112 protein-coding genes, 2 tRNA genes, 1 pseudogene and 1 riboswitch (1 of these 116 only partly in view) are annotated in these 111,129 nt (G+C 70.6%); of the genes and pseudogenes, 58 read left to right on the top strand and 57 right to left on the bottom strand.

Features of this window, described 5'->3' with window-relative positions; translation table 11 throughout:
• The first annotated feature begins 41 nt into the window (after positions 1 to 41).
• Positions 42 to 866: a helix-turn-helix domain-containing protein gene (locus JKJ07_RS33385; protein ID WP_202995891.1), complete on the top strand. Its 825-nt coding sequence runs from the start codon at positions 42 to 44 to the stop codon at positions 864 to 866.
• Here JKJ07_RS33385 and JKJ07_RS33380 read toward each other — a convergent pair.
• From JKJ07_RS33380 to JKJ07_RS33360, 5 genes are all read right to left on the bottom strand, one after another.
• Complete coding sequence (locus tag JKJ07_RS33380) at positions 856 to 1,260, bottom strand: DUF6010 family protein (protein ID WP_236030362.1); 405 nt, start codon at positions 1,258 to 1,260, stop codon at positions 856 to 858. The genes JKJ07_RS33385 and JKJ07_RS33380 overlap by 11 nt on opposite strands.
• 100 nt (positions 1,261 to 1,360) lie before the next feature.
• Complete coding sequence (locus tag JKJ07_RS33375; RefSeq protein WP_202995889.1) at positions 1,361 to 1,732, bottom strand: VOC family protein; 372 nt, start codon at positions 1,730 to 1,732, stop codon at positions 1,361 to 1,363.
• Positions 1,733 to 1,905: 173 nt separating this feature from the next.
• Positions 1,906 to 2,094, bottom strand: coding sequence for a hypothetical protein (locus JKJ07_RS33370; protein WP_202995887.1), 189 nt, complete (start codon positions 2,092 to 2,094; stop codon positions 1,906 to 1,908).
• A gap of 138 nt (positions 2,095 to 2,232) precedes the next feature.
• On the bottom strand, positions 2,233 to 2,382 hold the full coding sequence (locus tag JKJ07_RS33365; protein ID WP_202995886.1) for a hypothetical protein: 150 nt from the start codon (positions 2,380 to 2,382) through the stop codon (positions 2,233 to 2,235).
• The gene (locus JKJ07_RS33360; RefSeq protein WP_202995885.1) at positions 2,379 to 3,266 is read right to left on the bottom strand and encodes a hypothetical protein; all 888 of its coding nucleotides are present in this window, start codon (positions 3,264 to 3,266) and stop codon (positions 2,379 to 2,381) included. The genes JKJ07_RS33365 and JKJ07_RS33360 overlap by 4 nt, the downstream gene beginning before the upstream one ends.
• Before the next feature lie 27 nt (positions 3,267 to 3,293).
• On the opposite strand from JKJ07_RS33360, the gene JKJ07_RS50375 reads away from it, so the two are divergent.
• The 5 genes from JKJ07_RS50375 to JKJ07_RS33335 all read left to right on the top strand — a co-directional run bounded on the left by JKJ07_RS50375 (position 3,294) and on the right by JKJ07_RS33335 (position 8,864).
• Positions 3,294 to 6,026 carry a PEP/pyruvate-binding domain-containing protein gene (locus JKJ07_RS50375; RefSeq protein WP_307834532.1) on the top strand — a complete coding sequence of 911 codons (2,733 nt, stop codon included), beginning with the start codon at positions 3,294 to 3,296 and terminating at the stop codon, positions 6,024 to 6,026.
• Entirely contained in the window at positions 6,023 to 6,631 is a 609-nt protein-coding gene (locus tag JKJ07_RS33350) for a hypothetical protein (protein WP_202995883.1), read from the top strand. The genes JKJ07_RS50375 and JKJ07_RS33350 overlap by 4 nt, the downstream gene beginning before the upstream one ends.
• Positions 6,573 to 7,211, top strand: a complete 639-nt coding sequence (locus JKJ07_RS33345) for a TetR/AcrR family transcriptional regulator (protein WP_236030291.1) — start codon at positions 6,573 to 6,575, stop codon at positions 7,209 to 7,211. The genes JKJ07_RS33350 and JKJ07_RS33345 overlap by 59 nt, the downstream gene beginning before the upstream one ends.
• A 37-nt stretch (positions 7,212 to 7,248) precedes the next feature.
• On the top strand, positions 7,249 to 7,569 hold the full coding sequence (locus JKJ07_RS33340) for a PadR family transcriptional regulator (protein WP_202995992.1): 321 nt from the start codon (positions 7,249 to 7,251) through the stop codon (positions 7,567 to 7,569).
• A gap of 68 nt (positions 7,570 to 7,637) precedes the next feature.
• Positions 7,638 to 8,864 (top strand): hypothetical protein, encoded by a 1,227-nt coding sequence (locus tag JKJ07_RS33335; protein WP_202995881.1) that lies wholly within the window; start codon positions 7,638 to 7,640, stop codon positions 8,862 to 8,864.
• A 240-nt stretch (positions 8,865 to 9,104) separates the two neighbouring features.
• Here the strand turns inward: JKJ07_RS33335 and JKJ07_RS33330 are convergent, their stop codons facing one another.
• A complete protein-coding gene (locus JKJ07_RS33330) occupies positions 9,105 to 10,001 on the bottom strand; it encodes a helix-turn-helix transcriptional regulator (RefSeq protein WP_202995880.1) in 897 nt (298 codons plus the stop codon).
• A gap of 216 nt (positions 10,002 to 10,217) precedes the next feature.
• Between JKJ07_RS33330 and JKJ07_RS33325 the strand changes: the two genes are divergently transcribed.
• The 5 genes from JKJ07_RS33325 to JKJ07_RS33305 all read left to right on the top strand — a co-directional run bounded on the left by JKJ07_RS33325 (position 10,218) and on the right by JKJ07_RS33305 (position 16,564).
• Complete coding sequence (locus tag JKJ07_RS33325; protein ID WP_498370759.1) at positions 10,218 to 13,169, top strand: alpha-L-rhamnosidase; 2,952 nt, start codon at positions 10,218 to 10,220, stop codon at positions 13,167 to 13,169.
• Positions 13,170 to 13,180: 11 nt separating this feature from the next.
• The gene (locus tag JKJ07_RS33320) at positions 13,181 to 14,494 is read left to right on the top strand and encodes an ABC transporter substrate-binding protein (RefSeq protein WP_202995875.1); all 1,314 of its coding nucleotides are present in this window, start codon (positions 13,181 to 13,183) and stop codon (positions 14,492 to 14,494) included.
• A 2-nt stretch (positions 14,495 to 14,496) separates the two neighbouring features.
• Entirely contained in the window at positions 14,497 to 15,402 is a 906-nt protein-coding gene (locus JKJ07_RS33315; RefSeq protein WP_307834531.1) for a carbohydrate ABC transporter permease, read from the top strand.
• Positions 15,399 to 16,253: a carbohydrate ABC transporter permease gene (locus JKJ07_RS33310; protein ID WP_202995872.1), complete on the top strand. Its 855-nt coding sequence runs from the start codon at positions 15,399 to 15,401 to the stop codon at positions 16,251 to 16,253. The genes JKJ07_RS33315 and JKJ07_RS33310 overlap by 4 nt, the downstream gene beginning before the upstream one ends.
• A gap of 62 nt (positions 16,254 to 16,315) precedes the next feature.
• Entirely contained in the window at positions 16,316 to 16,564 is a 249-nt protein-coding gene (locus tag JKJ07_RS33305) for a hypothetical protein (RefSeq protein WP_202995870.1), read from the top strand.
• Between the two features lie 13 nt (positions 16,565 to 16,577).
• On the opposite strand, the gene JKJ07_RS33300 is transcribed toward JKJ07_RS33305, so the two are convergent.
• The gene (locus tag JKJ07_RS33300) at positions 16,578 to 18,407 is read right to left on the bottom strand and encodes a glycoside hydrolase family 5 protein (protein ID WP_236030289.1); all 1,830 of its coding nucleotides are present in this window, start codon (positions 18,405 to 18,407) and stop codon (positions 16,578 to 16,580) included.
• A 142-nt stretch (positions 18,408 to 18,549) separates the two neighbouring features.
• Here JKJ07_RS33300 and JKJ07_RS33295 point away from each other — a divergent pair, with 142 nt between their 5' ends.
• Entirely contained in the window at positions 18,550 to 18,987 is a 438-nt protein-coding gene (locus tag JKJ07_RS33295; protein ID WP_202995868.1) for an HNH endonuclease, read from the top strand.
• Here JKJ07_RS33295 and JKJ07_RS33290 read toward each other — a convergent pair.
• The 4 genes from JKJ07_RS33290 to JKJ07_RS33275 form a co-directional block, all read right to left on the bottom strand.
• Complete coding sequence (locus JKJ07_RS33290) at positions 18,950 to 19,819, bottom strand: GNAT family N-acetyltransferase (RefSeq protein ID WP_202995867.1); 870 nt, start codon at positions 19,817 to 19,819, stop codon at positions 18,950 to 18,952. The genes JKJ07_RS33295 and JKJ07_RS33290 overlap by 38 nt on opposite strands.
• Before the next feature lie 182 nt (positions 19,820 to 20,001).
• Complete coding sequence (locus JKJ07_RS33285) at positions 20,002 to 20,220, bottom strand: hypothetical protein (RefSeq protein WP_184949620.1); 219 nt, start codon at positions 20,218 to 20,220, stop codon at positions 20,002 to 20,004.
• An 85-nt stretch (positions 20,221 to 20,305) separates the two neighbouring features.
• Positions 20,306 to 21,454 (bottom strand): PP2C family protein-serine/threonine phosphatase, encoded by a 1,149-nt coding sequence (locus tag JKJ07_RS33280; protein ID WP_202995862.1) that lies wholly within the window; start codon positions 21,452 to 21,454, stop codon positions 20,306 to 20,308.
• A 29-nt stretch (positions 21,455 to 21,483) separates the two neighbouring features.
• A complete protein-coding gene (locus JKJ07_RS33275) occupies positions 21,484 to 21,828 on the bottom strand; it encodes a MerR family transcriptional regulator (RefSeq protein ID WP_202995860.1) in 345 nt (114 codons plus the stop codon).
• A 60-nt stretch (positions 21,829 to 21,888) separates the two neighbouring features.
• Between JKJ07_RS33275 and JKJ07_RS33270 the strand changes: the two genes are divergently transcribed.
• The 3 genes from JKJ07_RS33270 (at position 21,889) to JKJ07_RS33260 (ending at position 29,497) form a co-directional block, all read left to right on the top strand.
• On the top strand, positions 21,889 to 22,899 hold the full coding sequence (locus tag JKJ07_RS33270) for an oxidoreductase (RefSeq protein WP_202995859.1): 1,011 nt from the start codon (positions 21,889 to 21,891) through the stop codon (positions 22,897 to 22,899).
• A 42-nt stretch (positions 22,900 to 22,941) separates the two neighbouring features.
• The gene (locus JKJ07_RS33265; RefSeq protein WP_202995858.1) at positions 22,942 to 28,029 is read left to right on the top strand and encodes a PDDEXK-like endonuclease domain-containing protein; all 5,088 of its coding nucleotides are present in this window, start codon (positions 22,942 to 22,944) and stop codon (positions 28,027 to 28,029) included.
• Positions 28,030 to 28,102: 73 nt separating this feature from the next.
• Positions 28,103 to 29,497: a hypothetical protein gene (locus JKJ07_RS33260; RefSeq protein ID WP_202995857.1), complete on the top strand. Its 1,395-nt coding sequence runs from the start codon at positions 28,103 to 28,105 to the stop codon at positions 29,495 to 29,497.
• 2 nt (positions 29,498 to 29,499) lie between these two features.
• Here JKJ07_RS33260 and JKJ07_RS33255 read toward each other — a convergent pair whose 3' ends face one another.
• Both JKJ07_RS33255 and JKJ07_RS33250 read right to left on the bottom strand, forming a co-directional pair.
• Entirely contained in the window at positions 29,500 to 30,120 is a 621-nt protein-coding gene (locus JKJ07_RS33255) for an L-threonylcarbamoyladenylate synthase (protein WP_202995856.1), read from the bottom strand.
• A gap of 23 nt (positions 30,121 to 30,143) precedes the next feature.
• Entirely contained in the window at positions 30,144 to 31,049 is a 906-nt protein-coding gene (locus tag JKJ07_RS33250; RefSeq protein ID WP_202995849.1) for an NAD(P)-dependent oxidoreductase, read from the bottom strand.
• A gap of 115 nt (positions 31,050 to 31,164) precedes the next feature.
• On the opposite strand from JKJ07_RS33250, the gene JKJ07_RS33245 reads away from it, so the two are divergent.
• Complete coding sequence (locus JKJ07_RS33245; protein ID WP_202995847.1) at positions 31,165 to 31,410, top strand: hypothetical protein; 246 nt, start codon at positions 31,165 to 31,167, stop codon at positions 31,408 to 31,410.
• Here JKJ07_RS33245 and JKJ07_RS33240 read toward each other — a convergent pair.
• On the bottom strand, positions 31,407 to 32,093 hold the full coding sequence (locus tag JKJ07_RS33240; protein ID WP_202995845.1) for a TetR/AcrR family transcriptional regulator: 687 nt from the start codon (positions 32,091 to 32,093) through the stop codon (positions 31,407 to 31,409). The two genes, JKJ07_RS33245 and JKJ07_RS33240, sit on opposite strands and share 4 nt — an antisense overlap.
• Before the next feature lie 112 nt (positions 32,094 to 32,205).
• Between JKJ07_RS33240 and JKJ07_RS33235 the strand changes: the two genes are divergently transcribed.
• Positions 32,206 to 32,628, top strand: coding sequence for an ester cyclase (locus tag JKJ07_RS33235; protein WP_202995843.1), 423 nt, complete (start codon positions 32,206 to 32,208; stop codon positions 32,626 to 32,628).
• 28 nt (positions 32,629 to 32,656) lie between these two features.
• Positions 32,657 to 34,096, top strand: a complete 1,440-nt coding sequence (locus JKJ07_RS33230; RefSeq protein WP_202995839.1) for an NAD-dependent succinate-semialdehyde dehydrogenase — start codon at positions 32,657 to 32,659, stop codon at positions 34,094 to 34,096.
• Here the strand turns inward: JKJ07_RS33230 and JKJ07_RS33225 are convergent.
• Complete coding sequence (locus JKJ07_RS33225; RefSeq protein ID WP_202995838.1) at positions 34,086 to 34,622, bottom strand: GNAT family N-acetyltransferase; 537 nt, start codon at positions 34,620 to 34,622, stop codon at positions 34,086 to 34,088. The genes JKJ07_RS33230 and JKJ07_RS33225 overlap by 11 nt on opposite strands.
• An 18-nt stretch (positions 34,623 to 34,640) precedes the next feature.
• Here JKJ07_RS33225 and JKJ07_RS33220 point away from each other — a divergent pair, with 18 nt between their 5' ends.
• The 8 genes from JKJ07_RS33220 to JKJ07_RS33185 all read left to right on the top strand — a co-directional run bounded on the left by JKJ07_RS33220 (position 34,641) and on the right by JKJ07_RS33185 (position 39,511).
• On the top strand, positions 34,641 to 34,982 hold the full coding sequence (locus JKJ07_RS33220) for a hypothetical protein (protein ID WP_202995837.1): 342 nt from the start codon (positions 34,641 to 34,643) through the stop codon (positions 34,980 to 34,982).
• 311 nt (positions 34,983 to 35,293) lie between these two features.
• Positions 35,294 to 35,578 carry a type II toxin-antitoxin system Phd/YefM family antitoxin gene (locus JKJ07_RS33215; RefSeq protein WP_202995836.1) on the top strand — a complete coding sequence of 95 codons (285 nt, stop codon included), beginning with the start codon at positions 35,294 to 35,296 and terminating at the stop codon, positions 35,576 to 35,578.
• A complete protein-coding gene (locus JKJ07_RS33210; protein WP_202995835.1) occupies positions 35,575 to 35,967 on the top strand; it encodes a type II toxin-antitoxin system VapC family toxin in 393 nt (130 codons plus the stop codon). The genes JKJ07_RS33215 and JKJ07_RS33210 overlap by 4 nt, the downstream gene beginning before the upstream one ends.
• A gap of 68 nt (positions 35,968 to 36,035) precedes the next feature.
• Positions 36,036 to 36,108 (top strand) — tRNA-Asp (locus JKJ07_RS33205).
• A gap of 13 nt (positions 36,109 to 36,121) precedes the next feature.
• Positions 36,122 to 36,193, top strand: a tRNA-Ser gene (locus tag JKJ07_RS33200).
• 167 nt (positions 36,194 to 36,360) lie between these two features.
• Complete coding sequence (locus tag JKJ07_RS33195) at positions 36,361 to 36,534, top strand: hypothetical protein (protein WP_202995833.1); 174 nt, start codon at positions 36,361 to 36,363, stop codon at positions 36,532 to 36,534.
• Between the two features lie 79 nt (positions 36,535 to 36,613).
• Positions 36,614 to 37,999 carry an SDR family NAD(P)-dependent oxidoreductase gene (locus JKJ07_RS33190; RefSeq protein ID WP_307834529.1) on the top strand — a complete coding sequence of 462 codons (1,386 nt, stop codon included), beginning with the start codon at positions 36,614 to 36,616 and terminating at the stop codon, positions 37,997 to 37,999.
• Between the two features lie 360 nt (positions 38,000 to 38,359).
• Positions 38,360 to 39,511 (top strand): sugar ABC transporter substrate-binding protein, encoded by a 1,152-nt coding sequence (locus JKJ07_RS33185; RefSeq protein WP_202995832.1) that lies wholly within the window; start codon positions 38,360 to 38,362, stop codon positions 39,509 to 39,511.
• Between the two features lie 57 nt (positions 39,512 to 39,568).
• Here the strand turns inward: JKJ07_RS33185 and JKJ07_RS33180 are convergent, their stop codons facing one another.
• From JKJ07_RS33180 to JKJ07_RS33170, 3 genes are read right to left on the bottom strand one after another with little or no spacing between them, the layout of a single operon-like run.
• A complete protein-coding gene (locus tag JKJ07_RS33180) occupies positions 39,569 to 40,588 on the bottom strand; it encodes an LLM class flavin-dependent oxidoreductase (RefSeq protein ID WP_202995830.1) in 1,020 nt (339 codons plus the stop codon).
• A 17-nt stretch (positions 40,589 to 40,605) separates the two neighbouring features.
• Positions 40,606 to 41,088 (bottom strand): SsrA-binding protein SmpB, encoded by a 483-nt coding sequence (gene smpB / locus JKJ07_RS33175; RefSeq protein WP_202995828.1) that lies wholly within the window; start codon positions 41,086 to 41,088, stop codon positions 40,606 to 40,608.
• Positions 41,089 to 41,104: 16 nt separating this feature from the next.
• Positions 41,105 to 41,368 (bottom strand): hypothetical protein, encoded by a 264-nt coding sequence (locus JKJ07_RS33170; RefSeq protein ID WP_133877323.1) that lies wholly within the window; start codon positions 41,366 to 41,368, stop codon positions 41,105 to 41,107.
• A gap of 182 nt (positions 41,369 to 41,550) precedes the next feature.
• On the opposite strand from JKJ07_RS33170, the gene JKJ07_RS33165 reads away from it, so the two are divergent.
• From JKJ07_RS33165 to JKJ07_RS33155, 3 genes are read left to right on the top strand one after another with little or no spacing between them, the layout of a single operon-like run.
• Entirely contained in the window at positions 41,551 to 43,668 is a 2,118-nt protein-coding gene (locus tag JKJ07_RS33165; RefSeq protein ID WP_202995815.1) for an MMPL family transporter, read from the top strand.
• 51 nt (positions 43,669 to 43,719) lie between these two features.
• Positions 43,720 to 44,718, top strand: a complete 999-nt coding sequence (locus tag JKJ07_RS33160; RefSeq protein WP_202995814.1) for an NAD(P)-dependent alcohol dehydrogenase — start codon at positions 43,720 to 43,722, stop codon at positions 44,716 to 44,718.
• A complete protein-coding gene (locus JKJ07_RS33155; RefSeq protein WP_202995813.1) occupies positions 44,718 to 45,701 on the top strand; it encodes an amidohydrolase family protein in 984 nt (327 codons plus the stop codon). The genes JKJ07_RS33160 and JKJ07_RS33155 overlap by 1 nt, the downstream gene beginning before the upstream one ends.
• Positions 45,702 to 45,792: 91 nt before the next feature.
• Here the strand turns inward: JKJ07_RS33155 and JKJ07_RS33150 are convergent, their stop codons facing one another.
• Positions 45,793 to 46,593, bottom strand: coding sequence for an IclR family transcriptional regulator (locus JKJ07_RS33150; RefSeq protein ID WP_202995812.1), 801 nt, complete (start codon positions 46,591 to 46,593; stop codon positions 45,793 to 45,795).
• Between the two features lie 70 nt (positions 46,594 to 46,663).
• On the opposite strand from JKJ07_RS33150, the gene JKJ07_RS33145 reads away from it, so the two are divergent.
• Positions 46,664 to 46,987, top strand: coding sequence for a putative quinol monooxygenase (locus JKJ07_RS33145; protein ID WP_202995811.1), 324 nt, complete (start codon positions 46,664 to 46,666; stop codon positions 46,985 to 46,987).
• An 83-nt stretch (positions 46,988 to 47,070) separates the two neighbouring features.
• Positions 47,071 to 49,266 carry a hypothetical protein gene (locus tag JKJ07_RS33140; RefSeq protein WP_202995810.1) on the top strand — a complete coding sequence of 732 codons (2,196 nt, stop codon included), beginning with the start codon at positions 47,071 to 47,073 and terminating at the stop codon, positions 49,264 to 49,266.
• A 520-nt stretch (positions 49,267 to 49,786) separates the two neighbouring features.
• Here JKJ07_RS33140 and JKJ07_RS51940 read toward each other — a convergent pair.
• On the bottom strand, positions 49,787 to 51,007 hold the full coding sequence (locus tag JKJ07_RS51940; RefSeq protein WP_202995809.1) for a cellulose binding domain-containing protein: 1,221 nt from the start codon (positions 51,005 to 51,007) through the stop codon (positions 49,787 to 49,789).
• Positions 51,008 to 51,147: 140 nt separating this feature from the next.
• Here JKJ07_RS51940 and JKJ07_RS33130 point away from each other — a divergent pair, with 140 nt between their 5' ends.
• Positions 51,148 to 53,334 carry a rhamnogalacturonan lyase family protein gene (locus JKJ07_RS33130; protein WP_498370757.1) on the top strand — a complete coding sequence of 729 codons (2,187 nt, stop codon included), beginning with the start codon at positions 51,148 to 51,150 and terminating at the stop codon, positions 53,332 to 53,334.
• Between the two features lies 1 nt (position 53,335).
• Here the strand turns inward: JKJ07_RS33130 and JKJ07_RS33125 are convergent, their stop codons facing one another.
• The 15 genes and pseudogenes from JKJ07_RS33125 to JKJ07_RS33055 form a co-directional block, all read right to left on the bottom strand.
• A complete protein-coding gene (locus tag JKJ07_RS33125) occupies positions 53,336 to 54,574 on the bottom strand; it encodes a tyrosine-type recombinase/integrase (protein ID WP_202995808.1) in 1,239 nt (412 codons plus the stop codon).
• A gap of 2 nt (positions 54,575 to 54,576) precedes the next feature.
• Positions 54,577 to 54,762 carry a helix-turn-helix domain-containing protein gene (locus JKJ07_RS33120; RefSeq protein WP_202995807.1) on the bottom strand — a complete coding sequence of 62 codons (186 nt, stop codon included), beginning with the start codon at positions 54,760 to 54,762 and terminating at the stop codon, positions 54,577 to 54,579.
• A gap of 52 nt (positions 54,763 to 54,814) precedes the next feature.
• Positions 54,815 to 56,476, bottom strand: coding sequence for a replication initiator (locus JKJ07_RS33115; RefSeq protein WP_202995806.1), 1,662 nt, complete (start codon positions 56,474 to 56,476; stop codon positions 54,815 to 54,817).
• 34 nt (positions 56,477 to 56,510) lie between these two features.
• A complete protein-coding gene (locus tag JKJ07_RS33110; RefSeq protein ID WP_307834528.1) occupies positions 56,511 to 56,942 on the bottom strand; it encodes a DUF4031 domain-containing protein in 432 nt (143 codons plus the stop codon).
• Positions 56,939 to 57,811 carry a hypothetical protein gene (locus tag JKJ07_RS33105; RefSeq protein WP_202995805.1) on the bottom strand — a complete coding sequence of 291 codons (873 nt, stop codon included), beginning with the start codon at positions 57,809 to 57,811 and terminating at the stop codon, positions 56,939 to 56,941. The genes JKJ07_RS33110 and JKJ07_RS33105 overlap by 4 nt, the downstream gene beginning before the upstream one ends.
• A gap of 158 nt (positions 57,812 to 57,969) precedes the next feature.
• Complete coding sequence (locus JKJ07_RS33100; protein ID WP_202995804.1) at positions 57,970 to 58,443, bottom strand: Pycsar system effector family protein; 474 nt, start codon at positions 58,441 to 58,443, stop codon at positions 57,970 to 57,972.
• Positions 58,443 to 58,646, bottom strand: coding sequence for a hypothetical protein (locus tag JKJ07_RS33095; RefSeq protein WP_202995803.1), 204 nt, complete (start codon positions 58,644 to 58,646; stop codon positions 58,443 to 58,445). The genes JKJ07_RS33100 and JKJ07_RS33095 overlap by 1 nt, the downstream gene beginning before the upstream one ends.
• Before the next feature lie 377 nt (positions 58,647 to 59,023).
• A pseudogene (locus JKJ07_RS33090) lies at positions 59,024 to 59,299 on the bottom strand (hypothetical protein); the annotation flags it as partial.
• Positions 59,293 to 59,583, bottom strand: coding sequence for a hypothetical protein (locus JKJ07_RS33085; RefSeq protein WP_202995802.1), 291 nt, complete (start codon positions 59,581 to 59,583; stop codon positions 59,293 to 59,295). The pseudogene JKJ07_RS33090 and the gene JKJ07_RS33085, both read right to left, overlap by 7 nt.
• Positions 59,583 to 60,977 (bottom strand): DUF6197 family protein, encoded by a 1,395-nt coding sequence (locus tag JKJ07_RS33080; protein WP_202995801.1) that lies wholly within the window; start codon positions 60,975 to 60,977, stop codon positions 59,583 to 59,585. Before JKJ07_RS33080 ends, JKJ07_RS33085 begins: the two co-directional genes overlap by 1 nt.
• A 112-nt stretch (positions 60,978 to 61,089) precedes the next feature.
• Positions 61,090 to 61,485 (bottom strand): hypothetical protein, encoded by a 396-nt coding sequence (locus tag JKJ07_RS33075; RefSeq protein WP_202995800.1) that lies wholly within the window; start codon positions 61,483 to 61,485, stop codon positions 61,090 to 61,092.
• A 65-nt stretch (positions 61,486 to 61,550) separates the two neighbouring features.
• The gene (locus tag JKJ07_RS33070) at positions 61,551 to 62,414 is read right to left on the bottom strand and encodes an FtsK/SpoIIIE domain-containing protein (protein WP_307834527.1); all 864 of its coding nucleotides are present in this window, start codon (positions 62,412 to 62,414) and stop codon (positions 61,551 to 61,553) included.
• A 10-nt stretch (positions 62,415 to 62,424) separates the two neighbouring features.
• A complete protein-coding gene (locus JKJ07_RS33065) occupies positions 62,425 to 62,877 on the bottom strand; it encodes a single-stranded DNA-binding protein (protein ID WP_202995799.1) in 453 nt (150 codons plus the stop codon).
• Between the two features lie 6 nt (positions 62,878 to 62,883).
• The gene (locus tag JKJ07_RS33060; protein ID WP_202995798.1) at positions 62,884 to 63,087 is read right to left on the bottom strand and encodes a hypothetical protein; all 204 of its coding nucleotides are present in this window, start codon (positions 63,085 to 63,087) and stop codon (positions 62,884 to 62,886) included.
• Positions 63,087 to 63,953: a hypothetical protein gene (locus JKJ07_RS33055; protein WP_202995797.1), complete on the bottom strand. Its 867-nt coding sequence runs from the start codon at positions 63,951 to 63,953 to the stop codon at positions 63,087 to 63,089. The genes JKJ07_RS33060 and JKJ07_RS33055 overlap by 1 nt, the downstream gene beginning before the upstream one ends.
• A gap of 196 nt (positions 63,954 to 64,149) precedes the next feature.
• Between JKJ07_RS33055 and JKJ07_RS33050 the strand changes: the two genes are divergently transcribed.
• From JKJ07_RS33050 to JKJ07_RS33040, 3 genes are all read left to right on the top strand, one after another.
• Positions 64,150 to 64,923, top strand: a complete 774-nt coding sequence (locus JKJ07_RS33050) for a GntR family transcriptional regulator (RefSeq protein ID WP_202995796.1) — start codon at positions 64,150 to 64,152, stop codon at positions 64,921 to 64,923.
• A gap of 95 nt (positions 64,924 to 65,018) precedes the next feature.
• Complete coding sequence (locus JKJ07_RS33045; protein ID WP_307834526.1) at positions 65,019 to 65,750, top strand: hypothetical protein; 732 nt, start codon at positions 65,019 to 65,021, stop codon at positions 65,748 to 65,750.
• Positions 65,747 to 66,193, top strand: coding sequence for an NUDIX hydrolase (locus JKJ07_RS33040; RefSeq protein WP_202995794.1), 447 nt, complete (start codon positions 65,747 to 65,749; stop codon positions 66,191 to 66,193). Before JKJ07_RS33045 ends, JKJ07_RS33040 begins: the two co-directional genes overlap by 4 nt.
• Positions 66,194 to 66,347: 154 nt before the next feature.
• On the opposite strand, the gene JKJ07_RS33035 is transcribed toward JKJ07_RS33040, so the two are convergent.
• Positions 66,348 to 66,914, bottom strand: a complete 567-nt coding sequence (locus JKJ07_RS33035; protein ID WP_202995793.1) for a P-loop NTPase family protein — start codon at positions 66,912 to 66,914, stop codon at positions 66,348 to 66,350.
• A gap of 1,402 nt (positions 66,915 to 68,316) precedes the next feature.
• Between JKJ07_RS33035 and JKJ07_RS52305 the strand changes: the two genes are divergently transcribed.
• Positions 68,317 to 68,826: a GNAT family N-acetyltransferase gene (locus JKJ07_RS52305; protein WP_202995792.1), complete on the top strand. Its 510-nt coding sequence runs from the start codon at positions 68,317 to 68,319 to the stop codon at positions 68,824 to 68,826.
• Here JKJ07_RS52305 and JKJ07_RS33025 read toward each other — a convergent pair.
• The gene (locus JKJ07_RS33025) at positions 68,786 to 69,253 is read right to left on the bottom strand and encodes a nitroreductase/quinone reductase family protein (RefSeq protein ID WP_236030284.1); all 468 of its coding nucleotides are present in this window, start codon (positions 69,251 to 69,253) and stop codon (positions 68,786 to 68,788) included. The two genes, JKJ07_RS52305 and JKJ07_RS33025, sit on opposite strands and share 41 nt — an antisense overlap.
• 24 nt (positions 69,254 to 69,277) lie before the next feature.
• Here JKJ07_RS33025 and JKJ07_RS33020 point away from each other — a divergent pair, with 24 nt between their 5' ends.
• Both JKJ07_RS33020 and JKJ07_RS33015 read left to right on the top strand, forming a co-directional pair.
• The gene (locus JKJ07_RS33020) at positions 69,278 to 69,652 is read left to right on the top strand and encodes a VOC family protein (RefSeq protein ID WP_202995791.1); all 375 of its coding nucleotides are present in this window, start codon (positions 69,278 to 69,280) and stop codon (positions 69,650 to 69,652) included.
• 53 nt (positions 69,653 to 69,705) lie between these two features.
• Entirely contained in the window at positions 69,706 to 70,251 is a 546-nt protein-coding gene (locus tag JKJ07_RS33015) for a hypothetical protein (protein ID WP_202995790.1), read from the top strand.
• A gap of 6 nt (positions 70,252 to 70,257) precedes the next feature.
• Here JKJ07_RS33015 and JKJ07_RS33010 read toward each other — a convergent pair whose 3' ends face one another.
• From JKJ07_RS33010 to JKJ07_RS33000, 3 genes are read right to left on the bottom strand one after another with little or no spacing between them, the layout of a single operon-like run.
• Positions 70,258 to 71,640: a (Fe-S)-binding protein gene (locus JKJ07_RS33010; protein ID WP_202995789.1), complete on the bottom strand. Its 1,383-nt coding sequence runs from the start codon at positions 71,638 to 71,640 to the stop codon at positions 70,258 to 70,260.
• A complete protein-coding gene (locus tag JKJ07_RS33005; RefSeq protein ID WP_202995788.1) occupies positions 71,640 to 72,752 on the bottom strand; it encodes an FAD-binding oxidoreductase in 1,113 nt (370 codons plus the stop codon). The genes JKJ07_RS33010 and JKJ07_RS33005 overlap by 1 nt, the downstream gene beginning before the upstream one ends.
• Positions 72,752 to 74,200 carry an FAD-linked oxidase C-terminal domain-containing protein gene (locus tag JKJ07_RS33000; RefSeq protein WP_202995787.1) on the bottom strand — a complete coding sequence of 483 codons (1,449 nt, stop codon included), beginning with the start codon at positions 74,198 to 74,200 and terminating at the stop codon, positions 72,752 to 72,754. Before JKJ07_RS33000 ends, JKJ07_RS33005 begins: the two co-directional genes overlap by 1 nt.
• 118 nt (positions 74,201 to 74,318) lie before the next feature.
• Between JKJ07_RS33000 and JKJ07_RS32995 the strand changes: the two genes are divergently transcribed.
• Entirely contained in the window at positions 74,319 to 74,999 is a 681-nt protein-coding gene (locus JKJ07_RS32995) for a hypothetical protein (protein ID WP_202995786.1), read from the top strand.
• A 92-nt stretch (positions 75,000 to 75,091) separates the two neighbouring features.
• Here JKJ07_RS32995 and JKJ07_RS32990 read toward each other — a convergent pair whose 3' ends face one another.
• A complete protein-coding gene (locus JKJ07_RS32990) occupies positions 75,092 to 76,297 on the bottom strand; it encodes a cytochrome P450 (protein WP_202995785.1) in 1,206 nt (401 codons plus the stop codon).
• A 160-nt stretch (positions 76,298 to 76,457) separates the two neighbouring features.
• On the opposite strand from JKJ07_RS32990, the gene JKJ07_RS32985 reads away from it, so the two are divergent.
• Positions 76,458 to 76,853, top strand: a complete 396-nt coding sequence (locus JKJ07_RS32985) for a helix-turn-helix domain-containing protein (RefSeq protein WP_202995784.1) — start codon at positions 76,458 to 76,460, stop codon at positions 76,851 to 76,853.
• Here JKJ07_RS32985 and JKJ07_RS32980 read toward each other — a convergent pair.
• Positions 76,801 to 77,910, bottom strand: a complete 1,110-nt coding sequence (locus tag JKJ07_RS32980) for an MAB_1171c family putative transporter (RefSeq protein ID WP_202995783.1) — start codon at positions 77,908 to 77,910, stop codon at positions 76,801 to 76,803. The two genes, JKJ07_RS32985 and JKJ07_RS32980, sit on opposite strands and share 53 nt — an antisense overlap.
• Positions 77,910 to 78,395, bottom strand: a complete 486-nt coding sequence (locus JKJ07_RS32975; protein WP_307834525.1) for a hypothetical protein — start codon at positions 78,393 to 78,395, stop codon at positions 77,910 to 77,912. Before JKJ07_RS32975 ends, JKJ07_RS32980 begins: the two co-directional genes overlap by 1 nt.
• Positions 78,396 to 78,585: 190 nt before the next feature.
• On the opposite strand from JKJ07_RS32975, the gene ppdK reads away from it, so the two are divergent.
• Both ppdK and JKJ07_RS32965 read left to right on the top strand, forming a co-directional pair.
• The gene (gene ppdK, locus JKJ07_RS32970) at positions 78,586 to 81,276 is read left to right on the top strand and encodes a pyruvate, phosphate dikinase (protein ID WP_202995782.1); all 2,691 of its coding nucleotides are present in this window, start codon (positions 78,586 to 78,588) and stop codon (positions 81,274 to 81,276) included.
• 109 nt (positions 81,277 to 81,385) lie between these two features.
• The gene (locus tag JKJ07_RS32965; protein WP_202995781.1) at positions 81,386 to 81,796 is read left to right on the top strand and encodes a VOC family protein; all 411 of its coding nucleotides are present in this window, start codon (positions 81,386 to 81,388) and stop codon (positions 81,794 to 81,796) included.
• A 104-nt stretch (positions 81,797 to 81,900) separates the two neighbouring features.
• On the opposite strand, the gene JKJ07_RS32960 is transcribed toward JKJ07_RS32965, so the two are convergent.
• The 4 genes from JKJ07_RS32960 to JKJ07_RS32945 all read right to left on the bottom strand — a co-directional run bounded on the left by JKJ07_RS32960 (position 81,901) and on the right by JKJ07_RS32945 (position 87,347).
• On the bottom strand, positions 81,901 to 82,275 hold the full coding sequence (locus tag JKJ07_RS32960) for a DUF732 domain-containing protein (protein WP_202995780.1): 375 nt from the start codon (positions 82,273 to 82,275) through the stop codon (positions 81,901 to 81,903).
• A 358-nt stretch (positions 82,276 to 82,633) separates the two neighbouring features.
• Positions 82,634 to 84,646, bottom strand: a complete 2,013-nt coding sequence (recQ, locus tag JKJ07_RS32955; protein WP_202995779.1) for a DNA helicase RecQ — start codon at positions 84,644 to 84,646, stop codon at positions 82,634 to 82,636.
• A 133-nt stretch (positions 84,647 to 84,779) separates the two neighbouring features.
• Positions 84,780 to 86,684 (bottom strand): SpoIIE family protein phosphatase, encoded by a 1,905-nt coding sequence (locus JKJ07_RS32950; RefSeq protein WP_202995778.1) that lies wholly within the window; start codon positions 86,682 to 86,684, stop codon positions 84,780 to 84,782.
• Positions 86,685 to 86,705: 21 nt separating this feature from the next.
• A complete protein-coding gene (locus JKJ07_RS32945) occupies positions 86,706 to 87,347 on the bottom strand; it encodes a GTP cyclohydrolase II (RefSeq protein WP_184949659.1) in 642 nt (213 codons plus the stop codon).
• A gap of 157 nt (positions 87,348 to 87,504) precedes the next feature.
• Here JKJ07_RS32945 and JKJ07_RS32940 point away from each other — a divergent pair, with 157 nt between their 5' ends.
• Positions 87,505 to 88,209: a RibD family protein gene (locus JKJ07_RS32940; RefSeq protein ID WP_202995777.1), complete on the top strand. Its 705-nt coding sequence runs from the start codon at positions 87,505 to 87,507 to the stop codon at positions 88,207 to 88,209.
• On the opposite strand, the gene JKJ07_RS32935 is transcribed toward JKJ07_RS32940, so the two are convergent.
• The 5 genes from JKJ07_RS32935 to JKJ07_RS32915 are packed head-to-tail and all read right to left on the bottom strand — an operon-like array spanning position 88,206 to position 92,463.
• Positions 88,206 to 89,246 carry a lysylphosphatidylglycerol synthase transmembrane domain-containing protein gene (locus tag JKJ07_RS32935; protein WP_307834524.1) on the bottom strand — a complete coding sequence of 347 codons (1,041 nt, stop codon included), beginning with the start codon at positions 89,244 to 89,246 and terminating at the stop codon, positions 88,206 to 88,208. The two genes, JKJ07_RS32940 and JKJ07_RS32935, sit on opposite strands and share 4 nt — an antisense overlap.
• Before the next feature lie 60 nt (positions 89,247 to 89,306).
• Positions 89,307 to 90,074: a class I SAM-dependent methyltransferase gene (locus JKJ07_RS32930; protein WP_202995776.1), complete on the bottom strand. Its 768-nt coding sequence runs from the start codon at positions 90,072 to 90,074 to the stop codon at positions 89,307 to 89,309.
• Positions 90,071 to 91,090 (bottom strand): glycosyltransferase family 4 protein, encoded by a 1,020-nt coding sequence (locus JKJ07_RS32925; protein ID WP_202995775.1) that lies wholly within the window; start codon positions 91,088 to 91,090, stop codon positions 90,071 to 90,073. Before JKJ07_RS32925 ends, JKJ07_RS32930 begins: the two co-directional genes overlap by 4 nt.
• On the bottom strand, positions 91,087 to 91,485 hold the full coding sequence (locus JKJ07_RS32920) for a 6-pyruvoyl trahydropterin synthase family protein (RefSeq protein ID WP_202995774.1): 399 nt from the start codon (positions 91,483 to 91,485) through the stop codon (positions 91,087 to 91,089). The genes JKJ07_RS32925 and JKJ07_RS32920 overlap by 4 nt, the downstream gene beginning before the upstream one ends.
• A 3-nt stretch (positions 91,486 to 91,488) precedes the next feature.
• Positions 91,489 to 92,463: a zinc-dependent alcohol dehydrogenase gene (locus JKJ07_RS32915; RefSeq protein WP_202995773.1), complete on the bottom strand. Its 975-nt coding sequence runs from the start codon at positions 92,461 to 92,463 to the stop codon at positions 91,489 to 91,491.
• A 103-nt stretch (positions 92,464 to 92,566) separates the two neighbouring features.
• Between JKJ07_RS32915 and JKJ07_RS32910 the strand changes: the two genes are divergently transcribed.
• Positions 92,567 to 93,340 carry a CDP-alcohol phosphatidyltransferase family protein gene (locus JKJ07_RS32910; RefSeq protein WP_307834523.1) on the top strand — a complete coding sequence of 258 codons (774 nt, stop codon included), beginning with the start codon at positions 92,567 to 92,569 and terminating at the stop codon, positions 93,338 to 93,340.
• A gap of 458 nt (positions 93,341 to 93,798) precedes the next feature.
• Here JKJ07_RS32910 and JKJ07_RS32900 read toward each other — a convergent pair whose 3' ends face one another.
• Positions 93,799 to 94,050: a hypothetical protein gene (locus JKJ07_RS32900; protein ID WP_236030282.1), complete on the bottom strand. Its 252-nt coding sequence runs from the start codon at positions 94,048 to 94,050 to the stop codon at positions 93,799 to 93,801.
• A gap of 109 nt (positions 94,051 to 94,159) precedes the next feature.
• Positions 94,160 to 94,930 (bottom strand): alpha/beta hydrolase family protein, encoded by a 771-nt coding sequence (locus tag JKJ07_RS32895; RefSeq protein ID WP_202995769.1) that lies wholly within the window; start codon positions 94,928 to 94,930, stop codon positions 94,160 to 94,162.
• Positions 94,931 to 94,983: 53 nt separating this feature from the next.
• On the opposite strand from JKJ07_RS32895, the gene JKJ07_RS32890 reads away from it, so the two are divergent.
• Together JKJ07_RS32890 and JKJ07_RS32885 are read left to right on the top strand one after the other, a co-directional pair.
• Positions 94,984 to 95,757 carry an alpha/beta hydrolase-fold protein gene (locus JKJ07_RS32890; protein ID WP_202995768.1) on the top strand — a complete coding sequence of 258 codons (774 nt, stop codon included), beginning with the start codon at positions 94,984 to 94,986 and terminating at the stop codon, positions 95,755 to 95,757.
• A 58-nt stretch (positions 95,758 to 95,815) separates the two neighbouring features.
• A complete protein-coding gene (locus tag JKJ07_RS32885; RefSeq protein ID WP_202995767.1) occupies positions 95,816 to 96,181 on the top strand; it encodes a hypothetical protein in 366 nt (121 codons plus the stop codon).
• On the opposite strand, the gene JKJ07_RS32880 is transcribed toward JKJ07_RS32885, so the two are convergent.
• Positions 96,171 to 96,506, bottom strand: coding sequence for a hypothetical protein (locus tag JKJ07_RS32880; RefSeq protein ID WP_202995766.1), 336 nt, complete (start codon positions 96,504 to 96,506; stop codon positions 96,171 to 96,173). The two genes, JKJ07_RS32885 and JKJ07_RS32880, sit on opposite strands and share 11 nt — an antisense overlap.
• 116 nt (positions 96,507 to 96,622) lie before the next feature.
• Here JKJ07_RS32880 and JKJ07_RS32875 point away from each other — a divergent pair, with 116 nt between their 5' ends.
• On the top strand, positions 96,623 to 97,453 hold the full coding sequence (locus tag JKJ07_RS32875; protein ID WP_307834522.1) for an alpha/beta fold hydrolase: 831 nt from the start codon (positions 96,623 to 96,625) through the stop codon (positions 97,451 to 97,453).
• Positions 97,454 to 97,459: 6 nt separating this feature from the next.
• On the opposite strand, the gene JKJ07_RS32870 is transcribed toward JKJ07_RS32875, so the two are convergent.
• The gene (locus tag JKJ07_RS32870) at positions 97,460 to 98,068 is read right to left on the bottom strand and encodes an HAAS signaling domain-containing protein (protein ID WP_202995764.1); all 609 of its coding nucleotides are present in this window, start codon (positions 98,066 to 98,068) and stop codon (positions 97,460 to 97,462) included.
• A 118-nt stretch (positions 98,069 to 98,186) separates the two neighbouring features.
• On the opposite strand from JKJ07_RS32870, the gene JKJ07_RS32865 reads away from it, so the two are divergent.
• The 11 genes from JKJ07_RS32865 (at position 98,187) to JKJ07_RS32815 (ending at position 109,121) form a co-directional block, all read left to right on the top strand.
• Complete coding sequence (locus JKJ07_RS32865; protein ID WP_202995763.1) at positions 98,187 to 99,065, top strand: ABC transporter substrate-binding protein; 879 nt, start codon at positions 98,187 to 98,189, stop codon at positions 99,063 to 99,065.
• A 102-nt stretch (positions 99,066 to 99,167) separates the two neighbouring features.
• Positions 99,168 to 99,485 (top strand): ArsR/SmtB family transcription factor, encoded by a 318-nt coding sequence (locus tag JKJ07_RS32860; protein ID WP_202995762.1) that lies wholly within the window; start codon positions 99,168 to 99,170, stop codon positions 99,483 to 99,485.
• Complete coding sequence (locus tag JKJ07_RS32855) at positions 99,482 to 100,000, top strand: SRPBCC family protein (RefSeq protein ID WP_202995761.1); 519 nt, start codon at positions 99,482 to 99,484, stop codon at positions 99,998 to 100,000. The genes JKJ07_RS32860 and JKJ07_RS32855 overlap by 4 nt, the downstream gene beginning before the upstream one ends.
• A 66-nt stretch (positions 100,001 to 100,066) precedes the next feature.
• Complete coding sequence (locus tag JKJ07_RS32850; RefSeq protein WP_202995760.1) at positions 100,067 to 100,567, top strand: SigE family RNA polymerase sigma factor; 501 nt, start codon at positions 100,067 to 100,069, stop codon at positions 100,565 to 100,567.
• Positions 100,564 to 101,781 (top strand): hypothetical protein, encoded by a 1,218-nt coding sequence (locus JKJ07_RS32845; protein WP_202995759.1) that lies wholly within the window; start codon positions 100,564 to 100,566, stop codon positions 101,779 to 101,781. Before JKJ07_RS32850 ends, JKJ07_RS32845 begins: the two co-directional genes overlap by 4 nt.
• 17 nt (positions 101,782 to 101,798) lie before the next feature.
• Complete coding sequence (locus JKJ07_RS32840) at positions 101,799 to 103,373, top strand: gluconokinase (RefSeq protein ID WP_202995758.1); 1,575 nt, start codon at positions 101,799 to 101,801, stop codon at positions 103,371 to 103,373.
• A riboswitch (cobalamin riboswitch) is annotated at positions 103,357 to 103,521 on the top strand. (Overlaps the previous gene by 17 nt.)
• A 35-nt stretch (positions 103,522 to 103,556) precedes the next feature.
• Entirely contained in the window at positions 103,557 to 105,830 is a 2,274-nt protein-coding gene (locus JKJ07_RS32835) for a VWA domain-containing protein (protein WP_202995757.1), read from the top strand.
• The gene (cobO, locus tag JKJ07_RS32830; protein ID WP_202995756.1) at positions 105,830 to 106,429 is read left to right on the top strand and encodes a cob(I)yrinic acid a,c-diamide adenosyltransferase; all 600 of its coding nucleotides are present in this window, start codon (positions 105,830 to 105,832) and stop codon (positions 106,427 to 106,429) included. The genes JKJ07_RS32835 and cobO overlap by 1 nt, the downstream gene beginning before the upstream one ends.
• Positions 106,423 to 107,772: a cobyrinic acid a,c-diamide synthase CobB gene (locus JKJ07_RS32825; RefSeq protein ID WP_202995755.1), complete on the top strand. Its 1,350-nt coding sequence runs from the start codon at positions 106,423 to 106,425 to the stop codon at positions 107,770 to 107,772. Before cobO ends, JKJ07_RS32825 begins: the two co-directional genes overlap by 7 nt.
• A 136-nt stretch (positions 107,773 to 107,908) precedes the next feature.
• Positions 107,909 to 108,316: a cobalamin biosynthesis protein gene (locus JKJ07_RS32820; protein ID WP_202995754.1), complete on the top strand. Its 408-nt coding sequence runs from the start codon at positions 107,909 to 107,911 to the stop codon at positions 108,314 to 108,316.
• 10 nt (positions 108,317 to 108,326) lie between these two features.
• Positions 108,327 to 109,121 carry an alpha/beta fold hydrolase gene (locus tag JKJ07_RS32815; RefSeq protein WP_202995753.1) on the top strand — a complete coding sequence of 265 codons (795 nt, stop codon included), beginning with the start codon at positions 108,327 to 108,329 and terminating at the stop codon, positions 109,119 to 109,121.
• A 480-nt stretch (positions 109,122 to 109,601) separates the two neighbouring features.
• On the opposite strand, the gene JKJ07_RS32810 is transcribed toward JKJ07_RS32815, so the two are convergent.
• Positions 109,602 to 111,129 carry the 3' portion of a GH92 family glycosyl hydrolase gene (locus JKJ07_RS32810; protein ID WP_202995752.1) on the bottom strand. It continues 884 nt past the right edge of the window, so only the last 1,528 of its 2,412 coding nucleotides appear in the window; the start codon falls outside the window, past its right edge; its stop codon occupies positions 109,602 to 109,604.

Here is a 111,129-nt window from a genome sequence, read left to right as displayed (position 1 = left end):
GCGGCGCCACGCGCCTTCGAGCAGCGCTCTACCATTGCTCGGTGGCCGGACCAACGCTGAGTCGCCGGCGCCTCGGGGCCGAGCTCAAGAGGTGCCGCGAGTCGGCGGGTCTGACTCAGGAGCAGGTCTCGCAGCGCTTTGAGTGGCACGCCGCCAAGGTCACCCGCATCGAGACGGCCCGGGTCACGGTCACCCCGCGCGACGTTAAAGACCTGCTTTCCCTGTACGGGGTGAGGGACCGCGGCTATTGCGAGGCGTTGCTCGCCCTGGCCCGTTCCGCCCGGCAGCGCGCCTGGTGGTCCGAGTATCGCGACCTGGTCGGCCCCGACTCGTACGTGAGCCTCGAGTCGGAGGCGTCGGCCGTGCTGACCTGGGAGCCGATGCTGTTCCCGGGCCTGCTGCAGACCGAGCCGTACATGCGGGCGGTGCTGGCCATGACCCGCTCGGCGGCCCGGGCCGATCGCGCGGTGGCGCTGCGACTGGCCCGTCAGCGCCGCCTCGCCGGTGACCGCCCGGTGCAGCTGGTCGCCCTGCTCGACGAGTCGGTCATCCACCGTCAGATCGGCGGCCGCGCGGTCCGCGACGACCAGCTGCGCCACGTCCTGGCCCTGTCCGAGCGGCCGAACGTGACGGTCCGCCTCTTCCCGTACGGGCATTCCGTGCTCCGCATGTCGACCACCATCCTGGAGTTTCACCAGGCCGGCGAGCTGAACGTGGTCTTCGTCGAGGGCCTGCGGCCGACCAGCCAGATGCTCAAGCAGCCGGCCGAGGTGGCCCACTACCGCTCGTTGTTCGACCAGGTGGCCGAGCAGTCGCTCGACCCCGAGGCCACCCGCAAGACCATTGAGGCCGAGCTCACGCCCTGACCTGCTCTTTCGGCTTGCTCTTCATAAAGATCGAGCGACCGCCCGTGAAGCACCAGATGGCGATCACCGGGTCGCAGATGGCGCAGCCGAACGAGGAGTCGTGCAGCGACGGGATCAGGGGAGCGCCGCGCCGGTGGTGCAGGATGTCCCACGCCGTGTGCAGGAGCCAGCCGATGCCGATGAAGGTCCAGGAGCGCAGCCCGAAGTAGGCGACCGCGAGCATGACGGCGGAGAATGCCAGCTCCCCGAGACCGAACGAGCCGCCACTGATGTAGGTGCCACCCGCGCCCGCGATGAGAAGCGCGTTGAACGTGCGGCGGTGCGGCTCGGGGATCAGGCTGTTGACGGCGATGAAGACCAGTGCGATGACCACCGGTATGACGTAGCGAAGCATGCTTTCCACCAATGCGAGCGTGTGAGGTGGAAAGCGTAGAAGCGCCGGCCGGTGGCCCAGAAGGGGATCGATTGCCAGATGCCGACTGAATCCGGCCAGGTCAGCCGTTCGGGCGCGCCTCGATGGCCTGCAGCGACCAGCTGTTGCCGTCGGGGTCACGGAAGTAGACGAAATTGCCCCAGGGCTGCTTGTCGACGTCGCTGGCCTCGATGCCGGCCTCGGTCAGCCGGGCCCGCGCGGCCTCGGCGTCGGCCACGACGCACTGGATCTCCTGCGTGCCCGGGGCCTTCTCGGTGATGCCGTCGCCGATCACGATCGAGCACGCCGAGCCGGGCGGGGTCAGCTGCACGAACCGCAACCCCTCCTGCACGCGATGATCGTGATCGGCGTGGAAGCCCACCTTCTCGTAGAACGCCTTGGCCCGGTCCACATCGGTCACCGGCACGGGAATCAGCTCGATTTTCATGTCCATGCGCTCACCCTAGGCCCGATTCAGGTCACCTCTCGTCCTCAATGCTGGTGCCCACCGAAGGCCCCGGCCGAGCGGTCGTCGGCCGTGATCGCGGGCGGGCCGGGCGGCACAGTGCGGGGCCCGATGTCAGCCATGCCTGTGTGACCGGGTGGCGGCGGCCGGTGTGACAGCCGTCAGTATTCGCCGCCGAGCGCGCTGATCAGACGGTCGGGTGTCAGGCCCAGGTCGTACAGGATCTTGGTGTCGGCCGGGTCCTCGAGGTCGAGGCGGTCGGGCAGCTTCTCCCGTACGGATTCGGCGTAGTCGGGCCCGTAGGCGCGGCGGATCACGGTGAGCGCGTGGGTCTTGGTGATGACGGACATGGTGGCTCCTCTCCCGCACGAGAAGACCGTCTCGGGGCGCGATTTGTGACAGCGCCGGGGCGTTGCTGTGGCTGGTGCCCGACCGGTGCATCGACCGGGTGGTTCGCGAGCAGGCCCCCGTCACGGCCCGGTGATCTTTCAACGTCGGGGCTCGCGTGGGGCGGTCTGGGCGGGGCGGCAGCCCTGGCGGGCCGGAACGGACTCGGCCCGTTCCGGCCCGCGATCGATCCCGTCGTCCCCCGCGACCGCGTCGCGGCCGGAATCGAACGGCTCTCCGAGAGGAGTCATCGGTTCCCCTTGAACTCCGCGCAGCCCTTCTCGTCGGGCAGCAGCGGCCGGAAGTTGATCAGATATTTCTGCCCGTCGGCGGTCCACGGGGTCATCTGGTTGGCCTTCTTGGCCGCGGTCATCACCTTGTCGAGGTCGGCGCCGGTCACCACGACACAGCCGATCTTGATGGCGGGGTTGAGATAGTCACCAGGCAGCGCCGGGCCGGTCCAGGCGGCGTCGGCCTGCGCGGGCTCGCCGCCGCTCTGCTTGGTCCACGGGCGGGCCAGCACGGCCAGCGACGTCGGCTCGTACGGCTTCGAGGCCGTGTAGCCGTCGCCCGAGGAGAGATCCTGCAGCTTCTTGACGTAGGCGGCCAGCGTCGACCGGGCCGTCTGCTGCGCGGCGGTGAGCATCGGGTCCTTGGCCTGGGCCTCGTTGAGCGCGACCACGTTGACCGACTGCACGCCCTGGTCGGTCTTGACGGTGACCCGGGTGGTCGGGGCGTCGGCGACGTTGGGCTGGCCGAAGTCGGTGCCGGGCTTGACCCCGGCGGCCGCGGCCTCCTTGACGATCTGCTGGACCTGCTCGGCGGAGAGCGTCAGAACCTGCAGGTTGGGCAGGGCGGGGCCGGGATAGATCGCCGGGACCGGGCCCTCGGTGATCACTCGGCCGTCGGCGTAGACGCTGAGCGCCGGCAGGGCGCCGACGGTTCTGTCCGGCGGGACGAAACCGCCGAAGGACTCCACCCGGGCCACGAGGTCGTCACCGCTCTGGGGGGAGGCGGAGGCGCTCTCGGGCGCGTCGGAGCCGGGCGCGCCGGCCGTGGTGCCGGGCTGCGCGCAGGCAGCGAGCAGGAACAGGGGAACGGCGGCGGCGATCAGGGTGCCGCGGAGACGAGTCATGTCCGTTCAGACGATCCGGACTCGTCCGTGGTTCCGGCTCTGTCACGAATTGGGACGATGATTTTACGTTGCGGTCGTATTGGAAAATGGCTACCTTTGCAATGCAGTCGTATTGCGAAACGGAGAGGGCCGATGACGATCGTCGATCTGCGGGACGTCACCGCCGACATGCTGGCGCAGGCCGGGGGCAAAGCCGTCAACCTGGGAGCCCTGCTACGGGCGGCGGAGCGGGTGCCCACCGGGTTCTGCGTGACGGCCGGGCCGCTCGACCGTTCCCAGATCCTTTCCGCGTACGAGGAACTGGGCGCCGGCCCGGTGGCGGTGCGCTCGAGCGCGGCCGTCGAGGACGCCCCCGACGCCAGCTACGCCGGAATGTTCGACACCGTCCTCGACGTCCACGGCCCCGAGGAGCTGCTCGCCGCGATCGAAAGGTGCCGCGCCTCCGCCGGCAACGCCCGGGCAACGGCTTATGCGGTGAGCGATTCGCGTTCCACGGTCGTCGGGGAGCGTGCGGCACCCGCGGAGGTTGGAGACCCCGGGGTTGAGATGGGTGTTGTCGTGCAGCGGATGGTTGCGGTGGAGACGGCCGGGGTGCTGTTCACCGCGAACCCGGTCACCGGCAACCGCGCCGAGATGCTCGTCGAATCCGGGGCCGGCGCCGAGGCGGTGGTCGGCGGGACGACCGACGTCGACCGGCGAGTGCTCGACGGCAACGACCCGTTGCGGCAGGTCGGCGAGCGGTTGGAGGCCCTGTTCGGGGCGCCGCAGGACGTCGAGTGGGCGATCGACAAGGACGGCCAGCTGTGGATCCTGCAGTCCCGGCCGATCACGACGCTCTTCGCGCAGCCGCCGCAGACCGAGGGGCCGCCGCGCGTCTACCTGGAGTTCGGTCATGTGCAGGGCATGCTGCAGCCGGTCACCCCGATGGGCATGGCCACGCTGAAAGACCTGATCCGGGCCATGCTGGCGCCACTCGGCCTGAAAGTCGAGATCACCGACATCGGCGGCCGCCTCTACGGCGACATGAGCGACCTCGTTCGCGACCCGATCGCCCGCCGCCGCCTGATCCCCCTCATGGCCGTCGACTTCGGCCCGCGCGCCCAGGCCGTCATGCGCCACGTCCTGAACGATCCACGCTTCGCCCCCCAACGCCGGCGGTCGCGCAGACGCGCACAATCGAGCAACTCCGCGCAGCCAATCCAAAGTGCGCGGGCGGCCGAGGGTGCGGGGTCGGGCGGGGGCGCGCATACGAGCAACTCCGTGCAGTCGGTCGGCAGTGCGCGGGCGGGCGGCGGTGCGCAGTCGAGCAATACCGCGCAATCAAGCGAGCGCACTCCCACGAGCGAAGCTGCGCAGTTGGGCAACATCGCGCAGTCGAGCAACATCGCGCAGTCGAGCGACGTCGCGCAGTTGGGCGAAAGTGTGCGGGCGGGCGGGAGCGCGCGGAAGGGTGGGGACGGGCGGTCGGGGCGGAGGGTGCCGGCGGTGGGGCGGGCTGTTCGGGGTGTGGTGGGGGCGTTGGTTGATCCCGACAGGGCTCGTGTTCGTTTGCAGGCGGAGGTTGAGCGGATTCGTCGGCAGTCGGCGGATGATGGGCGCGAGCTGAGTGTGGGTGAGCGGCTGGCGTTGGTGCGCGAGCACGATGAGCGGGGTGGCGGCGCCGACGCGATCATTTGGCCGATTGTGGCGGGGATGTTGGCCAGTGCCTTGCCGCCGCGGCTGTTGGGGGAGGTGGCGCGGCCGGGGGAGATTCATGCGGTGCTGGCCGGGATGCCGCACAACGTGACTATCGAGATGGACCTTGCGTTGTGGGCGGTCGCTCGGGCGGCTACCAGTGCCGACGACGCCGATCTGACTGAGTTTCTGCGCGTGTACGGGCATCGGGCGGCGGCTGAGGTCGACCTGGGGGTGCCGCGGTGGTCGGAGGATCCGGCGCCGGTCCGGGCGGCGTTGGCCACCTTGATGCGCGTTTCCGATCCTGAGCAGGCGCCGGATGTGCGTTTTGCGCGCGCCGCCGAGCAAGCCGAGGCGACTTTGCGTGAGCTTGGCGTGCGGGCTCGGCGGCGGAGACCCGTACGGGGAAGGGTTGCGATTTTTCTGCTCGGGCGGGCGCGGCGGCTGGCCGGTCTGCGGGAGGCGGGGAAGTTCGCGGGGCTCTATCGGCTCGCCGAGCTCCGGCGGCACCTGCTCGCGGCCGGGGCCGATCTGGCGGCGGCCGGGGTGCTGGCGAGCGCCGACGACATCATGTTCCTGACGCTGGACGAAGCCGACGACGCGCTGAGCAGGGCAGACGCGGGTGTGGGCGGGCTGCGGGAGGTCGTGGCGGAGCGGCGTGCCTGGTACGAGCGGGAGTGCCGGCGCCGATCCGTACCGGTGGCGCTTTTCTCCGACGGCACTGACGTCGAAGCGGTCATCGAGGCGCCCGCGGATCCTGGCGCGCTCAAGGGGGTCGGCGCGTCGGCCGGGCGGGCCACCGGGCCCGTACGCGTCGTGCACGATCCGGCCACTGCTCGGCTCGAACCCGGCGAAGTGCTGGTCACGGCGACGACCGATCCGGGGTGGACGCCACTGTTCCTCACGGCGGCCGCGCTTGTCACCGAGACCGGCGCGGTGATGGCGCACGGACCCACGGTGGCCCGGGAGTACGGCATACCCGCCGTCATCTGCGTGCCCGGGGCCACCCGGCACCTGCGTACGGGTCAGATCGTCACGGTTGATGCGGCCGCCGGCACGGTCACTGTTCAGGGAGGATCACGATGAGCGTTCTTCGTCGCGCCGTGGCGGCCGAGGCGGCGACCTGGCGCAATCTGGCGCTGTGGGTCACGCGCCGGCCGGTCGAGTTGCACGGTGGTCAGGCGTACGGGTATCTCGGGGTGGTCAAGCCGATCCTGGGTGTCTTCCTCGTGCTGTCGATCGTGGAGATTCCGGTGCTCGACCTGATCATCAAGCATGTCGTCCCGTGGAGGCCGGCCCGCTGGATCATGCTGGCCATCAGCGTGTGGGGGCTGCTGTGGATGCTCGGCTTCCTCGGCGGCCTGATCCGGCACCCGCACCTGCTGCTCGGCGACGGGCTGCGGGTGCGGATGGGCCCTGGCATCGAGCTGACCGTGCCATGGTCCGACATCGAGTCGATCGGCAAGCGCTATCGTTCGATGCCGTCGAGCCGCGCGGTGCAGTTCGAGGACGGAGCGTTGCACATCGTGGTCGGAAGCCAGACCAGCATCGACGTCCGCCTGCGCCGCCCCCTGGCCTTCGACGTGCCGCGCGGCCCGGGGGAGCCGGTGTCCGAACTGCGCCTGTACGCCGATGACGCCGACGGTCTGGTCCGCGCCGCCCGTACGCACCTCGACGCCGTCGCCGCCTGAGCCGCCGCCCATGCCGAAGATCGTCGACCACGACGCCCGCCGCCGCCTGATCGCCGACGCGCTCATGAAGGTGGCCGCCGACCAGGGGCTGGAGGCCGTGAGCCTGCGCCACGTGGCCGCGGCGGCGGGTGTGTCGGTGGGGATGGTGCAGCATTATTTCCACACCAAGGACGAGATGATGGCGTTCGCCCTGGCCGCCGTCATGGACCGCACCGAGACCCGGATCCGTACGGCGGTGGCCGGCCTGGGCGAGAACCCGCCACCCCGGCTCCTGCTGCGCACCATGATCGCGGCCCTGCTGCCGCTCTCGGGCACGGCCCGCGACGACGGCCGGGTGGCGCTGGCCTTCCTGGCTTACGCCGCCGTACGCCCGGAGGCCGGCGCCGGCTTGCGACCGGGCACCGGGCAGCTGGTCGAGTTCGTCGCCGGGCTGCTGCCCGACCCGCACGGGGTGGCCTCGGCCGGGGCGTTGCTCGCGCTGATGGAGGGCCTGGGCGTCTATCTGCTGGGCGGCCAGATGACCCCGGATCAGGCCCTGACCGCGTTGGACGCCCAGCTCGATCTGCTGTTCTTGCCATAGATTGATCAATTACCTATGCTCCTGCGTCATGAAAGCGATGCGGGAGCCGACCTTTCTCATCCTGACCGCGCTGGCCGAGGGGCCGCGGCACGGTTACGGGATCATCCAGGAGGTCGGGGCGGTGTCCGGCGGGCGGGTCAAGCTGCTGACCGGCACGCTCTACACGGCGCTGGAACGGCTCACCGCCGAGGGGCTCGTCGTGCTTGACCGCGAGGAACTGGTCGACGGGCGGGGGCGCCGCTACTTCCGGCTCACCGCCGACGGGCTCTCCGCGCTGCGGGCCGAGACCGTGCGGCTGCGCGAACTCGCCACCGCGGCCGAACAGCGGCTCGGCACCCTGCGGCCGGGGGTGGCCTGATGCCGGACGCGGGGAACGGGCTGACGCCGGCGGGGGACGGCCGTGTGCCGGACGTGGGGGACGGACTCGTGCCAAACGCGGGAAACCCGCTGACGCCGGACGCGGGGGACGGCCTGATGGCGGACGCGGGGGACGGGCTGACGGGGGACTCTGGGAACGGCCTGGTCCCGGGCGCCGGGAACGGACGGCCGGTCTCGCCGATGATCCCCGGCGGTGCCGGTGGCCCGATGGCGTCCGGGTGGCTGCTTGTCGCGTATCCGAAGGACTATCGGCGGCGTCACGGCGAGGAGCTGCTCGAGCCGATGCTGGCCGAAGGGCGCCGCCCGTCCGTACGGGAAATTGCGAACCTGATCGTTCATGGCCTGCGGACCCGGCTCGGGCGGCCTGCGAGCCGCACGGTGGTGGGGTGGGCGGTGTTGGCGACTGTGGTCGCGGGCGTTCTCGGTGCGGCGGCCGGCTCCTGGGTGGGCTGGTGGAGCGCGGCCCCGCTGCCCAGCGCGGCGGAGACGCGGGCGCTGCTGGCCGATGTCGCGCCCGAGTCCGATGTGGGGCCGGTCGAGCCGGCGCTTTCTTCGCCGTTCGCGTTCGAGGGGCGTGAACTGCGCTGGGCGGACGCCGACGACCTGCTGCTGGGCCGGGGCGGCGAATACCGGCCGGCGACGGCGGGTGGCTCGGGCGGGCTGCCCGGCGATGCCGACCTGGACAGGCTGGCCACTCACGCCGGCGCCCGGCTGGCCGCGGCCGGGTGGGCAGTGCGCGCCCCGACCCGCACCGAAGTGGACGGCTGCGGCGCTGAAGTCTGCTACCCGTGGGTCAGCTTCCGGGCCGCCCGTGACGGCCTGGCGCTGACTTTGGACCTGAACCCGGCCTCCTTCGATCAGGAGCCGTCGGTGTCGGTGACCGTCGAACGGACCATGCCGGCCGGGGCGTGGGCCGGCGGCGCGATCGGTGGCCTGGCCGCCGCGGTGGGTGCGTTTCTGGTGTTCGGCTGGGCGAGCCGCCGCACGGGCCGGCCCGATCACCCGGCCCGGCTGGCTGTGGTGTTGCCGTTCGGCGTGGGCGTGCTGCTGTGGCTGCTGCCGATGCCGGCGTCGATCTCGGCGGTCGCGTCGTCGCGCGATCTTTGGCCGTCGGCCGCCGGTCCGCAGCTGTGGGAGTGGATCGGCCAGCCCGCATATTTGTTGTTGTGGCTGGTGGGCGCCGGGTTCGTCGCGCTCTCTGTCCTGCTGGCGGCCCTGCCGCACAGCCCGGAGCTGCTGCGAGCCGCGAAGGCGTCCCACGCGGGCCGCCGCTGATCGGGCGCGGGGCTGGAGAGCGGGCCGCGGGGCCTGGTGGGCAGGGCGCGGCCCGGTGTCTAGGAGCGGAGCCCGGCGAGCAGGGCGCGGGGTTGGGGAGCCGGCCGCGGGGCCTTGCGAGCAGGGCGCGGCCCGGTGTTTCAGGAGCGGGGCCTGGCGAGCAGGGCGCGAGGCCGCCGGTGGACAGCGTCCGGCATCCGGTGTGCAGGACGCGGGTCCGGTGGGCTGAGTGCGTACGGGTCAGGTTTTGTTGGCTCGGGCGAAGCGGGTGCGGTAGGTCGAGGCGCTCAGGCCGTAGTGGGACTTGAAGCGGCGGGCGAAGTAGTTCTGGTCGGGCCAGCCGACCGACTCGCCGATGCGGTTGATCGGCTGGTCGGTGTGCAGCAGGCGGGCCGCGGCCAGTTCGACGCGGAAGCGGGACAGGTAAGCCATCGGTGGCAGGCCCGTCGCGGCCTTGAACAGGCGGACCAGGTAGCCGGGGGCGAGGTGCAGCTCGGCGGCCAGTTCGGTCAGGGTCCACTGGTACGCCGGGCGATGTTCCATCATGTGCATCGCGTCCAGCACCGCCGCGTGGGTGCCGGCCGCGCCGCCGGAGAGCGTGTCGGTGCCGGCCACGACCCGGGCCAGGCCGCTCAGGAACAGGGTCAGGTGGCCGACCACGTCGCCGCGATATTCCGTGGCCGGGAGCGCGCGGAGTTTCTGCAGGCCGTCGAGGTGTTCGAGGCAGGCCGTGAAGGCGTCGTCGTGCAGGTGCGTGTAGAGGATGCCGCGGCGCTGACCCGAATACGGCCCCGTCCACAGCAGGTGGCCGAGTTGCGGGTCCTGCCTGGTCCAGGCGAGCTCGCGCTGCAGCAGCTCGGTCGAGAAGCAGCAGTTGTACAGGTCGAGGTGTTCACAATCCTCGTAGCCGTGCCACACGCCCGGCCTGAGCAGCACCGCGTCGCCCACGTGGAGCTCCTGCCGGCCGGCCAGGCTGTGGTGCACGCCGGTCCCGGAGATCACGACGGCGATCTCGACGAAGCTGTGCGTGTGCACCGGATGCAGGCCCTCGTGCAGGTAGTGGCCCGCGTAGGCCACCGAACCGTCGAAGAAGTGCAGCAACGTCCGGGTGTTCTCGACCGGGGGATCGTCGGTCATGCCTCACCGTAGGCCCTGCCGCGGACATCGCCCAAGGGCCGTAACGGTGGTGGCGGTGGGCCGGCGGCCTGGTCTACGGCTAAGGATTCAACCGGGTGAACCGGCCGCAGGTGAATTTCGTGCTATCTCCGGTTCATCTCGGGCTATGTCGTGGGCCACACCGAAACGCAGGATCGGGGGCACGGCGAAACGTTCTCGCCACTCAACCGAAACAAAATGACCGCGTCTTTGCCCCGTCAGTTCTTGAATCGTTTCACGCACAAAAACGGTAAAAGCAACAGGAGTGACATGCCGGACATTAACGCCCCCCAGGCTCTACGGTTCGAACACCATCACGGCAGCATGACTGGCCTCGGCACGCCCACTCCCCGCCTCTCCTGGCAGGTCGCCCAGGCCCCCGAGGGCTACCGGCAGACCCGCTACCAGCTCGAACTCACCCGCGGCGCCGAGACCGAGGTCTTCGAGACCGAGTCGGCCGACCAGGTGCTGGTGCCGTGGCCCGCCGCCCCGCTCAAAAGCCGAGAGGCGGCCACCGTACGGGTCCGGGTCGCCGGTCCGACCGGCGGCGCCGCCCGGGGCACGGCCGCAGACGCGAGCAACAGCCCGGCGGCCGACGCGAGCCCGAGTGTGGCTGGAAGCGACGGCGTGAGCTGGAGCGAGTGGAGTGAGCCGGCGACGGTCGAGGCCGGGCTGCTCGACCCCGCCGACTGGACGGCTCGCTTCGTCAGCCCCCGTGAGATCGGCGCCTTCGGTGGCCCCGCCCCGATTCTGACGGGCGCGCTCGGCCTGTCCGGCGACGTCGTCAAGGCCCGCCTCTACATCACCGCGCACGGTCTCTACGAGGCGACCATCAACGGCCACCGGGTCGGCGACGAGGTGCTCACTCCTGGCTGGACGGCCTACCAGCACCGGCTGCGCTATCAGACGTACGACGTCACCGACCTCGTCACCCCGGGCGAGAATCGGGTCGAGATCAACCTGGGCAACGGCTGGTGGCGGGGCTACCTCGGCTTCCGCAACCAGCACAGCCTGTACGGCGATCGGCTCGCCGCGCTGGCCCAGCTCGAGGTCGAGACGGCCGACGGCCGGGTGCACACGCTGGCCACCGACGGCTCGTGGACCGCCCGCGAGGGTGTCATCGTCGTCGACGACATCTACAACGGTCAGCGCGTCGACCTGGGCCGCGAGCTCGGGGCCGAGTCGCCGGTCGACGTGATCGATGCCGACCTGAGCCTGCTCGTCGCGCCGGACGGCCCGCCCGTACGGGTCACTGACGTCCTGCCCGCCGTCGAGGTCTTCAAGTCGCCGTCGGGCAAGACGCTGGTCGACTTCGGGCAGAACGTGGTCGGCTGGGTCCGGCTCCGAGTCCGGGGCGGCCAGAAGGGCAACAAAGTCGTCATCCGCCACGCCGAGGTGCTGGAGGACGGCGAGCTGGGTGTTCGCCCGCTGCGCACTGCCCGCGCCACCGACGAGTGGATCCTCGACGGCCGAGAGGAAGTCGTCCTCGAGCCGAACTTCACGTTCCACGGCTTCCGCTATGCCGAGGTGACCGGGGTCGACGGCCTGGAAGCGGCGGACGTCGAGGCTGTCGTCGTCGGGTCGGATCTCCGGCGTACGGGGTGGTTTGAGAGTGACCATGAGTTGCTCAACCGCTTTCACGAGAACGTCGTGTGGGGTATGCGGGGCAACTTCGTCGACGTGCCGACCGACTGTCCGCAGCGTGATGAGCGGCTCGGCTGGACCGGTGACATTCAGGTCTTCTCGCCCACCGCCTCGTTCCTGTTCGACTCGGCCGGGTTCCTGACCAACTGGCTCGCCGACCTCGCCGCCGAGCAGCAGAAGGACGGTTCGGTTCCGTACGTGGTGCCGGACGTGCTGCGCCAGCCCGGACCGGCCACCGCGGCCTGGGGCGACGCCGCCACGATCGTGCCCTGGGTGATCTATCAGCGCACCGGTGACCGCGGGATCCTGGAGCGCCAGCTGCCCAGCATGCGCGCCTGGGTCGACAAGATGGCCGCGCTGGCCGGCCCCGGCCTGCTCTGGGCGGGCGGCTTCCAGTTCGGCGACTGGCTCGACCCGACGGCCCCGCCCGCCGACCCGTTCCGGGCCAAGGCCGACCCGGACGTGATCGCCACCGCGCACCTGGCCCGTTCGGCCGAGGTCGTGGCCCAGGCCGCGCTGGCGGTCGGCGACGGTGACGTGGCCCGCGAGTACGGCGACCTGGCCGGCCGGGTGCGGGCCGCGTTCGCCCGGGAGTACGTGACCGACGGCGGCCGGGTGCTCAGCGACGCCCCGACCGCGTACGCCCTGGCCCTGCAGTGGGCGCTGCTGCCCACCGAGGACCAGCGCAAGCAGGCCGGGCAGCGGCTGGCCGACCTCGTCCGGGTGGCCGGTTTCCGGATCAGCACCGGGTTCGTGGGCACGCCGCTGATGACCGACGCGCTGGCCGACGCGGGCGAGCCCGAGTTGGCGTACCGGCTGCTGTTGCAGACCGGCGTGCCGAGCTGGCTCTACCCGGTGACGATGGGCGCCACCACGGTCTGGGAGCGCTGGGACAGCATGCTCCCGGACGGCTCGATCAACCCGGGCGAGATGACCTCGTTCAACCACTACGCGCTGGGTGCGGTGGCCGACTGGCTGCATCGGCGGGTGGCCGGACTGGCCCCGGCCGAGCCCGGCTACCGCAGCATCGAGGTCCGGCCCTTGCCGACCGGGCAGCTCACCCGGGCGGCCGCCCGGCACCTCACCCCGTACGGGGAAGCCTCTGTGGCCTGGACGCGGGACGGCGGTGAGCTGAGCCTGACCGTGGTGGTGCCGGTGGGCGCGTCGGCGACCGTGCACGTGCCGGGAAGCGACGAGCCGATCACCGTGGCGCACGGGCGGCACGAGTGGACCGTGCAGGACCCGTACGGGCAAGAAAGCGCGAGGCCCGCCGAGCCGAGCATCCGGCAGCTGATGGACCACAAACCCAGCTGGGACAAGGTTGTCGCCCTGGCCGCCGAGGCCGGCGTGGCCACCGACGAGGCCGACCTGGCCGAGCGGCTCGAACGCTACCTCGGCGCCCCCGCCACCGAGCTCGCCGGCGCCGCCACCGCGCACGGCTTCATCCCCGGCGGCGACCAGCTCGCCGCCCGCCTGCAGACCCTCCTCTCCTCCGAAAACCGATAGGGAGTCACTTCATGAAGCGACGTCAGATAGGACTCGCCGTGCTCTCCGCCGCCGCCCTGGCCCTGAGCGCGTGCAGCGCCGGCAGCCTGGGCAGCAGCGACGAGGACAGCGGCGGCGGCAAGGTCACGCTCTCGTTCCTGACCGACAACCAGCCGGAGACGGTGAAGATCGCGGAGGGGCTGGCCAAGGACTTCACGGCCAAGAATCCCGACATCACGATCAACGTCGAGACCCGGCCGCAGGGCACCGAGGGCGACAACATCGTCAAGACCCGGCTCTCCACCGGCGACATGACCGACATCTTCATGTACAACTCGGGCTCGCTCATGCAGGCCCTCGCGCCGCAGAAGAACCTGACCGCGGTCGACGAGTTCGCCGACAAGCTCGACGACAACTTCAAGAAATCGGTCGGCTCGGACGGCAAGATCTACGGCGTGCCCTTCGGTAACTACATGGCCGGCGCGATCCTCTACAACAAGGACGTGTACGACAAGAACGGCCTCAAGGTCCCGACCACGTGGGCCGAGTTCGACGCGAACAACGCCAAGCTCAAGGCGGCCGGCGTCGACCCGGTCATCCAGACGTACGGCGAGACCTGGACCTCGCAGCTGTTCATCCTGGGCGACTACTACAACGTCGAGGCCTCGACGCCGGGCTGGGCCGAGCAGTACACCAAGAACCAGGCCAAGTACGCGACGACGCCCGCGGCCAAGGCCGGCTTCGACCACCTGCAAGAGGTGCACGACAAGGGTTACGTCAACAAGGACTTCGCGTCGGCCAAGCTCACCGACGGCCTCAACAAGCTGGCCAAGGGCGAGGGCGCGCAGTATCCGATCCTGTCCGCGATGCTCAGCCAGCTGATCGCCGACAACCCCGGCACCGAGAACAAGATCGGTCTGTTCGCCATCCCCGGCAACGACGCCGCCAAGAACGGCCTGACCGTGTGGGCGCCGAACGGCCTCTACATCCCCAGCAGCACCACCGGCGACAAGCTCGAGGCGGCCAAGAAGTTCCTCGGCTTCGTGGCCAGCCCCGAGGGGTGCGAGTCGCTCGGCAAGGCGTCCCAGCCCACCGGCCCGTACGCGGTCTCCGGCTGCAAGCTGCCCGACTCGGTGCCGCAGGCGGTCAAGGACATGCAGACCTACATCGACAAGCAGGGTGCCTCCGGTCTGGCCCTGGAGTTCCTGTCCCCGGTCAAGGGCCCGGCCCTCGAGCAGATCTGCGTCGAGGTCGGCTCCGGCATCCGCAAGTCCGACGCCGCGGCCAAGCTGTACGACGAGGACGTGAAGAAGCAAGCCCAGCAGTTGGGACTCGAAGGTTGGTAACCGTGGAGGCCCGGCCGCGCACCAGCGTGGCCGGGCCGGCTTCCAAGGCCAGGAAGAAGAGCCCGTACTCCTCCTGGTTCTACCTGCCGGCCGCCATCGTGTACGCGGTGCTGTTCCTGGTGCCGACGGTGACGTCGTTCTACTTCAGCCTGACCCGCTGGAGCATCTTCGACTCGCAGTTCATCGGGTTCGACAACTACGTCACGTTCTTCCGCGAACCCGCGCTCGTCTCCGGCCTGTGGCACACCGTGGTCTACGCGGTGATCACCTCGGGGCTCAAGGTCGTGCTCGGCCTGGGCCTGGCGGTGCTGCTGACCTCGCAGATCATCGGCCGCGGCTACCTGCGGTCGGTGGTGTTCTTCCCGGTGCTGGTCAGCACCATCGGCGTCGGCCTGACCTTCACGATCCTGATGGACCCGGAGGACGGGCTGATCAACGAGTCGCTCTCGCTGCTCGGCATCACGGGCCCGGGCTGGCTCACCGATCCCTCGTACGCGTTGGTCTCGGTCGCCCTGGTCGACGTGTGGAAGGGCGTCGGCCTGGCCACGCTGATCTACATCGCCGGCATCGTGTCGATCCCGCAGGAGTACTTCGAGGCGGCCCGCGTCGACGGCGCCACCGCCTGGCAGAACTTCCGCAGCATCGTGCTCCCGCTGGCCCGGCCGGCCACATTCACGGTCATCCTGCTGTCGCTGATCGGCGGGCTCCGGTCGTTCGACCTGATCTGGGCGATGACCCGGGGCGGGCCGGGCTTCACCTCCGACGTGATCGCGTCGGTGATCTACAAGCAGTATCAGGCGGGCTTCTACGGCCTGTCGACGGCGGGCAACGTGGTGCTGTTCCTGCTGGTGACGGCGATCATCTTCCCGCTCTCGCGGTATCTGAACTCCAAGGAGGTGGACCTGTGACCGCCGCTGTCTCGGCCTCATCGCGCCGCCCGCGCAAGAATGTCGTGCTCAGCATCGTGGCGATCCTGCTGTCCGTCGTGGTGTTCCTGGTGCCGTTCGCCTTCATCCTGCTGACCGCGGTGAAGAGCCGGCAGGAGGCCTCGCGGCTCGACTTCACCTGGCCCACCCAGTTCCAGTTCGTGCAGAACTTCGTGGACGTGGTGCAGGCCCGCGACTACATGCTGATCATCGCCTTCATCAACAGCACGATCCTGACGGTCGCCTCGGTGAGCATCATGGTGGTGCTGGCGGCGATGGTGGCCTTCGTGCTGCAACGGCGGCGGACCCGCTGGACCGGGTTCATCAACTTCCTGGTCCTCTCGGGTCTGATCATCCCGCCCGCTGTCGTGCCCACGATCTGGGTGCTGCAAAAACTCGGGCTTTTCCGGACGATGCCCGGCCTGATCCTGGTCGAGGTCGCGTTCGGCCTGTCGTTCTGCATCCTGCTGTTCCGGGCGTTCATCGCCACCGTCCCGCGCGAGCTCGACGAGGCGGCCATCATCGACGGCGCCGGCCCGCTGCGGTTGTTCTTCCGGGTCATCCTGCCGCTGCTCAAGTCGGTGATCATCACCTGCGTGGTGGTGCAGTCGGTGACGGTCTTCAACGACTTCGTCAACCCGCTGTACTTCCTGCCGGGCGACCAGAACGCCACCGTCCAGCTGACGCTCTACAACTTCTCCAGCTCCTACTCCACGCAGTACAACCTGCTCTTCATGGACATCCTGCTGATCACGATCCCGCCGCTGATCATGTTCTTGTTCTTCAACAAGCGCATCGTCGCCGGCATGACCGCGGGCGCCATCAAGGGCTGAGAGCCGGGGCCGCGCTGTTGCCTCAGCGCGGCCCCTTTCCCTTTGTGGCTACGCTCGGCGAGGTGCGCCGACCCTTACTGATCCTCGCCGTCCTGCTGGGCGCCCTCACCTACATGATGGTGCTGGTCGGGCTGTCGTTCGCCCTGATCGTAAAGGGCTCCGACCTGTGGGCGGTCGTCCCGCTGGCCGGGGCGGTGATCGCAGTGGCCGCGATGTTCACCATCCGCCGGCTGCCCGAGCCCGCTCCGGCGCCCGACCCGCGCCAGCCGGCCGAGCCGCTCGGCACCCCCGAGACCGGGATCCGCGAATGACCGGGGCCGCGCTCTACGGCAGGCGGCGGCAGAGCAGGGCGTCGGGTGTGCGGGAGGAGCCGAGGCGGCCCGTGTAGGCGATGCCCGCGGCATATTCCGTCAGGGCGCACTGGCCCTTGTAGTGGCCGGTGGCGAAGTCGCCGCCCGGGTTGGCGGTGGGGCGGTTGTCGTTGCGGTCGAACCAGACCGTACGGGTGGGGCCGGTGCCCGCCGTGGGGGAGGTGGCGCAGAGGGCGCTCGACACGGCGGCACCCCGGACGGCGTAGCCGGTCAGCAGGGAGCCGGGCGGGCACTGGAGTTTGGTGTAGCCCGAAGCCCAGTCGTGTGTGACGTGTTGCTCGTTCTTCACGACCTGGTACGACGTCCACGGCGAGCCGCCGACGCACAGGGCGCGGTTGCCGGTGTGGGCCAGGCCGGCCAGGCGTTGACCGTCGGGGCAGGTGGCCTTGCGGGCGCCGGAGTCCCAGTCGGGTTCGGTGCGCATCCGCAGCGAGGCAATGAAGTCGCCGTGGTCGGGGCTGAGCATCGACCACGGGATCACGGGCTCGATGAGGCCCGTACGGCCTGAGGCCACGAGCCGGTTCCAGATCGGCGCCCGCCAGTCGTCGCCGGTGGTGAGCGTGCCTGCCCGGTCCCAGAAGAGCAGGCCCCAGCCGTTGATGGCGCGGTTCTCGGTGAAGCCGACGGCCGGCCAGTACGCGAAGTCGGCGTCGGACTGGATCAGGAAGTCGGTGAAGTTGGCGAACCAGGCCCGCTGCGACGAGCCGGCGGCCGTGTTGCCGTCGACGCCGAACTCGCTGATCCAGACCGGGGCGGTGAAATGCTGCCCGGCCTCGGTGGCCACGAAGAGCGCGTCCCGCTGCAGCACCCGGAACAGCTCGTCGCGGCTCAGGTCGCGATAACGCGGGTCGGTCGTCTCGCCGGTGCCGGTCGCGCCGCTGTGGTTGGCGCCGGTGTAGTCGTAGAAGTGGGCCGCGTAGACGAGCTTGCCGGACTTCACGAGCGTGTGCGACAAGGTTCGTACGGGCTTGAGGGTCGGCCTCTCGTGCGCGAAGCCGTCGATCGGGATGCCGGTCCAGTTGATGCCCTCGACGATGATCAGCAGGTCGGGGTTGGCCTCGCGCAGGATCCGGTCGCCCAGGCGCTGCGACGCCGCGAACCAGTCGTGGTCGTTGCCCCAGCCCCAATTCGGGTCGTCCAGCACCGTACGGCGTACCTCGTTGTAGAGGTCGGCGCCGACCACGCGCGGGTTGCCCCGATAGCGCCGCACCATCGACAGCCAGGTGTCCTCCCACGCCTGCGCGCTCTGCGACGTGTTCCACCGCTCGTTGCCGTCGACCCCGCAGCACCAGCGCGTCGTGTTCGTGTGGTTGTTGAGGATCACGGCGAGCCCGGCGCCGGTCAGGGCCGCCACCACCTCGTCGTACACCTGCAGTGGGGTCTTGCCCCGGAGCTGCGGGTTGGCCGCCACGTAGCGGTCGCCCACGGGGGTGGTGTCGGTGACCATCGCGCTGGAGAACGGCAGGCGCACGCTGTTGACGCCGATCGCCTTGAAGTTGCCGACGATCGTGGCGATGGGCGCGCGGTCGAGACCCATCGGCACCCGGCCCGAGTTCTCGCCGGCGTGGTGGTTGGCGTCAGTGTCGGCGTCGCCGGAGCCGTTGTAGGTGCCGCTCGCGCCGTGCCAGTTGGCCGAGCGCAGCTTGAAGCGGTTGCCGTCGGCGTCCACGATGTAGCGCCCGCGCGTGCTCAGCGGGGCGGTCCATCCGGTTTCCTCAACCTGCGCCGGCTGGGGGACGAGGAGGGAGGTGGCGATGACGGTGAGGGCGACCAAGGCGCGCATGGGCATCTATATATCGCCTCCGGCGGCCTGAGGCGATCTTTCCGGGGAAGGTTTGCCCCGATGCCCGGATAATGCGTTGTCCCTGTTTGTCGCCGTCCCTACCGTATAGATCACCTGACCGGTCGTAGAGGGAGGTGACCCGGTGAGCGATGTGCTCGTTCTCAACGCCGACCTGGGGCCGCTGCACCGGGTGAGCCTGCGGCACGCCGTACGGATGCTGGTGCGGCAGGTGGCCGAGGTGCACGAGGCGCAGCCCGATCGGGTGATCGGCGTCTGGCCCGTCCCGACCGTGGTCCGCCTGGTGTCGTACGTGGTCACTCGCTGGCGCCACAGCCGCGGCCCGGGCTGGTCGCGGGCCGGCGTGATGCTGCGCGACGGGCGGCGCTGCGCCTACTGCGGCCGCGCGGCCTCCACCATCGACCACGTGCTGCCCCGCTCGCGCGGCGGCGCCAACAGTTGGCTCAACACGGTCGCCGCCTGTTACGCCTGCAACCAGCGTAAGGGCGACCGCACGCCGGCCGAGGCGCGCATGCCGCTGCGGGTCACGCCGTCCGCGCCGCTGTGGGGGAGCCTGCTGTAGCCAGCTCGAGCTGATAGAGCAGGCTGCGGTGGGTCGGCACGTAACCGAGCGACTCGTTGGTGCGGCGCATCGCGACGTTGCTGTCCGCGGTGTCGGCCAGCAGGCCCTCGAGGCGGGGAAACCTTTCCCGTACGAGGGAGATCTGCGCGGCCTTCATCCAGCGGGCCAGCCCGTGGCCGCGATGCGCGGGCAGCACCCCGGTGCCGTAATGCTGGGCGTCGCCCGTCCCGGACGCCGGGATCACCAGCTCGGTGAAGCCCGCGATCTCGCCGTCCGGGCCGAGCGCGGCGGTCGTGCACAGCGTCTCGCCGCGCTGGGCCACCGCGCCGGCGATCATGTGCAGGCGGGCGACGTCCCACGGCTCCGGCTCGTAGGCGGCGTCGCCCATCGGCATGTCGTCCATCGCGGGCCGGGCCCGGGCGAACGTCTCGGCGAGCTCGGCCGGAACCGTGCCCTCCCAGTGCGTGAGCCGATAGCCGGGCACCGGCGTCTCGACGGGACTGGCGTCGCGCAGGGTCAGGCGCGTGTATGTCAGCGCGAGCACCAGCCGCAGGCCGCGCGCGACACAGAACCCGTCCTCGCCCGGCCGGACCGGCTCGAACAGCAGCGTGTGCATGTCGTGCTCGGCCGCCGTGGCCGTCAGCGCCTCCAGCAGGCGTGTGCCGACCCCGTGCCGTCGCTCCGCGGGGTGCACGTGGATCTGCACGTCGGCCCGACGCCCCACCGTGGGCAGCCACAGGAAGGCCGTGCCGAGCGGACGCCCGTCATCGTCCGCGGCCAGCCAGGCGAGCCGGCCGCGGCGGGCGGGGTCGGTGAGGGGGGTCAGATGCATGGCGATCATTGTGACCGCCGGGCCGGGCCTTTGTCGTTCCCGTTTCGGGCTCTTCGACAAGGAAACCCCGGTGCGCGCTGGCGCTGCGCACCGGGGAGGTGTCAGGGCACGCCCGTCCGAAGCCGGGGGACAGCGGACGGACGGCCCCTGCTCTATTCAGGACTACCCGCTTCGGCCGCGCTTTACCAGAGGCGGCGGCGCTTGTAGTGCCCGTGGTGCCGATAATGTCCGTGGTGGCGATAGTGCCCGTGGTGACGGTAATGCCCGTGATGGCCGTAACCCGGGTGTCCGTAGGCGCCGGGATGCCCGTACGCGCCGTGGCCGTAACCGCCGTGATGACCCCGCTTGTTCAACTTCGACGCGAGCATCGACAGCAGGAACCTCTTGACGGAACCGCTCAACGTTTGCCTCCTTGGCTGGCTCCTCTCCCACGATAAGTGGTCAAGTCCAGCACTCCCTGTGACCACGCTGGCCGTTCCCTGGGAATCACGCCCGCCAGCGGATCATCGCGGCGCTGGCGTCGTCGCGGAGTTCGCCCTGCTCATAGCTGACGATCGTGTGGATCAGGCGGCGCATCACCTCGGGCGACGGCAGCCCCAGGGCCAGCTGCTCGGTGATGAAGGAAGTCAGCCGATCGAGTCCGAACAGCGCCCCCGTACGGTCCCGCGCCTCGGTGATCCCGTCGGTGTAGAGCACCAGCGCGTCACCCGGCGTGAGCTGCTCGGTCGTCACGCGCGGGGCCCGGGCTAGCATGTTGCCCAGCCCCAGCGGCAGTGCCGTCGGCGTGGGCAGCCCCGCCCGTGGCTTGCCGTCGCGCAGCAGCAGCTCCGCCGGATGGCCCGCGCTGATCCGCCGATAGAGCCCGGTCGCCGTGTCCAGCTCGGCCAGGATCGCGGTCACGAAACTGCCCGGATACTGCGCCCGGATCCACTTGTCGATCGACTGGTACGTGTCGGTCAGGCCCAGCCCGGAGCGTCGCGCGTTGCGATACGTGTTCAGTGTCAGCGTGGTGAGCGCGCTGGCCGCGATGCCGTGCCCGACCGTGTCGAACAGCCCGACGTGCAGCACGTCCCCGTTCGCCGCGTAGTCGAACGCGTCCCCGCCCACGTCGTAGCAGGGCTCGAGGACGGCCGTGACCATCGTGCCGTCCACCGCGAACGTCAGCGGCGGCAGCTGATTCCAGATGATCTCGGCCGCCAGCTGCATCGGCTCGCGCCGGCGGGTGTGCTCGACCGCGTCGCCGTAGCCGCGGCGGCTCGCGATCAGCTCCGCCACCAGCGCCGCGATCACCTCCAGCTGGTCCAGGTCGGCGGCCCGGGTGCGCAGCTCGAGCACGCCCAGCCGTTCCGCGCCGTGCAGCAGCGGCAGCCACACACACTCGTCCGAGGTGGTCACCCGCGCGGTGGTGAAGGCCTCGCCGGCCGGGGTTCCGTCGACGGGGATCGGGGCGACCCCGGTGATGTCGCGGCCGCGCAGGGGGAACAGCTTCAACTGCCCGTAGTCAACGAGCAGGACCGTGGCCGTCGCCGCACCCAGCAGCGGGGCCGCGTCGTGCAGCAGGGCGGGCAGATCCTCGGCGCGTCCCCGATGCCGCAGGTCGAGCAGTCTGCGTACGGCTTCCATCGCATCGGGCATTGGCCCCACATGCCCAGCCGGGCCCGTGGTCAATCGACCCGGTACTGCTCGACCAGACCGGCGAGGATGTCGCGGGTCCGGTTCAGGTCGTCGATCTGCTTGGTCACCCGCTCCAGCTCGGACGTGAGCCGGTCGGCGAGCCACGGCGTACGGATGGCCTCGTTGCTAATGCATGGGAGCACGTCCTGAATGGTCGCGCTGTTGAGCCCGGCCGACAGCAGCGACTGGATCAGCGAGACCCGCTCGACCGCAGTCTCCGGATAGTGCCGCTGCCCGCCGCCGCTGCGCGCGCTGGCCAGCAGGCCCTGCTCCTCGTAGTAGCGCAGGCTCCGGGCGCTCGCCCCGGTCGCCGCGGACAGGTCGCCGATCCGCATCGGAAATCCTCCCGGAAAAGCCTTGACCCTTACACGGATGTCAGGTTCTAGCGTAATCGCATGACAGCCGCCACCGCCGCCCTCGTCCAGCCGGTCACCCTGGCCGGACTCCCGCTGACCAGCCAGTTCGTGATGGCCCCGATGACCCGCGAGCGGTCGCCGCGGGGCGTGCCGACCGCGGAGAACGCCGCCTACTACCGCCGCCGCGCCGAGAACGGGGTCGGCCTGATCATCACCGAGGGCGTGCTGGTCGACCACCCCAGCGCCGGTCACCAGCCCGACGTGCCGCGCCTGACCGCCGGCGCCGCCGGGGCCGGGTGGCGGCACGTGACCAGCGAGGTGCACGCGGCCGGCGGCCGGATCGCCGCGCAGCTGTGGCACCTCGGCAGCGAGCGCGAACCCGTCGACGGCTACCCGTCCTGGACCCCCGCGACGATGACCGGCCGCGACTTCGACACCATCATTGCCGCGTACGCCGAGAGCGCGCGGGTCGCCGTACGGGCCGGGTTCGACGCCGTCGAGGTGCACGCGGCCCACGGATATCTGCTCGACGAGTTCCTCTGGCCGGTGACCAACCCGACGCTGGCCCACCGCGACTTCCCGGCCGAGGTGGTGCGGGCGATCCGGGCCGAGATCCCCTCGTGCATGCCGCTGATCGTCCGGTTCTCGCAGTTCAAGGAGCGCGACTACAGCGCCCGCATCGCCGAGACCCCCGCCGAGCTCGCCACCATCCTCGAAGGGCTGCGCGCGGCCGGCGCCGACGTCCTGCACGCCTCGCAGCGCCGCTTCTGGGAGCCGGTCTTCGGCGGCAGCGACCGCAACCTGGCCGGCTGGGCCAAACACCTGACCGGCCTGCCCTCGATCACCGTCGGCTCGATCGGGCTGACCCGCGGCTTCGCCTCCTCGGCCCGCCTGCGCGAGCTGCTCGAACGCCGCGAGCAGGGCGAATACGACCTGATCGCGCTGGGCCGGGTGCTGCTCGGCAACCCGGCCTGGGTGACCCACGTCGGCGCCGGCCGGTTTGCCGAAATCAACGACTATCGCAAAGAGGACGAAGTGCGATACTTCTGATAATCCTGCGCCAGACCGGCTTGCTTTGGTGGAATCGACACCATGGTGGTCGAAACGCCCAGAGCAGCCGTACGCGCATGGCGCGACGGCCTGGTCAACCTGGACGCGAGCAACCGCCTGCTCAACTTCCGCCCCACCGCGAGCGGCACCCTCGAGATCGCCGGCCCGGCCGCCCCCGACATCGTCTCCGCCCTGCGCGGCGACCGCGACTACGGCTTCCTGCCCGCCGGCGCCCGGCCCGAACCCGGCGGCCTGTTCCGCACCGGCTTGACCGCCGTCGCGCTCGGCGCCCAGCTGCGGCGGCTGCAACGCAAGACCCGCCAGGACTTCCTCGACCGGGGAGTGGCCGCCCTGCACCTGGCGATCGGGATGCTGCACTGGCGCGACGAGGAAGACGTGGCGCTGACCAGCCCGATCCTGCTGCTGCCGGGCGAACTGGTGACGCAGGGCCCGGCCGACGTGCCCCGGCTGCGGGTGCGCGGCGAGGACCCGGTGGTCAACCCGGCACTGGCCCTGCGGCTGCGGCGGATGGGCATCACGATGCCGGGCGTGGACGGGCTGGCGGGGCTGGACGTGCGGGAGTACGTGGCGTCGCTCCGCTCGTGCGTGGACAACCGGGACTGGGCCGTCGAGGAGACGGTGCTGCTGTCGCGGTTCACGTTCCACAAGGAGGCGATGTATCGGGACCTGCTCGACAACGAGGCCCGGATCGTGGCGCATCCGCTGGTGGAGGCGCTGGCGGGGCGGGCCGGGGTCGTCGGCGGGACGGGGGGTGCGGTGGGCGAGCCCGTCGATGCTCGGCGCGGTGGGCCCGTCGATGTGGCCGGCAGCGGCGACCCGATTCGCGGCGGCGACGGTGGTGCGTTCGGCGGCGGCAACGAGGGTGCGCTCGCCGGCCGCAACGGTAGTGCGCTCGGCGGTGGCAATGGTGGTGTGCTCGCCGGTGGCAGTGGTGGTGCGCTCGCCGGCCGCAATGGTGGTGCGCTCGGTGGTGGCAGTGGTGGTGCGCTCGGCGGCGGCAGTGGTGGTGCGCTCGGCGGTGGCAGTGGTGGTGCGCTCGCCGGCCGCAGTGGTGGTGCGCTCGGCGGCGGCGACGGTGGTGCGCTCGGCGGCGGCGACGGTGGTGCGTCATCCGGGAGAACGGGCGCCGAATCCGCCTGTGGACAACCCGCTCAGCCCCACTTGACAGCTGTAAGTTCTTCAGGCATCTCCCCGGGTGGGCGGAGGGGTGGCGGGTGGGAACCTAGGGAGTCGTATACAAGCGAAGATCTTCCGCTCGTGCTCGACGCCGACGCGACCCAGCGGGCCTGCGTAGAAGCGGCCCTGGCCGGGCAGAGTTTCGTGCTCGACGGCCCGCCCGGCACAGGCAAGTCGCAGACGATCGCGAACCTGATCGGCTGCCTCCTGCACGCGGGGAAGCGAATCCTGTTCGTCTCCGAGAAGGCGGCCGCCCTCGAGGTCGTGCGCAACCGCCTGGCCGCGGTCGGCCTGGATCCGTACCTGCTGGAACTGCACAGCCACAAGGCGACCCGCAAGGAAGTGGCCCGCGCGCTGGCCACCTCCCTCGAGCCAAGGGTGATCGAACCGGCGGCCCAGCACGACCAGGAGCGCCTGGACGAGCTACGCGACCTGCTGAACGGCTACGCGACAGCGATGAACGAGCGCCGCGAACCGCTCGGCCGTACGCTGCACGAGGTGCTGGGCGACTGCGCGCGCCTGACCGAGCTGCCCGAGGTCCCGGTGCCGTGCGAGCGGCCGCGCGAGCTGACGCCGCAGGCGATCCACGACGCCCTCGAGGCGGCCGACGACCTGACCCGCTGCCGCCGGGCCGCCGCCGAGCCGAAGACGTTCCCTTGGCGCGGGGTCGTCGAACGGGCGCCGCTGGGTGAGACGCTGCGACGGGCCCAGTCGGCCCTGCACGCGCTGGCCGGGGCGGCGCGGCAGCACACCACAATCGCCGAGGCATTCGGCGCGACCCGGCCGGCTCAGGCGGGGACGCTGGCCATGCTGGTCACCCACGCCGCCCGGCGGCCGTCCGCGGTGGCCGACGACTGGCTGACCGCGCCCAGCCTGGAACCGATCGGGCGGGCCGCCGAGCGCCGCTCCCGCCGGCTGGCCGACGCGCGCCGGGCCCGGGCCGCGGTCCGCGAGGCGGCCGGCGTCGAGTGGCACGAGCTGCCCGACCTCGACCCGCCGGCGATCGAACCGCCCACGCTGACCGCGGCCGGCGCCGAGGAGACCGTACGCCGGTTGGCCGGGGAGGCCGACGCCCTCGACGAGCTGCGCGCGGAGGCCGCCGCGACGGTGGCCCGGCTCGGCCTGCCCGCCGTGGTCACGTTCGCCGACCTGACCCGCTTCGCCGAGCTGGCCGAGCTGGCCGCCCGCCCCCACCGGCCGGAGCCGTTCTGGTTCGGGCCGGGCGTGCTGGCCGGGGTGTCGGTGGCCGCGGCCGCCCTGCGCCGCTGCACCGAGGCGGTCACCGCGGCCGAGGCCGAGTGCCGGCGCTGGTTCCGTGACGGGATCGTCGAGCAGCCGGTGGAGCAGCTGGCCGACCGGCTCGCCCACGAGCACCGCGGGCTGCGCAAGCTGCTGGGGGCGTACCGGCGGGACTGGGACGCGGTGGCCGCGCACGCGCACGCGTCGGTGTCGCCCGCCGAGGCCGTCGCCCACGTCGGGGCCGCGGTGGCCTGGCAGCGGGCGCTGCGCGAGCGGGCCGCGGCCGAGCAGCAGTACGGACCCCTGCTCGGCCGATATTGGCGCGGCGACGCCCCGCTGCACGAGGCCCTGCACCTGGCGGGCGAGATCATGCGGCGCACCCCGCCCGACGCGTTGCCGGCCGTCGCCGACCAGCTCTGCCGGCCCGTGCCCGACCCGCGCCTGGCCCGTACGGCGGCCCGGGTTCGCGCCCTGGCCCGGCGCGAGTCGGCCGCGGACACCCCGCAGGACGCCGCCGCCCGCCGCCGGGACCGGCTCGGCCCGCTGCTCGAGGTGGCCGCCGCGCTGCACGCCTTCGCACGGGCACTCGGCCGCGATGCCGGGCTGGAGGAGGCCCGGCAGCTGGCCCGCCTGCGCCGGGTGGCGGCCGACGAGGAGCGGGTGCTGGCCGACGACTACGCGACCGCGGTGGCCGGCCTGGGCGTGGCCGCCGTGCACGACGACGCACTGGAAGAGGCGGTGATGTGGGCGCGGGCGGCCCGGCGGCTGACGTCGGGGATCGACCGGCCGCTCACCGGGGAGCAGGCCGCGGCGCTGCATTCGGACGGCGGCGCCGCGGCCCTCACCGAGCGTTTCGGGGCGTGGGAGGACGCGCGGGACGCCGTCGTCGCCGCGTTCGCGCCGGAGCGACGGGCCGAGGTCGGCGAGCTGACCGACGACTACGACGGCGCGCTGCTGACCGGGCTGCTCGACGATCCGGGCGGGCAGGACCAGTGGCTCGGGTACGACCGGGCCCGGCGCGTGCTCACCACGGAGGCGATCGCCGTCAGCGCCGGGGTGCCCGACGACCAGGTGCGCCCGGCCCTGCACCGGGCGCTGCTGGCGGCGTGGGCCGACGCAGTGATCCGCGACGACGACCGGCTGCACCCCATCGGCGGCCTCGAACGCGACCGGCTGGTCGAGGAGTTCCGCGGGCTCGACGCCGCACTGTCCGGGCAGGCCCCGGCCACGATCGCGGCGGCGGTCGAGCAGCGGCGGGCCGCGGCGCGGGTGCCCGCCGAGGTGATGTTGCTGCGGCGCGAGGGGATGAAGGAGACCCGTCATTTAGCCGTACGGGATCTGATCGGGCGCACCCGGCAGACCGTGCAGAGCGGCAAGCCGTGCTTCCTGATGTCGCCCCTGGCGGTGAGCCAGTTCCTCCCGGCCGACCTCGAGTTCGACGTGGTCGTCTTTGACGAGGCGTCGCAGATCGCCCCGGCCGACGCGATCAACTGCCTCTATCGGGCGAGCGCCGTGATCGTGGCCGGCGACGACCGGCAGTTGCCGCCCACCTCGTTCTTCACCCGTACGGACACCGACGCCGACGGCAGCGACGTCAACGACTTCCAGTCCATCCTCGAGCTGGCCAAGGGCTGCGGCAAATTCCCCGTACGCGGGCTCGGCTGGCATTACCGCAGCCGGCACGAGGCGCTGATCGCGTTCGCCAACAACCAGTTCTACGAGGGCCGGCTGCGAACCTTCCCGGGCGCCAATGCCGATCCCGAGACGGGGGTCGAGCTCATCCCGGCCCGCGGCGTCTATCGGCGCGGCACCAAGCGGGACAACCCGGTCGAGGCCGAGATGGTCGCCGAGCGCATCGTCTCGTGCCTGACCACCCGGCCCGAGCTCTCGTACGGCGTGGTCACGTTCTCGGTGGCGCAGGCCGAGGCGATCGAGGCCGCCCTGGACCGCGCGACCGTCCGCCATCCGGGCCTGGACCGGTTGCTCGACGGGGACCGGCTCTCCGGGTTCTTCGTCAAGAGCCTCGAGTCGGTGCAGGGCGACGAGCGCGACGTCATGATCTTCTCGATCGGCTACGGGCGCGACGAGCAGGGGCGGATCACCACCCACTTCGGCGCGCTCAACCAGGCCAACGGGTGGCGCCGGCTCAACGTGGCGATCACCCGGGCCCGGCGCCGCGTCGAGATCATCTCGTCGGTCCGCGCGCGCGACATCCCGGAGTCGGCCAATGAGGGCGTACGCCACCTCGCCGCATACCTGGACTACGCCGAGCGGGGCGCCGCGGCGCTGCCCGGCCGGCTCCCGGCCACCGACCCGTTCGTGGCGTCGGTGCTCGAGACCGTGTGCTCGTGGGGTTATCGCGCGCGGGCCCGGATCGGCCTGGACGGCTACCGGGTCGACGTGGGCGTGCGGCACCCGACGCCCGCGGGCGGTTACATCCTGGGCATCGAGTGCGACGGGCCGCGGTACGGCTCGATCGGCTCGGCCCGCGACCGGGACCGGCTCGCTGGCGAGGTCCTCACCGGACTGGGGTGGCAGCTGCACCGCGTGTGGGGCGCGGCGTGGCATCGCGATCGGGCGGGCGAGGAGGCGCGGCTGCGCAAAGCGATCGAGCGGGCGATCGGTAGTCTGCCCTCCGCGGGGCCGCGACCCTACCGTCGAGTAGAATCGCTTGGACTGCGGCTCGTGCCTTAAAGCGTCGAGTGAAGACCGTTTAGGACCGATTACGGTATTGACTCGTTGCGCTCCGATGTCCAGCATATGTCGCGTGAACCCCGGGACCTCGTCGACGCAGGCAGCGCCGGTCAGCTGCGTTGCCTTCCGCGCCGACGGCCGTCGGCTGGCCAGCGGCACGCAGGACGGCACGGTCACCGTCCGGGAGACCAGCGACCCCTCCCGGCCTGTCACGATGACCGAATTTGCCCATCGCTCGGCGGTGCTCGCCGCGTCCTGGAACCCGGGCGCGTCCGACCTGCTGGCGATCGGCTCGGCCGACGGCACGGCTGCCGTGTGGCGCGTCGTCGACGACCGCCCGCCCCACCTGATGAAGGTGCTCGGCGGGCACCCGGCCGCCGTCACGGGCGTCTCGTGGATGCCCGACGGCCAGCATCTGCTGTGCCAGCTGGCCGACGGCCGGGCGGCCGTGTGGCAGGCGTTCGGCGAGACCTACCTGGGCGAGCTCGACGACTGCGTGCGCCTCGACGTGAGCCCCGCCGGCCTGGTCGCCACGGTCGGCGCCAACGGCTTCGTGGCCGTTCGCGATCTCGCCCAGGACCGCTCGCCCCTGGCCGGCCGGGCCGCCCCCGCCGTCGAGGCCTGCGCCTGGTCGCCCGACGCGAGCACGCTGGCCCTGGCCCGCCGCGACGGCGCGATCGAGCTGCGCAACGCCCACCTCGACCCGATCCGCACCCTGCGCGCCGGGGAGTCGCCGCTGCGCTCGGTCACCTGGTCGGCCGACGGGCGGCACGTGCTGACCGGGGCGTACGACGGGACGGTGACCGCCCTCGACTCGGCGAGCCGGCCCCACTGGCGGCTGACCGACCCGACGATCCGCACCCGCTCGCTCGCGGTCGGCGGCCCGGTGCTGGCCACCGCCACGTTCGCCGGGCGGCCCTACCTGCTCGACGCCACCTCGGGCACCCCGCTCACCGCCGGGCTGTCGCTGCCGGCCCTGCCCGCGCCGACCCGCCCGTTCCGCGACGGCGTGCTCGCCGCCGACGGCCGGGTCGTGACCGCCGGGCCGCCGCACGGGGGCGAGCGCACAATCGTCGTCGAGCACGACCTGCGCGTCGGGGCGATCGACTCGCTGGCCGACCGGGTGGTCGTCTCGGCCGCCCACCAGGCCGTGCGGGTGGCCCGGCTCGACCCGGCCGGATACGACGTGGAACGCGGCATCACGCTGCGCGCCCCCGAGCCGGTGGGCACGGTCGCGCTGCTCGGCACGCCCGAGACGACAGTCGTGGTCGCCGCGTCGTACGAGTTCCGTCTCTATTCGTGGACCATCGACTGGACCGGGCCGCCGGTCGGACCGGCCGTCGTGGGCGAGTTCGGCGCCGGCATAGCGGCCCTGCAGCGCCTCGACGAGCAGCGCCTGACCGCCACCGACCACCGCGGCGAGCTGGTCATCCTCGCGCTGGGGGCCGACGGCGCGCTGAACACGTAGCGCTACTCGAAACGCGTGGGGTCGCCCGCCCCGACCCGCAAGATCTCGGGCTCGCCGCCGGAGAGGTCGATCACCGTCGTCGGCTCGGTGCTGCCCTCGCCGGAGTCGACGACCGCGTCGACCACGTGATCGAGCGCCTCCTTGATCTCCCAGCCCATCGTCATCGGCTCCTCCTGGCCGGGCAGCAGCAGCGTGCTCGACACCAGCGGCTCGCCCAGCTCGTCGAGGATCGCCTGGGCGACGACGTGGTCGGGGATCCGTACGCCGACCGTCTTCTTCTTGGGGTGCAGCAGGCGACGCGGCACCTCCTTGGTGGCGGGCAGGATGAACGTGTACGGGCCCGGGGTGGCCGACTTGATCGCCCGGAACGACGCGTTGTTGATCTGCACGAACTGGCCCAGCTGCGCGAAGTCGTGACACATCAGCGTGAAGTGGTGCCGGTCGTCGAGGTGCCGGATCTCGCGGATGCGGTCGAGCCCGTCCTTGTTGCCCATCCGGCAGCCCAGCGCGAAGCACGAGTCGGTCGGATAGGCGATCAGCCCGTCGCCGCGGACGATGTCGATCACCTGCCGGATCGAGCGCGGCTGGGGGTTGTCCGGGTGCACGTCGAAATACTTCGCCACCCGCAAAGCCTAGTGAGTCGCCGTCACCCGCGTGATCGACTCGCCGTGATGGCGTGGACGACCGCCGCCATGTCCCGCTCGGCGTGGCCCAGGGCGGCCGTCTCGGCGTACAGGGAAAGACAGACGTCGAGCAGCGGGGACGGGACCCCGGCCCGGCGCGCGGCCGCCACGACCAGCTCGTTGTTCTTGAGCACATCGTGGATCGCCGCCTGCACCTCGAAGTCGCCGGTGACCAGCTTGGCCGCCTTGACCCGGGACACCGTGCTGGCCATCGGCCCGGCGTCGAGCACCTGCCGCAGCAGGGCCGGATCGAGCCCGTACGCCTGAGCGAAGTGGAACGCCTCGGCGAGCCCGGTCACCATGCTGATCAGGAACGTGTTGACGGCCAGCTTCATGAGCAGGGCGCTAGGGACCTCGCCGCAGTTGACGATCTGCTTGCACATCGGCTCGATCAGGGACGCGACGCCCGCGGTGTCCCCGGCGATCATCGCGATCAGCTCGCCCGCCTCGGCCGGCCCGCGGGAACCCGAGACCGGCGCCTCCGCGTACCGCCCGCCCTGGCCTCTGATCCGCTCGCCGAGGGCGGCCGAATACTCTGGGCTGGTGGTGCCCATGTGGACGACCAGCGTGCCGCCCACGTCGACGCCGTCGAGCACCTCGTCCATCGCCCGCTCGGTGGCCAGCATCAGGATCACCACGCCGGCCCGCTCGAACACCTCGGCCGCCGTTGCCGCCCGGATCGCGCCCGGGGGAGTGGTGCCCCGGTCGGTGCGGCTCCAGACGATCAGGTCGACGCCGGCCCGAGCCAGATTGGCGGCCATCGGCGTCCCCATCACGCCGAGCCCCAGGAAACCCACGGTCATGCCGCTCACCGTAGGTTTTCGCGACGCCCGGGGCGGCGGCCAATTCCCGGACGGTGGCTTGCTCATCGCGGTGACCGCCTCGTTGCTGTCCGGCAAACTTCCGCGCCATCCGAAACCGGGCCGTAGGACCACTGTGGACTGTGAAATGCTGCGTCTACTCGACTTCTCCGGAGGCCAGCCCATGCCAGTGTCCGTGAACCTCGACGCCCTGCTCGACGAGCCCTTCCGCGACCTCCCGATCGCCGAGCTGATCAACGCCCCGGTCGCCGCCCTGGCCGGCGTCAGCGACGAAGAGGCACAGGGCCTGAGCCTCGCCTTCGGCATCAACACCATCGCCGACCTGGCCGCGAACCCGTTCATCCGGGCCGCCGTGGCGATCGCCGACATGGCCGAGGCGGCCACGCCGGAGACCCCGCCGGAGGCCTAATCCGGGATGCGCCGCTCGACGTCGGCGAGCAGCGAACGCATGGCGCCCTGGAAGAGCTCGGCCTGCAGGGGACCGATGAACGCCGTGTGCCCGAACGCCTCCAGCATCACCAGCCCGTGCACGTGCCCCCAGACGCTGACGAACAGGGCCACGGCCGGGGCGGGCAGGGTGCCGATCCCGGGCGCCGGCAGCTCGTCCAGCCGGTTGCGCAGCTCGGGGCTCAGCGGCGGCACGTCGGCCCGGGCGAGCTGCGCGGGAGCGTACGCGCCGAACAGCTCACGAATGAAGACCGGGGCCAGGCGGCGCGAGGCAGCGGTGGTGCGGCCGTCGTCGGGGGCCTCGTAGCGCGGCAGCGGGGTGCCGTAGATGAGCTGGAACATGGGCGCGTTCCCGATCGCCCACTCACGGAACGCCGTGGCCGCCGGGACGAAGCCGGGTGACGTGGCGACCGCCCGCTCCACGGCCTCGGCCAGATCGAGGTAGGCCTCCGTGATCAGCGTGGTGATCAGCTCGTCACGGCTCGGGAAGTAGTGGTAGAGCGCCTGCACGGTCATCTCGAGGCTGCGGGCCACCGAGCGCAGCGACAACCCGGCCGGCCCGCTCACGCCGATCTGCTCCCGCGCGGCGTCGAGGATCTCACGGGTGGCGGCGGTGCGGCGGCGCTGACGCAGCGGCGAGCTCATGGCGGCAGTGTACGGCCTGCTTAACAGTGTCAGGTAAATCTGGCACTGCCAAAGAGCCCGTTCGCCTCGCTACGTTCTTGGCACAAGACCTCGAACGGCAGGGAGAAATGCGATGACCACCAACGTTTCCGAGCTCGTCGACGGCTGGCTGCACCTGTGGAACGGCGAGCTCGACCGGGCCGCCGGCCTTGTCACGCCGGACTTCCGGGTGCACGCCGCGCTGATGGGTGGCGGCGACAGCTCGGCCCTGTCCGGCCCCGAGGCGCTGGCCGGCTGGATCGCGCAGACCCGGGCCGCGTTCACCGACCTCACGTTCGCCATCGAGGTGGGCCCGATCGTGCAGGACGACCTGCTCGCCGTCCGCTGGGCCGTGAAGGGCACGTACGGCGGAGGCTTCCCGGGCGCCGCCGCTGAGCCGGGCACTTCGGTCGCCTTCACCGGCACTGACACGCTGCGGATCGCCGGCGACCGGCTGGCCGAGTACTGGGTCAACTCCGACATCCACGTGCTTCTCGCCCAGCTCGAAGTCGGCTGAGCCGTGGCGGCCCGGCGTGGGCTGGACCATGCTGGGAGTTGTGGAAACTGAACTCTTCATCGGCGGCAAGTGGGTTCCCGCGTCGTCCGGGAACCGTTTCGACGTGCTGGACCCGGCGACCGGCGACGTGCTCGCCGCGGTCGCGGACGGGGGCGAGAGCGACGCGATCGCCGCGGTGGACGCGGCGGCCGAGGCGGGCCCGGCGTGGGCGGCCACGGCCCCCCGCGTACGGGGGGAGGTGTTGCGCAAGGCGTGGGAGCTGATGACCGAGCGGGCCGACGAGCTGGCGAAGCTGATCAGCCTGGAGAACGGCAAGGCCCTGGTCGACGCCAAGGGCGAGGTGACGTACGCGGCCGAGTTCTTCCGCTGGTTCGCCGAGGAGGCCGTGCGGGGCGAGGGGACGCTGGCCACCGCACCCTCGGGCGCCAACCGGATCCTGGTCACCCGGCAGCCGGTCGGCGTGTGTGTACTGGTCACGCCGTGGAACTTCCCGGCCGCGATGGCCACCCGCAAGATCGGCCCGGCCCTGGCCGCGGGCTGCACGGTGGTGCTCAAGCCGGCCAGCGACACCCCGCTGACCGCGCTGGCCATGGCCGCGATCCTGGCCGAGGCGGGCGCGCCCTCGGGCGTGGTCAACGTGCTGCCGTCGCGCAGCTCGGGCAAGGTCGTCTCGCGGATGCTGCAGGACCCGCGCGTCCGCAAGCTGTCCTTCACCGGCTCGACCGAGGTCGGCCGCATCCTGCTCGCCCAGGCCGCCGACAACGTCGTCAACACGTCGATGGAGCTGGGCGGCAACGCGCCGTTCGTCGTGTTCGCCGACGCCGACCTGGACGCGGCCATCGAGGGCGCGATGATCGCCAAGATGCGCAACGGCGGCGAGGCCTGCACGGCGGCGAACCGCTTCTTCGTCGAGGCGTCGGTGGCCGGCGACTTCGCTTCGCGGCTCGCCGCCCGGATGGCCGCGCTCAAGGTCGGCCCCGGCGTCGAGGAGGGCACGCAGGTCGGCCCGCTGGTCAACGAGGACACGGTAGCCAAGGTCGACTCGCTGGTGCGGGGCGCGCTGGACGCCGGCGCCAAGGCCGAGACCGGTGGCAGCCGCCCCGAGGGCCCCGGCTTCTACTACCCGCCCACGGTGCTCACCGGCGTCGCGCCCGATTCACCGATCCTGCGCGAGGAGATCTTCGGCCCGGTCGCTCCGATCGTCACGTTCACCGGCGAGGAGGAGGCCGTCCGGCTGGCCAACGACACCGAGTTCGGCCTGGTGGCGTACGTCTACACCGGCGACCTGGCCCGCGGCCTGCGGGTCAGCGAGGCGATCGAGGCCGGCATGGTGGGTCTCAACCGGGGCCTGGTCAGCGACCCGGCCGCGCCGTTCGGCGGCGTCAAGCAGAGCGGCATCGGCCGCGAGGGCGGGCACGAGGGCCTGCTCGAATACCTGGAGTCGAAATACATCGCCGTCAACTGGTGACGATGGTCTTCCGCATCCGCACGATCGGGACGGGGACGCCCCCGCGGGCGTCCTCGACCCGTTCCACCTCGACGAAGCCGTAACTGCGATAGAGCGGCTCGCCGGCCAGGGTCGCCATCAGCTCGAGCCGCGTGAACCCCTCGGCCGCGGCCGCCCGTTCGCACAACCCGAGGATCATCCGCCCCACGCCGCGGCGGGTGAACTCGGGATGCGTATACATGGCTCGAACCTTGGCCGGGTCCGTCGCCGGATCGAGCAGCTTCTCGTCCCGGGTCGTCGAGTGGTCACCGCCGTAGAGCGTGGCCCGCCGGCTCCACCCGCCACACCCGGCCGGCACGCCGTCCACCTCGATCACGAAATACGTGCCGTCGTCGATCAGCTGCGTGTCGAGCCCCATGATCGCTTCGCTGCTACGGATCTGCTCGGCATCGAGAAACCCCTTGAGCAGCTCCGCAATGGCCGGCTCCATGATCGCCTTCAGCAAGTCGAGGTCGTCGCGGGTAGCCGGCCGGCTGGTCAGTGCCATCCCCGTATTGTGGCTCACGTGGCCAGCCTGACGGACCTGACCGGACAGTGGTGGGACTGGGAAGTGCGCCGGTGGGACGCCGCCTCGCTCCAGCTCATCGCCGACAACGACCTCACCTACCACCACAGCGTCGAGGTCACGTTCACCGACGTCGTCTGGGTCGCCTGCGCGGACACCTTCCACCACCCGGTGTTCCGCCCGCCGACCGCGACCGAGCTCGATTTCGCCCGCCAAGCCGGCAACACCGCACACCGGGTCTTCACGTGGGACGCCGAGACGTCCACCGGCGCCGCCCCCATGATGATCGTCGCCGGCACCGCGCAGATCACCGAGGGCCACTTCCCCCACAACGTGCCCTGAGCCCCCACTCCGAACGACCAGAACCAAACCGCAAACGTACGCGAGAGGCCTGGTCCCGTGGTTTCGGCGACCAGCGCCGTCGTGGTCCGGGCCGCCCCGCGCCCCCGGCGGCCTGCAACCCCGGCTCACCGCTCCACCCATCGATCATGGCGAGCATGATCCTTCGGTGCCAAGCCCAGAATCAGGGGCCACGGCGTCGCGATGAGGTTGTCGTGTGCCTATAGTCATCGAGCACGGCGATCATCCCTCATGACTTCGCGTTTTGTAGGTACAATTTCCTCGACGTAGGCACTGCGTTGAGGAGGCAGGCGATGAGTTCGGTCTCGGTCAGAGAGTTCTCATACAACCCGAGTGCCATGTTCAACCGCGTTGAGCAGGGCGAGACGATCGAGGTCACTCGCCACGGCAAGGTGATTGCGGTGCTGCTGCCCGGGTCGGCCGGCCTCGGCCGTTACTCTCCGCTGGTTGCGAAGGGGCTGATCCGGCTCAAGGCCACCACGACAGCCGATCTCGATCGCATGCCGTCCTACGACGTTCCCGCCGACGTCTCACCGCTGGACCTCTTGCTGGAGGCCCGGGCGGAGGACGACCGGTGATCTATTTGGACGCCTCCGCGCTCGTCACGTTGCTGGCGCGGCGAACGTACGCCGACCAGTTGCGGGAGTTCCTGGGCAGCCGGCCGGTGGCGCCGATGGCTACCAGCACGCTCGGTTTCGTCGAGACCGTCCGAACCATGGATCGCCTGGGCGACTATCCCGCTTGCATGCGCGACCTCGTCAGCAGCGTCACGGAGATCCTGTTGACCGAAGAGATCCGCGACGCCGCGGCCCATCTGTCAGGCGCGCTTCGGACGCTTGACGCCATACATGTGGCGAGTGCCCAGGCTCTGGGTGACGCGCTGGACACACTTGTCACTTACGACAAGCGCATGTTCGATGTCGCGCGGGCGGCGGGGTTGACGACCGCGGCTCCGGGTCTGTTGTGAGCGGTCCGCCCCGGTGGTTATTCGTTCGTGGGGTGTCGGGTGGGGTCGGTACGATCTCGCGCAAGGTGGGACCTGTAGCGCAGGGGTAGTCGCGCCGCCCTATCAAGGCGGAGGATGCCGGTTCGAGTCCGGTCGGGTCCCACCCCTGCGAGGTGGCCGGTAGCGCAGAGGTTGACGCGCCGCACTGCTCATGCGGAGGACGCCGGTTCAAGTCCGGCCCGGCCCACCCCTCCCGGCCTTGGCGCGCGACCACCGGTCGCTTGACTAGTTGTCATGCGGCGCGCCATGCTGTCCCTCGCCCGACGGCTGGCGCGAAAGGGGGAGAGGCATGAACGACGTTCTCGCACAATCGGAGTCAGGCCGCGAGATCGCTCAGGAAACTTGGAGCGGGGCTTGGAGCGGGGCCTGGAGCGGGGACGCATCGAGGGGATGCGGGTGATCCTCCGGGCCAAGTACGGCGAGTTCGATGACCTGGTTGATCTCGCCCGTCGACTGAGCGAGAGCGACTACGACGGGAACATCGGCCGCATCGTCGCCGGTGTGCCCCTGGCGGAACTGCGTTTCTGAGCCGTCCGCTTTTCGGGGTTGGTGGCGCGCTGGCATGCTGTCCGCGTCGGGGCCCGGCCACGCTTGCGAGGTTCGCTTGGTGGTGACCGTCCGCCGGCAGGGCTTCCGGGGGTGGGCGATGGATGGCGAGCAGATCGAGGCCGCGCTGCGGGTGTTGGGGGAGGTGCGCGGGCTGCCCGTCGACGATCCGGTGCGGTTGCGGGTGCAGCGGGCGGTCGACGGCCTGGTCAAGGACGGTCAGCGGCAGCGCAAGGCGGAGCGGCGGCGGCGGACCGCGGCGGGGGATCGGGCGGTGGTGGCCGAGGCGGCCACGGCGGCGGCGGATCGGGGCGAGGGGGTGCCGGTGGCCGCGGCGGCCACTGACGTCAGTGGGCGGACGAGGCGGGATCGGCGCTGCTACGCGTGTCGGGGGCGGTATCGGGAGGTTGACGCCTTCTATCACGCGCTTTGCCCGCGCTGCGCCGGCCTGCACCGCGAGCATCGGGACGCGCGGGCCGACCTGACGGGGCGGCGGGCCGTCGTCACCGGGGGCCGGGTCAAGATCGGGTTTCAGGTGGCGTTGAAGCTGCTGCGCGACGGGGCCGCGGTCACAGTGGTGACCCGCTTCCCGGCCGATGCCCGGCGGCGCTACGCCGAGGAGCCGGACGCCGCCGACTGGCTGCCCGCGTTGCGGATCATCGGGGCCGACCTGCGCGACCCGCGTCAGGTGCTGGAGCTGGCCGAGCGGCTGGCGGCCGACGGGCGGCTCGACATCCTGGTCAACAACGCGGCCCAGACCGTACGCCGGCCCGGCTGGGCCTATCAGCCGCTGGTGGCGGCGGAGCTGCTGGCCGCCCGCGACAGCCGGGCCGTCGAGACCGTGTCCGGCTATCGTCCGGGCGCGGCGCCGCCGGAGTGGAGCGCCGCACTCGAAGCGGCCGGCGAAGAAGCGGCCGGCAAGGAAGCGACCGACGCGACCGGCGCGCTGATCGTCGCCGGCGCCACGAATTCGTGGAACTCGCGGATCGGCGCGGTCGACCCGGTCGAGCTGCTCGAGGTGCAGCTGGTCAACGTCGTGGCGCCGTTCCTGCTGGTCGACAGGCTGCACGGGGCGTTGACGGCGCCGGGCACCCGGAACCGGTACGTGGTGAACGTGACCGGTCGCGAGGGCTGGTTCGCCGCGGGTGATCCCGGGCCGGAGCGGCATCCGCACACGTCGGTCAGCAAGGCCGGCCTCAACATGCTGACCCGGGTCGCCGCGCCCGGCCTGGCCCGCGACGGGGTGCACATGTGCGGCGTGGACACCGGGTGGATCACCGACGAGAACCCGGCCGAGGTGCGGCTGCGTCGTGCCGCCGCGGGGTGGCGGCCGCCGCTCGACGTGGTCGACGCCGCCGCGCGGATCTATCACCCTGTACGGCTGGGGGAGGCCGGGGAGCCCGTGCACGGAGTGCTGCTGAAGAACTACGCCGTCGTACCCTGGTAAAGAAGGCGCGAATTAGCTGCGAGTAGTCATTCATTTGCTCTGCGTATTCATTTCGGGCCGAGAAAGCATTCCCGTTCTTTTCGGGCCGGGAGCAGGCCGAATGGACGACCCCGGGCGGCGTCCGGACGGGGCGAACGTCCTGACGGACGATTTTTCGTCCGGGCCGCCGTCGCTGACCAGGAAAAGATCACAATTGCCGATACCGAACGTAACGCGAGGGTGCTTACGGACGGGAAATGAACTATTTTTCTCTCCGGTGCCGTACCCCCTGTCGGGCGCGCCCCGTCTGCCTGATACTTGGGCGACTCGTGCGGAGCCTCACACAGGTCGAAGTTCCACCCGGAGAGGAAGCTTCCCTAGATGCGCAAGAAACTGCTGGCTATCGCCGCCGTCGGCCTGATGGCGTCGGCCACCATGACTGCGTGTGACGACTCCGGCGATTCCGGCGACGCGAGTAGTGGCGGGGGCACTACGAGCGGCGGCAACGGCAAGGCTCGGGTCGGCGTGATCCTGCCCGACACCAAGAGCTCGAACCGCTGGCGCGACGAGGACCCGAAATATCTCAAGGCGGCGTTCGACGCGGCCAAGGTCCCCGTCGAGATCGTGAACGCGGAGGGCGATCGCGCGAAGTTCGTGCAGACCGGCGAGCGGATGGTCAACGACGGCGTCAAGGTGCTGATCATCGCCAACCTCGACTCCGAGAGCGGCAAGACCGTGCTGGACAAGGCGCGCGAGAAGAAGATCCCGACGATCGACTACGACCGGCTCACTCTCAACGGCAACGCCAATTACTACGTCAGCTTCAACAACGTCGAGGTCGGCGAGCTCCAGGGCTACGGGCTGACCAAGTGCCTGGCCGCCAAGAACGTCAAGAACCCGCTGATCGCCCAGCTCAACGGCTCGCCCTCGGACAACAACGCCACGCTGTTCAAGGACGGCTACGAGAGCGTGCTGAACGAGAAGTACAACTCCGCGGAGTACACCAACGGCCCGGCCCAGTGGGTGCCGGACTGGGACAACGACGAGGCCGGCAAGATCTTTGAGCAGATGCTGCGCCAGACGCCCCAGATCAGCGGCGTGCTCGCGGCCAACGACGGCATCGGCAACGCGGTCATCAAGGTGCTCCGCAAGTACAAGCGCAGCGGCACCGTGCCGGTCACCGGTCAGGACGCCACGCTCGAGGGCCTGCAGAACATCCTGACCGGCGAGCAGTGCATGACGGTCTACAAGGCCGTGAAGAACGAGGCGACGAACGCCGCCCGGGTGGCGATCGACCTGTTCAAGGGCGTGGACCCGAAGGTCACCGAGACGATCAAGGACCCCGAGTCCGCCGGCTACGTGCCCTACATCCCGCTCAAGCCGCAGGCGATCACGATCACCAACCTCAATGTCGTGCTCGAGGACGACTACATCGACCAGGCCGAGCTCTGCAAGGGCAAATACCTCGCCCTGTGCCAGCAGCACAAGATCGGCGAGTTCGCCGATGACGAGTCGGAGAACGGCACCAACTAGCAGCAGACGCACCAAAGGGGGCCGGCTGGGAAGGCCGGCCCCCTTTGCTGTGCGGTCCTAGGCGAGCAGTTCCTTCACCCGCGGGACGACCTGCTCGCCGTACAGGGAAATGGCTTTCATCATGTGCTCGTGGGGCAGCGTGCCGGCCGAGTACTTCAGGTCGAAGCGCTGGATGCCGAGGTGCTTGATCGTGTGCGCGACCTTCTGCGCGACCGTCTCGGGCGAGCCGACGTGCCAGGCGCCGTCGCGGACGTCGATCTCGAACTTGTCGCGGCTCAGCGGCGGCCAGCCCCGCTCGCGACCGATCCGGTTGAGCATGTTGCGCGCGTGCGGCCACAGCAGCTCGACGGCTTCCTCGTCGGTCTCGGCGACGAAGCCGGGGCAGTGCGCGGCGACCGGCAGGGAGGGCTGCTCGAACTCCTTGAGCGCGCGCTGGTAGAGCTCGACGTAGGGGGCGAACCGCACCGGCTCGCCGCCGATGATCGCCAGCACCAGGGGCAGGCCGTGCTGCGCCGCGCGGACCACCGACTCGGGGCTGCCGCCGACCCCGATCCACGTACGGATGTGGCCCGACTCGGTCTTGGGGTAGACCTGCTGGTCGGTCAGCGGCGGCCGGACCGTGCCCGACCACGTGACCGGGCCCTCGTCGAGCAGCTTGGCCATCAGGTCGGCCTTCTCCTCGAAGAGCCGCTCGTAGTCGGTCAGGTCATAGCCGAACAGCGGGAACGACTCGGTGAACGAGCCGCGGCCCAGGATGATCTCGGCCCGTCCGTTCGAGACCGCGTCGAGCGTGGCGAACCGCTCGAAGACGCGGACCGGGTCGTCCGAGCTGAGCACGGTGACCGCGGTGCCCAGCCTGATCCGCTCGGTGCGCGCGGCGATGGCGGCCAGCACGATCTCGGGGGCGGAGACCGCGAAGTCGTCGCGGTGGTGCTCGCCGAGGCCGAAGCCGTCGATGCCCAGGCGGTCGGCGAGCACGGCCTGCTCGACGACGTTGCGGATCACTTGCGCGTACGGCAGCTTCTGGCCGTGCTCGTCGACGGTGACGTCGCCGAAAGTATCGAGTCCAAATTCCACTTGATCACTCTAGGCCGTTATCGGGTGCGGCCCTTCAGGCGGCGGCCCATCTCGCGGGCGATCTCTTTCTGGGCGTCCTTCGCGGCCAGCACCTGCCGTTTGTCGTACGACCGGAGGCCGCGCGCGAGGCCGAGCTCGACCTTGGCCCAGCCCTCGTTGAAATACATCGAGAGCGGCACCAGGGTGAGCCCGTTGCCGTCGCGCAGCTGGGCCAGGATCTTGACGATCTCGGACTTGTGCAGCAGCAGCTTGCGGGTGCGGCGCGGCGCGTGGTTGGTCCAGCTGCCGTAGCCGTACTCGGCGATGTGCAACCCGTACAGCATGATCTCGCCCTCGTGCTCCTGGGCGAACGCGTCGACCAGCGAGGCCCGGCCCTCGCGCAGCGATTTGACCTCGGTGCCGGCCAGCACGAGACCCGCCTCGTACGTCTTGAGGATGGCGTAGTCGTGCCGCGCCTTCTTGTTCGAGGCGATCAGCTTGCGTCCGGTCTCCCTGCTCACGCAGCAGAGGTTAGCCTCACGGCACGGGCCGCCGCATGGAATATGTCACGCTGCTCAGGCGGTGCGGCTCGTTGTGCACGTGCATGGCGGCCCGGTCGTACGCCTGCCAGCCGGCCGCGCCTGCCCGGTTCAGATGGCGCAGGTCGTCGAAGCGCTCGTCGGTGCCCCAGCGCAGCACGCCGCCCGGGTGGTGAAAGGTCGCCGTCCAGTCCATGAACCGGTCCGCGCCGAGCGTGCCGGCGGCGCGGTACTCGAGCCGCGCGAATTCCCAATTGGTCACCCATAGGATTATGCCGAAATGACCTTGGAGCACGCGACCCAGGGACGTTTGCCCCGTGGCCGGACACAGTGGACTTCGGGCGGCTGAAATCCCCCTGAGTTATCCCTGAGAAGTATTTGCCCGTGACCAGGGTGGGCCATACGCTCCGCCAGTCAGGCACCGGTGTCTCGGGGGGATACGAGATGGCTACGGGTGGGGTGGCGAGGCTGGTCTGCGGCCGTTGGTCGAAGTGGATCGTGCTCGCCTTCTGGATCGGCATTCTTCTTCTGGCGGCTCCGCTGGCCGGCAAACTGACCAGCGTCGAGAAAAACGACAATTCCGCGTGGCTACCCGGCGGCGCGGAGGCGACCCAGGTCGCCGACCTGCAAAGACAGTTCCAGCCCGACGACATCGCCCCGGCGATCGTCGTCTACGAGCGGGCCGGCGGCACGGTCACGCCCGCCGACCTGGCCAAGGCCCAGGCCGACGTGGGCCGGATGGGCTCGGTCGAGGGCGTCACCGGCCAGGTGATCGGCCCGGTGCCGAGCCAGGACAAGGGGGCCATCCAGGTCATCGTCCCGGTCAAGATCACCGATGACGGGTGGGACGCGATCCCCGACATCGCCAACGCGATCACGGACACCGCGAAGACGAACGCTCCGCCGGGCCTCGACATCTATCTGGCCGGCCCGGTGGCGTCGGCCGCCGACTCGGCCGGCGCGTTCGCGGGCATCGACGGCACCCTGCTCTACACCACGCTCGCCGTCGTGGCGATCATCCTGCTCATCACGTACCGCAGCCCGGTCTTGTGGCTCTTGCCGATCCTGACCGCGGGCGTGGCCCTGACCAGCTCGCAGGCGGTCATCTATCTGCTCGCCAAGTACGCCGACCTGGCGGTCAACGCGCAGAGCGCGGGCATCCTCACGGTGCTGGTCTTCGGGGCCGGCACCGACTACGCGCTGCTGCTGGTGGCGCGCTATCGCGAGGAGCTGCGCCGGCACGAGGACCGGCACGAGGCGATGCAGTTCGCCCTGCACCGGGCCGGCCCCGCGATCATCGCCAGCGCCGCCACCGTGGTCGTCGGCATGCTCTGCCTGTCGCTGGCCGAACTCAACTCGACCGCGGGCCTGGGCCCGGTGGCCGCGATCGGCATCGCCGTCGGCCTGGGTGCGATGGTGTCGCTGCTCCCGGCCCTGCTGGTGATCTGCGGCCGGTGGCTGTTCTGGCCGGTCCGCCCCCGTTACGGCACCGCCGAGCCGACCGCGACCGGCTTCTGGTCCCGGCTCGGCGGCCGGGTCTCGCGCCGCCCGCGCACGGTCTGGATCGGCACGGCCGTGGTGCTGGGCGCGATGGCGCTGGGCCTGCTGCAGTCCAACGCCGTGGGGCTGACCTCGGCCGAGCAGTTCACCACCGAGCAGCCGTCCACGGTCGCCGAACAGGCCCTGGCCCGGCACTTCCCGGCCGGCGGCGGGCAGCCCGTCACGGTGATCGCCAACGCCGCGACCGCCGACCAGGTGAGCCGGGCGCTGGGTCAGGTGCCCGGCATCAGCGAGGTCGCCGACCCCGTGGTCAAGGACGGCCTGGCCATGATCGACGGCACGCTGACCGCGGCCCCGGACAGCCAGGCCGCGCAGCAGACGGTGGCGGACGCCCGCGCCGCGCTGCATCCGATACCGGGCGCCGACGCCAAGGTCGGTGGCTACACCGCGGTGGTGGTCGACATCAACGACGCCAACCGGCACGACAACCGGCTGATCATCCCGCTCGTGCTGCTCGTCGTGCTGATCATCCTGGGCCTGCTGCTGCGGGCGATCGTGGCGCCGCTGATCCTCATCGCGACGGTGGTGCTCTCGTTCGCGGCCGCGCTCGGCGTGAGCATCCTGGCCTTCCGCTACCTGTTCGACTTCTCGGCCGAGGACACGTCGTTCCCGCTGTTCGTCTTCGTGTTCCTGGTCGCCCTGGGCATCGACTACAACATCTTCCTGATGACCCGGGTGCGGGAGGAGGCGCTGCAGCACGGCACCCGGCGTGGCGCGCTGATCGGCCTGGCCGCGACCGGCGGCGTGATCACCTCGGCCGGCATCGTGCTCGCGGGCACGTTCTCGGCGCTGGCCAGCCTGCCGCTGGTCGCGTTCGTGCAGATAGGGTTCGCGGTGGCGTTCGGCGTCCTGCTCGACACGCTGATCGTGCGCTCGGTGCTGGTGACCGCGCTCAACCTGGATGTCGGGCGGTGGATGTGGTGGCCCTCGAAGCTGCACCTCGAATCGCGCGACCAAGAGGAAACACCCTTGTCATCATCTGAACCCGAACTTACGCACTAGCCCGTCGGCTACGCACCCTCTAGTCAGCGACGACAAGAGGAGGCGTAGCCGATGAAGGCTGTCCGAGTTCACTCCTACGGCAAGCGGCCGTCGATCGACGACGTGCCGGAACCGACGATCACCGGCCCGCTCGACGTCATCGTCAAGGTCGGTGCGGCCGGACTGTGCCGCACCGACCTGCACATCATCGAGGGCCAGTGGGCCGAGAAGTCCGGCGTCCAACTCCCGTACGTGATCGGCCACGAGAACGCGGGCTGGGTGCAGGAGGTCGGCAGCGCGGTCACCAACGTGGCCCCCGGCGACGCGGTCATCCTGCACCCGCTCGTGACCTGCGGGCTGTGCCGGGCCTGCCGCGCGGGCGACGACGTGCACTGCGAGAACAACAAGTTCCCCGGCATCGACACCGACGGCGGCATGGCCGAGCTGCTGCTGACCAGCGCCCGCTCGGTGGTCAAACTGGCCGACGGGCTCGAACCGGCCGCCGTGGCCGCGCTGGCCGACGCCGGTCTCACGGCCTATCACGCCGTACGGAAGGCTGTGCCCTTGCTCTATCCCGGGCAGACCTGTGTGGTGATCGGGGCGGGCGGGCTCGGCCACATCGGCATCCAGTGCCTGGTCGCCATGACCGCGGCCAAGGTGGTCGTGATCGACCCCAACGAGAAGGCCCGCGAGCTGGCCACCGAGCTGGGCGCCCACGAGGTGCTGGCCAGTGGCGACGACCTGGCCGACAGCGCGAACGTGGTGCTCGACTTCGTCGGCGAGCAGGGCGCCGAGTCGCTCGGCCTGACGATGACCCGGCGGGCCGGCAGCTACTACGTGATCGGCTACGGCGGCGCGGTGAACATCCCGACCATCGACCTGATCTCCACCGAGCGCAACATCATCGGCAACCTGGTCGGCTCCTACAACGACCTCGACGAGCTGATGACCCTGGCCGCGCTGGGCAAGGTCACGCTGCACACGCGGCAGTACCCGCTGGCGGCGGTCAACGAGGCGATGGACGATCTGGAGGCCGGCCGGCTGCAGGGCCGCGGCATCCTCGTGCCCTGATGTACCGCGAGCTCTTCATCGTCGACGCGCACACGCATTTCTGGGACGGGAGTCCAGCCAACCAGATCAACCGGTACGGCGAGGGCTACATCAATTGCCTGTACGGGTACCACTCGAGCCTCTCGCCCGACGAGCACAAGTGGACGCTGAGCGAGTTCGAGCGCTACCCCGAGGCCCGCATGATCCACGACCTGTTCGACGTGGGCTACGCCGACGTGGCCATCTTGCAGTCGACGTACCTGTCCGACTGGTTCGTCAACGGGTTCGACACCACCGAGCAGAACGGCGAGATGGCCGAGCGGCATCCGGGCCGGTTCGTCGTCAACGGCCGCTGGGACCCGCGCGACGGCGAGGCCGGGCTGGCGAAGCTGGAGGCGCTGCACGAGCGCTGGCACCTGCGGGGCGTCAACGTCTGCACCGCCGAGTGGAAGGGGGACAACAAGGGCTGGAAGCTCAGCGACCCGTGGGCGTACCGGTATCTGGAGAAGTGCGAAGCCCTGGGCATCAGGAACATCCACGTGCACAAGGGGCCGACGGTCTATCCGATGAACCGGGACGCGTTCGACGTAGCCGACGTGGACGACGCCGCCACCGCCTTTCCCGGCCTGCGCTTCGTCGTGGAGCACGTCGGGCTGCCCCGGCTCGAGGACTTCTGCTGGATCGCCACGCAGGAGCCCAACGTGTACGGGGGACTGGCGATGGCCCTGCCGTTCCTGCACAGCCGGCCGCGCTACTTCGCGCGGATCATCGGGGAGCTGCTCTATTGGATCGGCGAGGATCGGATCCTGTTCGGCAGCGACTACGCGGTCTGGCAGCCGAAGTGGCTGATCGAGAGGTTCGTCGACTTCCAGATCCCGGGTGACATGCAGGGTGAATACGGGGTGCTGACTCCGGCGATCAAGCAGAAGATCCTGGGCCTGAACGCGGCCCGGCTCTACGACATCAAGACGCCGACCGACATGTCCGAAATGGCAACCAACTAAGCCCTCCCCACCGCACCCAGGGGGCTGGCCAGAAACTAGCGCGCGCAAAGGCGGCATTTCGACTTATCCACAAGTGACGTCGCTGACAATTTCAGGTGAGGCGGCCGGTGCGAGCGGCCGTGTTCAGCGACACCGCACGCGTAGCCCGCACCGCGCCCAGCCGCACGGCCCGCTCGACCGACCATCGGTCCGAGCGCAGCCGGGTGGTCGGCATCGAGACGGCCACCGCCCCCACGAACCGGCCGGCCGCGTCGGTGACCGGGGCGGCCATGCAGCTCAGCCCGTCCTGGAACTCGTCCACTTCGACCGCCAGGCCGGTTCCGCGGACCTGGCGCAACTGCCGCAGCAGCAGCCCGCGATCGGTGACCGTCCCCGCGGTCACCGCCGGGACGCCGGTGTGCTCGAGCACGGCCTCCCGGTCGTCGACGGGCAGGGTGGCCAGCATCAGCTTGCCGAACGCGGTGGCGTGCGGCGCCTCATGAAAACCGACCGCGAGGATCCGGATGCGGGGATGGGCCGGGCACTCGGCCACGTGCGCGACGATCATCTCGGCGTCGCGCAGCGTGGCGTAGTAGGAGGCGGCCTGCGCCTCCCGGTGGACCACGGAGGCCACCCGCTGCACCTCGGGCGGGGCCGCGATCTGCCGGTGCAGGCCGCGGGCCAGGTCGTCGACGCGGTGGCCGAGCGCATAGGCCCGCTCGTCGGCCAGGTGCACCAGATAACCGCCGGTGACCAGGGTGGTGAGCAGATGATAGGTGGTCGGCAGGGTCAGGCCGAGGTCGCGGGCGACGTGCTTGGCCTGCACCGGGCCGGGCGCCGAGGCGATGTGGTCGAGCACGCGCATCGCCCGCTCGACGGACTGCAGGACGCCGGTGCCCTTGCCACCACTCATCCGCTCAGCCTCTTGGAGAGAATGCAGTGAGGGAAGAGCGTTGACTGATCGCGCGAAAGGGAGGCATCAAATGATCTTCATTACCGCCAAGTTCCTTGTGAAGCCGGAGTACGCCGACCGCTGGCCCGAGCTCGCCAAGGCGTTCACCGAGGCCACCCGCGCCGAGGCCGGCTGCCTGTGGTTCGACTGGTCGCGCAGCCTCGACGACCCCAGCGAGTACGTCTTGGTCGAGGCTTTCCGCGACGGTGACGCGGGCGCCGCGCACGTCGGGTCGGCCCACTTCAAGCAGGCGCAGCGGGATCTGCCACAGTATCTGGCGGAAACACCCAAGATCGTCAGTCAGACTGTTGATCAGGATGGCTGGTCCGAACTGGGAGAGCTCGCCGTCGAATAGCCGCACGGTCGTGCCCGACCGGAGGTTCACCGCACTTGAGCACGCTTCCTACCGTGGGTCCCCCGGGATTCTGGAGGAGAAACGTGCGCGTGGCCCTGGCCGCCGTGGTGGCGGTCGTGCTGCTGGCGGCCGGCGGCGTCATCGCCTGGTCGCTGCGGTCCCCGGCGACGATCGCACGGATCAGCGCGGCCGCGGGCGGCACGATCACGACCGATGAGGGCGTGTCCGTCCGGTTCGGGCCGGGCGCGGTCAGCGTCGACACCCAGGTGCGCATCGTGCCGCGCCCCAGCGTCGAGCCGCCCGACGGGCTGACCTGGCTCGCCGAGCCGGTCGCCGTCTCGCTCGACGAGGGCACGCTGCGCACCGCGGCCACGGTCACCCTGCCGCTGCGCGCGAAGGCCAAGGACGGCGGGCTGGTCACCGTCGTGTCCCGCGACGGCAACCGGGTGTGGAGCAGCGAGGGCGGCGTCGTCGACCTCGACGCGGGCACGATCACCACGACCGTCGGGCACCTGACGATCGTGAGCGCGGGCCGGGCCGTCGTGGCGGCGCCCGACCGGGCCGGCGCGGGTGCCGGGGCGTACGGGGCACCCGACCCGGACTGCGGCACCACCCGCTCCGACCGCTGGACCGCGCACGTCGAGGGCGGCGCCGTGAAGACCTGCGTGGCCGCGGGCGCCGCCGACCGGTCGGCCCTGCTGCGCGTGGTCAGCGACTCCGCCTCCGGCCGGTTCGCCGAGCTCGGCGGTTACCCCCAGCTCGCGGTCGTCCAGCCCAACCGCGCGAGCGCGGCCGACACCGTGTGGCGCAAGCTGGCCGAGACCGACCGCGACTACACGTTCCTGCCCGGCCGGGGCATGCTCGACGTGTCGCTGCCGGGCAACTACAACAGCATCGACTTCGTCGCCCGTACGGGTCCCGACGTCGCCGTGGCCGAATACCTGGTCGACGTGATGAGCTCCGCGTTCGTCCCCGCCGAGGTGACGGTCCAGGCCGTACGGTGTGCCTTGGCCCTGCCCCCGGACGGGCTGGACGGGCGCCTGGCCTCCTGCGTGATCGACGCCTTCGACGCCGTGCGCATCCTCCCCGAGGGCGTCTCGGAGAACCAGGCCAGGGCCGACCGGGCCGACGTACGCGGGTCGGTGATCGCGGCGATGCAGGGCCTGACCGGCGCCGTCGCGTCCCGCCCGGCCGTCGACGACCAATGGCGCGTGATCGCCCGGCGCGGCCCGGTCATCCCGCGCAAGGCCCTCAACGAGCCCGGCGGGTCCCTTCCCGCGGCCGTCGTCACGACCCAGGAGCGCCTGTACGCGGCGGCCGCGCGCGACTCGCTGACCGACGCGCTCCCGCCGAGCGGGCTGACCTTCGCCAACACCGGGCTCACCGGCCCGCGCGTCACCGGCGCCGTCGCCGCGCTCGTGACCACCCCGCCGCTGCGCTGGCCGTGCGACGAGACCTCACGCGACGGCTACGTCTACGGCCTGGCCGACCCCGGCCTGGCGACCTATCCGGCCCGCCTGGCCGACCTGGGCCTGCCCGCCGAGGACGTGGGCATCGTGCGCCAGACGGCCGGGCAGGGCCAGGACTTCCGCCTGTGCATCGCGCTCGACGGCACCTGGACGTCGCTGGTCGCGGGCCTCCCACCCGGCGAGTTCCCGGCCGCCGAGGCGAGCAAGCTGGCCGGCCCGGTGACCTGCTCCTCGTCGGCGCCGGCCAACGCGTTCGTCCCGCCCGACGCGACGTGCCGCAGCGTGGCCCGCGCCGACCTCGACGGCGACGGCCGTACGGACACGCTGTTGCTCTTCCACCGCGGCGACCGCTGGACGGCACGCGCGGTGCTGGCCGCCGGTCGCACCTCCGACGTGCTGCTGCCGTTCGGCCGCCCCGCCGTGCTCGAGACCATCGACCTGGACGGCGAGCCGGGCGAGGAGGTCGCCCTGCAGACCGGCTCGACCGTCCACCTGCTCTCGCTCACCTCGGACGGCCTGGTGCTGATCGACCAGCGCTTCGAGACCGCGTCGACGCTGGCCCGCACGGCCGGCCTCGGCTGCTCCGACATCAACCGCGACGGCCGCCCCGAACTGGTCTCGGGCTCGGCCGACTACACCCGCGACCCGGCCACCGGCGCCATCATGACCGCCGCAACGGCCGAGACCCGCTGGACGTGGCACGGCAAGACCCTGCACCAGGCCGAGACGATCCGCCGCCACCTGACCGGCCCCCAAGCCTCAGCCGCGGCCGCCCCACCCCACCGCGACATCACCTGCACCTGGCGCTGACACGCCCCTGCTCCGCTTCTGCCCGCCACGACATCACTTGCACCCGGCGCTTATATCCGGCGCTGGCTCTCCCCCTTGTGGCGGTGATCCGCGGGCGTTCGTTGCCGGCCTCGCCGCCCCCTGGCGCACCCGTGGCGGTTTGGCGAGGTGGCCGCGCTGACGGCCTGATTCGTTCCCCCGATGCCGCGTTGCGGGGTCGAGACGCCGATCCGCGGTAGCCCCGACCTGTAGCGGCCATGGACATGCCCGCCGACGACCGCTCCGGCCTGTCCGGCCCCCGATGATCGTTTGATCTCCTTTGGTTCCCGGACCGCCCCCGATGATCGTTGATCTCCAGCGGCCCCCGGACCGCCCCCACCCCGGCACTGGGTGGGGACGAGTTGAGCACAGGGGTACGACAACTTTGGGTGGTTCTCCACAGGTGGCAGCGGTTCAACGAGCGTGATTTCGGGCGCCTTTCGGCAGGGCCGCACCCGAAGAGCGGGCCTGCCGCACCGCGCGGCAGGCCGGGCTCGGGTCGCTAGGGGAGCAGGGCGCTGACGGCCGGGTACCAGCGGTCGGCGATTTTGGTGTTGCCGGCGTCGTTGGGGTGGACGCCGTCGTAGGTGTCGGTGGCGGGGGAGAAGCCGGTCCACTGGTCGACGACCTTGATGGGGGATGCGGTCGTGGAGAGGCCGGCGGCCCAGGCCGGGATGGCCGCGTTCAGGTTGATGACTCGTTGGCCGCAGTCGGCGCAGTTGGCGGCGTTCATCGGGATGATCTGGGCGACCAGGATCTTCATGGCCGGGTTGGACGCGCGCATCTGACCGACCAGTTTCGTGTACGCGGCCAGGATCGTCTCGGGCGCGAAGTTGCTCCAGACGTCGTTCGTGCCGAAGTGCATCATGACGACGTCCGGCTTGCTTGCCGCGAGCCAGCCGACCAGCTGGTCCTGGGCGGCGACGGCGGAGACCAGCGCGCCGCCGTGGCCCTCGTTCTCACCGTCGTACGGGAAACCGCAGCCCTGGCCGGGGAGCGTGCCCACGAAGTCGACCTTGGCCGCGGGGAGTTTCTGCCAGAGCAGGGCGCGCCAGCAGCCGGGGGAGCCGGTGATCGAGTCGCCCAGCGCCATGATTTTGACCGCCGAGCCGGCCGGGGGCGTGGTGGGGGGAGTGGTCGGCGGCGTGGTGGGCGGGGTCGTCGGAGGCGTTGTGGGCGGTGTTGTGGGGACGGTACCGCCTGTGCAAGCGACGCCGTTGAGGGCGAACGCCGACGGTACGGGGTTGCTGCCGGTCCAGGAGCCGTTGAAGCCGAAGCTCGCGGTGCCGTTGGTGGCCAGCGCGCCGTTCCAGGAGGCGTTGCGGACGGTGACCGCGGCGCCGGACTGGGTGGCGGTTCCGTTCCACAGTTGCGTGATCGTCTGACCGGCCGGGAACGAGAACGTCAGCGCCCAGCTCGAGACGGGGTCGCCGAGGTTGGTGATGTCGACGGCCGCGCCGAAGCCGCCGGGCCAGGAGCTCGACACGGTGTAACGGACCTGGCAGCCGGCGGCGGCGTCGGCCCGGCTCGCCGCGGTTACCGCGCCGGCGGACAGGAGGGCGGTCGCGCCGGCCAGCACGGCCAGCCGCCGGCGGCGAACATCAGCGCGGCCGGACCGGTCACCGCCTGGCAGGTGGGGTCGGGCGGCGGCGGGGGAAGGAGCGGGAGGGGAGGCGGGGGCCGGGCGGGAACGGCGGGGGAAGGCCACTCGAAGTCGGAACATGGGCACCTCGGGCTGATTGATAACAGTGGATTTCCGCATGATGACATGGGAGCGCTCCCAATCCAACCTTGACCACAAGCCCGAAACAGTCCACCCTGGGAACGCTCCCATTTATCCCCCTCGATCTAAGGACTCCTCTCGTGGCCAGAAGAGGAAAGATCGCGGCCGTCCTCGCCGTCGCCACCGCCGGCGCGGGAATCATGGTCGCGACCAGGGCCGACGCGGCCGCCGGATGCCAGGTGCGCTACTCCGTGGCGAACTCCTGGCCGGGCGGCTTCGGCGCCAATGTGGAGGTCGTCAACCTGGGCGACCCCGTTAACGGCTGGACGCTCGCGTTCACGTTCCCCGGTGGACAGACGATCAGCTCGCTCTGGAACGGCTCGGTGACCCAGACCGGCGCCCAGGTGTCGGTGCGCGACGCCGGTTGGAACGCTTCAATAACGACCAACGGCACCGCGAGCTTCGGCTTCAACGCGACCGGCGACTCCGCGACCCCGACGGCCTTCACCCTCAACGGCGTGGCGTGCACCGGCTCGACCCAGCCCACGACCAACCCGCCCGCCACCACCAGCCCGCCCACAACCACGCCACCGACGACGATGCCGCCTACAACGACCCCGCCCACCACGGTCGCGCCCGCGGACGGCAAGCAGCGGGAACGCCTCGACCGCGGCGTGATCAGCGTCCGCTCCGGCTCGGCCAACCTGGTGAGCTGGCGCTGGCTGGCCACCGACCCGTCCGGCATCGGCTTCAACGTCTACCGCGGCACGACCAAGCTCAACGCGTCGCCGATCACGACGTCGACCAACTACCTCGACTCCGGCGCGGCCGCGAACGCGTCGTACACAGTGCGAGCGGTCATATCTAACACCGAACAGGCCGCGGAGGGTCCGGCCCTCACCTTCGCCAACGGCTACCTCGACGTGCCGATCCAGAACCCCAACAGCTCCCTGTACGCCGCCAACGACGCGAGCACGGGTGACCTCGACGGCGACGGCAAGCTGGACCTGGTGCTCAAGTGGGACCCGCTCAACTCGAAGGACAACTCGCAGTCCGGCGTCACCGACCCGGTCTACGTCGACGCGTACAAGCTCGACGGCACCCGGCTGTGGCGCATCAACCTGGGCCGCAACATCCGGGCTGGGGCGCACTACACCCAGTTCCAGGTGTACGACTACGACGGCGACGGCCGGGCCGAGGTGGCCATGAAGACGGCCGATGCCACCGTCTCGGGCACCGGGCAGGTCATCGGCAGCTCGAGCGCCGACTACCGCAACTCGTCGGGCTACGTGCTGACCGGCCCCGAATACCTGACGATGTTCGACGGCCGCACCGGGGCCGCGCTGTCCACCGTCGACTACGTGCCCCCGCGCGGCACGGTGTCGAGCTGGGGCGACTCGTACGGGAATCGGGTCGACCGCTTCCTCGCCGGCACGGCCTACCTGGACGGCAGCCGGCCCAGCCTGATCATGGCGCGCGGCTACTACACCCGCAGCGTCGTCGTGGCCTGGGACTTCCGCAACGGCGCGCTGACCCGCCGGTGGACGTTCGACAGCAACAGCTCGACCAACAGCGGCACCGCGGGCCAGGGCAACCACCAGCTCGCGGTGGCCGACGTCGACCGCGACGGCAAGGACGAGATCGTGTACGGCTCCCTCGCCATCGACGACAACGGCGCAAAACTGTGGAACACCACGTACGGGCACGGCGACGCGCTGCACGTCGGCGATCTCGACCCATCCCGTACGGGCCTGGAGGTCTTCAAGGTCGACGAGGACTCCAGCAAGCCGTCGTCGTGGTTCGCCGATGCCCGTACGGGCCAGATCTTGTGGAGCACGCCGGCGAACGGTGACAACGGGCGGGGCGTGTCGGCCGACATCTGGGCCGGAAGCCCGGGCGCCGAGTCGTGGTCGTCGGCGGCCGACGGCGTACGGGGGCCCTCGGGTTCGGTTGTCGCCTCGCGCAAGCCGAGCTCGACGAACTTCGTGATCTGGTGGGACGGCGACGCCCAACGCGAGCTGCTCGACCAGACCCGGATCGACAAGTACGGCACGTCGTCGGACACGCGCCTGCTGACCGCGTCGGGCGTGCACTCGAACAACGGCACCAAGGCCACCCCGTCCCTCAGCGGCGACCTGCTCGGCGACTGGCGCGAGGAGGTCATCTGGCCCACGACCGACAACACGGCCCTGCGGATCTATTCGACCCCGATCCCGACCGACCGCCGGGTGCTCACGCTGCTGCACGACATCCAGTACCGCGAGGCGATCGCCTGGCAGAACACCGCCTACAACCAGCCGCCGCACCCCTCGTTTGCTCTTTCGTAGATCAGACATGGTCCGGGGCCGTCTCTGGGCCGTGCGACCCGGGGAGCCCGCTAAGCAGTGCGTCAACAGCCCGACGCGCTCGCTTCGGGCTCTCCGGCATCAAATGCGCGTAGACCCGCAACGTGAACGCCGGATCAGCGTGACCCAGCCACTCCGCAAGCGCCTTGATGTTCTCACCCGCATCGAGCAGCGCCGAGGCGTACAGGTGTCGCAGCGCGTGCATTCCGTTGACCCGGCAGACCTCCACACCCGCAGCTTTCAGCGCCGGATGCCAGATCTGGTTAGCCGCGACCTGCTGTCGCACCGCGGAACCGCGCTGGGTGACGAACAACAGCGGCACCGTGACCGCCTTGCCGTGCACCGGGTCTTCCCAGGGCAGCGTCACCGGCACCGTCCGGAAGGTGTCGAGATGCCTCCGGATGGCAGCAGCCACCCTCCCCGGTAGTGGCACCCGGCGCTCTTTGTCATTCTTCGGCAGGCCGAAGACTAGCTGCGACCCCACCCGCTTCACTTGACGACGCACCGTCAACCATTCAGTTCCGAAATCGAAATCGTGTGGGGAAACTCCGAATATTTCTCCCTGGCGCAATCCGCACCCTGCGCCAAGGTCGACCACCGGCCGGTAGCGCAGGGGTACTCCGTCGCGAACCGCGGCTACCACTTCAAACGGCCACGGTACAATTTCCGGGAGCGTCGAAGTGGGCGCTTTAACTGATTTCGCCGAGCAGGGATTCTTGGCGATTAGCCCGTCGTCGACGGCAGAGGTCAGAATTCCGCTCAAGTGGGCGAACAGTACAACCCGGGTATTGTTTGCCAACTTCTTAGCGATCATTTCTCTGTCCCAGTCGCGGACCGTGCTAGGTCGAATTGCGCCGATCCCGCGACCGCCGAAGTACGGGATCAGGTGATTGCGCACCCGCGAGCGAACTGTCGGACGGGTTGACTCGTCCAGCGGATGGCTACGCAGCCACTGCTCAGCGAACTGGTCAAACGGCTGTTTACCGGCTGATGGATCCACGTAGGTGCCGCGAATCTTGTCGGACTCGACACCGGCCAAGAATTCCTCGGCCGCGCGCTTGGCCCGGTCCGGAAAGGACTTGCTTCGCTCGCGGCCGTCGGGTGCAATATAGCGCACTCGGTACCGATCACCCTTACCGCACCGGTCCGTCCGTGTGCGGATCGGCTTTTGCCCGGCCACACCCGGCACGGTTTTGAACCACCGGTCCTCGATATGCCCCATCGCTACTCCGCTCGATTCTTGAGCCATGCCCGAACTTCAGCCGGATCGTAACGAAGGTACCGACCGACACGCGACGCGGACGGCCCATAGTGACGTTTGCGCCACGTGTAAAGCGTCCCTTTCGGAACCCGCAAGAAGGCGGCCACGTCATCGACCGTCCAGCATGATTCCGATACCAGCGGTGCCATTACCTCTCCCCGTAGATTTAGCGTCAAGACGGGCTTGACGTTTGACGGCCGTTCACGCGGCCAGGGTGTTCAGGTATTGCCTGGCGTTTTCGGCGTGCTCACGGGCCATCTGAGCGGAGGTGTTGGCCAGCATGGCGTCTGCGGGTGTGCGCCATCCGGCGCCGACGAATTCGAGGAAGTTGACGACCAGGGTCGTCGGCTCGGTGTCGGGCGCGGTCTGTTCGGGGCCGGCCTTTTGGGTGCGGCGGTAGACGACGCGGTTGTCGCGGAGCAGTGCGAAGGTGATCGAGTAGCGGCGGGATTTGGTGAGGAAGTGGCCGCCGAAGCCGAGCATGTGCGCCCACCGGCGGAGCCGGACGAACGGGGTGGTTGTCGGGGCTGCTTTAGCGGCTCGGTGTTCGACGCAGGCGGGGCAGGTGTGGTGGTGCTGGCACAGGGCTGCCGGGCAGCGCCACCGGGTGTGTGCGAGTGACCAGCAGGCGGCCACGAGCCGTTCGACGTGCGTCCCGGTCGGGTCTGCGTAGACGTCGATGGTGTCGTTGGTGAGCCGGGCCGAGGTGTGGCCGGTGATTTCGGTGGCTTTGGTGGCGTACTTGGCGAGGTAGGCGGCAACTTGGCCGTCGGTGACTTCTCCAAGGCCGGCCACGGTGATTACCTTGGTGAGTTGTTGTTCGCCCCAGCCGATGTACCAGCCGCCGGGCCGGGCAGGGTGCGCTGCGGTGACGTAGCCGATCGTGGCGGTGGCGTGGTCGATCGCGGCGACCAGGTCGTGTGCGTCGATGCCCGGCGGTGGCGGAACGACCGCGGCCGGGTCGAAGGGGTCGACGCCGTCGAGGCGGACGATGGCGTGGAAGTGCACGACACCGCGACGTTGCATCTCGGCGGCCTTACCGAACGAGAGCCGGACCGGGGGCACTTGCCGGATCTGGCCATCGTTGGTGAACGTTTCGACGTCGGGGATGCCGCGTTGCCGGGCGAGACGGCGGATGTAGCGGTTGACGGCGATGGTGGTACGTCGCCATAGTTCCCCGGCCCCGAGGTTCCACACGGCCTGCGCGGCGTAGGGGTAGCAGTCGAGGCACAGCGGGGTGCCGAGCCGGGTGTCCTCGTTGCTGTGGCGGGCGAAGCAGGCGAGCCGGATACCGTGCGGGCACACGCTGAGGTCGCGGCGGGCGTGGCAGGGTTCGGGGCGGCAGTCGCAGTCGGTGCGCCGGGCGCAGGTGTGCCGCTTCACGACGCGGGTGTGTACTTCGCCGAAGCTGGGTGCGGTGAAGGTGGGGAACACGGCCGGATGGTGAGCCACCTCGTCGGGGACGCCTTTGCCGCCGATCAGGCCGGTGCGTACGACGTGGTAGGCGTCGTTCTGGTACAGCTTCGAGCAGGACGGGCACACCTTCTCGCGGCGGTTGCCGCACGGCTTGTAGATGACCCCGTCAGGCATGTCCGCAGTCGACCGTTCGGCGAGGAGGCGGCCGGTGGCGGCTTCGACGGTGGCGATGGTTCCGGCCAGCCGGACCGGCCGCACGCATGCGGAGGCGGGTTTGACGTGCGTGAGCCAGGCCTCGTAGTCGGGCCGGGCAGCGCGGGCGACGGCCTGTTTGGTCAGATCGATGGAGCGTGCCCACCAGGTGGGGACGGTGGCCGGCTCGGCGCATGCCGCCGTACCCGAGGCCGTGGTGGCGTCGGGTACGACGGGCAGCGTCGAGAGGGTCACGCGGCAGCTCCGGGCATGGTCGGGGTGCGGGTCATCAGGTCGCGGCGGGCGTTGGGCGTTGAGCGGTGCGGCGGGCGGTGATCAGCGCGCCGAGGTCGCGGATGTCGATCGGGTGGGCACCGGTGCGGATGGCCCGGGTGCGCATGCTGTCGATGACGTCGTAGTGGTAGTGCACGCAGACGCCGTCGGGGGCGGGGCAGGTGGAGTAGCGGCAGCGGGCTTGAAACCAGGCCCGGCGTAGCCCGAGCCGGGCGGCGAAGGTGTGCAGTTCGTCGGAGGTGTCGGCGGTCAGGTGTGACCACCGGCCAGTGAGACGGCCGACGGTGGCGTGGCAGCGGTAGTTGTCGACGTAGACGGTCACGACGGTGTGCTCCTTGACGAAGAGGGTGGGGTTCGGCTCGTCGGCCGGGGCCGTGCCCGAAGCGGTGAAGCTTCGGGCACGACGCTCAATCGGCGAGACGGTCACCGGGTTGCCTTGACGGGCGTGCCGTTGACAGTCGTGGTGTTGGTGGTGGGGTTGTCCGAGCCGAGGTTGAGCACGGCCAGGGCTTGGGTTGCCAGTTCGGAGTTCACGCGCAGACGGGCAGCGAGTTGGCCTGCTTTGATCGGGGTGCCGGTGTCGGCGTGGTGCTGCTCGGCGACCTGTCGAGCTTTGGCCAGCAGACCAGGGTCGACGGGCATCGGCAGAGACATCTGGGCGGGCTCCGGCTCGGTGACAGGGGTGTCGGTGGCGGGAGCGGCCAGCGGCTCAGCCGATGCGGTCGGCTGCGGCGTGCGGGGCTTGGGCTTGGAGGTGCGGGCAGCAACCGGCCGGGTGGCGGTCGGTCGCAGCGGGATTTTCGCCGGGTCCGGGGTGATCCGGGGGGCAACGTCGGCCGGGGTCGGCACAGCGTCGATCCGGGTGGCCGGCACGGGTTCCGGCGACTGTGCCGGGTCCTCGGTCGGCGCGGGGTTGCCTGCCGATTGCGGCGCGGTGGTGCTCGGCGCCGGGACGGCGGGCAGGGTCGGGGCCGGTGCCGGAACAGGCGGGACGGCCGGGACGGTCAAGGAATCGAGTGTGCGTGCGTGGTCTGCCGTCGCCAGCAGTGCGGCGGACGAGATGACCATGAGCCCGTCGACAGCGAGCGGGCCGAACACGCACGTGACGGGGTCCTCGCCGTAGTAGGCCAGGAGCCCGGACAGGTGCCGGTAGGAGACGACGGCTGCGACGAGTGCGACGGGGGTGATCCCGCCGAAGCGCAGCAGTTGCCAGCCCCGCCCGGACGGCCAGGCCACCCGGGTCAGGATCTCGATCGCGACGAACAACGCGACCGGCCAGAAGGTAGCGCCGATCACGGCACCGACCTTCGGTGCCCACTCCGCGGTCCGCTCGGGGGTCAAGCCCTCGGGCGGGACGTAGGAGTGGGCGACGTTCGCGGCGATTGACACGCCACCGCCGAGAGCGGCACCGATGTAGGCCCAGGTACGGCCTGTGATCTTTAGGGACATGGGTTTCACCAGCCCAGCCCGGTCAGGATCGCGGTCAGGGCGGCGAAGCCCAGGGCAGCGCCAAGCAGGTCGACGGCTCGGCGGATGCGCGCGTACTTTGCTTGCGCAGTGCGGGCCAGTGACCACAGTTGCCGGGCGCAGTCGAGCTGCTCATCGGCAACCGAACCACGGTTGGAGATTTCCAGCTGGTACTTCAGGGCTTTCGCGTCAGGCGTTGCCGCCCAACGGACGAAGCCGTGGTTACCGCGCAGGTCGGGCCGGATGGCCCAGCCCAGCAGGACCAGCGCTGCCCCGATCAGGGCAGCGGTCAGGACAGCACCAGCGACGGCGAAGCCGTGCAGGTGTGCCTTGCCGGCCAGTGCGGCGCCGCCGGTGAGGGCGGCCAGGGACAGGCCGGTCAGGATCGACGCTTTCGTGTCGGCCCGGCTGATCTGCCCTTGCACATGGTCGATCTCGTCGCCGAACAACAGCGTGGCCATCAGTTCCGGCCTCCGGTCGCCTCAGACTCGAAGCGGGTGAAGGACAGGACAACCACGATGCCGGGCACCTGCTTACGCAGCAGCTTTTCGAAGTGGCGGACGTCGTCTACAGAACGGATCGGCTGATCCCGATCGATCTGGACGTTGCCGAAACCGAATCCGTTACCGTCGCTGAAGTTGTAGGTGATGAGGTAGGAGATCATTGCGCGTCCTTTCCGGCGAGGTCGAACAACGTCGGCCGCGCCTGGAATGCAGGTGTGGCCGAGGGTTCGGTCCTCGCGCGGGCCGCGCGGGTGACCTTCTTACGGTTGGGGCTGAGTAGATCCTCGAACTGCTCAGGGTTGAGTCGGGCGACCGCTTCCCGGTCCTCTCCACGCCGCCGCAACAGCAGCGGACGCACGGTGGCGTTCGTGGGACAGTCGAGGACCTGATCGGGGTAGCGGTAGCCGCATCCCGGGCACACACTCGCGGCCGGGATACCGGGGTAGTGATCGGCGAACACCTGCACGAGGGTCGCCACCGAGACGCTGAGACCGGCTTCAAGCAGCCGCCGATCCAGACAGCCGCGGTCGGTCCGTTCGCCGTAGCGCTGTTGCGCAGCCTGCTTGCTGATGCCAAGCCGGTCGCCGATCTCGGACCAGGAGTAGGAGTAGGGACGTTGCCGGAGTCCGGCGACGGCGAGGCGGGTCACCGCGTCGACCTCGCTGGACAACTGCGAGAGCGAAGCGAGCCCTTCGACGTCACCGGCGGCGACGCGGCGGGCGTAGGCCCGCAGGATGCGCCGCACGAACGCGTCGAACTCCGTGTTTTCGGTGTGCTGCTTGGTGCGCTTACGGGCAGGCTTGGCAGTCACCACGCCACCCCCACAAGCACCATGACGAGCGCCGCGACAGCGGTCAGCCGGATACCGGCCTTCTGCCATCCGGCAGCCATCGCCCACCACCGCCAGGTGACGAGGTAGGGCGAGACGCCGACACGGCGGGTAGCTGCCTTCCAGAACGTGGCGTTGCTGTACCGCCGCCCGTCTAGGGCACGGCCCAGGACGAACCGCAGCAGCACGACCAGCACCCGGCCGGTCCTACGCCGCGCACGGGAACGACGCTTACGCGTCAAGGCAGACTTGACGGTGTTCTTGCTCATCAGGCGTCCCCGTCCTCATCGGCAGGGTCGCCGTACACGCACCCGTCAGGGAACGTGCACTCCCGGCACAGGTCCGGCCCGCAGCGGTCAGCCGCAGCGAAGGTTCCGCCGGGGATGAGTGCAGCGGCCAGTGCGGCCATGTCAGCGTTGCGCCGGTCGATAGCCCGCAGGGCGTCAATCAGCTCGTACGCCGGCCGCAGGGCCGCCTCACGCAGGACGTGTGTCACGTCCTCGAGACAGCGCCCCCTGGCGTCGTTGAACTCGTACGCTTCCGAGCTGTCCTCGGCCAGCAGGTACCGGTCGAGGTGCAACACGGCCGCCTCGAAATCGAGGTAGCCCGGATTGTCTCGGTGTTCCGCCGGGGCGTCGACCGGGCCGCCGTAGCAGACCATGCCGATCGCGCCGACCAGACACGCCGGGGGTGTGAAAATCCCGGACGTGCCGTCGTAGTAGGTGCCCTGGATCCAGCCGTGCCGTTCCAGGTAGAGCGCTGCTGAGCGCAGCACCCGCGCCGTGGTCTCGTCGTCGGTCTCGGTGACCAGGTCGACCGGAGCGGTCGACGAGGCCGAGTCCGGGGCCTTGACGGTGGAGCCGTACTCGTTGTCGGCCGGGACCACGATCACGCAGTCGGAGCACAGCGGCTCGTCCCACGTACACACCCACGGCAACGCTTTACCGCAGACCTCGCACCAGCCGCGCACGGCGACCCAGGCGCTCGGCTCCCCGCCGACACCTTCCAGCAACGCCGGGGCATCGAGAGCTCTACGGCCAGCCTCAGTGAGCGAATACGCCCCATCAAGGCCGGTCCGCTGGGCGGACCAGACTGTGAACCCATCCCTGGCCGAGATCCGGTCGTGGTTAAGTTCGGTCTCGCCGTACTTCTCGGCCGCTTGCTCGTCCGACTCCCACACGAACCACGGCAGACGATCTGCGTGCTCGGCCGCGACGTACTCCGGGGCTACGCCCTGCGCCAGCTTGTTCGCGACCGTGTAGAACGTGCGGTTGTCCAGGCTCGCGAGTTCATCGCGGCATTCGGGCGTCAGGCAGTGGAAACCGCCGTCACCGCGCAGGTAGCCGGTCTGAATCGCCAGCATCAGCGTCGACCAGGCAGCCTCCTCGGCTTCGGTGCGGGCGTACCCGTCCGAGTCGATCGCGCCGGTGTAGCCGGCCTCGCGCAGGGCGTGCCAGCGCCGGTCGGCGTCGCTCATCGGCAGCCCCAGCACAGGGCTGACCTGATCGGGCTCGTGGTGCCCGATCAGGGCTCCCGAGTCCACGGCCTGAGCCAGGGCGGCCCGGAACAGTTCGTCGCTGCCGAGCAGGCTGGTCAGGTCTCGGACCGTGGTGCCGTCGGTGGTGTCAGGACCAGTGTTGTCCTGGTTGTGGGTAGGGTTCATTACGCCGACTCCTTCCATCGGAAGTGGGTTTGGTGGTTGGGCGGCGGCACAGGTCGCTTTTGCAGGGCTGATTCCTGTGTCGTCCGCTCGGAATTGCGGTTGTTCGCGCAGCTCAGTGCATGTGCTGCACGATGGTGACGCAGCGGTGACCGCCGACCGCGAGCCCGGCGATAAGAAGGCCGAGCGCGGGAACGGCGAGAACGCCGAGCCCCACCGCGGTCCACAGCAGCCAGCCGACCAACGCCAGCGCGGACAGCAGCACCAGGGCGACGACTGCACCGAACCCGGTCCAGAACCGCCGGTTGCGCCGGTCGCGCTCCTTACGGGCAGCTACCCGCTCGGCGTGCCGCTTCAGCTTCTTGACGTTGGCCGCACGCCAGGCGCGGACTTCCGCGTCGGTGTGCAGGATGACGTCACGCTGGTTGACGGTGAGCTGCTGGTGTGCGACCCAGTCGAACGCGGGCCGCTTGTCCTGCACGTGTGCAGGGAGGCGGTGATTGCGGTCCATGAAAGTGGACCTCCTATCCGTTGGGACGTTCCGCCCGGAGCGTTTCCGGGAGGTTTGAGGGCGCGTCAGGCCGCGAGCGGGACCGGCCGGAGCTTCCGGCGGCCAGTAGCCGGGGCAGTGCCGCGCAGAGTGGCCGCGTAGGCGGCGATGGCCGCGCAGGTGCGGTCATCCAGGTAGGCGACTTTGAGGAGTTCCGGGCTGCCGTTCTCGGCGATCAGCAGACCGGCGCCGGGGTTGTTCGGGCTGATCGTGTTGGCCGACCAGCCTTTCTGCACCCAGCCGTGCCCGAGGACGATGTCCGACGAGCTGTCGTTGGTGCACCGGCCGGCGAACCGCCACGCGAACAGGTCACGCAGGTCGGTGTCGATGATCTTCGAGCTGGGCCGCTGGGTAGCGGCGGCGACGATCAGGCCGATCGCTCGGCCCCGGGCGACCAGGTCACGCAGCAGCAGGTTGAACTCTTCCTTCTGCTGCTTGGAGCCCACCGTGGCCGAGAAGTAGGCGATCTCGTCGATGGCCAGCAGGTACGCGGTGAATACGTCACCCGGAACGATCTTCCGGCGTTCGCACTCCTCCAAGAAGTCGTACCGGCGGTCCATCATGATCTGCAGCCGCCTGAGCAGCTTCAACGCCTGCTCGATGTTCGGGCCGACGAACACGTCCGCGCACTTACGCCACTGGCCCAGCTCGACACGCTTACCGTCGAGCAACACCAACCGGCAGTCCAGCGACAAAGCCGCGTGCGCGACGATGCCGTTGAGAAGACCCGACTTACCCGAGCCCGGCTCGCCACCGATCAAAATGTTGCGCTCAATCAGCGGAACCCGCTTCGGCTGGCCGAACTCGTCGATCCCGAAGTACACCGGGTCGAAGATGCTCAACGCCGGACCCAGCTCAACCGGGCCGTCGTCGGTGTCGGCTAACAGCACCGGAGCCACCTCACGCCGCCGCCTGGGCAGGCGACGCGGTGTTCCAGGCGTCGTCCGGCACCGTGTCCGGGGTGAACCCGTCACTCTTGCCGCTGCGGTTCATCCGCTGCACCTTCGCCGAAGCGAACCGCAGGCTCGGACCAATCTCGTCCACGTCCAGGCCATAACCCGAACGCTGCTGCCCGGTCTCCTTGTCCTCCCACCGCGACTGACGCAGCCGGCCCTGCACGACCACCCGGGTTCCCTTGGTCAGGGACTCGGCGATGTGCTCGGCCATGTCACGCCAAGCGGTGCAGTTGAGGAACAGCGGCTCGCCGTCCTTCCACTGCCCCGACTCGCGGTCCAAAGTCCGCGGAGTGGACGCCACGGTGAACTTCGCCATCGCGATGCCGTTTTCCAGGAACCGGACCTCCGGGTCGGCGGTCAGGTTGCCGATCACGGTGATGCTGGTTTCGTTCGCCATCTCTTGTTACTCCTTGCCTTTCGTTGTCGAGGTGTCGTCTCGCAACACCTCTTGGGCTTGTTCCAGAGCGATCGCCAGTCGCTCGATGTCTGGCGCTTTCAGGTACAGCGACAGCTGCCCGATCTGGATCCAGACCTCGCCGCCGAACTTCATCGGCTCGATACGCGCGGGTCCCTCCGCAACGCCGATCACGACTGCTTGAACCGTCATCACCGGCGACCCCCACGAGGCGGTTCGGATACCGGCTCTTCGACGTCGTCCAGCTCCAGACCGATCGGCGGGACAGCTGGCGACACCGGCACATCCGCTTCGGGGTCACGCAGGCTCGGGATGAACAGCGCCAACGGCGAATCGACGCGACCCTTCAGCGGGTCACGCCGGGAAACATCGACGCGCAGCAGCGCTGCAAACCGCTCCGACGCGGACGAAATCCGGACCTGCTTAGCTACGCAGGCCACAGCGATCAGCGTCGCCTTACCTTCCAGGTCCTCCAGCGACAGACCGGGCCGCAGCCACAGCCACACCCGCTCGCCCGCGAGCGTCGGACGCGCCCACAACAGCAACGGCAAAGCCGCCGGGCGACCACCGGTCACCCGCACCTGCGAACGCACCAACGTCGCGAAACACAGGCGCAGCCGGTGACGAACCACCGCACACCACGACCACGCCCACACGAACCGACGCGACCGACCCGGCACGAACACCGCAGCAGCCGCCGTCAGCAGGACCACCGAAGCGACCCACCAAGTCGACAAGTGAGCCAGCAGAACCCAGGCACCGACCCCGGCTACCGCAGTGATGATCTCGAACGACCACCACCACAACGTCCGCAGCACCGGCCAAACCCGCACCAGCACATAGGTCATGCCTGCACAGGCCATGCCGGCCAAAGCGCCAACTACACCCGCCACCGGCAGTCGAACAAATGCGCTAGCTACAGCCGTCGCCAGCGCAATAACCGTCAGACCAGCAACCAGAGCCGTAACTCCGGCGCGCCGGGCGTACCACTGTGAAACCGGCGGCTCCACGATGGCGAACTCCCGTACCCCTTTCCTAGATGACGGCTTCTCCGACATCGAACCCTCCCCTCTCGGTCGACACCGTCGACCTCAGACGTCTTACGTAAGTCGTAACCGTAGAACCACGCGGAGTGATACGCAAGACGTAAGACGTCTCTTGGCACAACGGGTCGGGCGCGGGTGCGATGCCGTCAAGCCCGCAACGCGTACGATGGTCGGTAAGACGTCTTACGAGATGACTAAGGGAGCAAAGGTGATCGAGAACCAGCGACCGCAATACGCTCAGATCGCTGACTTGATCCGCACCCGCATCCAAGACGGCACATACGCGGCTGGCTCTCTACTCCCCAGCGAAGATCGCCTCGCGAGCGAGTTCGGCGTCTCCCGCGTCACGGTGAACCGCGCCGTCGGACTGCTCCGATCCTCGGGAGACGTCAAGGTCCGACGCGGCGCCGGCACCACGGTGCGCTCGGTTCCCCGCATCTACCGCGACTCGCAATCCCGATACGCCGCACGCCAAGAGGGCACGGGCGCGGGCGAGGTCGAAGTACGCAAACTCAACCTCAAATCGCGAACTGACTATCGGCACATCGGCGAAGTGGAGACCCCGCCAGCTGTAGCCGCTGCCCTTGGCCTAGACACGACTGATCGCACCCTTCTGCGCAGCCGCGTGCTGTACGCCAACGACGAACCCACCCAGATCGCAGACTCGTACTTCCCCTGGCCGATCACCAAGAAAAGCGAAGCGCTGATGCAGGCCAACGCCGGACCCGGCGGCTCATACGGCCGACTAGCCGATCTCGGGTACGGCGTTGTGCGATTCAGCGAGGACGTGACTGCCAGACCGCCGACAGAGCCCGAGTACCGGACACTCGGCCTAGACCCGTCCCAGTGGGTCTTCGAGATCTGGCACATCGCATACACAGCCGCGGACATGCCGGTAGAAGCCTGCATTCACGTCATGCCATGCCATCTGTGGACCTTGGGCTACGCCTGGCGCGACAAACCAGTGAGCGACGAGCGATGATGCGAGTCCGGTCGGGGTCTGAGCCAGCACCCGGGCGCCCGGAGAATGAGGACGGCACCATTCACGTCGGGAACCTAGTCGGGGTCTTTGACGGCGTGACCAAGCCGTCAAACATCGACACCGGATGCGTTCACGGACCAGCCTGGTACGTAAGGCGTCTTGTTGCGCGGCTGCACGACGTCGCAGCGCTCAGCCCGTCCGCCCCGCTGGCTTCGATGCTGGCAGAGGGCATCGACCGGGTACGGCCGGACCATGACGGCGCCTGCGACCTGGCGAACCCTGCCACGCCGGCCGCGACGGTATGCCTCGTACGCGCAATCGGCAGCACCTTGGACTATTTGATTCTGTCGGACTGCACTCTGGTCATTGACCAGGGCGACTCCGTTACCGCGCTCACCGACGAGCGGTTCGCCAGGGTCATCGCGCGGCTACGGCAGAGGGCGCTAGCCGACGGCACAGTGACTGGGCCCATCGTTGGCCAGACGCCCGGAAAGTACGCGCTGACCAATCAGCCCGACGGGTACTGGATCGCAGGCGCGACACCAGCCGCCGCCCACGAAGCGGTGACTGGCACGCTCCCGCTGCACGGCTCGGACCGAGTTCGCCAGGCTGCTCTGTTAACCGATGGCACATCATGCGCCGTGGACCCGTATCAACTCTTGGACTGGCGGCAACTGATAGACGTTCTCGTCGACGACGGCCCCCACGAGCTGATCCGACGAGTCCGCCAGGCCGAGAACGGTGACCCCGCAGCAGACCGATACCCCCGTTACAAACGCCACGACGACGCCACCGCAGCCCTCTGCCTCTTCGAGGAGACTCCGTGACTGACACACCGCGCCATTCCGTCAGCGTCGCCGCCGTCGTCACCGACAACCACGGACAAGTACTGGTCATCCAACGCCACGACAACGGCGCATGGCAGCTACCGGGCGGAGTTCTCGAAATCGGCGAGACCATCGAAGACGGCGTACGACGAGAGGTAGAGGAAGAGACCGGCGTCGTTGTCGAGCCGATCCAACTCACCGGCATTTACAAGAACATGAAGCTCGGCGTCGTTGCGATGGTCTTCCTAGCCCGGCCTGTCAGCGGCGAACCGCACCCAACAGAAGAGTCGGCTGATGTCGCCTGGTGGACCGCCGACCGCGTTGCCGCCGAGATGGACGAAGTCTTCGCCACCCGAATCCTCGACGCATTACCACCCCACGCGGCCCCAATGGTCCGACACCACGACGGCACCCAATTCCTGGACACGGCGGCCGCCGCCTAAATCCAGCCGGGTCGCATAGCTTCATCCGCCGACACCTTGACCCCCAGGCAACTTATGATCTTGAATGAGCTTGGTCAACATCTTTTGGACCTGCTCATACTGATACGTCTAAGTCCACAGATGTCCATCACGGTCAAGGGTGATTGTCACCCAGTTAGTCACTCGCATGTCGGGTGGGCGCCTCCTGATCGATCGCGGGCGTATCCGCCTTTACCATTTTTCTCGGTTGCCTAATCCGAACAAATATGCCCAAATTTGGACTGGACACCTTCTTCAAGCCGAATTCACCTCGAACCGCATCCTCGAAGTCGAGTAGTTTTTCAATCGCGGAATCGAGCACAGCACCATCAGACCCCGGGCTTGAACTTTTGTTCGCTACGCGGAGAGCCTGCGAAAGCTCTTGAGCCGATTTCTGAACCTCGTCCGATGCGATGAAGTTTAGTTCCAATTGCTTTACGAGCAATTCGCCAGGATAATTCTCCATCCGTTTTTCGTTGAAATCGTTCTCATTGATTTTTCGATGAATTTCATCCAGGTAAGCAATTGCTGATTTTAAGAATTCTGCATATAGCTCGCGCCGCTGAGTATGCCAGCGAACCCTGTCTTCTCTTTTTGCGCGTCCATTCTCGATCACGACGGAAACGACCTGCGCGAGAATAACGCCTAGGAAAGCGAAGATTCCCGCCACGACAGGAACGCCCCACCAAGGGGTATTTTGCATAGACAGTATTTAACCAGCGTCACCCTATGAGCACCATCCCTATCTGGTTGGACAAATCTTGCACAACGCCAGACAGTTGCGACTGGTGGCTTGTCAAGGCCCATCCCGTCACCATCGACCCGCCCACCGCGGGAGCGGGGCACGGCCGGCGAGCGCCGCGTCAAGACGGCCTTGACACTCGGGCACCCAGGCCGGTGGGCGCCGGCCGGGGTCTGCTCGGCTCTGCCCGGGGCGGGGGTGACGGGGAGCGCGTCCATCCCTGAGCCGGAGTGCCCCCGCCGGAGGCGCAGTCACCGCGACCTATCTCTCCGCCCCGCCTGCGCGCAACGGCGCTGGCGTGGGCAGCTGGTCCGCGTCACCTTGGCCGTGCCGGTCGGCCGCGCGCTAACCGAACTCTTGGCTTTCGTCAGTCCTTCGGTAAGGCCCGACCCACGCCTTCTGCACGCCAGCCGACGGGCTGCTTGCGAGCTCGGCCCCGCCCGGCTTGCCAGGGGCCGAGCTCGCGCCCAGGCGGCGGCGTGAGCGGCCCGTTTCGGGCCGCCTTGAAGACGTACAGAAACGATGGGCGCGATAGACAGCTGTGACAAGACAGCTGTGATCTCGCGGTGAGAACTTTCTCTACATCTTCAAGGCGGGCCGCAGAACCGGCGGCCCGCACGCCCCGCCCGGATGTGCCGGCCGTTCGCGCCTTGCCGCTGCGCTCACGGCGCGAGCCGACATAGGGACACGCGTCTACCGGCGGACACGCCGAAGCCCCGGCCGTCCTCGGGTACGGGCGGCCAGGGCTGAATCGAGCAGCGGGGGACGGAACGCCAGCGCTCAGCGATCGGGTCTCCGGCGCGCAGTCGGCCACCGACACGGACGGGCAGCCTCCGGCGGGCAGGATCTCCGACCCTGCACCCGGGCCGTGCCTCCGGCGGCCGGGCTACCCGCCCTGGACCCGGCGGCTCTGGGATGCCGAAGCCCGGCGGGTCTCCATCGCACACCGGGAGGCAGCCAGGCCGCGCCTGCCCGGGCAAGGTCGGTCAGACGTGGGGTGCTCCACCTTGCCCGGGCAGGCGCGGCCTGGCCGGGCGTGGCCTGCGCGACGGGATGCCCGCTCAGGTAGGCGGCCCCCCCTCGCGTATGAATCAACACCGCCGCTGGGCCGTCTTCGGGCCGTCGGGGCCGTCGAGGGGCCTTCAAGCGTTGACCAAAGCCGACCAACACTGACTAGCACTGACGTTCTAAATGCCTGGTGAACATGGGCGAGGGCGACCACCACCAGGAGGCCAATGAGGACGGTCGGGAGAACACCGCCTACAACCAGCCGCCGCACCCGTCCTTCGCGATCGGCTGAGGCCCGGCGCCGGGGACGTCTGGCCACAGCCCGCGAGACGTCCCCGGCGCCTACGCTGGGGCGATGGGGGAACCCGTCGTCCTGCGCCGCCTGACTGCGCGCGACGCGCCGGTCATAGCCGCGTGGGCCACAGATCCCGAGTTCGTCCGGGAGGCCGGTTGGCCGCCGACGCGCTCAGCCGACGAATACCTGCGCCACCACGCGGACCTGATTAAGGAGCCGCCGCCCGGGTTCCTCCGCCTCGGGGTGCGTGCCGGCGACGATCTGGTGGGCTACGTCGACTTCTACGGTGAGGATCCGGAGCGCCGCGAAATCGGGTTCTTGATCGGCCTCCGAAACCTTTGGGGGCGCGGTCTCGGCCGGGCCGCGGTGGCCGCCGGCCTGCGATACGGGTTCGGCGAGCTGGGCTTGCGCGAGATCACGGCCGAGGCTTACGCCGCCCATCGGCGCTCGATTCACATTCTGCACCGGCTCGGATTCCACGAGACCGGTCGTCGCGACGACCACGGAGCACCTTCGCTGTGCTTCTCCATCACGGCGCCGCGGTTGCCCCGCGGGATCGTAGCCGGATGATCGGCAGCTCGCGGTCGGTCTTGGTCTCGTACTGCGCGAAGCGCGGCGCCTCGGCCACGATCGCCCGCCAGGCCTGCTCCCGCTCGTCACCGTGAAGCTGCTCGGCGGTGACCTCCTCGACGCGCCCGTCGACCTCGATGCGCACGTCGGGGTGGACGGCCAGGTTGTAATACCAGGCCGGGTTGTCGGCCGCGCCGTTGGCCGAGGCGACTATCAGCTTGCTGCCGTCGGGCGCGGCGAACCAGCCGACCGGGTTGGCCCGCTCGGCCCCGCTGCGGCGGCCCACAGTGGTCAGGACGAGCACGTTGAAGCCCATCATCCGGCCGCCCTTACGCACCCGCCCGCTCATGATCTTGTTACCGAGCCGCAGGAGCCACCCTTTGGGCTGGCGGGCGCCGTAGGTTCCGCGCCGCGAGTCGAAAGTCATCCCGTCCCCCTTTATGGTTTGGCCATGATTCTGCGACACCTGACGATCGACAGTGCCGAGCCGTACGAGCTGGCCCGCTTCTGGAGCGCGGTCACCGGCTGGCCGCTGGGCGACGACGACAAGCCCGGCGACGACGAGGTGCTGATCGAGGCCCCCGCCCCCGTGCCCGGCCTGCTGTTCATCCGGGTGCCCGAGGCCAAGACCGTGAAGAACCGCCTCCACATCGACTGGATGCCAGACGAGCGCACCCGCGACGAGGAAGTCGACCGCCTGACCACCCTGGGCGCCAAACTCTTCGAGGACCACCGCACCCCCGACGGCCTGGGCTGGGTCACCATGCAGGACCCCGAAGGCAACGAATTCTGCGTCGAGCGAAGCACCATCGAGCGCGGCCTCTGAAATGGCGCGTTCGCGTGCTGTGCCGCTGACGGTCGCGCGGTGCACTTGCCCGCATGAGCAACTCGACGGGCCAGAAAGACCACGGTCGTTCCAACGCGGCGACCGGTGCCATCATTGCCGCGGTCGTCACCGCGATCGGCGGAATCATCGCGACCCTCATAACGGTGTACGGGAAGTCTGACGACGACAAGACTGCCGAGGTTCGGGTCTCGGTCTCCGAGACCCAGCACGGTGGCAAACCGATCAACCCGGGTGACGATCTGACCTTCTCGGGCACAGTTGAGGGCCTGCCCGGCGATCATTCGTTGTGGCTCGTGTCTCGCGGGCCGGAGTCGACATCGCCCTATTACATCGCCAACGGCGTGCCGATCGTGGTCGACGGGAAACGGTGGACGGCCGGCGTGAAGAGCCTGGGCGACAGCACGGATCGTGGAAAGTCGAGAATATTCTCGGTGGTGGCCGCGGATGGCGCTTGCTCCGAAGCTTTGGCTGCCGCGAGCGAGCAGGCCGCGCGCGAGAAGAAGGCCCGGAAGATAAGCCCGCTGCCCTCATCGTGCCGGTCGTTGGATCCCAAGGTGACCGTGCGGTTCGCGGGATAGTCGACGTCAGGCCTTGGCGTCGCCGGACCAGAGGGTCAGCAGCTCGGCCACGGCGACCGGGCCGCGGATTGAGGCGTCCAGCACCTGGGCCGTGTGGGCCATGGCGAGGTGGGCGCCCTGGCGGCGGAGCGAGGCGGCCACCTGCATCATGCAGCCCGGGTTCGCCGTGACCAGCAGCGATGCGCCCGTGGCGAGGATGTTGGCGGCCTTGCGGTCGCCCAGTTCGGCGGCCGGCACGGGGTTGAGAATGTTCCAGATGCCGGCCGAGCCGCAGCACAGCTCGGGGTCGGCGATTTCGCGTAGTTCCAGTTGCGGGATGCCGCGCAGCAAAGCCCGGGGCTGGGTGCGAATGCCCTGGGCGTGTCCCAGGTGGCAGGCGTCGTGATAGGCCACCGTCATCGGCAGCGGATGCCTCGGTGCCACCGGGCCCAGTTCGTCGAGCAGTTCCGCCAGGTCGCGAACCTTGGCCGAGAAAGCCGCCGCGCGGGGTGCGTAGACCGGGTCGTCGGCCAGCAGTTCGCCGTATTCCTTGAGGGATGAGCCGCAGCCGGCCGCGTTGACGACGAAATAGTCCATGCCCGTACGGGCGAACGTGTCGATCAGGCGGCGGGCGAATCCCACGGCCTCCTCACGGCGGCCGTTGTGCACGCTCAGCGCGCCGCAGCAGCCCTGGCCGGGCGGGATCACGACGTCGCAGCCTTCGGCGGCCAGAATGCGTACGGTGGCCGAATTGACCTCGGGGAAAAATGCGCCCTGCACGCAGCCGGTCAGCATGCCGACCACGGCCCGGCGGGTGCCTCGGGCCGCCACCCGGCGCGGCGGCGCGGGCACTTTACGAAGCCGCGGCGCGAGCGATTCCAATGTGGCCAAGGTGGGCCCGAGCCGATTCAGCAATCCGCTGCGGGCCACCAGCTTCTGCAGGCCGGTGCTCTGATATGCGCGCAGCGGCCCGCGCAACAGGCGCAGCCGCCGGGGATAGGGAAAGACCGCGAAAATGGCTTTCCGCAGCAGGGAATCGGCCGGTCCGCGCGAATAGCGGCGTTCGACCTGGGCCCGGGTGTCCTCGATGAGCCGGTCGTATTGCACGCCGGACGGGCAGGCGGTCACGCACGACATGCAGCCCAGGCATTTGTCGAAGTGGGAGACCATCGAATCGCTGAGCGGCTCCCCGTTGAGCCCCTCGTTCATCAGATAGATGCGCCCGCGCGGCGAATCGGCCTCGGCGCCCCACAACACGTACGTCGGGCAGGTCGTCAGGCAGAAACCGCAGTGCACACAATCCGCCAGCAGATCGGCTCGCGGCGGATGCTGGTCGTCGAACGCCCCGGACTCCAACGGGCCGAGCACATCGCGCGGCGGCTCCCCGGTTCCCCACGTAGCGTCGACCACTAAATGCCTCCCACAAATCGCCCGGGCGCGAATCTATGTTCCGGATCGAATTGGTCCTTGACCCGCCGCATCAAAGCCAGCCCCGGCACGGGCCCCCACATGTCCAGAATGTCCCGAACGGGAGCCGGTGCCGTCAGCACAACGGCGTGCCCACCACCCCGCACGCACAAAGCCCGCAGCCGCTCGACCTCGGTGATGTCGCGCGCCGCCGCGTAAAGCACCCCCGTCCCGGCCGACCCCCGCACGTTGGCCCCGGTGTCGACCAGCGCCGGCACCTGCGACAAGGGCACCGACAGCTTCATCCCGATCCCGTCCGCCTCCCACGGCGGCAACCCCCACCATCCCGGCGGCTGCTCGGCGATCTCACCCGCGAGCAGCTTCTCGACCAGAGCAGCCCTTTCCCGTACGCCCTCAGGGGTGCCCTCGATCAGCACGGCGAGCTCGCCCGTGCCCGCGTCGACCTCGATCGCGGCCGGCGCCACCCGGGCGGCCAGGATCGCCGGCACCGCCCGGGCCGGGGCGGTCGACCGCACGTACGCGTGCGCCGCAGGCCGCGGATGCAGGCGGAACACGCACTCGGTGATCAGCCCCAGGGTCCCGTACGACCCGGTGTAGAGCTTGCCCAGGTCGTAGCCCGCCACGTTCTTGACGACCTTGCCGCCCGCCCTGGTAATCGTGCCGTCGGGCCGCACGACGGTGATGCCGATCAGCAGGTCGCGGGCGGTGCCGTAGTGCAGGCGCCGCGGCCCGCTCGCCCCGGTCGCCACCGTGCCCCCGACCGTGGCCCCCGGCGGATGGTCCAGGGCCAGCTGCTGCTCACCCAGCTCGAGGCCGTCGAGCGGCGTGCCCGCCCGGAGCACGGTGATCAGGTCGCCCGCGGCGTGCTCGACCATCCCGCTCAGCCGCCGCGTGTCGATGATCAGGTCGAGCGAGCGCGGGGCCGGCCCCCAGTGCAACTTCGTGCCGCCGCCCCGCACCACGACTGTCAGGTCCCGGGCGGCGGCCACCACCGCGGCCGCCTCCTCGGTCGTGGCCGGCTCGGCGACCAGGCGGGCCGGCACTCCGCCGACGTGATCGTCGCCGGTCGCCGGGCGGGCGAGATCCTCGATCATCAGAAGACCTCCACGCCGGGGAAACGCTCCCTCAGATCCGAGCCGGCCTTCTCGCCGCACAACCGCGGCGTGGGAAAGATCTTGCCGGGGTTGGACAGGTGTGACGGATCGAAGGCGCAGCGCACCAGTTGCATGGTGTCGAGGTCGTCGGGTCCGAACATCCGCGGCATGTATTTCGCCTTGTCCATGCCCACGCCGTGCTCGCCCGTGATCGACCCGCCGTATTCGATGCAGAGGTCGATGATCGCGCCCGACACGGTTTCGGCCCGCTCGGCCTCGCCCTCGACGCCGTCGTCGAACAGCACGAGCGGATGCAGGTTGCCGTCCCCGGCGTGAAAGACATTGGCCACCCGTACGCCGTGCGACTCGGCCATCTCCGAGATGCGCCTGAGCACCTCGGGCAGCGCCGTCCGCGGGATCACGCCGTCCTGCACGATGTAGTCGGGGCTGATCCGCCCGACGGCCGCGAACGCCGACTTGCGGCCCTTCCAGAACAAAGCCCGCTCGAGCTCGTCGGCCGCGATCCGGATCTCGAACGCCCCGTTCGCCTCGCACAGCCCGGTGACCTGCTCGAACTGCGCCTCGACCTCGGCCGCGGGCCCGTCCAGCTCGACGATCAGCACCGCCGCCGCGCCCGGCGGATAGCCGCAGGCGACCGCGGCCTCGGCGGCCTCGATGGCCAGCGCGTCCATCATCTCGATGGCGGCCGGCACCACGCCCGCCCCGATGATCGCCGAGGTGGCCGCCCCGGCCTGGTCGATGCTGCCGAACGCGGCCAGCAGCGTGCGCACCGACTCGGGCAGCCGGGTCAGCTTGACGGTCACCTCGGTGGCGATCCCCAGCGTGCCCTCCGACCCGACGAACGCGCCCATCAGGTCGTACCCGGGCGGGTCGGGCGCCTTTCCGCCGAGCCGGACGAGCTCGCCGTCGGGCGCCACGATCTGCAGCCCGGTCACGTGGTTGGTGGTGAAGCCGTATTTGAGGCAGTGCGCGCCGCCCGAGTTCTCGGCCACGTTGCCGCCGATCGAGCAGATCTGCTGGCTCGACGGGTCGGGCGCGTAGTAGTAGCCGTGCGGGGTGGCCGCCTTCGTGACGTGCAGGTTGATCACTCCGGGCTCGACCACGGCCCGCTCGTCCTGCGCCGCGACCTCCAGGATGCGGCGCATCTGCGCGGTGACGATCAGCACGCCCTCGGCGTGGGGGAGCGCCCCGCCGGAGAGGCCGGTGCCCGAGCCGCGGGCCACGAACGGCACCCCCGCGGCCACACACGCCCGTACGACGGCCGCGACCTGGGCCGCGGTGTGGGGGAGGGCGACCACGGCCGGGACGACCTTGTAGTGGGCCAGGCCGTCGCACTCGTACGTCCGCAGCTCCTGCCGGTCGGTGATGACCTGCTCGGGGCCCAGCTCGGACCGCAGCCGCCGGGCGAGCGCGTCGATGTCAGCCATGGAGCCTCCCTCCCGACAACCTAACCCGAGTGCTCACTGAGCGCGATGGTGTCGATCGGTCCCGTAGTAGTTCCGGCACCGCCCTCGGCCCGGCTCGCGGGTCTGGGATTATGGCCCGATGTTCGCGCGCGCTGTGGTGATCGGGACCTGTGCCCTCCTGCTGGTGGCCGGCTGCTCCGGCGACGACGACCCGGCCCCCGAGCCGACCGGGCTGATCAACGCGACGACCATGCGCGGCGCCCTGCTGCAGGCCAATGAGATCGGCCCGACCTGGGCCGCCCCGCAGACCAGCGCCGACCCCAACCAGCTGGTCAGCATCTGCGGCGGCACGACGTCGGCCCCCAGCGTGCCGCCCGGTGGTGACGTCGTGGCCGCGTCCTTCGTGGACGAGGGGCAGAAGGGCGCCCAGACGCTCGACCAGACCGCGCTCGTCTACGGCGACGAGACGCTGGCCACCGCGGCCCAGACGGCGCTGCGGGCGGTCGCCGACGGCTGCCAGGCGAATGTGTCAGTGCCGGCCACCGTCAACGACGAGAAGTCCGAACCGGCGTACACCGAAACCGTCGCGATCAAGACACTCGACGAGTCGGGCTGGAAGGGCTTCGTGGTGATCCGGCACAAGAAGTACGACCCGGCCCACCCGGGCACGGCCGACACCGCCGTAGCCGTGCTGAACAGCCGAAACGTGGTGCTCGTGGACACGTACGCGATCTATCGGCTGAACACCTCGAGCCCCTCGCCGAACTTCGACGCCGACTGGCAGCGGCTCGTCGGCAGCGTCGTCCAGCGAGTCTCGTGACTCTCCCGGGATAGACACGACGGCCCTGTGTCGTCTAATGTTCCGAGTGCGCCGTTGCGAGTTCTTCCCCCGTGGAATTCGCAGCGGCGTCTTTATTGGGTGACCACCGGCAGCACGTCGAAGCCCCGGATGGTCAGGCTGTCCCGCCGCTGTGCCCCGTCGGCCAGTCCGAGCCCCGGCAGCCGCTCGAAGAGCCGCGGAAAAGCGATCTCCGCCTCCAGCTTGGCCATCGGCGCGCCCAGGCAGTAGTGCATGCCCCCGCCGAACGACAGCGACGTGTTGTCGCCCCGCCCCAGATCGAGCCGGTCGGGGTCGGGGAAGCGCCGGGCGTCGCGGTTGGCCGAGCCGGTGTAGGCCACGATCCGGTCGCCGGGCTCGAAGGTCACCCCGGCCACCGTCGTCGTCTCCAGCGCCGTACGGTCGATGTTCTGCACCGGCGAGTCGTAGCGCAGCAGCTCCTGCACCGCCGAGGCCGGGTCGGCGACCAGGGCGGGCCGCTGCTCCGGATGCTCCAGCAGCGCCACCAGGCCGTTGGCGAGCAGGTTGGTGGTGGTCTCGAAGCCCGCCGCGAACAGCAGCCCGGCCATCGTCAGCAGCTCGTCCTCGGTCAGCCGGTCGCCCGCCTCCTCGTGCCCGACCAGGGCGCTCATCAGGTCCTCCCGCGGCTGCCGGCGACGCTCGGCGGCCAGGGCGGCCAGATATTCCCGTACGGCCTTGGCCGCGGGGTTGGCCTTGGAGAGCACCTCGGGCGTGATGTCGTCGAGCACGGCCGACCAGTCCTGCACCAGATGCTGGAACTGGGCGCGGTCGGCCGGCGGGATGCCGAGCAGCTCGCTGATCACGTTGCAGGGCAGCGGGAATGCGAACGCCGCGACGAAGTCGGCCGCCCCGTCCATCTCGTCGATCAGCTCGTCGATCATCCGCTCGGTCGCCGGGCGCAGCGCCTGCACCCGCCGGGCGGTGAAGCTCGAGCTGACCAGCCGCCGCAGCCGGGTGTGGTCGGGCGGGTTGATGCCCAGCAGGCTCGTGAAATAGCCGTAGAGCGCGGGATGGTCGGCCCAGTCGGCCAGCCCGGCGTGGGCCAGCAGCTCGACCGGCATCTTGCCGAGCTTGTGATCGCGGGCGACGGCCGCGCACTCGGCGAACCGGGTCACGATCAGGGTGCCGTCGTCGGCGCGGACGAAAGCGCCGAGCTCACGAAGACGCGTGTAGTGACCGTACGGATCTTGACGCCCGGCCGCAGTGGTGAGGTCCCGCAGGAGTGCCGAAACCTCGCGACTTTCCACAATGTCCGCCACAACTTGACCATACAAGCTGGGGCTTGAGCGCAGGAGTGTCGTGTTCTAGGCTGCACTCGGTTCATCAACCACAGTTTATGGCGTCCTACATCGGGGGATGTGCACGAGCGCGGTTCGCGCTCCTGCTCATGGACGCCACCGTCGGGGGAGGAGGGCGTGGGTGGGCGCCTTCTCCATCGCCGCCAAGCTGGACCGGCTTTTCAAGCAGCACAAGCCGGAACCCAGCTACATGGCCGTGGCCGAAGCGGTTCGCTCCGGCCAGGGCGTGGCGATCTCGCACACCTACATCTGGCAGTTGCGCACGGGCCGCCGCGACAATCCGACGGTCGCGCACCTGACCGCGCTGGCCACCTACTTCGGTGTTCCCGTGGCCTATTTCATAGACGACGAGCAGACCCGGCGCATCGACGATCAACTTGAGCTGATGCAGACGTTCCGCGCCGCGGGCGTCACCGAGATCGCGATGCGGGCGGCCGACGTCTCGCCCCGGGGGCGAGATCTGATCAACGAGCTGATCCGGAAGGTCTGGGAGTCGGAGCGCCAGGCGGACAGCTGACGGGCCGTTTCCCCAGCTTCCGGTACGCCCGGCTGACGCGGCTGAGCCAGGCCACCTCGTCGGCCATCGCCGGCCCCACGACGGCCCAGCTCCCCGCTTCGTCCGCCGGCTCGGCGCCCTCGGCCCGCCGCCGCAGCGCCCCGGCCAGCCGCACCGCCTCGGCCTCGGGCCCGCCGCCGGCGTCCGCGCCGGGCAGATAGCCGCGCAGCGCCAGCATGCCGTCGCGGATCTCGATGACCCGGCGATACAGCCGCAGGTGCACGTCGTCGACGCCGGCCAGCTCGACGATCGCCCGGCGCGGCGAGAACAGGATGATCTCGGGGAACGTGTCCCGCATGGCCTTCCACAGCGGCCGCAGTGCCACCAGCGACCGGTACGCCGCCACGGCCGCGCGCGCCCGCGGAAAGGCGGTCGCCGCCCCGCCCGTGACCATCAGCAGCGCGCTGGCGGCCTGCACGAACTCGGCCGGCGGGTCGAGCGCGGCCAGGTCGACCACGGCCCCCGCGCCCAGCATCACCATCACGACCGCCCGGAAGAACGCGTCCAGCGCCAGCAGCCCGGCCCCCGCCGCGAGCGCCCGCAGCGCCGTCCGCGACCACAGCTTGGGCACCTCGGCCGCGATGGCCCAGAAGAACCGCGCGGCCGCCGCCAGGGCCACCCCGACATAGAGGTCGATCGCCACCCAGTACGCCACCGCGCCCGGGGACAGCTCGCCGCTCAGCAGGCCGCGGCCGGCGAACACCGCCCCGGCCGCGATCAGCAGCAGCACCAGCACGACGGCGCCCGACGCGACGTGCCAGCGCAGGCCGCGGCTGGTCACCAGCAGCAGGAACCGCAGCAGGAAGTAGGCGGCGACCATCGCGGCCAGGTGCTGGATCGCGCCCGCCCGCAGCTGCTCGAGATCGTCGGCCACGTCCGGGTAGGCCGCGGTGCGCGAGACGGCGAGGGCGATCACGGCCGCGGTGAGGGCGCGCTGCGGCCGGTCTCGCCAGATTCCGGGCAGCCGCGTCACCGCCAGGCCCCACAGCAGTATCAGCAGGGCGGCGGAGAGGATCATTACGTCAGGCCCAGCGCATCCGTCGTGCGGCCGAGCGGGGTGGGCGACGGGCGGGCCGAGCGGCCGCGGATCAGCGAGGCCATCATCTCGGCCTCGCGCTCCTGCTCGTCGGTGTAACGCGCGCGGCCCAGCATCGTCTTCTCGCCGAGCATCTGCCGGACCGCGGCCGGCTCGAGATCGGGGAAGAGGGTGCCCAGCGCGGCGTCGGAGCCCGAGTGTCCGCAGAGGATGTGCGAGAGCTCATGCAGCACGATGTGCTCGGCGTGCAGCGGCGACGTGCCCGGGTCGAAGAACACGTGATCGGCCCGCTCGGTGCCGATCCACAGGCCGCAGGGCGCCTCGTCGCTCAGCCCGGGCACCGCCTGACGGATCAGCGGGCGGCCGCGGCGGGCCGACACCTGGGCGCAGAACTCGTCGAGATCGAAGGGGTCGGGCACGCGGATGCCGCGCAGTCTCGCCTCGCACCGCCGCCGCAAACCCTCCACCGCGGACACGCTACCCGTCCGTTTCGCTGCGCGGAACTGCGCGGAGAAAGCGCTTACCGAACAGGGGGTGTCGTATGCCTGTGGAAAACCCCACCTACCTGTTAACTATTCGGCCAACATCTGCATAGCCTTACGAACCTTGGGGCAGAAACCAGTTCGGCCGAGGATTCAAAACCGGAGGTGGCTGGCGATGACAAAGTTCGTCTACGACTTCGCCGAGGGAAACAAGGATCTCAAAGACCTTCTCGGGGGCAAAGGCGCCAATCTCGCGGAGATGACCAACCTCGGCCTGCCGGTCCCGGCGGGCTTCACGATCACGACCGAGGCGTGCCAGCGCTTCCTGCACGACGGCGCACACGTCGACGGGCTCGACGAGGAGATCGACCGGCATCTGGCCGCGCTCGAGTCGGCGATGGGCCGCAAGCTCGGCGATCCGGCCGATCCGCTGCTGGTCTCCGTACGCTCGGGCGCCAAGTTCTCGATGCCCGGCATGATGGAGACGGTCCTCAACGTGGGGCTCAACGACGAGTCCGTCGCGGGCCTTTCCCGGCAGGCGGGCGACAATGACCGCTTCGCCTGGGATTCGTACCGCCGGCTGATCCAGATGTTCGGCAAGACAGTTTGTGACGTGCCGGGCGAGGAATTCGAGGACGCGCTGCACAAGGCGAAGGTGGCCAAGGGCGTCAAGGACGACGTGCAGCTCGACGCGGCCGATCTCAAGGAGCTCGTGGCCGCGTACAAAAAGGTCTTCGTCAAGCACGTCGGGCACGATTTCCCGCAGGACCCGCGGCACCAGCTCGAATTGGCTATCGGGGCCGTCTTCCAATCGTGGAACGCCGACCGGGCCGTGCTCTACCGCCGGCAGGAACGCATCCCGGCCGACCTCGGCACCGCGGTCAACGTCGTCGCAATGGTCTTCGGCAACCTCGGCCCCGACTCGGGCACCGGCGTCGCCTTCACCCGCGACCCGGCCACCGGCGAGAGCGGCATCTACGGCGACTACCTGCAGAACGCGCAGGGCGAGGACGTGGTGGCCGGCATCCGCAACACGCTCCCGCTGGCCGACCTCGAGAAGCTCGACAAGAAGTCGTACGACGAGCTGCTGCAGATCATGGCCACCCTCGAGGGGCACTACCACGACCTGTGCGACATCGAATTCACGATCGAGCGCGGCAAGCTGTGGATGCTGCAGACCCGCGTCGGCAAGCGCACCGCGGCGGCCGCCTTCACGATCGCCGCGCAGCTGGTCGACGAGGGCATGATCGACCTCGACGAGGCGGTCACCCGGGTCTCCGGGGCGCAGCTCGGGCAGCTGATGTTCCCGCGCTTCGACCTCTCCGCCGACCCGGTCTCGCTGACGAAGGGCGTGGGCGCGTCGCCCGGCGCCGCCTTCGGTTCCGTTGTCTTCACGTCGGCCGACGCCGTCGCCCGCGCCGCCGAGGGCGAGCAGGTGATCCTCGTACGGCGGGAGACGAACCCGGACGACCTGCCCGGCATGATCGCCGCCCAGGGCATCCTGACCGCCCGCGGCGGCAAGACCTCGCACGCCGCCGTCGTCGCCCGCGGCATGGGCAAGACCTGCGTCTGCGGCGCCGACCAGGTCGAGGTCGGCCGCGACCAGTTCACGGTCGGCGGCCAGGTCGTGCGCGAGGGCGACGTGATCTCGATCGACGGCACCACCGGCCGCGTCTACCTCGGCGAGGTGCCGGTCCGCCCGTCCGAGGTCGTGCAGTACTTCGAGGGCGACCTCGACCCGGCCCAGGCCAACGACCCGCTCGTCGCCGCCGTCCACCAGATCATGACCCACGCCGACGACCGCTCCCGGCTCAAGGTGCGCACCAACGCCGACACCGGCCCCGACGCCGCCCGCGCGCGCCGTTTCGGGGCCCAGGGCATCGGGCTCTGCCGCACCGAGCACATGTTCCTGGGCGACCGCCGCGAACTGGTCGAACGCCTGATCCTGGCGCACAACAAGGCCGAGCGCGACGACGCCCTGGCCGCCCTGCGGCCGTTGCAGCGGGCCGACTTCCTCGAGATCTTCCGCGAAATGAACGGGCTGCCGGTCACCGTCCGGCTGATCGACCCGCCGCTGCACGAGTTCCTGCCCTCCCTGGAGGAGCTGGCGGTGCAGGTGGCGGTGGCCAAGGAGCGGGGCTCGTCGGACGAGCAGACCGAGCGCGACGAGCGGATGCTGGCGGCCGTGCGGCGCATGCACGAGTCGAACCCGATGCTCGGCCTGCGCGGCGTACGGCTGGGCCTGGTCATTCCCGGCCTGTTCGCGATGCAGGTGCGGGCCATCGCCGAGGCCGCGGTGGCGCTGGCCGCCGAGGGTGGCCGGCCCCGGCCCGAGATCATGGTGCCGCTGGTCGGGGCCGTGCAGGAGCTCGAGACCGTACGCCATGAGGCCGAGCGGATCATCGCCGAGGTGGTCGGCGACTCGGGCGTCGAGGTGCTGATCGGCACGATGATCGAGGTGCCGCGGGCCGCCCTGACAGCCGGCCAGATCGCCGAGGCGGCCGAGTTCTTCTCGTTCGGCACCAACGACCTGACCCAGATGGCGTGGGGCTTCTCCCGCGACGACGTCGAGGGCGCGTTCTTCTGGCGCTACCTCGAACTGGGCATCTTCGGCATCTCGCCGTTCGAGTCGATCGACCGCGACGGCGTGGGCCGGCTCGTGCGGATCGCCGCCGAGGAGGGCCGGGCGCAGCGCCCCGGGTTGAAGCTGGGCGTGTGCGGCGAGCACGGCGGCGACCCGGAGTCGGTGCACTTCTTCCACGAGGTCGGGCTCGACTACGTGTCCTGCTCGCCGTTCCGGGTGCCGATCGCGCGGCTCGAGGCCGGCCGGGCCGCCGTCGAATCGGCCGGATCCGACCACCGCTGACCGTTTTCTGCTGTCGCCGTCCGGGTGCTGGTCACCCGGACGGCGCCTTTTTGTCGGTGGCGGGGTCTAGCTTGAAGGTGCTTCTACTGCCCGGCCGACGGAGTCTGTGATGGCGTCTCAGCTCAACCCGTATCTGACATTCAACGGCAACGCCCGCGAGGCCATGGAGTTCTACCACTCGGTGCTCGGCGGCGACCTCAAAATCAACACGTTCGGCGAGTTCGGCGCGCCCGACCCGGCGATCGCCGACAAGGTCATGCACGCGATGCTGACCAGCGAGAAGGGCTACCTGCTGATGGCGTCCGACACGGCGCCCGGCATGGACTACAAGCCCGGCAACACGATCACGGTCAGCCTCAGCGGCGACCCCGGCGAGGGGCTCGAGGAGGTCTGGGAGAAACTGGCCGACGGCGGCACCGTGCAACTGCCGTTCGAGAAGCAGATGTGGGGCGACCTCTACGGCCAGCTGGTCGACAAGTTCGGCACGCCGTGGATGATCGACGTGGTCGTCGCGCAGTAGCGCCGGCCGGGCCGGGCGTCCTCGTCGTGACGCCCGGCCCGCCGCACGTCAGCTGCCGGCCAAGCCTGGCCCGTTGTTTCCGGCCACGCCCGGCCCGCCGCACGTCAGCTGCCGGCCGAGGCCGGCGGCTTGCACAGGTTGGTCATGGCGATGGCGAGAATCCGCTGACCCTTGGTGACGTCGGTCTGGAACATGCTGATCGCGTCGCTGACCTGCTCGCCGGTCGTCATGCCGTTCTTCGCGTCAGTGCACAGGTTGTAACCGTTGTCGATCGCGGTCTGCTCGTCCGCCACCAGCCCGGCGTCGAGCGCGCGGAGCGCCTTGAGGTAGGTCGCCTCGTCACCCTTCGGCAAGCTCCCCGCGGTCTCCTCGACGGCCGCCTTCTTCGGCTCATCGTCCGACCCCGAGCAGGCCGAAAGCATCCCCAGCCCGGCCAGAGCAACCAGAACGGTGCCCGTCACGACACGACGTGCCCCCACGATGAGTCCCCCTCGATTCGATCTTTCCCAGCGTGTACCGCAGGCACGGTACGGGGCGCGCGCCAGCCCCGAAACAACCCCCCAGCCAACTTTTCCGGCCAAGCGGTCACTCTGCCCCGCCCCGCATCGCCCGTCACCCCCACGGCTCGGCTCGCGTTCCACGGCACGACCCCCGCGGCTCGTGGCCCGCGGCTCGCGCCCCCTGCGGCTGGCCCCCCGCGGCTCGCCAACCCCCCCACTCGCCGGGGTGCGGGGATCCGCGGCGGTGGGTGCACCCCAGGCCGGCGTGGGCGCAGGTCGCGCGTGGCTGGGATCGCGCCTGGGCTCCCGGAAACCGTGCGCGGCTCGAAGGCTTCGGTCAGTGGTAATCCGGCGGTGGGGGCTCGCTGTCGTAGTCGTAGTCGGGTGGCTCCTCGTCGAACGTGAAGGCGGGCCCAGGGTCGGGTTCGGAGTCGCCGAAGCGGGACGAAACCGCCGGCCGCGGCCGGGGCTCGGTCTTCGCCGCGGGCGCGGGAGCCGACCCGCCGTCGGAGTCGTGCAGCGTGTCGAGGACCGCCTGGCCGAACTTGGCCAGCTTGCCCTGGCCGACGCCGCTGACCGTGCCCAGTTCGCCCAGCGACTTCGGGTTGAGCGCCGCGATCGCGCGCAGCGTGGCGTCGTGGAAGATGACGTAGGCGGGCATGCCCTGCTCCTTGGCGACGGACGCCCGCCAGGCGCGCAGCCGCTCGAAGGTCGACGCGTCGGCGGGGGAGAGGTCGGCCGCCGGGGCCGCGGTCGCGCGCTGCTTCGGGGCGCGCACCTTGGCCGGCGCCTCCCGCCGCATCATCACCTTGGTCTCGCCGCGCAGCACCCCGCCACTCGCGTCGGTCAGCACCAGCGTGCTGTATTCGCCCTCGACGGCCAGCAGCCCGGCGGCCAGCAGCTTGCGCACCACCCCGCGCCATTCGGTCTCGCGCAGGTCGGTGCCGATGCCGAACACCGACAGCTCGTTGTGCCGGAACCGCTGAACCTTCTCGGTCTCCTTGCCCAGCAGGATGTCGATCGACTGCCCGGCCCCGAACTTCTGCCCGCGTTCCCGCTGCAGCCGCAGCACCGTCGACAGCATCTTCTGCGCCGCCACCGTGCCGTCCCACGACTCCGGCGGCACCAGGCACGTGTCGCAGTTGCCGCAGTTGTCCACTGTGGCGACCTGCCCGAAATAGTTCAGCAGCTGCGACCGCCGGCAGGTGACCGTCTCGCACAGCGCCAGCATCGCGTCGAGATGCCGGGCCGCGTTGCGCCGATAGGCCAGATCCCCGTCCGAGCTGTCGATCATCTTGCGCTGCTGCACGACGTCCTGCAGCCCGTACGCCAGCCAGGCCGTCGACGGCATCCCGTCGCGCCCGGCGCGGCCGGTCTCCTGGTAGTAGCCCTCGACCGACTTGGGCAGGTCGAGGTGCGCCACGAACCGGACGTCGGGCTTGTCGATGCCCATGCCGAAGGCGATCGTCGCCACCATGACCAGCCCGTCCTCGCGGAGGAAGCGGGACTGGTTGGCCGCGCGCACCCGATTGTCGAGCCCGGCGTGATAGGGCAGCGCGGCCACCCCGTTCTGCACGAGGAACTCGGCCGTCCGCTCGACCGACGCGCGCGACAGGCAGTAGACGATGCCGGACTCGCCGGGATGCTCGCTGCGCAGCAGGTCGAGCAGCTGCTTGCGCGGCTCGTTCTTCGGCACGATGCGATATTGGATGTTGGGCCGGTCGAAGCTGGCCGTGAAGTGCCGCGCGTCGGTCAGCTGCAGGCGGGTCGCGATCTCGTCGCGGGTGGCCGTGGTGGCGGTCGCGGTGAGCGCGATGCGGGGCACGTCGGGCCAGCGCTCGTGCAGCATCGACAGGCCCAGATAGTCGGGGCGGAAGTCGTGGCCCCACTGCGACACACAGTGCGCCTCGTCGATCGCGAACAGCGAGATCTTGCCCCGGTCGAGCAGCCGCTGGGTGGCGGGCACGCCGAGGCCCTCGGGCGCCACGTAGAGCAGGTCGAGATCGCCGTTGACGAACTCCGCCTCGACCATGCGCCGCTCGTCGTAATCCTGCGCGGAGTTGAGGAAGCCGGCCTTGACCCCGACCGTGCGCAGCGCGTCGACCTGATCCTGCATGAGGGCGATCAGGGGTGAGATGACCACACCGGTGCCGGGGCGCACGAGGGCCGGGATCTGATAGCACAGGGACTTGCCGCCACCGGTCGGCATCAGCACCAGCGCGTCGCCGCCACCGGCCACGTGCTCGATGATCTCGTGCTGCTGACCGCGGAACGACGGATAGCCGAAGACCCGGTTGAGGACGTCGACGGCCGCCGAGCCGTGTGCGGAAACCTGCTCTGCCGAAGTCACCCCGCGACAGTACAGAGAATCCCCGCCACGGCGCGAAGACCCTGTGGATAACCCGGCGCTGTGGATAACGGGGTTGGCGCCGGTTGGATCTGGTATGTCGTCACCTGATCGTGGTGCCTCGCCTACCCGCTGGTCACGGCTTCGGCAGCAGCGAGACCAACGCCAGAATCAGCTGAGCGGGCGATCCGGGAGCAGCATCGAGCACCAGCGGCGCCTCCTGGGTGGCGTGCTGCCCGGCCACATGATGCAGGGCCGACACGCCCGCGCTGGAGAGCTGGGTCACCCCCGACAGGTCCACCGTCAGCGGCAAAGTCCCGCCTCGGCTGCGTCGCAGCAGCTCCTGGCGGGTCAGCGCGGCCGTGCTGACGTCGATCGGCCCCTCGATGCGGATCCGGGTCTCGTCGCCGCCGGGCAGCTCGATGATGCGGAACTCGGCCTCGGGCGAGGCGGACACCAGGGTGGGATCCGCGGCGGGGCTGTCGAGCAGCCGGGCCGGCCGGCTCAGGGGCTTGGTGAGGTGGGCGATCGTTCCGGCCGGGGAGTGGTCCACCTTCAGTGCCGCCACCAGCTGCGCGGCCAGGGCCAGGCCGCGCCCCCGGTTGGCTCGGGGCTGCGGCGCCTGCCACTTGCCCTCGTCGCGCACCGAGGCCTCCACCACTCCGGCCGCGGTGAGCGTGGCGCGAACGGTCACCGTCGACGCGGCCGTGGCGCCCGCGTGTTCGACCGCGTTGGCCAGCAGCTCGCCCAGCGCGTGTTGCAGGGCGAAGACGTCCTCGGCGGTGGCGCCGATCTCGCCCAGCCACGAGCCCAGCGCCTGCCGGGTGGGGCGCAGCTCGGCGGGGGAGGCGGGCAGGGTCAACTCCAGATCCCGTACGGCCGGGACGCGCTGGACGGCCAGCAGGGTGATGTCGTCGGTGTGGCCGGTCGCGCGCACCAGCAGTTCGACGCTCTGGGTGCAGACGCGCTCGGCGGGGGTGGCCATCGGGTCGTGCAGGGCCCGGCCGGCGGCGCTGTCGGCGGCGACGTGGGCGAGCTCGGCCGAGCTGGTGGCGTGGTCGCGCCCGGGGCGTTCGAGGACGCCGTCGCTGTAGAGCAGGAGCAGCTCACCAGGGGCGAGGTTGTCCGCCCGTACGGGGAAATCGCCCCCTGTGCCCAGGGGTGCCCCGCCGGTCGAGGGCAGGTAGCGCGTCGAGCCGGTGGGGGTGACGATCAGCGGCGCGGGATGGCCGGCCGTGCAGTAGGCGAGCTCGCCGGTGATCGGGTCGAGGACGACCAGCGCCACCGTCGTCGCGTGGGCGGCCGGCACCCGGGCCGCGAACCGGTCGGCGGCGGCCAGGGCCTCGACGATGCCGGCGCCGTCCTCGAGCCTGTCCTGCAGCACCGCGCGCAGCTGGCCCATCACCCCGGAGGCGCGGACGCCGTGACCGACCACGTCGCCGACGATCAGCGCCACCCGGCCGTCGCGCTGCGCGACCGCGTCGAACCAGTCGCCACCGGCCGCCGTGTCGGCCTCGGCGAGCAGATAGCTGGCCGCGATCTGGGCCCCGGGCAGCACGGGCAGGCCGGTCGGCAGCAGCTCGCGCTGCAGGGCCGTCACCACCGTGCGGCTCTGCTCGTAGCGCTCGCGCAGCTCGGCCGTCCGGTCGGCCGCCTCCTGACGTTGCCGCACCATCTCGGTCACGTCGAAGCCGACGCCGATCACGCCGCGCCGCTCCCCGCCGGCCGTCCACGGCGTGATGCTGAAGTTCGCGAACATCTCGTGCACCGAACCGTCCGGCGCCGTCAGGTGGACCCGCCACTCCCGCCCGTTGATCGGCTCCCCGGTGCGGTAGACGTCGTGATACGCGTCGACGAACTGCTGGCCGACCAGGTCACTGAGCACCTCGCGGATGGGCCGCCCGAGGAACTCGCGGCCCGGGATCACCGCCCGGGTGGCCGCGCTGAGCGCGAGCACCCGCAGCTCGGGCCCCTCGCAGACGGCCAGGATGAAGGGCACCTGGTCGACCGCGGTGAGCAGCAGCGTGGGGTCGTCGGCCATCAGCTCATCCTGCCGGATGGCTCACTCGGCAAGGGGTAGCTCGATCGTGTGAGCCGTGTGCGAGGCCTTGGTGGCCAGGTAGCGTACGTTCGCCGCGGACATGTGCACCCCGGTCGGCACCCGCTGAGTCACGTCGATGCCGCTCTTCTCCAGCTGGATCGCCTTGTCGGGGTTGTTGCTGAGCAGCCGGATCCGGTCGGCGCCGAGGGCGAGCAGCATCTGCGCGGCGGCCGAGTAGTCCCGTTCGTCCTCGCCGCGGCCCAGGGCGACGTTCGCCTCGTACGTGTCGAGGCCGGAATCCTGCAGCGCGTACGCGTCGAGCTTGGCGTAGAGGCCGATGCCGCGCCCCTCCTGCCGCAGATAGAGCAGGAAGCCGCCCTGCTCGGCGATCCGCTCGACGGCCTCGCGCAGCTGCGGCCCGCAGTCGCAGCGCTGGCTGCCGAACACGTCGCCGGTCAGGCATTCGCTGTGCGGCCGGACCAGGGGAGCCCGCCCGCCGGCGGCCGACTTCTTCAGCGCCCGCTGCCAGTCGCCCAGGCCGAGGGCCAGATGCTCCTTGCCGTCGACCAGACCGTCGAAGGTCATCACCTGCGCGGTGGTCGCATAGCCGTCGCCGAATCGCAGCGGGACGGTCACCTGCTGCCGCACCGTGGCTTCTAACATCGGTCCTCCTCGTTGTTCCCCGCTGATCCGCTATACCCGCCGCCGGAGTCACCGCACCGCAACAGACCGCGAACGTGCCTGTAATCGTGGCGCGGATTATCTTGGACGCAACTGTTCGGCCTGGGTGACGATCGTCGCTCTAACGGAGGCGTCATCGGTGGTTGAGCGTCCTTACACGTTGCTGAGTTGCGGCATGTCCATCGACGGTTACTTGGACGACGCGACCCGTGACCGGCTGTTGCTGTCCAACGAGGCCGACTTCGACCGGGTCGACGCCGTCCGGGCCGGGTGCGACGCGATCCTGGTCGGGGCCGCGACGATCCGGCAGGACGACCCGCGCCTGCTGGTGCGCTCGGCCGAACGGCGTGCGGCCCGGGTCGCCCGGGGTGAGGCGCCCAATCCGCTGAAGGTCACCGTAACCAGCAGGTGTGACATAAACCCGTCGGCGCGGTTCTTCACCGTGGGCGATGTGGACAAACTGGTCTATTGCGCCAGCGGTTCGTGCGTGTCGGCCAAGGCGCGCCTGGGCGAGGTGGCCACGGTCGTCGACGGCGGCGACCCGGTCGACCTGCATCTGGTGACGGCCGACCTGGCCGCGCGGGGCGTGCGCCGGCTGATGGTCGAGGGCGGCGGCACGATGCACACCCAGTTCCTGACCGCGGGCCTCGCCGACGAGCTGCAGCTCGTGGTCGCGCCGTTCTTCGTGGGCGACTCGCGGGCGCCGCGCTTCGTCAGCGACGGCGACTTCCCGTGGGGGCCCGGGCGGCGGGCGACGCTGGCCGAGGTGCGCCAGATCGGCGACGTCGTGCTGCTGCGCTATGCCCTGTCCGACCGTTTTGGGGAAAGCACCCATAAAAGCTAGGCGCCGGCTCGCGCCAGCTCGCGTCCCAGCACCATCTCGGGCGAGGCGGGGGTGGCGACACCGTACGGAACCGGGGAGATCGGGGCGGCGATCCGCACCGCGGCCGCGCCGCGCAGCTTGACGGCCGCCCGGGTCAGGATGACCACGGCGCCGGGCAGGGCGGCGACGAAGGCGAACAACCCGTAGACCACCGCGGTGGTCAGGCCCTGGGTGGCGCTGAGGCCGGCCGCGCCGAACGCCCACGCCGTGACGGCCTCGCGGGGACCCCAGCCGCCGATGTTGAGCGGCAGCGACATCGCCAGCAGCGCCAGCAGCATCAGCGGCGCGAGCCGGGCCAGCGACGCCGACGAGCCGGCCGCGCGGGCCGCCACCACAAAGGTGGCCAGGTGGCCGACGAGCACGACGACCGAGGCCAGGGTCACGATCGGCCAGTTGCGACGGGCCAGCAGCCCGGTGCGGATCTCGGCGAGGCCCGTACGGACCGCGGAAGCGACCCGCGAGCCACCCTGTCGGAGCTGCCGGAAAGCCAGCAGGATCACCGCGACGGCCAGAAGCGCGGCGATGGCTACGACCGCGGCAGTAGCGCCGTGCTGGCGCAGAATGTCGAGAACGGGCGAGGGGACGGTGAACAAGACGGTCACGCCGACGACGATCAGCACGAGCTGCCCGGCCGTGCGCTCGAGCACCACGGCCCGCACGCTCTTGGCCACGTCACCCTCGTCGCGCCCGTGCTGCACGGCCCGGTCCACGTCGCCGAGCACCCCGCCGGGCAGCGCGGCGTTGAGGAACAGCGCCTTGTAGTAGTCGGCCACCGCCGTACGGAAGGAAAGCCGCAGGCCGAGACCGCGCGCCACCAGGCACCAGCGCCAGGCGCTGAACACGGTGGTGGTGACCCCGATCGTGAAGGCCAGCGTGAGCGCCGGACCGTCGATCACCCGCAGGCCGTCGACGAAGGCACCGGTGCCGAGCTTCCACAGCAGGAAGACCAGGATCCCGGCCCCGCCCAGAATCCGTGCCCAAGCCCAGATACGCCCCACGTCGCCGTTCCCTTCGTCTCGCCCGTCTTCCCCTAGTACGCCGGGGCGGGCACAAAGGGTTCAGTCGAAGGTCGCCAAAAGATCGACATGTCCGACCGACGCGCTCGGCAACGACGCCAGCCGTGCCGCCAGGTAGCCGTCCAGATCGAGCGAATTCCGCTGCTCACGGGCCGCGCCGACCCAGCCCCGCAGCCATTCCGCGGTCAATTCCGGCAGCTCGGTTCCCAGCCGCCACGGGCTCGGGCGAGTGACCACCGTCGCGCCGGCCAGTTCAAAAGCCTTCCCCGCGTACGCCGGAGCGTCCGGCCCGAGCAGGCGGCGCCCCCCGGTGACCCGCCGCTGGTGCTCGTCGAACGCCTCGGCGACGCTCGCGTCCAGCGGGTCGGCCGGGTCGAGGCGCACCTCCCCGGCGACCGAGAGCGTGAACAGCGCCGGCACCCGGGCCGCCGCCAGCGTCGCCACCAGCGCGTCGATCTCGTCGGCGGTCAGCAGGTCGAGCAGCGCCGAGCAGGTGACCAGCCCGGTACCGTCGAGATCCTCGACCGTGAGCGCGGTCACATCGGCCAGCGCGCCCTCGACGCTCACGTCCGGGACGCGTACGTGGGCCGTGGCGTAGTGCAGCAGCTTCGGATCGAGGTCGGTCAGGATCCAGTGCTGCGGCTTGGGCAGCCGGGGGGCCAGCCAGCGGGCCATCGAGCCGGTGCCGCACCCCAGGTCGCGGATCACGTGGATGTCGCCGGGCAGCAGCGCGACCAGGTCGGCCGCGCGGGCCTCGGCGTCGGCGGGCTCGCGCAGGCCGAGCCAGGTCTCACTGAACTCACCGGTCATCGAGGGTCTCCTTCACAGATGGCGGACAGTGCGGAGGCGGTGCCCGGCCAGCTCGGGAGGGTCTCCCGGCGGGCCCGGGCGGCGGCGCGCAGGCGGTCGCGCAGCGCGGCGCCGGTCAGCCACGACCGCAGCGCGGCGGCCAGGGCGGGTCGGTCGTCGGGCGGGATCAGCAGGCCGGGGCGGGTGCCGTCCGGGGCCGTGCCGAGCGCCTCGGGCACGCCGCCGACCGCCGTGGCCAGCACCGGGATTCCGCGGGCGAGGGCCTCGGTGACGACCATGCCGTACGTCTCGGCCCGCGAGGGGAGCACAAAAAGATCCGCTTGCCCGTACGCGTCGTCGAGCGCGGCGCCGTGCAGCGCGCCCTCGAAGCGCAGCCGCGGATCCTCGTACGGGACCGGTTTGATCAGTGCCCCGGCGAACCGGCACTCCCAGTCGAGGCCGGCCAGATCGTTCTGCAGCGCGCCGACCAGCAGGTCCTGGCCCTTGCGAGGGGTCACGGCGGCCACGCAGAGCAGGCGGCGGCCGCTCGGTTCGGGCTCGGTCAGGGGCGCGGGGTCGACGCCGGGCGGGGCGACCTCCACCCGTACGAGGTCGTGCATGGTCTTGACCCGGTCGGCGGCGGCCTGGCTGGTGGCGACGACCGTCGTGGCCAGATGCACCGCCTGCTTCTCCCGGGCGCGCAGAGCGTCGGCGGCTGCCGGGTCGAGCCCGGTCTCGTCGCTCAGGGGCAGGTGGATGAGCAGGATCAGCCTCAGCCGGGCCGCGTGCGGTTCCAGAATCTCCGGTACGCCGCAGCCGACCAGGCCGTCGATCAGCACAGTGGACATATCCGGAATGTCAGCTAGCGCTTTGTGCAAGGCGGTGCGCGCGGCGGTCCCGGGGGAGGGCCAGTCGCCGGGGATCGCGAGCTCGTGCACGTCGGGCAGCAGCGACAACACCGTACGGTCGTAGCGGTTGCCGCCGCTCGGTGCCGCCGGGTCGTCGATGCCGCCCGGCAGCACCGCCCACAAGGTCACAGGTCGCGCTCGTACGAGGCCCAGGCGATGTGCGACTCGTGCAGGGTCACCGTGAGCCCGGTCAGCCCGGCCGCGCCCGCACCCAGGTCACCGGCCGCGATCGTGGCCGCCAGCTTGTCGGCGATCACCTTGGCCAGGAACTCGGTCGACGTGTTGATGCCCAGGAAGTCGGGCTCGTCGTCGAGGTTGCGATAGCTGAGCCCGCCGCAGATCGCCTTGAGCTGCTCGCTCGCGGCGCCGATGTCCACCACGATGTTGTCGTCGTCCAGCTCGGGCCGGCGGAAGGTGGCGTCGACCACGAAGGTCGCGCCGTGCAGCTTCTGCGCCGGACCGTAGACCTCGCCGGTGAAGCTGTGCGCGATCATGATGTGGTCGCGGACGGTGACGCTGAACAAGGGCTACTCCTCGGGGTAGTCGATCACGTGACAGAGGGCCGGAAGGCTACCGTCCGCGAGGCGGGGCAGCACCTCCGGCAGCTCGGCGAAATCGGAGTGCCCGGTGACGAACGCCTCGAACCGGTCGTCCTTCAACAGCTCCAGCGACAGCGCGAGCCGCTGGGCGTACGTGCGGTCGCGGCCGGGCACGATCCCGCCGACCTGACTGCCCCGGATGGTCAGCCGCCGGGAGTGGAAGAACTCGCCCAGCGGCACGCTGACCTGCCGGTCGCCGTACCAGCTGAGCTCGACGACCGTGCCCTCGGCCCGCACCAGCTCCAACGACCGGGTCAGCCCGGCCTGGGTCGCGCTGGCGTGGATCACCAGGTCGCAGTCGCCCGAAGCCCGCTCCGGGGTGGCGAACCCGGCGCCGAGCCGCGCGGCCAGATCCGCCTTGCTTTCGTCCACGTCGACGAGCTCAAGCCGTACGCCGGGAAAGCGCGCGAGAATCGCCGCCGCGCACCCACCCACCATGCCCCCGCCGACCACCGCGATCCGATCGCCGACCAGGGGACGCGCGTCCCACAAGGCGTTGACCGCGGTCTCGACCGTGCCCGCGAGAACGGCCCTGTGCGCGGGCACACCTTCGGGCACGACAGAAACCATCGTGACAGGTGCGACAAATCGGGTTTGGTGGGTATTGAGGGTGAAGACGGTACGTCCGAGCAGCTCGGCAGGACCTTGCTCGACGACGCCGACGTTGAGATAGCCGTATTTGACGGGGGCGGGGAAATCGCCCTCCTGGAAGGGGGCCCGCATCACCGGCCACTGGCTCTCGGGCACCCGCCCGGCGAACACCAGAGTCTCGGTTCCCCTGCTCACACCCGTGTGCAGCGTCCGGACGAGCACCTCGCCGTCGCCCGGCGCGCCGACGGTCACCGGGCGGATCTCGCCCCGCCCCGGCTCGGCGATCCAGAACGCGTACGCGTCACTCGTCATGGGTTGTTCCCTCCGCCCGCTGAACCGAAAGCCGTCCGGACGCGTGTTAAGCGCTGACGACGGCAACCATACGCGGCGGCCGATCTTGCAAATGGAGGCCACGGTGACATCAGCAACCGCACCCACCGGCACCGGATCCTCGCGTGCCCCGGTGGTCGGACTGGCCGCCCAGCTCGCCCTGCTGGCCCTGCTGGGCAGCACCCTCGGCCTCACCGCGACCGGCCTCATCGCCGGCGCGGCCTACGGACTCGTGCTGTGCGGCCTGCTCGGCGCCGGCCTCGACCGCGCCGGCATGGCCCAGATCGGCCCGGCCAACGCGGTGACCCTGGCCCGCGCCATCCTGGTCGGCGGCGTCACCGCGATGGTGGTGACCTCCTTCGTCCAGCCGGTCAACATGGTGGCCCTGGTCGCCATCGCCGGCGTCGCCCTGGCCCTGGACGGCGTCGACGGCCAGGTCGCCCGCCGCACCGGCAACACGACGGCACTGGGCGCACGCTTCGACATGGAGATCGACGCCTTCCTGATCCTGGTGCTCAGCGTCTACGCGGGCGATCGGTTCGGCTGGTGGTGGGTGGCCATCGGCGCCTTCCGCTACGTGTTCGTGGCGGCCGCCATCGCGGCGCCCTGGCTCAACGCGGCGCTGCCGCCCCGGTTCTCGCGCAAGGTGGTGGCCGCCCTCCAGGGGATCGTGCTGGCCCTGGTCACAGCCGACCTGCTGCCGACCTTCCTGACGATGGTCGCGCTGGGAGTGGCGCTGGGCTCGCTGACCTGGTCGTTCGGGCGGGACACGTTGTGGCTCTACCGGGCATCCCGGGTCCGTGCGGCGGCTCGGGAGCGCTGGGCGGCACCGCACCGCAGGCCCGCGCTGGTCCACTGAGCTGTCGCCCCCTGCGCCCGCCGCGAACGGTTCCCTCGCGGCGGGCGCGCCTATTCGGTTCCGTTCCCTGGCGACGGCCGCTGACCGCGGGCGCGGTCCCGGCCCGGGGTCGCGGCCTCGCCGGCGGCGGGTTCACCGTCGACAGGCTCAGCGGATGCGGTTGCCGTCGAAGGTGACCCGGCGCAGGCTACGGATGCCCACGGCGGTGACGGTGGCGAACATGACCAGGGCCGCGCCGCCGATGACCGGGCCCAGGAGATGGCGGCGATCACCTCGCCCACCTTGGGAATCAGGCCCACCAGCACCAGGATGATGCCCCGCCGTCACCACGTAGCGGCTTTGACCCGGGCCATCTGCACCAGGCCGACGTTCTGCGCGAACGCCGTGTCAAGGGACGAGTGGAACGTTCCGGCCAGGATGCCGATCAGGATCATCGGGTTGAGCGCGGTGAATGCGTCTCAGGCGCAGCCGGGGCCAGCCGCTCGGCCCCGCACGACGCGGTAGGACGAGATGTCGCCGTCGAGGTAGCCGTTCAGGTCGGTGATCGCCTTGGGGTCGTTGCCGTTGATGCCCACGTAGGCGACGATCGCGGAGTTCACCGCTCGGCACGTGGCCTTGTCGGCGACGACCTGCGCCTTCCGCTCGAGCTCCCGCGCGTCGAACTGAGAGTAAGAAAAGCCGGCAATACTCAGAGTGACAGCAGCGGTCACGGGGATATGTAAGAGGCGCACGTGAGCACCATAGGCACCATGACTTAGAGTATTGCCCTGGCCGAACGGTCGAGGAAAGCACCCGCGAGTATCACTCCGGGTAGAAGTCCTAAAGTCCGGCGACGGGGACGTTCGCCTGCAGGAAGGTGAGGATTCGGGCCGATGTCCGGGCGTACCTGGGGTCGCCGGGGCGCAGAAACTCTCCGTGACGGGCGCCGCGGAGGGTCACGAACTGCTTCGCCGGGAACGAGGCCAGCCGGAAGGCTTCCCGTCCGGCGCGAAGGGGCACCACCCGGTCCCGGTCGCCGTGCAGGAACAGCAGCGGCGCGGGCGGCCCGCCGAAGACAGCCGGGCGCCGGCCGCTGATGGCCACGCCGGCCCGCAAGTACGCCGGGTGCCCGGGCCCGAACAGGCCCAGCGTCGTGGTGCCCCCGGCCGAGAACCCGACGGCCCCCACGCGGTTCACGTCCAGGTGCCCGGCCAGCGGGTCACCCGCCGTCCCGTTCAGGGCCCGCACTGCCTCGATCACGTACGCCGCGTCGAGGTGCTGGTGGGCGATGTCGCGGCGGTCGACCCGCACGAGTCCGTTGGTGTGGGGATAGGCCGGCGCGGCGACCACGTAGCCCGCCTCGGCCCAGCCCGCGGCCAGCGGCGCGAACTGCCGGGGCAACCCGCCCAGGCCGTGGCTGAACAGGATGATCGGGTGACGGCCGGTGAGGTGACCGCGATACCAGAGCGTGGTCGGCAGCGGGCGGTCGGCGCCGCGCGTGAGGGTCAGCACGCGGGTCACCACGGCCTCTTGCGCCGACGCCGGCGGGACCGGACCGAAACCGTCCAGCAGCAGCGCCAGCAGAACCAGCACCACCCCGAGTCTGCGCACGTGGTGAGCGTAGGAACGTCACGCAATCCGGGCGATCGCCGTTGTGGGTGACGATGAGACGACGAACATTCCTGGCGGTCGGCGCAACCGCCACCGCGGCCGCCGGATTGGTGGGTTATCGCAGCCGATCGGGCGAATCGGAGCCGATCATTCCGTACGCCCCGGTGGGTGACGAGCGGCTCGAAAGGCGTGATTCACGCGCCCGGGGCCGGATCGTCGACTTCTACACGGCGGTGCCGGCGGGTCACGGCACCGGCCGGGGGCTGCCCGTCTGCCTGGTGCTGCACGGCGCCTCCAAGACGGCCGCCGATTTTCCCGCGCTCGGCCTGGGTCGTTTCCTGACCGACGCCGTACGCCGGCGAAAGCCCCCGTTCGTGCTGGCCGGCGCGACCGGGGACCGCCTGCAGTGGCGCCCGCACGCCGGCGACGACCCCCAGCGGATGGTGCGTGAGGAGCTGCCCCGCTGGTGCCGGGAACGCGGCTTCGACACGTCGCGGATCGCGCTGCTGGGCTGGTCGATGGGCGGGTACGGCTCGCTGCTGCTGGCCGAGACCGAGCCGGGCTTCGCGCGTGCGGTTGTCGCGCTGTCCCCCGCCGTACGGGAAGGTGATGAGATCTTTGCCGCGGCGCCGCAGCTCAAAGGCACGAAGGTGGGCCTGTGGTGCGGCCGTCAGGACGGGCTGCTCGACGATGTCCGCGCGCTCGCGAAGGCCCTGCCCGAGCCGCCCGCGGCGGGGTCGTTCGAGGACGGCCGGCACAACTTCGGTTACTGGTCGCGCTGCCTGCCTGCCGGGATGGATTTCGTGAGTGAAGCTTTACGGCGCTGAGCCGGGGTCCGTACGGTTAATGACTCAGAGCAACGGTCCCATCACGCTGGAGGATCCCATGCGTCGTGCCGCCGCCGTACTCGCCCTTGTCCTCGCCGGCCTCTGGATCGCCACGCCCGCGCAGGCCTTCGCCCACAACGCCGTGCACAACCCCGCCCTGCACGCCGTCCTCGACGCGCTGACCCTGGTCGTGGCGTCGGCGCCGATCTGGACCGCCCTGTTGTGGAGCGGCGGCAACCGGTGGTGGCTGGCCGGCTTGATCGCCGTCGTGCAGATCCCGGTGGCGATCATCGGGTTCGTGCCGATCGCCAACCCGTACCTGCACCTGTCGCTGTTCGTGATCGCCATCGCCCTGACCGGCGTCTCGTTGCGCGTGGTCCGCCAGCAGGCCCGCGCCGCGAAACCGGCCGCGGTCAAGGCCTGATCCACGCCCCCGACGGCGCCCGTACGGCCAGGCCCACCACGGCCTGGCCGTCGCGCACCAGTTCCACATCGGGGCAGCCGTCGGCCGGCGCGTGCCAGCCACCGGCGGGGTCGCGGACGGCGTTGTGCCGGCAGTGCTCCTCGTCCGCGTAGCCCCACGCCATCAGCAGGTCGCGCCCGCCGATCGAGTAACGGCCGACGGTCGCGATCCGGTCGCCCTCGGGACGCCGGAAATAATCGGCGCGCAGACCGGGCACGGGCTCGCCCTCGAAGGGGGCGTCGAGCACCGTCCGGTGCGGCGTGAATTCGCTCAGGTCCGGAAGCACCCGAACATCCCAGCACATTCGGCGCACCGAACCGGTCATTTCACAACGGACCGGCACGGTTGAGTGATCTGCTTTTAACCTGCCTGTCAAGTGTGATGCCGGACAATGAGCGAGTGGTGACCGAGACGATGATGCCGGTCAACGGCATCGAGCTGTGTGTGGAGACGTTCGGCGAGCCCGGCGATCCCGCCCTGCTGCTCATCGCCGGCGCGACCGGGTCGATGGACTGGTGGGACGACGAGTTCTGCCGGCGCCTGGCCGCGGGCGGGCGCTACGTGATCCGCTACGACCATCGCGACACCGGCCGTTCGACGTCGTTCCCGGCCGGCGCCCCGCCCTACTCCGACGTGGACCTGGCGCACGACGCGCTGGGCGTGCTCGACGCGCTCGGCATCCACCGGGCCCACCTGGTCGGCCTGTCGATGGGCGGCGGGCTCGCCATGCGCATCGCGGTCGAGCGCCCGCATCGGGTGCTGTCCCTCACGGTGATGGCGACCAGCGCAAACTTTCCCTCGTACGGGCTGGGTCAGGCCGACGGCGAGCCGCAGTGGTCGGATCGCCGTTCCGCGGTCGAGGGCATCGTCGCCGCCGCCCGCCGCCTGGGTGGCCCGTTCACGGCCGACGACCCCCATCTGCGGCGCCTGGCCGAGCGGGTCTTCGACCGTACGCAGGACATGACCGCCGCCCAGACGAACCATTTCCGCTGCGCCGGCGGCCCTTCCGTCCGCGAGCGCCTGGGCGAGATCACCGCGCCCACGCTGGTTCTGCACGGCACGCTCGACCCGCTGTTCCCGCTTGCGGAGGCGCAGACGCTGTGCGACGAGATCCCCGGCGCACGGCTCGTCCGGCTCGAGGGGGTCGGCCACGAGTTCCCGCCCGCGGCCGTCTGGACCCAGGTGATCGACGAGATCATCGACCAGGCCGGCCGCCGCACGCAGCCGGCCTGAGCACTGCTACTTGCGGCGCAGCGCGTCGAGCATCCGCATGCCCGCGAACAGCGACCCGCCGACCGCGATCATGTAGCAGAACAGCAGCCCCGCCCCGCCCGCCGTACCGGCGATCATGAAGAACAGCCCCGCGGCGAACGCGGCCGTGCCCGCGCCGATGGTCAGGAACCAGCCGGTGGCCTTCTCGGCCGGCGTCCACCGGGGCGACGCGCTGGCCATCAGCATCCCCACGAACGGCCCGACCCCCGGCATCACGAACGCGCCCGCCGTCATCAACCCGATCGCGGTGTATTCGGCCGCGCCGCCCTGGACCGCTCCCCCACCGGTGGCGGCCGGCGGGGGAGGCGGGATCAGGGCGGGCAACTTCAGGTGCGGCGGCACATGCCCGCGCCGCGCCGCCGCCACGAGCGCCTCCGGCGGCCCTAACCGCCGCAGAATCTCGGCCGGGTCGTCGATCGGCGCCGACGGCGAGGTGCGACGCATGGCGATGTAGTCGGCCACCGTCGTCATCAGGTCGTCCCGCAACTCGGGCGCGAGGTCCTCGCTCTGCGCCCACAGGGCGGCCAGATAGTCCAGGACGATCACGTCCGTGTGCTCGAGCGGTGCCGTCGTCATCGTTCTTCCCCCTGCCAAGTCGGTAGGACCAGCATCAACGCCCGGCCGCCCGGCAACATCTGCCCGCGGACCAGAGCCGCTACGACTTTTGGCCGACCCACCGGGAGACACTGGGGACATGCGCCTGGTTTCGCTCCTCCCGTCGGCCACCGAGATCGTCTATGCGCTCGGCCTGGGCGACCAGCTCGTCGGGGTGACCTTCGAGTGCGACGAACCCCCCTCGGCCCGCCAGGAGAAGACGGTGGTGGTCGGCGGCAAGGACACGCGCGGGATGGACCCCGGCGAGATCGACGCGTACGTCCGGGGCCGCCTCGCCGAGGGCGGCGACCTCTACACCCTGCACGCGGATGCCCTGGCCGGCCTGGCCCCCGACCTGATCCTGACGCAGGACTTGTGCCGGGTGTGCGCGCTGCCGTCGGGGCACGTGACGGACGCGCTCGACCACCTGGGCTGCCGGGCCGAGGTGGTGTCGCTGGACCCGTACAGCTTGGACGAGGTGCTGGAGAGCATTGAGGCGGTGGGCGCGGCGGCGCGGGTGCCGGAAAGGGCGTCGACGTTGGTCGCCGGGCTGCGGGCGCGGCTGGCTGAGGTGGCCGCTGCCGTCGCTCACAGGAAGAGGCCACGGGTGGCGATCGTCGAATGGGTCGATCCGCCGTTCAGCGCCGGGCACTGGGTGCCCGACCTGGTGACCGCGGCCGGCGGCGAGCCGGTGGCGGCCAACGGGGGCAAGCGCTCGGTGGAGACCACCTATGCCACCCTGGCCGCCGCCGAACCGGAGATCGTGCTGGTCACGCCGTGCGGATTTCACCTGGAGGGGGCGGTGGAGCAAGCCCGGGTGGTCGCGCCGCACTTCCCGGGAGCGCAGGTGTGGGCGCTCGACGCCGACGGCCTGATCGTGCGGCCGGGACCGCGCCTGGTCGACGGGGTGGAGGCGATCGCCGCAATCCTGCACCCGGAGGCCTTTGGCAGTCATGCAGCTACCTGCCGGGTGCAGTGAATGCGGGCATCTGGAAGCTGCCCAGCATCTCGACGGGGCGGCGATCTTGCTTCCGGTCAACATGCCTTGACGGTTATATAACTCGGGTGGCATGTTGGTGGGGTGGATGCCTTGGCTGCGATCGCTGAGCCGACTCGGCGGCGGATTGTTGACGTGTTGCGGTTGCGGGAGTGCAGCGTCGGCGAGTTGGTCGACACGCTCGGCATGAGTCAGCCCGCGGTCAGCAAGCATCTGCGCGTGTTGCGCGAGGCCGGGGTGGTGATCGCCGAGACGCGGGCTCAGCAGCGGGTCTATCGGCTCGAGCCGGGGCCCTTTCGTGAGCTCGACGCGTGGCTGGCGCCGTATCGCCGGATGTGGACGCATCACCTCGCCGAGCTGGAGAGGCACCTTGACCGGAAGGAACGAGGAGGAGACCTGTGAGTTTCGACGTTGGTCAGGCCCGTGACGCGCGGCTGGAGGGCACGGGCGAGCCGTGGACCCTGGTGTTCGTCCGGGAGTTCCGGCAGGCGCCGCCGGTGGTGTGGGCCGCGCTCACCGACCCGGCCGAGCTGGACCAGTGGGCGCCGTTCATTCCCGAGCGTGATCTCAACGAGCGGGGGCCGACGACGTTCACCATGGTGGACGGGGACGTACGCGAGGACTTGCCGGCCGTCGTACGGGTGGTCGAGGCGCCCAAGGTTCTCGAATATACGTGGGGCGAGGATCTGCTGCGGTGGGAGCTCGAGGCATCCGGTGAAGGGACCCGGCTGACGCTGCGGCACACCCTGATCGAGGCGAGCGACACGGCCTCGGTGGCGACCGGCTGGCACGTCTGCGCGGTCGTGTTGCGGCACCTGCTGGACGGCGACCCGCACGGAGTGATCCGGGGGCGGGAGGCCGAGAAGTACGGCTTCGCGGAGCTGAAAGAGGCGTACGGCAAAGTTCTTGGGCTTTAGAAGCAACCCCGGCCGGCCCCTGGTTGTCCTGAAAGGATGTAAGGCGACCAGGGGGAGACCACGGGCATGGCCGGAGCGGGGTTCGACGACTTCGTGCGCAGCCGATCGACGGGGCTGCTGCGCGTCGCGTACCTGCTGACCGGGGATCGGCACGCCGCCGAGGATCTGCTGCAGGAAGTGCTCGAGCAGATGTACGTGCGCTGGCGGCGGATCGAGGGCGCACCGGAGGCGTACGCGCGCAAGGCTCTGGTCAATCGGGCGACGAACCGCTGGCGGTGGCGGGCCCGGCGGCCGGAGACGCCGCTGGGGGCCGAGCACGAGCGGGCCGGCCGCGATCACGGGGACGACGTGGCGATCCGGGCCGCCGTGCTCGACGCGCTGCGGGATCTGCCGCCCCGGCAGCGGGCCGCCGTCGTGCTGCGCTATTTGGACGATCTGCCGGTGCACGAGGTCGCGGAGGCGCTCGGCTGCACCGAGGGCACGGTCAAGAGCAACTCGTCGCGCGGGCTCGACCGGCTCAAACAGGTGCTCGGGCCGTCCCTGGTCACCGATGGGGGAGAGCGATGACCGACACCGACGTCCGGGACGTGCTGACCCGGGCCACCGACCACCTCAGCCCGGCGCCCGACCTCCTCGACCGGGTCAGAACGGGGGGTCGCAGGCGGGTCGTCCGGCGCCGGGCTGTGCTGGGAGGTGCCCTGGCCGTGGTGGCCGCGGCGGGCACGGCGCCCGCCCTCAGCGGAAAGCGGAGCGAGGAGCGCCGGCCTGGCAGGGTGACCCGGGGCGATCTGGCCGGGGACCCGGAGCTGCTCGATCGGATGCGCGCGGCCTGGCGGGTGGCGATGCCGGAGGCGCTGGGCGACATCACCGTGCTGTGGGCCGGCGCGACCGCGGCCGGGCCGGTCGGGCTGCTCAGCCAGCCGTCGGCCAGCCCGGGGCTCGACCTGCAGGGCTTCGTCGAGACGATCGACGGGCAGCTCCGCGGCCTGGCCGGCACCCTGCTCGTCGCGCGGGACACGATCGGGCCGGTCGCGCTGGCCACCGGGCCCCGGCGCGAACAGCTGATCATCGTCACCGGCGACCGGGACGTGCACCTGTCGGAGGACTACACCTTCGACGCGGCCGGACGGGTGAGCCGCCGGTTCGTCACGCTGCACGGTGACCTGGTCTTCCAGCGGCGGGTCCGGTCCCAGCGGTACGCGTTGCGGGTCGGCGCCGAGCCGGTGCCGGTCGCCCCGACGGGCGCGGTCGAGGTCAAGTCGCCCGACCTGCCCTATCCGCAGGAGGTCGAGCGGGTCATGGCCGGCGCGCCCGACATCGTGCCCGACCGGGCCGTGTGGGACGTCGCGGAGCGTGAGGGCTACCTGGACCCGTACGGGGTGGGGGTCTGGACCGGGCCGACCCAGTGGTATCTGCGCGGGATGATCCAGGACGGCCGCCAGGTGGTGGTGCAGACCGTCGCGCTGAACGGGAAGGCACGCGCGTTCTGCCTGGTCGCGCCGCCCGCCGAGATGCCCGACGCGCAGTATCTGGGCGACTCGGCCGAGGGGCTGGCGGCGACGCTCGACAACGGCGGCGGCGTGGTCGTGCCGGTCCTCTACCTGCGGCTGCCCGGCGATCTCGGCTGGGCCGTCGCCGCGCCCAACTGCGAACTGCGCTATCGCGTACGGGGTGGGAACGTCTTCCCCGTCGGCGGTGACGCCGCCCTGATCCCCGCGGCCGCGACCGAGCTGGAGGTGCAGTCGCGTCCTGGCCGCTCGGCGCGCTACGTCCTGCGCTGACCGATAGGTTTGAGGGCATGGACGTTGTGATCGGGATCGACACCGGAACCACCGCGACCAAGGGGGTCGCCGCCGCGGCGGACGGCAGCCTGCGCGCGCAGACCAGCGTCCACTATCCGTTGAGCGTGCCCGGGTCGGGCCGCGCCGAGCTCGACCCGCTCGCGCTGCGCAACGCCGCGGTCAAGGCGCTGATCGACGTGGCCACCGCCTGCCGCGACAACGGGGACCACGTCGTGGCCGTCGGGCTCAGCGCGTTCCTGCATGCGGTGGTGCCGATGGACGCGGCCGGCAGCCCGCTCGGGCCGCTCGTCACGTGGGCCGACGGGCGGGCCGGCGAGCAGAGCGAGCGCATCGTGGCCGACGGGCGCGGCAAACGGCTCCAGGCCCGTACGGGAACGCCTGTCCACCCCATGTCGCCGCTGACCAAGCTGGCCTGGTGGCGCGACAACGATCTCGAGACGCTGCAGCGGACCCCGCGCTGGGGTGGCGTGAAGGAGCTCGTGCTGGCCGGGCTGGCCGACGCGCCGTTCGCGGTCGACCTGTCGATCGCCAGCGGCACCGGCCTGTACGACATTCACGAGCGGCGCTGGGATCCGGAGGCCCTCGAGCTGGCCGGCGTGCGCGCCGAGCAGCTGGCCGAGGTGCTGCCGACGACCACCACGCTGCGGCTGCGGCCCGACGTCGCGCAGGCCGCGGGGCTCGACCCGGCGACGCCGCTGGTCATCGGGGCCGCCGACGGGCCGCTGGCCAACCTGGGCGTGGGCGCCACCCCGGCCGGCGTCGCGGCGATCTCGCTGGGCACGAGCGGCGCCCTGCGTACGGTGGTCGACCGGCCCACGGCCGACAAGGCGGGCCGGCTGTTCTGCTACGCGCTGACCGAGGACCGGTGGGTGATCGGCGGCGCGGTCAACAACGCGGGCTCGGTCGTGCGCTGGGCCGGGCAGAGCTTCGCGGGCGGGTTCGAGCGGCCGGGCGCCGAGGGGGAGGACGCCGACGAGCGCGACGCCGCCCTGCTGATCGAGGCCCAGGGGGCGCCGGCCGGCAGCGACGGGCTGCTCTGCCTGCCCTACCTGCTGGGCGAGCGCGCGCCCTGGTGGCGTCCGGGGTTGCGCGGGGCCTATCTGGGCCTGCGCCGCGAGCACGGGCGGGCCCACCTCGTGCGCTCGGCCGTCGAGGGCGTCTGCCAGCAGCTGGCCCTGGTCAAGGATTCGTTCACGGCCGAGGGCATCGAGCTTTCCTCCGTACGGGCCACCGGCGGGGCGGTCGCGTCGGAGCTCTGGGTCGGGGTGCTGGCGGCCACGCTCGACCTGCCGGTGTCGGTGGCCGACACCCCCGAGGGCACGGCGCTGGGGGCGTGCCTGCTGGCCCGGCACGCCATCGGTGAGCTGCCCGATCTCGACGCCGCGGCCGAGCTGGTGCCGCTGGGCGCGCGGACCGAGCCCGACCAGGAGAACGCTTCGTTGTACGCGCGGTTGCGTCCACTGGTGGAGACGTCGGCGCTGGCTGTGCTGGACGTGGTCAAGGAGCTGGACAAGCTGGCGCCGCAGCCTTTGCCTACCACGGAAAAGGCGGTGCAGGTCACCCCGCGTTGACGGCGTGCTCGCCCGTGAGAAAGAGTGGCGGGCGAGCGGAAGCGGAGGAACCCGGTGCGAATCCGGGACGGTCCCGCCACTGTGACCGGGGAGCGCGGCAAGCAGCGACCCGGGAGCCAGGAACTCCGGCCGCTCGTGCCATTCGCCGCGCGGGCGTGGACACCCGCGCAGAAGGGGATCCACGTGACGCCGTACCCGTTCTCGGCCGTGGTCGGCCTGCCCGACCTGCGCCTCGCCCTGCTGCTGACCGCCGTCTCACCCGCCGTGGGCGGAGTGCTCGTCCGAGGCGAGAAGGGCACAGCCAAGAGCACCGTCGTACGGGCCCTGGCCGCCCTGCTGCCCGACGTGACGGTCGTGCGCGGCTGCCGGTTCGCCTGCGACCCCGCGGCCCCCGACCCGCTCTGCCCGGACGGGCCGCACGCCGCCGACTCCCCAGGTTTCGACCGGCCCGCGACGCTGGTGGAACTGCCGGTCGGGGCGACCGAGGACCGGGTCGTGGGCACGCTCGACATCCAGCGGGCCCTGGCCGACGGGGTCAAGGCGTACGAGCCGGGGCTGCTCGCGGCGGCGCACCGCGGGGTGCTCTACGTCGACGAGGTCAACCTGCTGCCCGATCACCTGGTCGACCTGCTGCTGGACGCGGCGGCGATGGGCCGGGCCCACGTCGAGCGCGACGGGGTGTCGGTCAAGCACGCGGCCCGGTTCCTGCTGGTCGGCACGATGAACCCGGAGGAGGGCGAGCCGCGGCCCCAGCTGGTCGACCGGTTCGGGCTGGTGGTCAACGTGGCGGCGCCCCGGGACGCGCGCGACCGGGCCGAGGTGGTGCGGCGGCGGCTGGCGTACGAGGCCTCGCCGGACGCCTTCGCGGAACGGTTCGCCTCGGACGAGGTCGCGCTGGCCGGACGGATCGTGGCCGCCCGGGAGCTGCTGCCACGGGTGGAGCTGCCGGACGGGGAACTGGACCGGATCGCGCGGATCAGCCTCGCGTACGGGGTGGACGGGATGCGGGCCGACATCGTGGTCGCGCGGTGCGCGGTGGCGCTGGCGGCCTGGCACGGGCGCGACCGGGTCACCCCGGACGACGTCCGCGACGCGGCTCGGCTCGCGTTGCCGCACCGGCGCCGGAAGGATCCGCTGGACCCGCCGGGCACCGATGAGCAAAAGCTCGAGGACGCCCTGAACGAGGCGGACGCACAGCTCGAGGCCGAGCGGGCTGAGGCGGACGGGCAGCAAGGGCCGGACGACGACCCCGATGCCGGTGGGCCGGGGTCTGATGGCGGGCCGGACGACGGCGGGCCGGACGATGATGGGCCGGACGACGGAGGGCCGGGCGACGGCGGGCCGGGCGGTGATGGGTCCAACGGCGGCCCGTCGCGCGGTGGCCCGACCTCCGGGTCGCGCAATTCCTCGTTCTCGCCGAACCACTCCACTCTGCCCGACATTTCCGACAAATCGGGCAGCGGTGAAGGGGGTGGGCCGGCGAGCGGTGACGGGTCTGCGGGCGAAAGGCCTGCGGACGGCGGCAAAGCGGAGGGCTCGGCCGCTGCGGACGCGGGCGACGGCGAGCGTGCCGCGGCGGCGGCCGTTGCTCCCGGGGCCGCCTACCGCACCAAGACGTTGACGATTGTCCGGCGGGGCGAAGGTGGGCACGCGGGGCGGCGGTCGCCGTCGTTGTCGCGGCGGGGGCGGGTCGTCGGGTCGCGCGTGCCGCGCGGGAAGCTGGCCGGGGCGCCGCACCTGCCGGCGACATTGCGCGCCGCCCTGCACCGAGGCGCGACGTCGGGCCCGGATCTCCGAGAGGCTGCGACGTCGGGCCCGGATCTGCGAGAGGCTGCGACGTCGGGCTCGAATGTCCGGGAGGTTGTGCGAGGCGCGCGGCCGGCCGTGGAGGTGCGGGAGCGGGTGGTTGAGCCGCGGGATCTGCGTGAGGCGGTCCACGTCGGACGTGAGTCGAATCTGGTGTTGTTCGTTGTTGACGCCTCGGGGTCGATGGCTGCGCGCAAGCGGATGACCGTGGTCAAGACGGCTGTGCTGTCGTTGCTGCGCGACGCCTACCAGCGGCGCGACCGGATCGGGATGATCACGTTTCGGGGGCACGACGCCGAGCAGGTGCTGCCGCCCACGTCCAGCCACGAGGTCGGGGTGCTGCGGCTGGCGACGCTGCGCACGGGTGGGCGTACGCCGTTGGCCGAAGGCTTGAAACGGGCGGCCGCGACCATTGCCACCGAGCGCCGGCGGGATCCGCGACGGCGTCCGCTGCTCATCGTGGTCACCGACGGGCGGGCGACCAGCGGGCCTGATCCCGTACGGGTGGCTCCTGCTCTTGCCGGTGTGTCGACGGTGGTCGTCGACTGCGAGTCGGGACCGATCCGGCTCGGGCTGGCCGGACGGCTGGCCACCGCGCTCGGCGCCGACGTGATGCCGCTGGAGAGCCTTGAGATGGGACGGGCCGCCTGATGCCGCAGGGCAAGGTCACGACCGTACCGGACGATGGTCTGACGACCCGGCAGCGGCGGCGGCAGGCCGTGCTGGCCGTCCACACCGGACACGGCAAGGGCAAGTCGACGGCCGCGTTCGGCATGGCGTTGCGGGCGTGGAGCGCGGGCTGGCCGGTCGGCGTTTTCCAGTTCGTCAAGTCGGAGAAGTGGCGGGTCGGCGAGGAGACCGCCCTCAAGGCGCTCGGCCAGACCGGGGGAGCCCCTGTGACCTGGCACAAGATGGGCGAGGGGTGGTCGTGGATCCAGCGCGCGGGCACCGAGCGTGACCACGCCGCCGAGGCCGCCGAGGGCTGGGCGCAGATCAAGCGCGACCTGGCCGCCGAGACCTACAAGTTCCTGGTGCTCGACGAGTTCACCTACCCGATGAAGTGGGGCTGGGTCGACGTCGACGACGTGGTGGCGACGCTGACCGAGCGGCCCGGCACGCAACACGTGGTGATCACCGGCCGCGACGCGGCGCCGGCCCTGCTCGAGGCGGCCGACCTGGTGACCGAGATGACGAAGGTGAAACACCCGATGGACGCGGGACGCAAGGGGCAGCAGGGCATCGAATGGTGAGCATCCCGCGCGTCGTGATCGGCGCGCCCGCCTCCGGGCACGGCAAGACGACGGTGGCGACCGGGCTGCTCGCGGCGTTCGCGCGCCGGGGGCTGGCGGTGGCGCCGTTCAAGGTCGGCCCCGACTACATCGACCCCGGCTATCACGCGCTGGCGGCGGGCCGGCCCGGCCGCAACCTCGACCCGGTGCTGGTCGGCGAGGATTTGATCGGGCCGCTGTTCGCGCACGGTTCCGAGGGCACGTCGCTCGCGGTCGTCGAGGGCGTAATGGGCCTCTACGACGGGCGGACCGGCGCGGGCGAGACCGGCTCGACGGCCCAGGTCGCCCAGCTGCTCGACGCCCCGGTGATCCTGGTCGTCGACGCGGCGGCCCAGGGCCGTTCGATCGCCGCGCTGGTGCACGGCTTCCGCAGCTTCGGCAACGTCCGGATGGCCGGCGTGATCCTCAACCGGGTCGGCTCCGACCGGCACGAGGCGATCCTGCGCGAGGCCTGCGAGGAGGTCGGCACGCCGGTGCTGGGGGCGATGCGCCGCGCCGACGCGGTGGCCGCGCCCTCCCGCCACCTGGGCCTGGTGCCCGCGGCCGAACGCCGGGCCGAGGCCCGGGAGTCGGTGGACGCCCTGGCCTCGCTGATCGAGGCCTCGGTCGACCTGGCCGAGGTGATGGCGATCGCCCGCTCGGCCCCGCCGCTGGACGCGACGCCGTGGTCGCCGCGGGCCGAGTCGCCGGTGACCGGGCGGCCCGTGGTGGCGCTGGCCGGCGGTCCCGCGTTCTCTTTCGCGTACGCCGAGACGGCCGAACTGCTGCAAGGCGCGGGCGCCGAGGTCGTCACCGTCGACCCGCTGCACGACGAGGCCCTGCCCGACGGCACCCGCGCGCTGGTGGTCGGCGGCGGCTTCCCCGAGGTGTACGCCGCCGAGCTGTCGGCCAACGAACCCCTGCGCCGGGCCGTGGCCGACCTGGCCGCCGGCGGGGGCAGGATGGTCGCCGAATGCGCCGGCCTGCTCTGGCTCTGCAACACCCTCGACGGCGCCCCCATGTGCGGAGTCATCGACGCGGAAGCGGCCATGACCCCGTCGCTGACCCTGGGCTACCGGGATGCGGTCGCCCTCACCGACAGCCCCCTGGCCCCAGCCGGCACCCGCGTCACCGGCCACGAATTCCACCGCACCACGGTCCACCCCCGCTCGGGTCTGCTCCTCTCCCCAGCCGGTGGCGCAGCCTGGGCCTGGCGCGGCGCCGACCCGGAAGGCTTCGCCACCCCGACGGTGCAGGCCTCCTACCTGCACCTGCACTGGGCGGGCAACCCAGGCTTCGCCTCCCGCCTGGTCGCCGCGCTATGACGTCTGGCCGTCCCGCCGGGAGCGCTGTCGCGGCATCTGGTCGCCCGAGTCGCCGGCCGCTTGGTCGCCGCGTTATGACCGGTGGCCGTCCCGCCGAGAGCGCTGTCGCGCATCCGGCCGTTCGAGTCGACGGCTGATGGCCGTTGCTGTCGGGGTCGGCGCGCGTAGCTCCGCCTCCGGGGACGACCTGCGCGCCGCCGTCGGGGCGGCCCTGCGGGCGGCCGGCCTGACCCCGGCCGACGTCGCGGCGCTGGCCACGCTCGACCGCCGCGGCGCCGATGCCACGGTGCGCGACCTGGCGTCCGGGCACGGCTGGCGGCTCGCCCTCTTCACCGCCGCCGAGCTCTCCGCCCGCGCGGTCCCCACACCCAGCTCCGCGGTGACCGCCGCGGTCGGCACCCCGAGCGTGGCCGAGGCCGCCGCCCTGTGCGCCGCCGGCCCGGACGGCGTGCTCCTCCTTCCCAAGCGGGTCTTCCCTTCAGTGACCGTGGCGATAGCCGCGACCCCCGGATTGGCCGTTCAGCCCGCCCCGGCGGCGCATTAGCGTCGATCGCATGAGTGCGGCGAGCGTCAACGGGATCACGATCGACTACGACGACAGCGGGGACGGGCGGCCGCTGGTGCTGGTGCACGGGCATCCCTTCGATCGCTCGATGTGGCGGCCGCAGGTCGAGGCGCTGGCCGGCTCGGGGTGGCGGGTGATCACCGCCGACCTGCGGGGTTACGGCCGGACGACCGTGGTGCCGGGCAGGACGCCGTTGCCGACCTTTGCCCAGGACGTGGCGGGGCTGGCCGACCACCTGGGGATCGACAACTTCGTGCTGGGCGGGCTGTCGATGGGCGGGCAGATCGTCATGGAGTGCTACCGGCAGTTCCCGGCCCGGATCGAGGGGCTGATCCTGGCCGACACCTTTCCCCGCGCTGACACCCCTGAGGGCCGCGAGGCGCGCCGGGCGGCGGCCGACCGCTTCGAGGCCGAAGGCAACGGCTGGTATGCCCGGGAGAACCTGGCCAAGATGCTCGCCGCCTACAACGTCGACGCCATGCCGGCCGTGGCTGAGCACGTGACGACGATGATGACGAGCGCGCCGTCGGCCGGAGCTGCGGCCGCGCTGCGGGGCCGGGCCGAGCGCCCCGACTATCGCGAGCTGCTCACTACGGTCACCGTCCCGACCCTGATCGTGGTCGGCCGCGACGACGAGTTCACCCCCGTCAGCGACGCCGAGGAGATGCAGGCCCTGATCCCGCGGGCCCGCCTCGTCATCGTCGACAACGCGGGTCATCTGCCCAACCTTGAGCAGCCGAAGGTCTTCGACGACGCCCTGGCCTCTTTCCTGGCGACGCTCTGAGCGCCGAATGGGGGTGCCGGCTCAGTCGGGTCGCGGGGGTGGAAGGCGTTAATGGATTCATGCCCGAGACGGTAGGGGGGGCCGTCCTCGAGGCGTCAACCCGAGGGTTGACTTCGGGCTCCGAAGAAATCGAACCACGGGTTGACGCCCCGGAACGCCGGCTCGGGCAAGCTGAAGGCCGGATCGAAGGGGCCGGCCGGGACTGGTCAAGCAGAGCCGTCGCGGACCGGTATCGATCGATGGCGGGGCCGCCGGGCTGGTGAGGGCGGCCGGTGGGACTGGCGGGCTGGTGAGGGCGGCTGGGCTGGTGAGGGCGGCTGGGCTGGTGAGGGCGGCTGGGCTGGTGAGGGCGGCCGATGGGCGGGGCGGGCCGGTGGGAATGGCGGGCTGGTGAGGGCGGCCGATGGGTGGGGCGGGTCGGTGGGACTGGCGCGCTGGTGAGGGCGGCTGGGGACCGACGAGCCGGTCCCCAGCCAGGGGTCAGTGGTCGCGGGGGAGAGAAGCGGGCGCGGTGGCCCAGGTGGTGTTGGCGGCCGTGCCGAGGGTGAAGTCGAGCGTGCCGCCGCGCAGGATGAACGACTCCGGCAGCCAGGACTGGGTGAGCTTGGCGCCGTTGAGGCGGGCGCTCTGGACGTACTTGTCGGTGGTGTTCGCGTTGATGACGAGGCGGGTGTTGCCGGCGCGGGTGAGCTCGACCCGGGTGAAGACCGGGCTGCCGACCAGCAGCTCGGCCCGCCCCGGCACCTGCGGGAAGAGGCCGATCGCGGCGAAGACGTACCAGGCGCTCATCGTGCCCAGGTCGTCGTTGCCGGGCAGGCCGCCGGGGCCCACGCCGTAGGCGGTGTCGACGATCTGCCGTACGGTCTCCTGGGTCTTCCACGGCTGGCCGAGCCCGTTGTAGAGCCACGGCGCGTGGATGCCGGGCTCGTTCGTCGGGTCGTAGCGCAGGGCGTTGCCGCCGAGCACGGCCCAGTTGCCGTTCTCGTCGTGGAACAGGGTGTCGAGCCGGGCCGCCGCCGCCGAGCGGCCGCCCATCAGCGTGGCCAGCCCGGAGACGTCCTGCGGCACCATCCAGGTGTAGGTGGCGCTGGAGCCCTGCGCGAAGCCGACGTCGGTGGACGGCGTGAACCCGGCCTGCCAGGAGCCGTCGGCCCGCCGGGCGGCCTGATAACCCACGGCCGGGTTGTACGTGTTCTTCCAGTAGTCGCCGCGCGGCAGGAGCCGGCGATACAGGTCGGCCCGCCCGGCGCGCTGGGCCCACATCGCCAGCGAGAAGTCGGCCAGCGAGTTCTCGAGGGTCTCGGCCGCCCCGCCCCAGCAGTGGCAGATGTCGTTGGCGGCGTAACGCAGGGCCAGGTAGGTGTTGAGCGTGGGCCGCTGCCCCTTGCACTGGCCGGGGCAGCCGAGGTCCGACAGCGCGTCCGGATTCTGCACGGTGGCCTGCTTGACCAGCGAGTCGAGGGCGGCGCGGTCGTCGAAGTTGCGCACCCCCATCGCATACCAGGTGGCCAGCGTGGGCGCGGCCGGGTCGCCGGTCATCACGTGGGTGGGCGCGCCCAGGTGCAGCCATCGATCCCAGACACCGTTGTTCTGCGCCGCGAAATCGATCATCGACGTTGCCATGTCGCCGGCCACGTCCGGTCGCAGCAGCCCGAGCAGCTGGATCTGGGCCCGGTATTGGTCCCATCCGGAGAAGGTCCCGTACGCCGCTTTCTGCCCCGGCCGGAGCCGATGGGCCTGCATGTCGGCGCCGAGATACTGCCCGTCGAGATCGTTCATCGTCTGTGGCTGCATCAGCGAGTGATAGACGGCCGTATAGAAGGCCCTCGTTCGATCCTCGGTGCCGCCGCCGACCCGGACCCGCTTCAGTTCAGTGTTCCAAGCGTCCCGAGTCGCATTGCCGACGGTCAATGGCGTCGACCCCGCCGGGACCTCCGTTTCACGGTTCGCCGCGGCTCCGGAAGCACTGACGTACGAGATGCCGATCCGCATGCGGACATCACTGTCC

It is taken from the genome of Paractinoplanes lichenicola (genome assembly GCF_016785085.1).
GTDB classification, from domain to species: domain Bacteria; phylum Actinomycetota; class Actinomycetes; order Mycobacteriales; family Micromonosporaceae; genus Actinoplanes; species Actinoplanes lichenicola.
This window is presented reverse-complemented; position numbering and strand designations above follow the sequence as displayed.

Bases quoted from the DNA above. Each gene is read 5' to 3' on its own strand.
- JKJ07_RS33380 (WP_236030362.1), bottom strand. From the start codon at position 1,260: ATGCTTCGCTACGTCATACCGGTGGTCATCGCACTGGTCTTCATCGCC.
- JKJ07_RS33375 (WP_202995889.1), bottom strand. From the start codon at position 1,732: ATGGACATGAAAATCGAGCTGATTCCCGTGCCGGTGACCGATGTGGAC.
- JKJ07_RS33370 (WP_202995887.1), bottom strand. From the start codon at position 2,094: ATGTCCGTCATCACCAAGACCCACGCGCTCACCGTGATCCGCCGCGCC.
- JKJ07_RS33365 (WP_202995886.1), bottom strand. From the start codon at position 2,382: ATGACTCCTCTCGGAGAGCCGTTCGATTCCGGCCGCGACGCGGTCGCG.
- JKJ07_RS33360 (WP_202995885.1), bottom strand. From the start codon at position 3,266: ATGACTCGTCTCCGCGGCACCCTGATCGCCGCCGCCGTTCCCCTGTTC.
- JKJ07_RS33350 (WP_202995883.1), top strand. From the start codon at position 6,023: ATGAGCGTTCTTCGTCGCGCCGTGGCGGCCGAGGCGGCGACCTGGCGC.
- JKJ07_RS33345 (WP_236030291.1), top strand. From the start codon at position 6,573: ATGACGCCGACGGTCTGGTCCGCGCCGCCCGTACGCACCTCGACGCCG.
- JKJ07_RS33340 (WP_202995992.1), top strand. From the start codon at position 7,249: ATGCGGGAGCCGACCTTTCTCATCCTGACCGCGCTGGCCGAGGGGCCG.
- JKJ07_RS33330 (WP_202995880.1), bottom strand. From the start codon at position 10,001: ATGACCGACGATCCCCCGGTCGAGAACACCCGGACGTTGCTGCACTTC.
- JKJ07_RS33325 (WP_498370759.1), top strand. From the start codon at position 10,218: ATGACCGCGTCTTTGCCCCGTCAGTTCTTGAATCGTTTCACGCACAAA.
- JKJ07_RS33320 (WP_202995875.1), top strand. From the start codon at position 13,181: ATGAAGCGACGTCAGATAGGACTCGCCGTGCTCTCCGCCGCCGCCCTG.
- JKJ07_RS33300 (WP_236030289.1), bottom strand. From the start codon at position 18,407: ATGCGCGCCTTGGTCGCCCTCACCGTCATCGCCACCTCCCTCCTCGTC.
- JKJ07_RS33290 (WP_202995867.1), bottom strand. From the start codon at position 19,819: ATGCATCTGACCCCCCTCACCGACCCCGCCCGCCGCGGCCGGCTCGCC.
- JKJ07_RS33280 (WP_202995862.1), bottom strand. From the start codon at position 21,454: ATGCCCGATGCGATGGAAGCCGTACGCAGACTGCTCGACCTGCGGCAT.
- JKJ07_RS33275 (WP_202995860.1), bottom strand. From the start codon at position 21,828: ATGCGGATCGGCGACCTGTCCGCGGCGACCGGGGCGAGCGCCCGGAGC.
- JKJ07_RS33270 (WP_202995859.1), top strand. From the start codon at position 21,889: ATGACAGCCGCCACCGCCGCCCTCGTCCAGCCGGTCACCCTGGCCGGA.
- JKJ07_RS33265 (WP_202995858.1), top strand. From the start codon at position 22,942: ATGGTGGTCGAAACGCCCAGAGCAGCCGTACGCGCATGGCGCGACGGC.
- JKJ07_RS33250 (WP_202995849.1), bottom strand. From the start codon at position 31,049: ATGAGCAAGCCACCGTCCGGGAATTGGCCGCCGCCCCGGGCGTCGCGA.
- JKJ07_RS33245 (WP_202995847.1), top strand. From the start codon at position 31,165: ATGCCAGTGTCCGTGAACCTCGACGCCCTGCTCGACGAGCCCTTCCGC.
- JKJ07_RS33240 (WP_202995845.1), bottom strand. From the start codon at position 32,093: ATGAGCTCGCCGCTGCGTCAGCGCCGCCGCACCGCCGCCACCCGTGAG.
- JKJ07_RS33235 (WP_202995843.1), top strand. From the start codon at position 32,206: ATGACCACCAACGTTTCCGAGCTCGTCGACGGCTGGCTGCACCTGTGG.
- JKJ07_RS33230 (WP_202995839.1), top strand. From the start codon at position 32,657: ATGCTGGGAGTTGTGGAAACTGAACTCTTCATCGGCGGCAAGTGGGTT.
- JKJ07_RS33225 (WP_202995838.1), bottom strand. From the start codon at position 34,622: ATGGCACTGACCAGCCGGCCGGCTACCCGCGACGACCTCGACTTGCTG.
- JKJ07_RS33215 (WP_202995836.1), top strand. From the start codon at position 35,294: ATGAGTTCGGTCTCGGTCAGAGAGTTCTCATACAACCCGAGTGCCATG.
- JKJ07_RS33185 (WP_202995832.1), top strand. From the start codon at position 38,360: ATGCGCAAGAAACTGCTGGCTATCGCCGCCGTCGGCCTGATGGCGTCG.
- JKJ07_RS33165 (WP_202995815.1), top strand. From the start codon at position 41,551: ATGGCTACGGGTGGGGTGGCGAGGCTGGTCTGCGGCCGTTGGTCGAAG.
- JKJ07_RS33160 (WP_202995814.1), top strand. From the start codon at position 43,720: ATGAAGGCTGTCCGAGTTCACTCCTACGGCAAGCGGCCGTCGATCGAC.
- JKJ07_RS33155 (WP_202995813.1), top strand. From the start codon at position 44,718: ATGTACCGCGAGCTCTTCATCGTCGACGCGCACACGCATTTCTGGGAC.
- JKJ07_RS33150 (WP_202995812.1), bottom strand. From the start codon at position 46,593: ATGAGTGGTGGCAAGGGCACCGGCGTCCTGCAGTCCGTCGAGCGGGCG.
- JKJ07_RS33145 (WP_202995811.1), top strand. From the start codon at position 46,664: ATGATCTTCATTACCGCCAAGTTCCTTGTGAAGCCGGAGTACGCCGAC.
- JKJ07_RS51940 (WP_202995809.1), bottom strand. From the start codon at position 51,007: ATGTTCCGACTTCGAGTGGCCTTCCCCCGCCGTTCCCGCCCGGCCCCC.
- JKJ07_RS33125 (WP_202995808.1), bottom strand. From the start codon at position 54,574: ATGGGGCATATCGAGGACCGGTGGTTCAAAACCGTGCCGGGTGTGGCC.
- JKJ07_RS33120 (WP_202995807.1), bottom strand. From the start codon at position 54,762: ATGGCACCGCTGGTATCGGAATCATGCTGGACGGTCGATGACGTGGCC.
- JKJ07_RS33100 (WP_202995804.1), bottom strand. From the start codon at position 58,443: ATGGCCACGCTGTTGTTCGGCGACGAGATCGACCATGTGCAAGGGCAG.
- JKJ07_RS33095 (WP_202995803.1), bottom strand. From the start codon at position 58,646: ATGATCTCCTACCTCATCACCTACAACTTCAGCGACGGTAACGGATTC.
- JKJ07_RS33085 (WP_202995802.1), bottom strand. From the start codon at position 59,583: ATGAGCAAGAACACCGTCAAGTCTGCCTTGACGCGTAAGCGTCGTTCC.
- JKJ07_RS33080 (WP_202995801.1), bottom strand. From the start codon at position 60,977: ATGAACCCTACCCACAACCAGGACAACACTGGTCCTGACACCACCGAC.
- JKJ07_RS33075 (WP_202995800.1), bottom strand. From the start codon at position 61,485: ATGGACCGCAATCACCGCCTCCCTGCACACGTGCAGGACAAGCGGCCC.
- JKJ07_RS33065 (WP_202995799.1), bottom strand. From the start codon at position 62,877: ATGGCGAACGAAACCAGCATCACCGTGATCGGCAACCTGACCGCCGAC.
- JKJ07_RS33060 (WP_202995798.1), bottom strand. From the start codon at position 63,087: ATGACGGTTCAAGCAGTCGTGATCGGCGTTGCGGAGGGACCCGCGCGT.
- JKJ07_RS33055 (WP_202995797.1), bottom strand. From the start codon at position 63,953: ATGTCGGAGAAGCCGTCATCTAGGAAAGGGGTACGGGAGTTCGCCATC.
- JKJ07_RS33035 (WP_202995793.1), bottom strand. From the start codon at position 66,914: ATGCAAAATACCCCTTGGTGGGGCGTTCCTGTCGTGGCGGGAATCTTC.
- JKJ07_RS52305 (WP_202995792.1), top strand. From the start codon at position 68,317: ATGGGGGAACCCGTCGTCCTGCGCCGCCTGACTGCGCGCGACGCGCCG.
- JKJ07_RS33025 (WP_236030284.1), bottom strand. From the start codon at position 69,253: ATGACTTTCGACTCGCGGCGCGGAACCTACGGCGCCCGCCAGCCCAAA.
- JKJ07_RS33020 (WP_202995791.1), top strand. From the start codon at position 69,278: ATGATTCTGCGACACCTGACGATCGACAGTGCCGAGCCGTACGAGCTG.
- JKJ07_RS33015 (WP_202995790.1), top strand. From the start codon at position 69,706: ATGAGCAACTCGACGGGCCAGAAAGACCACGGTCGTTCCAACGCGGCG.
- JKJ07_RS33005 (WP_202995788.1), bottom strand. From the start codon at position 72,752: ATGATCGAGGATCTCGCCCGCCCGGCGACCGGCGACGATCACGTCGGC.
- JKJ07_RS33000 (WP_202995787.1), bottom strand. From the start codon at position 74,200: ATGGCTGACATCGACGCGCTCGCCCGGCGGCTGCGGTCCGAGCTGGGC.
- JKJ07_RS32995 (WP_202995786.1), top strand. From the start codon at position 74,319: ATGTTCGCGCGCGCTGTGGTGATCGGGACCTGTGCCCTCCTGCTGGTG.
- JKJ07_RS32980 (WP_202995783.1), bottom strand. From the start codon at position 77,910: ATGATCCTCTCCGCCGCCCTGCTGATACTGCTGTGGGGCCTGGCGGTG.
- ppdK (WP_202995782.1), top strand. From the start codon at position 78,586: ATGACAAAGTTCGTCTACGACTTCGCCGAGGGAAACAAGGATCTCAAA.
- JKJ07_RS32965 (WP_202995781.1), top strand. From the start codon at position 81,386: ATGGCGTCTCAGCTCAACCCGTATCTGACATTCAACGGCAACGCCCGC.
- JKJ07_RS32950 (WP_202995778.1), bottom strand. From the start codon at position 86,684: ATGGCCGACGACCCCACGCTGCTGCTCACCGCGGTCGACCAGGTGCCC.
- JKJ07_RS32945 (WP_184949659.1), bottom strand. From the start codon at position 87,347: ATGTTAGAAGCCACGGTGCGGCAGCAGGTGACCGTCCCGCTGCGATTC.
- JKJ07_RS32930 (WP_202995776.1), bottom strand. From the start codon at position 90,074: ATGACCGGTGAGTTCAGTGAGACCTGGCTCGGCCTGCGCGAGCCCGCC.
- JKJ07_RS32915 (WP_202995773.1), bottom strand. From the start codon at position 92,463: ATGACGAGTGACGCGTACGCGTTCTGGATCGCCGAGCCGGGGCGGGGC.
- JKJ07_RS32890 (WP_202995768.1), top strand. From the start codon at position 94,984: ATGAGACGACGAACATTCCTGGCGGTCGGCGCAACCGCCACCGCGGCC.
- JKJ07_RS32885 (WP_202995767.1), top strand. From the start codon at position 95,816: ATGCGTCGTGCCGCCGCCGTACTCGCCCTTGTCCTCGCCGGCCTCTGG.
- JKJ07_RS32870 (WP_202995764.1), bottom strand. From the start codon at position 98,068: ATGACGACGGCACCGCTCGAGCACACGGACGTGATCGTCCTGGACTAT.
- JKJ07_RS32865 (WP_202995763.1), top strand. From the start codon at position 98,187: ATGCGCCTGGTTTCGCTCCTCCCGTCGGCCACCGAGATCGTCTATGCG.
- JKJ07_RS32850 (WP_202995760.1), top strand. From the start codon at position 100,067: ATGGCCGGAGCGGGGTTCGACGACTTCGTGCGCAGCCGATCGACGGGG.
- JKJ07_RS32845 (WP_202995759.1), top strand. From the start codon at position 100,564: ATGACCGACACCGACGTCCGGGACGTGCTGACCCGGGCCACCGACCAC.
- JKJ07_RS32840 (WP_202995758.1), top strand. From the start codon at position 101,799: ATGGACGTTGTGATCGGGATCGACACCGGAACCACCGCGACCAAGGGG.
- cobO (WP_202995756.1), top strand. From the start codon at position 105,830: ATGCCGCAGGGCAAGGTCACGACCGTACCGGACGATGGTCTGACGACC.
- JKJ07_RS32825 (WP_202995755.1), top strand. From the start codon at position 106,423: ATGGTGAGCATCCCGCGCGTCGTGATCGGCGCGCCCGCCTCCGGGCAC.
- JKJ07_RS32820 (WP_202995754.1), top strand. From the start codon at position 107,909: ATGGCCGTTGCTGTCGGGGTCGGCGCGCGTAGCTCCGCCTCCGGGGAC.
- JKJ07_RS32815 (WP_202995753.1), top strand. From the start codon at position 108,327: ATGAGTGCGGCGAGCGTCAACGGGATCACGATCGACTACGACGACAGC.